The organism is Rhodoferax sp. MLSD5-FHT05B10 (assembly GCF_058793415.1).
The window spans coordinates 54,988-165,606 of record NZ_JBXAFT010000002.1; the positions used below are offsets into that span (position 1 = coordinate 54,988).

Below are 110,619 nucleotides of genomic sequence, written 5' to 3' on the forward strand. Positions count from 1 at the left end.
CGAGCCCGAAACCATTTTCGAGAAGAACATGCAGACCCTGGAGCAGCTCGGCCATGCCGGCTGGGCGGCACTCGGGCTGGAGTGCCCCGTCCCGGCTGGGCGTGGCAAGAGCACACCATGAAGAAAACCTCCCCCCAACCGGCTCGGCCCGGCAGAGTGTCCCCGCCGGCGCCGGAACACCCCTTGGCTGCCGAAGTGCGTCCGGGCCAGAGCGTCGAGCTGCTCAAGGAGCTGCACATCCTGACGCGCGAGGGCAAACTCAACCAGGACTCGCGGCGCAAGCTCAAGCAGGTGTACCACCTGTACCAGTTCATCGAAAAGCTGCTCCAGGAACTGCCCAACGGCGGCGCCGGCGCCACGCTGGCGGACCATGGCGCAGGCAAGTCCTATCTGGGATTCATCCTGTACGACCTGTTTTTCAAGAACCTGGCCGGAAGCCGGATTTACGGGGTGGAGTTCCGTCCGGAACTGGTGCAGAAATCCCGCGAACTGGCGGCCCGGCTGGGCTTTGAGCGCATGACCTTCCTGAACCTGAGTGTGGCCGAATCCACCGGGTCACAGGCGATGCCCGAGCATGTCGATGTAGTCACCGCGCTGCATGCCTGCGACACGGCCACCGATGACGCGATCGCTTTCGGCCTGCAGAAGACGGCGAACTTCATGGTGCTGGTGCCGTGCTGTCAGGCAGAAGTCGCCCGCTGCCTCAACGCCAGCAAGGCCCTGTCCTTGAACCGCACCTCCTTGGCGGAACTCTGGCGCCACCCCCTGCACACCCGGGAGATGGGCAGCCAGATCACCAATGTGCTGCGCTGTCTGTACCTGGAGGCCTGGGGCTACAAGGTGACGGTGACGGAGCTGGTAGGGTGGGAGCACAGCATGAAAAACGAGCTCATCATTGCCCGGCGCACCGGCAAGCCCAATCGGGCGGCGGCCCAGCGGTTGCGGGAGTTGTTGCAGGAGTTCGGCTTGACGGCGCTGCTGGAAACCCGCTTTACATTGCCCGCGGACAACGAAACCCGGGTGTGACACGTTCAAGGCGTTGGACCTTACCCTTACCATTGCAACCTGTTCCTTGGAGTCCCGGATGAAGAAATTAGTCAACCTGAGCCTGGCGGTGGCCATTGCCACCACGCTGGTGGCCTGTGCCAGCAGCAGTCCTGACGTGATCCAGCGCGGCGAAGCCCAGCGCATGGCTCAGGTGGAAGACGGTGTGGTGCTGACCGTGCGCCCGGTGGTGGTGGACGGCAGCCAGACCGGCATCGGCGCCGGCGTGGGCGGCGTGGTCGGCGCCATTGGCGGCTATAGCGGCAGCGGCGTGCCGCGCGAGGCCCAGGTCCTGGGCGTGCTGGCGGGCGTGGCCGGCGCGGCAGCGGGCAATGCCATCGAGCGGTTTTCCACGCGTGAAGAGGCCGTGGAAATCCTGGTGCAGCTCAAGGGCGGCGAGCGCCGCGCCATCGTGCAGGCCAAGGGCACCGAAGTGCTGGTGGCCGGCGACCCAGTGATCATTGTCACGTCAGGCGGCAAGGTCCGCGTGACCAAAGCGCCCAAGTGAGCCCCGGGTGGCGGGCGTGGGCTGTGGCCTGATGGCCGGCACAAGCGCCTGTTAGTGCGTCCCGACGCGTTCGAATTTGCACATGGCCCGTCTACCCCGCCTCACGCTGCCCGGCTATCCCCACCACGTCATCCAGCGCGGGAACAACCGGCAGGCCATTTTTTCCGGCCCCGAGGATTACCAGACCCTGCTCGACCTGCTGGACGAAAATGCCCGCCGCTTTGGTGTCGCCATCCACGCCTATGTGCTGATGGACAATCACTTTCACCTGCTGGTCACTCCGCAGACCGCGGACGCCCTGCCGCAGATGATGCAGGCCGTGGGGCGACGTTACGTGCGGTATTTCAATGACCGCCAGCAGCGCAGCGGCACCTTGTGGGAAGGGCGTTATAAATCCACCGTCATCCAGGCCGAACGCTATTTGCTGGCCTGCATGGCCTATATCGACCTCAATCCGGTGCGCGCCGGCCTGGTGACCCAGGCGCGGGACTATCCCTGGTCCAGCCACCGGCACTACATCGGCCAGCACACCGACAAGTGCATCACGCCCCATCCTCTGGTATGGGAACTGGGCAACACGCCATTTGCCCGCGAGGCGGCCTATGCCGAATGGGTGCGCACGGGCGTCGGTTTGGTGCAGCAGGCGGCCCTGACCGACACGGCGTTGCGCGGCTGGGCCTTGGGGGAGCCGGATTTTGTTGCCGAGCTGCAAAAAAAGACGCAGCGCCGGGTCAGCAAAAGCCGGGCGGGGCGACCGGTCTCCACGCGCAAGAAGAGCCTTGAGTAGCGGGTGATCCGCATCCAAAATGCGTTCTGTGCTATCGATTTTGATGTGTCCCTTATTTTAATTGAGTAAAAATTCTCTTTATTTAACTGGAATCTGACCCCAATTATTCTGCTTGGCACTTCTGTTGCATTGCAGTATCCTCCGCTTCCCACTGCAATTTTTCAGGAGTGCGCCATGACCACGGCTGCCGAAACCCAACACCTCAAAGACCACGGCCTGTATTCCGCCGACCAAGAGCACGATGCCTGCGGCGTCGGTTTCGTGGCGCATATCCGCGGCGAGAAAAGCCACGCCATCGTCAAGAACGCGCTGAAGATTCTGGAAAACCTGGACCACCGGGGTGCGGTCGGTGCCGACAAGCTCATGGGTGACGGCGCCGGTATCCTGATTCAGTTGCCCGATGCGCTGTATCGCGAAGAGATGGCCGCCCAGGGCGTCACCTTGCCACCACCCGGCGAATACGGCGTGGGCATGGTCTTCCTGCCCAAGGAAAGCGCTTCCCGCCTGGCGTGCGAGCAGGAGATGGAACGCGCCATCAAGGTCGAGGGCCAGGTGCTGCTGGGCTGGCGCGATGTGCCGGTGAACCGCGACATGCCCATGTCGCCCACCGTGCGCGAGAAGGAGCCTATCCTGCGCCAGGTGTTCATCGGCCGCGGCAACGACGTCATCGTGCAGGACGCGCTGGAGCGCAAGCTGTACGTGATCCGCAAGACCGCCAGTGCCCACATCCAGGCGCTCAAGCTCAAGCACAGCAAAGAGTACTACGTGCCCAGCATGTCCAGCCGCACCGTGGTCTACAAGGGCCTGCTGCTGGCCGACCAGGTGGGCGTGTACTTCAAGGACCTGGAAGATGCGCGCTGTGTCTCCGCCCTGGGTCTGGTGCACCAGCGTTTCTCCACCAACACCTTCCCGGAGTGGCCGCTGGCCCACCCCTACCGCTATGTGGCACACAACGGCGAGATCAACACCGTCAAGGGCAACTACAACTGGATGAAGGCGCGCGAGGGCGTGATGTCCTCCCCCGTGCTGGGTGCCGATCTGCAAAAGCTGTACCCCATCAGCTTCGCCGGCCAGTCCGACACTGCCACCTTCGACAACTGTCTCGAGTTGCTGACCATGGCGGGTTACCCCATCAGCCAGGCCGTGATGATGATGATTCCCGAGCCCTGGGAGCAGCACACCACCATGGACGAGCGCCGCAAGGCCTTCTACGAATACCACGCCGCCATGCTGGAGCCGTGGGACGGCCCGGCCTCCATCGTGTTCACCGACGGCCGTCAGATCGGCGCCACGCTGGACCGCAACGGCCTGCGCCCCTCGCGTTACTGCATTACCGATGACGACTTCGTCATCATGGGTTCCGAGTCCGGCGTGCTGCCGGTGCCCGAGAACAAGATCGTGCGCAAGTGGCGCCTGCAGCCTGGCAAGATGTTCCTGATCGACCTGGAACAGGGCCGCATGATCGACGACGAGGAACTCAAGGCCGGTCTGGCCAACAGCAAGCCGTACAAGCAGTGGATCGAGAACCTGCGCATCCGCCTGGACGACGTGGTGGTGCTGACCGCCGGGGAGTCCGCGCAGGAACTGCCGGCTACGGCCACCGAGCCGCAAACCACCGGCATGGAGCATGTGAGCGCCGATTTGCTGGACCGTCAGCAGGCGTTTGGCTTCACCCAGGAAGACCTCAAGTTCCTGATCGCCCCCATGGCGACGGCGGGAGAGGAGGCCATCGGCTCCATGGGCAATGACAGCCCGCTGGCTGTGCTGTCCGACAAGAACAAGCCGCTGTACAACTACTTCAAGCAGCTGTTCGCCCAGGTGACCAACCCGCCGATCGACCCGATCCGCGAAGCGATCGTGATGTCGCTGGTGTCCTTCATCGGTCCCAAGCCCAACCTGCTCGACATCAACCAGGTCAACCCGCCCATGCGGCTGGAGGTGAGCCAGCCCGTGCTGGACTTTGCCGACATGGCCAAGCTGCGCGACATCGAGAAGCACACGCAGGGCAAGTTCCGCAGCGCCACGCTGGACATCACCTACCCGCTGGCCTGGGGCCGCGAAGGTGTGGAAGCCAAGCTGGCTTCGCTGTGCGCCGAGGCGGTGGACGCCATCAAGGGTGGCAAGAACATTCTCATCATCAGCGACCGCGGCGTGAGTGCCACCCAGGTGGCCATTCCCGCGCTGCTGGCGCTCTCCGCCGTGCACCAGCACTTGGTGATTGAAGGCTTGCGCACTACCACCGGCCTGGTGGTGGAGACCGGAACCGCCCGTGAAGTGCACCATTTCGCCGTGCTGGCCGGCTACGGCGCCGAGGCCGTACACCCCTACTTGGCCATGGAAACGCTGGCCAGCATCCACCAGGACCTGCCGGGTGACCTGAGCGCCGAGAAAGCCATCTACAACTACGTCAAGGCGGTGGGCAAGGGCCTGTCCAAGATCATGTCCAAGATGGGCGTGTCCACCTACATGAGCTACTGCGGCGCGCAGCTGTTCGAGGCCATCGGCCTTTCCAGCGCCACCGTCAGCAAATATTTCACCGGCACCCCCAGCCGGGTGGAGGGCATCGGCGTCTTCGAGATCGCCGAAGAAGCCATCCGCATGCACAAGGCCGCTTTCGGGGCCGACCCGGTGCTGGCCAACGCGCTGGATGCCGGTGGCGAGTACGCCTGGCGTACCCGCGGCGAAGAGCACATGTGGACGCCCGACGCCATTGCCAAGCTGCAGCACAGCACGCGCTCCAACAACTGGAACACGTACAAGGAATATGCGCAGCTCATCAACGACCAGAGCAAGCGCCACCTCACGTTGCGCGGTTTGTTCGAGTTCAAGATCGACCCGGCCAAGGCCATCCCCGTGGATGAGGTCGAGCCCGCCAAGGAAATCGTCAAGCGCTTCGCCACCGGCGCCATGTCGCTGGGCTCCATTTCCACCGAAGCCCATGCCACGCTGGCCGTGGCCATGAACCGCATCGGCGGCAAGAGCAACACGGGCGAGGGCGGCGAAGACCCCGCACGCTACCGCCAGGAACTCAAGGGCATCCCCATCCAGCAGGGCGACACGCTCAAGAGCATCATCGGCGACGATGTGGTGGAAGTGGACCTGCCGCTGCAAGCCGGTGACAGCCTGCGTTCGCGCATCAAGCAGGTCGCGTCTGGCCGCTTCGGTGTCACCGCGGAATACCTGTCCAGCGCCGACCAGATCCAGATCAAGATGGCCCAGGGCGCCAAGCCCGGTGAAGGCGGCCAGTTGCCCGGTGGCAAGGTGTCTGAGTACATCGGCCGCCTGCGCCACTCGGTGCCCGGAGTCGGTCTGATTTCGCCCCCGCCGCACCACGACATCTACTCCATCGAGGACCTGGCGCAGCTGATCCACGACCTGAAGAACGTGGCTCCGCACTCCGGCATCAGCGTCAAGCTGGTGGCCGAAATCGGCGTCGGCACCATTGCCGCGGGCGTGGCCAAGTGCAAGGCCGACCACGTGGTGATCGCCGGCCACGACGGCGGCACCGGCGCTTCGCCCTGGTCGTCCATCAAGCACTGCGGCAGCCCCTGGGAAATCGGCCTGGCCGAAACCCAGCAGACCCTGGTGCTCAACCGTCTGCGCAGCCGCATCCGCGTGCAGGCCGACGGCCAGATGAAGACTGGCCGCGACGTCGCCATCGGCGCCTTGCTGGGTGCCGACGAATTCGGCTTTGCCACCGCGCCGCTGGTGGTGGAAGGCTGCATCATGATGCGCAAGTGCCACCTCAACACCTGCCCGGTGGGCGTGGCCACGCAAGACCCGGTGCTGCGCCAGAAGTTCTCCGGCAAGCCCGAGCACGTGGTCAACTACTTCTTCTTCATCGCCGAAGAAGTGCGCCAGATCATGGCCCAGTTGGGCATCCGCAAGTTCGACGACCTGATTGGCCGCTCCGACCTGCTGGACATGCGCCAGGGCATCGAGCACTGGAAGGCCCAGGGCCTGGACTTTAGCCGCCTGTTTGCCCAACCCCAGGTGCCGGCCGACGTGCCCCGCTTCCAGACCCTGGAGCAGGAACACGGCTTGGAAAAAGCCCTGGACAACGTGCTGATCGCCAAGAGCCGCGCCGCCATCGACAAGGGCGAGAAGGTGCAGTTCATGGAAGTCGCGCGCAACGTCAACCGCTCCGTGGGGGCCATGCTCTCCGGCGCGGTGACCAAGGTGCACCCCGAAGGTCTGCCCGATGACACCATCCGCATCCAGCTGGAAGGTACCGGCGGCCAGTCGTTCGGCGCCTTCCTGTGCAACGGCATCACGCTGTACCTGATTGGCGATGCCAACGATTACACCGGCAAGGGTCTCTCCGGCGGGCGCGTGATCGTGCGCCCGAGCATCGACTTCCGCGGCGAAGCCATCCGTAACACCATCGTGGGCAACACCGTCATGTACGGGGCGACCACGGGTGAGGCGTTCTTCAGCGGCGTCGCCGGCGAGCGTTTCGCCGTGCGTCTGTCGGGCGCCACCACGGTGGTGGAAGGCACGGGCGACCACGGTTGTGAATACATGACCGGCGGAACCGTGGCTGTGCTGGGCAAGACCGGCCGCAATTTCGGCGCCGGCATGAGCGGCGGCATTGCGTACGTGTACGACGAAGACGGCCAGTTCGCCAAGCGCTGCAACACCGCCATGGTGTCGCTGGACAAGGTGCTGACGGCGGCCGAGCAGGAAGCCAGCGTGGACAAGGCCATCTGGCACCGCGGCCAGAGCGACGAGGCCCAGCTGCGCAAGCTGCTGGAAGACCACAACCGCTGGACCGGCAGCAAGCGGGCCCGCGAGTTGCTGGACAACTGGGACAGCGCGCGCCTGAAGTTCGTCAAGGTCTTCCCGCTGGAGTACAAGCGTGCCCTGGGTGAAATTCATGCGAAAAAAGAGGCGGCAACCAGCACGAAACCTGCGCAGACAGCTACAAAAAAAGTAGCAGTTCCGGCCAAGTAAGGCCGGCCCGTCTCAACGTACAAGGATAGACATCATGGGAAAAGTCACTGGCTTCATGGAATTTGAGCGCATCGAAGAAGGTTACAAACCGGTTGACGAGCGCCTGAAGCACTACAAAGAGTTCGTGATCGGACTGGACGACGCGCAGGCCAACAAGCAGGCCGCGCGTTGCATGGACTGCGGCACACCGTTCTGCAACAACGGCTGCCCGGTCAACAACATCATTCCGGACTTCAACGATCTGGTGTACCGCGGCGACTGGAAGGCCGCCATCGACACCCTGCACAACACCAACAACTTCCCCGAGTTCACGGGCCGCATCTGCCCTGCACCGTGCGAGGCCGCCTGCGTGCTGAACGTGAATGACGACGCCGTGGGCATCAAGTCCATCGAGCACGCCATCATCGACCGCGCCTGGGCCGAAGGCTGGGTGCTGGCACAGCCGGCCAAGACCAAGACGGGCAAGAAAGTGGCGGTGGTGGGTTCCGGACCAGCCGGCATGGCGGCGGCCCAGCAGCTGGCGCGCGTGGGCCACGACGTGACCCTGTTCGAGAAGAACGACCGCATCGGCGGCCTGTTGCGCTACGGCATCCCCGACTTCAAGATGGAGAAATCGCACATCGACCGCCGCGCCGACCAGCTGGTCAAGGAAGGCGTGACCATCCGCACCGGCGTGCTGGTGGGCGAGATGCCCAAGGGCTCCAAGGTCACCAACTGGGCCAAGGAGAACATTTCGGCGGCCCAGCTGCAGAAAGACTTTGATGCCGTGCTGCTGACCGGCGGTGCCGAGCAGTCGCGTGACCTGCCGGTGCCCGGCCGCGATCTGGATGGCATCCACTTCGCCATGGAATTCCTGCCCCAGCAAAACAAGGTCAACGCGGGCGACAAGCTCAAGGGCCAGTTGCGGGCCGATGGCAAGCATGTCATCGTCATTGGCGGTGGCGACACCGGCTCCGACTGCGTGGGCACCAGCAACCGCCACGGCGCCGCCAGCGTCACCCAGTTCGAGGTGATGCCCCAGCCGCCCAAGGAAGAAAACCGGCCCATGACCTGGCCCTACTGGCCGATCAAGCTGCGCACCAGCTCCAGCCACGAAGAGGGCTGCGAGCGCGAATTTGCCATTTCCACCAAGGAATTCATCGGTGAAAAGGGCAAGGTCACCGGCCTGAAGACCGTGCGCGTGGAGTGGAAAGACGGCAAGATGGTCGAAGTGGCGGGCAGCGAGCAGGTCCTCAAGGCCGACCTCGTGCTGCTGGCCATGGGCTTCGTCAACCCGGTGGCAACCGTACTGGAAGCGTTCGGCGTGGACAAGGACGGCCGCGGCAACGCCAAGGCCAGCACCGAGGCCACCGGCGGCTACGCCACCAGCGCGCCCAAGGTTTTTGCTGCCGGCGACATGCGCCGCGGCCAGAGTCTGGTGGTGTGGGCCATCCGCGAAGGGCGCCAGGCCGCCCGCGCGGTGGATGCCTTCCTGATGGGGGCCAGCGACTTGCCGCGTTGACGCGCCTCAACCAAGGGTTTACCTGAATCCCTTATCATCCAGAAGCCGGAAAACGTCCGGCTTTTGTTTTTTATGGCCCCATCCTCCTCGCCCTCACTTGTCGAATTGCGCAACCTGACCTTCGGGTACGGTGAGCGCGTCATTCTGGACAACGTCTCCCTGAGCGTGCCCCGCGGCAAGGTCACGGCCCTGATGGGTGCCTCCGGGGGCGGCAAGACCACCATCCTGCGTCTGATAGGCGGCCAGAACCGGGCCCAGTCCGGCGAGATGCTGTTCGACGGCCAGGACGTGACCCGCATGGACCAGACCCAGCTCTACGCCGCCCGCCGGCGCATGGGCATGCTGTTCCAGTTCGGCGCCCTGTTTGCCGATCTGAGCGTGTTCGAGAACGTGGCGTTCCCGTTGCGCGAGCACACCAACCTGCCCGATGCCCTGATCCGCGACATCGTGCTCATGAAGCTCAATGCCGTGGGCCTGCGCGGCGCGCGTGACCTGATGCCCAGCGAGGTCTCGGGCGGCATGGCGCGGCGCATCGCCCTGGCGCGGGCCATTGCGCTGGACCCCGAGCTGGTGATGTACGACGAGCCCTTTTCCGGGCTGGACCCGATTTCGCTGGCCATTGCCGCGCGCCTGATCCGCGAACTCAACGACTCCATGGGCCTGACCAGCATCTTTGTGTCGCACGAGCTGGAGCAGACCTTCGGCATCGCCGACCACGTGATCATCCTGGCCAACGGCAAGGTGGCCTCCGAGGGCACGCCCGAGCAGGTGCGCCAGAGCGCCGATCCGCTGGTGTACCAGTATGTGAACGCCCTGCCGGACGGCCCGGTGCGTTTCCATTACCCCGGCGTGTCGGTGGAAGAGGATTTTGGCCCGGGCCCGCTGGCCACGGCGCCGCAAGCAGGAGTCGCACCATGAGCTGGTACAAGCCCTCGGATGTCGGGTTTGCCACCCGCCGCAAGCTGGCCGATCTGGGCTATGGCGCGCGGCTGTTCTTGCGCCTGCTGGCTACGGTGGCATCGGCGTTCCGGCGTTTTGGCCTGATCCGCGACCAGATCCACTTCCTGGGCAACTACTCGCTGGTCATCATTGCCGTCTCGGGCCTGTTTGTCGGCTTCGTGTTCGGCCTGCAGGGCTACTACACGCTGCTGCGCTTCGGCTCCACCGATGCGCTGGGCCAACTGGTGACCTTCACGCTGGTGCGCGAGCTCGGTCCCGTGGTGACGGCGTTGCTGTTTGCCGGGCGAGCCGGCACGTCCCTGACCGCCGAGATCGGCCTCATGAAGTCGGGGGAGCAGCTCAGCGTCATGGAAATGATGGCGGTGGACCCGGTGCAGCGCATCCTGGCGCCACGGTTCTGGGCCGGCGTCATTGCCATGCCCCTGCTGGCGGCCGTGTTCAGCGCCATGGGCGTGATCGGCGGCTGGGTGGTGGGCGTGCTCATGATCGGCGTCGACGGCGGTGCCTTCTGGAGCCAGATCCAGGGCAGCGTGGACGTCTGGCAGGACGTGGGCAACGGCATCATCAAGAGCATTGTGTTTGGCTTTACCGTGACTTTCATCGCCCTGCTGCAGGGCTACGAGTCACAACCCACGCCCGAAGGGGTGGCCAGCGCCACCACCCGTACCGTGGTGATGGCGTCCCTGTCGGTTCTGGGTCTGGATTTCATCCTGACCGCGATGATGTTTACCACTTGAGGAGGGTGTTGTGCAACGCTCAAAGAAAGATGTCTGGGTTGGTGTGTTCGTCATGATTGGCGCGGCCGCAATCCTGTTCCTGGCGCTGCAGTCGGCCAACCTGCTGAGTCTGAGCTTCCAGCCCACCTACCGGGTCACGGCCAAGTTCGAGAACGTGGGCGGGCTCAAGCCCAAGGCGGCCGTGCGCAGCGGTGGCGTGGTGGTGGGCCGCGTGGAGTCGGTCACGTTTGACGACAAGACCTTCCAGGCCCGCGTCACCCTGGCGCTGGAGAGCCGCTACGCCTTTCCCAAAGACAGTTCGCTGAAAATCCTCACCAGCGGCCTGCTGGGCGAGCAGTACATCGGCATTGAAGCCGGCGCCGACGCCGCCAACCTGGTCGCCGGCGACACCGTCAGCGCAACCCAGTCGGCCGTGGTGCTGGAAAACCTCATCAGCCAGTTTCTGTACAGCAAGGCCGCCGACGGCCCGGCGGCAGACAGCAGCAAGAAATGAACCTGGCCCTGGCGCGCCCTGTGCACCGCCGGCCACGCACCTGGCCGGCGCGTGTCGCCGCGTGGGGTGTGTTGGCGGCGGTGACGCTGCTGCAGGCCTGTGCCAGCGTGCCCAATCCCGATCCGCGTGACCCGCTGGAGTCGTTCAACCGCGGGGTTTTCGGTTTCAACGATGCGCTGGACCGCGCGGTGGTCCAGCCGGTGGCCAGCGGCTACCAGAAGGTCACGCCCCACTGGTTTCGCACCGGTGTGGGCAATTTCTTCCATAACCTGGAAGATGTCTGGTCGGCCGTGAACAACGCCTTGCAGCTGCGCGGCCAGGACACGGGCGACAGCATTGGCCGCGTCATGATCAACACCACCATCGGCGTGGGCGGGCTGGTGGATGTGGCCAGTGACCTGAACATCGAGCGCCATCCGGCCAACTTCGGCCTGACCCTGGGGCGCTGGGGCGTGGGGGCCGGGCCGTACATCGTGGTGCCGTTTCTGGGTTCCTACACCCTGCGCGATGCGGCGGCCCTGCCAGTTGAATCCCAGGGCTACCTGGTCAACCACCTGAGTGACGAGCCCACGCGCAATGGCCTGATCGTGCTGGACGTGGTGAACACCCGGGCCCAGTACCTGAAGGCCGGGCAGGTGGTGGAAGAGGCCGCGCTGGACAAGTACAGCTTCATGCGCGACGCCTACCTGCAGCGCCGGCGCAACCAGGTGTACGACGGCAATCCGCCCGACGAGGACACCGAGCCCGCACCCTGAGCCCCGACCGTGCAAGGCGGGCGGGGAAGTTGGATAATGTTTTCCCTTTGACGGGATGGAGAAAGCAAGCATGAAACGTGATTTTTTGCGTCGTATTCTGGTGGCCTGTGTGGCGGTGACCGCCTTGGGGGCAGGCGTGGCTGCGCACGCCGAAGACGAGGCCGCCGATGCCCTGATCAAGCGTCTGTCGGTGGACGTGCTGGAAACCATCAAGAACGACAAGGCCATCCGCGCCGGTGACACGGCGCGCCTGATCGCCCTGGTGGACGCGCGCATCATGCCCAACGTCAACTTCCAGCGCATGACGGCGTCGGCCGTCGGGCCCGCCTGGCGCCAGGCCAGCCCCGAACAGCAAAAACGACTGCAGGAAGAGTTCAAGACCCTGCTGGTGCGCACCTATGCCGGTGCACTGGCCCAGGTCACGGACCAGACCATTTCCATGAAACCCGTGCGGGCCGCGCCCGAGGACAAGGAAGTGGTGGTGCGCTCCGAAGTGCGGGGCGGCGGCAGCGACCCCATCCAGCTGGACTACCGCCTGGAGAAGACGCCCGGTCAGGGCGCCGGCTGGCGCATCTACAACCTCAACGTGCTGGGCGTGTGGCTGGTGGAAACCTACCGCAGCCAGTTTGCGCAGGAAATCAATGCCAAGGGCCTGGACGGCCTGATTGCCTCGCTGACCGAGCGCAACAAGGCCAACAAGGCCAACGCCAAGAAGGCCTGATGTGCTGAGCCTGCCCGAAGAACTGACCCAGGCCCAGGCCCGGGCCTGCCTCACGCAGCTGATGACCGGCATGCGCTCTGAGGCGTCGCCGGTGGTCGTGGACGCCATGCCCCTGCGCCGCTTTGATTCCTCGGCGCTGGCCGTGTTGCTGGAGTTGCGCCGCGCCTGCCTGCGGGCGGGTAAATCCCTGGCCGTGCAGGGCTTGCCCCGGCATCTGGGCGATTTGGCCACTTTGTACGGGATTGAGGGGCTGCTGCCCCGCGCCTGAATACCGACCGCTTAAAATGGCGGTCTCCCATGACCGCCATCTCCTTTCAATCCGTTTCCAAAGCCTATCCGTCGCCGCGCGGTCCCAAGGGCGCCACGTTTCTGGCGCTCGATGGCGTGCAGCTCGACATCGAGGAAGGCGAGTTCTTCGGCCTGCTGGGCCCCAACGGCGCCGGCAAGACCACCCTGATCAGCATTCTGGCCGGGCTGACCCGGGCAACCAGCGGGCGCGTTACCGTCATGGGCAGCGACGTGCAGGCCGATTACGCACAGGCCCGCCGCCAGCTCGGCGTGGTGCCCCAGGAGCTGGTGTTCGATCCCTTTTTCAATGTGCGCGAGGCACTGCGCTTCCAGTCGGGTTATTTCGGCATCCGCAACAACGATGACTGGATTGACGAGCTGCTCGACAGCGTGGGGCTGACCGACAAGGCCAATGCCAACATGCGCCAGCTCTCCGGCGGCATGAAGCGCCGCATGCTGGTGGCCCAGGCGCTGGTGCACAAGCCGCCGGTCATCGTGCTGGACGAGCCTACCGCCGGGGTGGATGTGGAGTTGCGCCAGACCCTGTGGCAGTTCGTGTCCACACTCAACAAGCAGGGCCACACGGTGCTGCTCACCACCCATTACCTGGAAGAGGCCGAGGCCCTGTGCGGGCGCATCGCCATGCTCAAGGGCGGGCGCATCGTGGCACTGGACCGCACCAGCGCCCTGCTCAAGGCGGCATCGGGCAATGTGCTGCGGTTCAAGACCGACGGCGCGCTGCCCCCCGCACTGGCCGCCAAGGCCCGGGTGACGGGCAGCGTGGTGCAGTTGCCGGCCCACAATGCGCGGGAAATCGAGCAGTACCTGGCCGCCGTGCGCGAGTCGGGTCTGGTGGTGGAGGATGTGGAGATGCGCAAGGCCGACCTGGAAGACGTGTTCATCGAGATCATGAACCGGGGCAGCGTGGCATCCGAAGCGGCCAGCGCGGAGGTGACACCGTGACCGGCTGGCAGACCCTGTTCTACAAGGAAGTACTGCGTTTCTGGAAAGTGGGTTTCCAGACCGTGGCGGCACCCGTGCTCACGGCGGTGATGTACCTGCTGATCTTCGGTCATGTGCTGGAAGACCACGTCAAGGTCTACGACCGCATTGGCTACACCGCCTTCCTGATTCCGGGCCTGGTGATGATGAGCGTGCTGCAGAACGCGTTTGCCAACAGCTCGTCCTCGCTCATCCAGAGCAAGATCATGGGCAACCTGGTGTTCCTGCTGCTCACGCCCTTGTCGCACTGGAGCTGGTTTGTGGCCTACATCGGGTCGTCCATCGTGCGCGGCCTGGTGGTGGGCGCCGGCGTGCTGGCGGTGGCGTTCTGGTTTGCGCCGCTGGGCTTTGTAGCGCCCGGGTGGATCCTGGTGTTTGCCGTGCTGGGGGCGGCCCTCATGGGCGCGCTGGGCCTGATCGCCGGCCTGTGGGCCGAGAAATTCGACCAGCTCGCCGCCTTCCAGAATTTCGTCATCATGCCCATGACGTTCCTGAGCGGTGTGTTCTATTCCACCCAGTCCCTGCCCGCGATGTGGCAAGGGGTGAGCCACCTCAACCCCTTTTTCTACATGATTGACGGCTTCCGCTACGGCTTCTTTGGCGTGAGCGATGCGTCGCCCTGGCTGAGCCTGGGCGTGGTCGGCGTCGCCCTGCTGGTGGTCAGTGCCATCGCCACCTACCTGCTGCGCATCGGATACAAAATCCGGAGCTAACCTTTTTTGCCCTGTCCAGACTATGACTGCTGAAGAAATCCAAACCCTCATCGCCGCAGGCCTGCCCTGCGAGGTCTGCCACGTGGATGGCGACGGCCGCCACTGGTACGCCACCATCGTGTCCACCGCGTTCGAGGGGCTGCGCCCCATCGCCCGTCACCAGCGGGTGTACGCCGCCATGGGCACGCGTATGCAGACCGACGAGGTGCATGCCCTGTCGATGAAGACCTTCACCCCCGCCGAGTGGGCCAAACGGGTCGACTGAGCCCGCACATCCATGGACAAACTACTCATTCGCGGTGGACGCCAGCTACAGGGCGAGGTGCTGATCTCGGGCGCCAAGAACGCCGCCCTGCCGGAGCTGTGCGCCACGCTGCTGAGCGCCGAGCCGGTGACCCTGCGCAACGTGCCACGCCTGCAGGACGTGTCCACCATGCTCAAGCTCATCCGCAACATGGGCGTGCAGGTGGAGCAGGGCGCCGACGGCACCGTGCGGGTGGACGCCGGCCAGCTGAGCTCTCCCGAGGCACCCTACGAACTGGTCAAGACCATGCGCGCGTCCGTGCTGGCGCTGGGGCCGCTGCTGGCGCGCTTTGGCGAGGCCACGGTGTCCCTGCCGGGCGGCTGCGCCATTGGCTCGCGCCCGGTGGACCAGCACTTGAAGGGCCTGGCCGCCATGGGGGCCGACATCGTGGTCGAACACGGCTACATGATTGCCAAGTTGCCCAAGGGCCGCACCCGCCTCAAGGGCGCGCGCATCACCACCGACATGGTCACCGTGACCGGCACCGAGAACTTCCTGATGGCCGCCGCGCTGGCCGAAGGCGAGACCATCCTGGAAAATGCGGCGCAGGAGCCGGAGATTCCGGACCTGGCCGAGATGCTGATCCGCATGGGCGCCCGCATTGAAGGCCACGGCAGCAGCCGCATCCGCATCCAGGGCGTGGAGGCCCTGCACGGCTGCACGCACCAGGTAGTGGCCGACCGCATCGAGGCCGGCACCTTCTTGTGCGCCGTGGCCGCTACCGGTGGCGACGTGGTGCTCAAGCACGGTCGCGCCGACCACCTGGACGCCGTGATCGAGAAGCTGCGCGAAGCCGGCGCCACGGTGACGGCCGTGGAAGGGGGCATCCGCGTGCAGTCGCAAGGCCGTTTGAAGGCGCAGAGCTTTCGCACCACGGAATACCCGGGCTTTCCCACCGACATGCAGGCCCAGTTCATGGCGCTCAACGCCATCTCGCACGGCCCGAGCAAGGTGACCGAAACCATTTTCGAAAACCGCTTCATGCACGTCAACGAGCTGGTGCGCCTGGGCGCCAACATCCAGATCGACGGCAAGGTGGCCGTGGTCGAAGGCGTGGAGCGCCTGTCGGGCGCCACCGTCATGGCCACCGACCTGCGGGCCTCTGCCAGCCTGGTGATCGCCGGCCTGGTGGCCGAGGGCGAAACCGTGGTCGACCGCATTTACCATCTGGACCGTGGCTACGACCAGATGGAAGCCAAGCTGCGCGGCATTGGCGCCGACATTGAACGCATCAAATGAGCGACACCATGATCACACTCGCCCTCTCCAAAGGCCGGATTTTTGAAGAAACCATGCCCCTGCTGCGGGCGGCTGGCATCGAGGTGCTGGACGATCCGGAAAAGTCCCGCAAGCTGATCCTGACGACCAACCAGCCCGATGTGCGCCTGCTGGTGGTGCGCGCCACCGACGTGCCCACCTACGTGGAGTACGGCGGCGCCGACATGGGCATCACCGGCAAGGACACCCTGCTGGAGCACGGCAGCCAGGGCCTGTACCAGCCGCTGGACCTGCAGATTGCGAAGTGCCGCATCAGCGTGGCCGTGCGTGCTGACTTCGACTACGCCTCGGCCGTGCGCCAGGGCGCACGCCTCAAGGTGGCGACCAAGTATGTGGCCATCGCGCGCGAATTCTTTGCCTCCAAGGGCGTGCACGTGGACCTGATCAAGCTCTACGGCAGCATGGAGCTAGCACCGCTGGTGGGCATGGCCGACGCCATTGTCGACCTGGTGTCCACCGGCAACACCCTCAAGGCCAACCACCTGGTCGAGGTCGAGCAGATCATGGACATCAGCTCGCGCCTGGTGGTGAACCAGGCCGCGCTCAAGCTCAAGCGCGAACCCATCCGCAAGATCATTGACGCCTTCGCGGGCGCCGTTGGCACCTAACGCAAAACCTGTTGCTATGACTTTGATAGCTGTTCCCGCACGTCTTTCCACGGCCAGCAGCCAGTTTGAGGCTGATTTCAAGGCCCGGCTGCACTGGGCTGCCGACACCGACGCGGCCATTGAGCAGCGGGTGGCCGACATCCTGGCGGACGTGCAGGCCCGGGGCGATGCCGCCGTGCTGGAGTACACGGCGCGGTTTGACGGCCTGCAGGCTGCGTCCCTGGCGGCGCTGGAGCTGACGCAGGCGGAGCTGAAGGCCGCCTTTGATGCCATTCCCGCCGCCCAGCGCACGGCCCTGCAGGCGGCTGCCGCCCGCGTGCGCAGCTACCACGAAGCGCAGAAGAAAGCCTGCGGCGAGAGCTGGAGCTACCGCGACGCCGATGGCTCCCTGCTGGGCCAGAAAGTCACGCCGCTGGACCGCGTGGGCATCTACGTGCCCGGCGGCAAGGCGGCGTACCCCTCGTCTGTGCTGATGAACGCTATTCCCGCCCACGTGGCCGGCGTGGCCGAAATCATCATGGTGGTGCCCACGCCCAAGGGCGAGAAGAACCCCCTGGTGCTGGCCGCCGCCTATGTAGCCGGCGTCAGCCGCGCCTTCACCATCGGCGGCGCGCAGGCGGTGGCGGCCCTGGCCTACGGCACGGCCACTGTCCCCAAGGTGGACAAGATCACCGGCCCCGGCAACGCCTACGTGGCCGCGGCCAAGCGGCGCGTGTTTGGCACCGTGGGCATCGACATGATCGCCGGCCCCAGCGAGATCCTGGTGCTGGCTGACGGCAGCACGCCGCCCGACTGGGTGGCCATGGACCTGTTCAGCCAGGCCGAGCACGACGAACTGGCGCAGAGCATCCTGCTGTGCCCCGATGCCGCCTATATCGACGCCGTGCAGGCCGCCATCGACCGCCTGCTGCCCACCATGCCGCGTGCCGAGATCATCGCCAAGAGCCTTAGCGGCCGTGGCGCCTTGATCCAGACGCGCGATATGGAAGAGGCCTGTTCTATTTCCAACCGCATTGCCCCCGAACACCTGGAGGTGTCCAGCCGCGAGCCGCACCGCTGGGAGCCCCTGCTCAAGCACGCCGGCGCCATCTTCCTGGGTGCTTTCACGTCCGAGAGCCTGGGGGACTATTGCGCCGGCCCCAACCACGTGCTGCCCACCAGCGGCACGGCGCGCTTCAGCTCTCCGCTGGGCGTGTACGACTTCCAGAAACGCAGCAGCCTGATCGAGGTGAGCGAAGCCGGTGCCCAGGTGCTGGGCCCCATCGCCGCTGAGCTGGCCTATGGCGAGGGCTTGCAAGCCCACGCGCGTGCGGCGGAATTGCGATTGAAGTAAGAATGGGCGCATCCGGACGACGACCCCGATGCGCACATCCTCCCACCTCCACCTTTCCAAGCCCCTTCGGCGGCAGCCCTGGCTGCGCACGCTGTGCGTGCTGACCGTGGGCGCAGCACTGGTGCTGCCCGCCACGGCCATGAGCATTCGCGAAATGCGCACCCTGGAGAAAACCGAGAAGCGGGGCAGCACCTACACCGACTACTACCTGGTCGGCGTGATGGAGGGGACGCTGGAAGCGCACAACCACGCCGTGCGCGGCGGGGCCAAGCCCACCATCTGCCTCAATGACCGCCGCCTTCGGCCCAGCATGGCCAAGAGCCTGTTCACCACCGAACTCAAGCGCAATGCCGACCTGTACGAGGCCGACATGCCCGTGGAGCTGGTCATGCGCAACGCGCTGGAAACGGTGTACCCCTGCTAGCGCCAGGCGTTAGTCCGCAATATCCGGCTCGACCAGATGGGCCAGCTGCACCAGCGATTCCTGCCACCCCAGGTAGCACATCTCCAGCGGAATCACGGCGGGCACGCCCGACTGGGTGATGCGGACGTCGGTGCCGCACAGCACCGGCTTGAGGGCAATGGTGACCTCCATGGCGCCGGGCAGGTTCGGGTCGTCAAACCGGTCGGTGTAGCGGATCAGCGCGTCCGGCACCAGCTCCACGTACTCGCCACCGAAGGAATGTCCATGGCCGGTGGAAAAGTTTTCAAACGCCATGCGGAACGTGCCGCCCACCCGGGCATCCAGATGCTCCACCGTGCAGGTGAACCCATACGGCGGCAGCCACTTGGCCATGGCCGCGGCGTTCAGGAATGCGCGGTACACCTTCTCGGGTTTGGCCTTGAGGACGCGGTGCAGTTCGACGGTGTTGGTGGTCATGGCGCTTGCTCCTGGTGAGCCTCCATGGTCGCGCTGCGTTCCCAAGTGTGCCCAACCGCGGGTGTGTACCCATGTTGGCGGCGTGGGGGTGTTTGCGCAAAGTTGCTATGCAATTCATAGCTATTCACGCAAGTATTTATTGGGCTGTCGGGAGATTTGACTTCAAATTCCGGCCTGGTTACGCACCCATGGCGAACCCAGCAGCACCAGGCCCGCCACGTTGAGCCAGACGGTCGCCCAGAACACCACGCGGAATTTCCGCTTGGCGGACTTGTGTCGCAGCCACCGCTGCGCCAGCAGCGCACCGGGCCAGCCGCCCGCCAGCGCCAGCAGGTGCAACGTGGACTCCGCCGTGCGCCAGCGCCCGGCCTTCGCCGCAGACTTGTCCACGGCGTAGACGGTGAAGGTGAGCAGACTCATGCCCGCGTACGCACCGGCTATCCACAGGGGCAGGTGCCGCATCACCGGGCGTCACATGCGGGGGCGGACTTGGCAACCTTCAGGACGGAGGAGCGTGCAACGTCGAAGTCGATCTCAATCATTTCGGACTCGAAATCGACGCCGCGCTCATTGCCCGAAAAAAGGTCCACGATTTTCTTGCCGGACTTGGTGACCGTCAAACCGATTCCGCTACCTTGCCCCGTGGCTTCAGAAACGCAGTACGTAAAGCCCCCGGTAGTGAAGAAGAGCAGGTTTTCACCAGTGTGGGGCGATGTCGATCGATTCAGGATGCTGAATGGCTTCTCCGGACGCGCCACCTGTTCCATCTCGATGCTGCCCACAGGCCCGTATCGGTAGGCCAGCATGTGAAACGGCTCGGTTTGCTTGTTGGCGCACACCGACAGCACCTTGTCGGTCTTGATCAGTTTGTAGCCGCCACCTTGGGTGGGCTGTACCTTGGACATGTTGGCATTCAGGTACGCGAACTCGCCTGCCTTGCAGTGGGTGGCGACGGGTGCTTGCGCCCAAGTGGAATCGCAGAAGGCAAAGCCCGTGATGAGAACAAGGGTGAGTGTGGCTAGTTGGTTGTGCGCGGCAAAAGCCCTGTTGATCCGGGTTTTTGAAGTCATTGGGCTGCTGGCGGTTCTGTGAATATCGTTCTGGTTGTTTGGGGTGACGCTTAACGTTTAAATTCACCGTCGCTGTGCGACTTTATCGCGCAGCGTCCGGTGGAATGGATTGGTTCTGCGTCATGCTTTGCCCGCGATCCTCATTCAGACACCGTTTTCTCCGTCGGCTTCGCCACGGCCAGTCTGGGTGCGGTTCGAAGCGCTGAGTCTGCCAACGAGGCAACCTTGTTCTTGAGTTCGGGGACCAGATCGACAGCCTTCCTAAAAACGTCTGAGCTAATCAGTTCATGCCATGGGCTCCCATGCGTGGACGTTTCCATTAGGCGCAAGGGCGCTTCCTCAAGCCTTGTGAGTGCAGATTCAAATAGCCGGGACTCGAAGGCGGGATCTATTCGAGCTGCCTCCTTCCGGTAACCTTCATAGGCCCGAGCGACAGATGCTTTGAACGAGTAGTCTTCCGCTAACCGGAAGCGTTGACCTATTTGCTTGGTGGCAAGCCAAGCCAGCCATACCGGCGCACCAATACTAAGCATTGAAAGTACCATCTGCATCGCGATTGTTCCCCAGCGCGGATCGACTGCGGAGAGCGCAGCGGTCAGCGTATGGACACGCTCGGCACCAAGGTACGCGATTGCCGCCAACGACCCGATGAGGCCAGCGATCCACGCTACCATGGACCAGCCAAGCCGCGACGCCCGGTGGTCGAAGGCGGAGGCTAGGCCTCTTGTCGTGGAAGCGCGATAGGCCTCCTCGCAAAGCTTCATTGTTTTTTCTGCCTCTTCTCGAAGGTATTTGATGTACTGAGCATCATCGTGGGCGTCAGATGCATGCTTCGCCGAAGCCTGTCTGCTCTCTTCTGCTTGCTTAATCGTTGTGGCAAGTGTCTTACGGGCTTCATCTAGCGCCTGAAGATCAATGGGCAGGGATTCCGCAGCACCATGAGCCCTTTGAATTTCAGCAATTTGCTGTTCGAGAATCTCTTTTCTTGGGACGAGTTGCTCCAGTTCAGCGTGGATGGAGCGAACCCGACTTGCCAGCTTAGCTGGCATCGCCTTAGGGTCGGAGATAACTTGCCAACTAAGGAGCGGAGCCAGTTGCGTCCGGAGGCTAGCCAACGTCCCAATGTAAGCGGGGACCGCTTGTGGTGAGTTCCCGCCAAACATCTGCGGGAGCGTGTTCGATTGCATCAATTGAAGACGTCGAGGGTAGTCCTGAATCGTCTTGAGAAGGGAATCGTTAATTGAATCAGGTGCTGCAGCACGCAGATCGTTCGCAAGCTGCGTTGCAAGTTCAGAAAGGTCATACCTAGTCATTGCTGGGCTGTGCCAACCGATGCCTTCAAGCATTGTCGCGTCGCTGCCCCAAGCATTTTTCACCGCAGTTGCAAGCGCATCCAGTGCGCTGCACAGATCGACGATTGCGTTGTGCATATCACTCTCCCAATAAATAGTCGTTACTTTTTCGGATCATAGAAACTCGGCAGGCGATGGAGCGCACGTGTGACGCCGAACGTCGGCCGTGAGTGGACCACAACGGCGCACTCAACATCCAAGAATAGCGACCACGCTGACCGCCGTTGTGGGTCCAATCGACGAACCTGTTAAAGCTCATGCGCATCTTTCCACCCAGACTGTTTGATTTGGATGATGCTCTTCAATGGTTTCAATAGCGCCAGCCAGTACGTCTGGGCCTTCTCCGGCGAGGTCATAAACGAAGCGAGAAACGTTGTTGTTTTTCAATTGTGCGTAATCCTCTTCCGAAATGGCGTCAGCGCCACACCAGATGGCAGTGTCGCTGCCCTCAGTAAGACGCCGGGCGTCTTCCAATCCAGATGCTGTGAGTGCGAGTAGGACCATTTGAGCTTTAACGTAATTTAGACCGCAACCCGCTGCGGGATATTCTGGAGAGATTACCCATGCAATCGCCCTCCAGTCCCCGTGAAATATGCGCAGTCTGCTCACATAAGAATAGCATCAAACCCGGCAGTGGCCGGGCGCGCTGTGACGCTGGGATGGTCACCATTTTTCTTCTCTCCCTTGGTTGTCAGCGCACTATAGCTGCGCCCACCAGGCAGCGAAAGCGGCTTTCGTTGGCTCCAGTGGATTGAATTTCACACGAACTTCGTGCAACACGAAGTTCGTGTAAACTGACCTCAAGATGAAAAACGTCACCATCACCGTCGAGGACGCCACCCTGGAGTGGGTGCGCATCGAGGCGGCGCGGCGCAATACCAGTGTGTCGCGGCTGGTGGGCGAGATGCTGACGGACAAGATGCAGCATGACGACGCCTACGCCCGCGCCCAGCGCGACTGGGTGGCCGACACCTCCAGTTTCAACTCATACGGCAAGGCCTACCCGGCAAGGGATTCGCACAATGGCTAGCGCGTTGCCCGCTGCGGGCGCGATTGTTTTCGTCGATGCCAATGTGCTGCTGGCGGCAGACGATGCCTTCGATGCCGCCAAACAGGCCCGCATCCGCGACTGGCTGCAGGCGCTGTGGCAGCGCCGCGCCGGGCGGGTGAGCACCCAGGTGCTCAACGCCTATTACGTCAGCGCCACCCAGCACTTTGGCATGCCGCAGGGCGATGCGCGCGCCAAGTTGCGCCGCTACCAGCTCTGGCAGCCCTGGCAGATCGACCACCAGACGGTGGAAACCGCCTGGGGCGTGGAGGCCCGCTTTGGCCTGTCGTACTGGGACGCGCTCATCGTGGCCGCTGCCGCGCAGAGCGGCGCCAGCCATGTGCTCTCGCTGGATCTGCCGCACGGCCAGCAGATGGATGGTGTTACCGTGCTGAGCCCCTTGTTGGCCACGCCGCTTGAGTTGGCGCTGGTAGATTGATTTTTTAGAAGCTCTCGCATGACGCCCGACACCCACGCAACCGTAAGCGCCTTGATTCAGCGCCGCATCCGCCAGGATGTGCAGTCCATGCACGCCTATGCCATCCAGCCATCCGCCGGCATGGTCAAGCTCGACGCCATGGAGAACCCGCACCGCCTGCCGCTGGCGCTGCAGGCAGAGCTGGGCCAGCGCCTGGGCGCGCTGGCGCTCAACCGCTACCCGGACCACCGCGTCGACGACCTGCGCCATGCGCTGGCGGCCTACGCCGGCATGCCCAAGGGCTTTGACATCATGCTGGGCAACGGCTCGGACGAGCTGATTGCGCTGCTGGCCATGGCCTGCGACGTGCCGGTGCCCGCGGGCGGCAAGAAGCCGGTGATTCTGGCGCCCATGCCGGGTTTTGTGATGTACGCCATGAGCGCCCAGTTGCAGGGCCTGGATTTTGTGGGCGTGCCGCTCACGGCTGATTTCGAGCTGGACACGCCGGCCATGCTGGCGGCCATTGCCCAGCACCAGCCGGCCATTGTGTACCTGGCCTACCCCAACAACCCCACGGCCAACCTGTGGGATGCCGAGGCCATGGCCCAGGTGGTGCGCGCGGCAGGCGAGGCCGGCAGCATCGTGGTCATTGACGAGGCCTACCAGCCGTTTTCCAGCCGCAGCTACATCGACCTCCTGCACCAGCAACCGGCCCACCATGCCCATGTGCTGCTGATGCGCACCCTCTCCAAATTCGGCCTGGCCGGCGTGCGCATGGGCTACCTGATGGGGGCCCAGGCGCTGGTGGCCGAGATCAACAAGGTGCGCCCGCCCTACAACATCAGCGTGCTCAACTGCGAGTGCGCCCTGTTTGCGCTGGAGCACGCCGACGTGTTCGCCGTGCAGGCCGCCGACCTGCGCGCCCAGCGCGCGCGCCTGCTGGCGGCCCTGCGGGCCTTGCCGGGCGTGCATGCCTGGGACAGCGACGCCAATATGGTGCTGGTTCGGGTGCAGGACGCAGAAAAAGTTTTCCACGGACTCAAGGTCCGGGGCGTTCTGGTCAAGAACGTTTCTAAAATGCACCCATTGCTGGCCAACTGCCTGCGCCTGACCGTGGGCACCGCCGACGAGAACACGCGCCTGCTGGCTGCCCTTCAGGAGTCCCTATGACGACGAATTCCCCGCCGACCGCATCGACCACCGCTCCCGCGGACCGCATTGCCGAAGTCTCCCGCAACACGGCCGAGACCCGCATCCGCGTCAAGGTCAATCTGGACGGCACCGGCCAGGCCCGCCTTTCCACCGGCATCGGCTTCTTCGACCACATGCTGGATCAGATCGCCCGCCACGGCCTGATCGATCTGGACATTGAAGCCCAAGGCGACCTGCACATTGACGGCCACCACACGGTGGAAGACGTGGGCATCACCCTGGGCCAGGCCGTGCACCAGGCGGTGGGCGACAAGAAAGGCATCCGCCGCTACGGCCACGCCTATGTGCCGCTGGACGAGGCGCTGTCCCGCGTGGTGGTCGATTTCTCCGGCCGCCCCGGGCTGGTGATGGACGTGCCCTTCAAGAGCGGCATGATTGGCACCTTTGACAGCCAGCTGGCGCACGAGTTCTTCCAGGGCTTCGTCAACCACGCCTTTGTGACCCTGCACATCGACAACCTCAAGGGCGAAAACGCCCACCACCAGGCCGAAACCGTGTTCAAGGCCTTCGCCCGCGCCTTGCGCGCCGCGCTGGAGCGCGACCCACGCGCCGCCGGCACCATTCCGTCGACCAAGGGTTCGCTCTGAATTTATGTGCCAAATAGGTCTCTGGCCGGCATCAATATTGCGTAAATAGCTATGAAAACAGTAGCAGTCGTCGATTACGGCATGGGCAACCTGCGCTCCGTGACGCAGGCCGTCATGCATGTAGCGGCCGATGCCGGCGTGGAAGTGGTGTGGGCCCGCACGCCCGCGGAAGTGATGGCCGCCGAGCGCGTGGTGCTGCCCGGCCAGGGCGGCATGCGCGATTGCATGCGCGAGCTGCATGACAGCGGCATGTTCGGCGCCGTCATGCACGCGGCCGCGCACAAGCCCCTGATGGGGGTGTGCGTGGGCATGCAGATGCTGCTGGACCACAGCGAGGAGCTCGACACCCCCTGCCTGGGCCTGATCCCCGGCGAGGTGCGCAAATTCGACCTGGCAGGCCAGACGCAGCCCGACGGCAGCCGCTACAAGGTGCCGCAGATGGGCTGGAACCAGGTATACCAGGCCGGGTACGGCGCTGCCCGCCACCCGGTGTGGGGCGACGTGCCGGACGGCAGCTACTTCTATTTCGTGCACAGCTACTACGCCCGACCGTCAGATGCGCGCCACAGCGTGGGCGAGACCGAGTACGGCCAGCGCTTTTCCTCGGCCATTGCACGCGATAATATTTTCGCTACCCAGTTTCACCCTGAAAAAAGTGCCGACCACGGTCTGGCGCTCTACCGCAACTTCCTTCACTGGAAACCCTGAAACCCTCCGGTTCTCGTTGACACCATGCTTCTCATTCCTGCAATCGACTTAAAAGACGGTCACTGCGTGCGCCTCAAACAGGGCGATATGGACCAATCCACCACGTTTGGCGAAGACCCCGCGGTCATGGCGCGCAACTGGGTGGACAAAGGGGCACGTCGCCTGCACCTGGTGGACCTGAACGGCGCCTTTGCCGGTCACCCCAAGAATGAACAGGCCATCCGCAAGATCCTCAAGGAAGTGGGCAGCGAGATCGACGTGCAGCTCGGTGGCGGCATCCGCGACCTCGACACCATCGAACGCTACCTGGACGCCGGCCTGCGCTACGTCATCATCGGCACCGCCGCCGTCAAGAACCCCGGCTTCCTGCAGGACGCCTGCACCGCCTTTGGCGGCCACATCATCGTCGGCCTGGACGCCCGCGACGGCAAGGTGGCCACCGACGGATGGAGCAAGCTCACCCGCCACGACGTGGTCGACCTGGGCAAGAAGTTCGAGGACTACGGCGTCGAGTCCATCATCTACACCGACATCGGCCGCGACGGCATGCTCAGCGGCATCAACATCGACGCCACCGTCAAGCTGGCCCAGGCGCTGACCATTCCGGTCATTGCCTCCGGTGGTCTGTCCAACATGGCCGACATCGAAGCCCTGTGCGCCGTGGAAGACGACGGCGTCGAGGGCGTGATCTGCGGCCGCGCCATCTACAGCGGCGACCTGGATTTTGAAAAAGCGCAAGAGCGCGCCGACGAATTGAACGGCTGATGCTGGCCAAAAGAATCATTCCCTGCCTGGACGTGACCGGTGGCCGCGTCGTCAAGGGCGTCAACTTCGTCGAACTGCGCGACGCGGGCGACCCGGTGGAAATTGCCGCGCGCTACAACGCGCAGGGCGCCGACGAGCTGACGTTCCTGGACATCACCGCCACCAGCGACGGGCGCGACCTGATTTTGCACATCATCGAGGCGGTGGCCTCGCAGGTGTTCATTCCGCTCACCGTGGGCGGTGGCGTGCGCGAGGTGGCCGACGTGCGGCGCCTGCTCAATGCCGGGGCCGACAAGGTCAGCTTCAACTCGGCGGCCATTTCCAACCCGCAGGTGATTGAAGACGCCTCGCTCAAGTACGGCGCTCAGTGCATCGTGGTGGCCATTGACGCCAAGCGCCGCTTTGGCGACGACGTGCTGGCGCGCGGCGAGGGTTGGGATGTCTACAGCCACGGCGGGCGCAAGAACACCGGGCTGGACGCTGTGGCCTGGGCTGCCGAGATGGCGCGCCGCGGCGCCGGCGAGATTCTGTTGACCAGCATGGACCGCGACGGCACCAAGTCTGGCTTTGACCTGGCGCTGACCCGGGCGGTGAGCGACGCCATCAGCGTGCCGGTCATTGCCTCTGGCGGCGTGGGCACGCTGGAAGACCTGGCAGACGGCATCACCCTGGGTGGGGCCGACGCCGTGCTGGCCGCCAGCATCTTCCACTATGGCGAGTTCACCGTGGGCCAGGCCAAGGCCTGCATGGCCCAGCGCGGCATACCGGTCCGGATGTAGGACGTTTTTGCCGCATGGCCCCCGTGGATACTGCGCAGGCAGCTATCAATTTACTAGCAAAATCAAATCACCGACAATCCTCCAATGAACTGGCTGAACAACATTCGATGGGACGACAAAGGCCTGGTGCCGGTGATCGCGCAGGAGCAGGGCACGAATGACGTGCTGATGTTTGCCTGGATGAACCGCGAGGCCCTGCAAAAGACCGCCGAGCTGGGGCGGGCGGTGTATTTCAGCCGTTCGCGCGGCAAGCTGTGGTTCAAGGGCGAGGAGTCCGGCCACGTGCAGACCGTGCATGAAATCCGCATGGATTGCGACAGCGACGTCATCTTGCTCAAGGTCACCCAGCTGGGGCACGAGCCCGGCATTGCCTGCCACACCGGGCGCCACAGCTGTTTCTTCAGCGTGCTGAAAGACGGCGTCTGGCAGAGTGTCGACCCGGTCCTGAAAGACCCGCAAAGCATCTACAGCAAATAATCCTGCGGGACAGGTCTTCAGCCCTGTCCCCAACCGAGCAGAACCATGACCATCCCAAACACTTCCGATGCGCTGGCCCGCCTGGCTGCCGTCATTGAGACGCGCAAGGCGGCCAACGGCGGCGACCCCGCCACCAGCTATGTGGCACGTCTGCTGCACAAGGGACCCGATGCGTTTCTGAAAAAGATCGGCGAAGAGGCCACCGAAGTTGTCATGGCGGCCAAGGATGTGGACCACGGCGGCGACAAGGCCAAGCTGGTGGGCGAGGTGGCCGACCTGTGGTTTCACAGCATGGTGGCGCTGGCCCATTACGGCCTGGCGCCGGCCGACGTGGTGGCCGAGCTGGAGCGCCGCGAGGGCACCAGCGGCATCGAGGAAAAAGCCCTGCGCAAGGTGCAGGCACGCGAGGGAGGCCAGCCATGAGTGCAGACGACTTCGACGACGGAAACGGTGACCGGGTCCAGCTGGAAAAACTGCAGGCGCTCAATACGGTGGGCACCATCAGCTACGTGCTGCACCTGATCGTCGCCATCGGGGCGCTGATTCCCGGCGGCCAGTTCGGTCCCGTGTTGCTGATTGCGGCGCTGGTGCTGGATCTGGTGAAGAAAGACGACGCCGAGGGCACCTGGCACGCGTCCCACTTCCGCTGGCGCATCCGCAGCGTGGTGGTGGCCGGGCTGCTGTACCTGCTGACGGTGCCGCTGTGGCTGCTGTTCCTGTTCCCGGGCTGGATCGCATGGACTGCGATCTCGGTCTGGTTCCTCTACCGCATCGTTACCGGCCTGGTGGCGATGAACAAGGGCTTGCCCATGGAGATACCCGCATGAGTGCGACGGTCACCGACCACGATCCCGATTGCCTGTTCTGCAAGATTCTGGCGAAGAAGATTCCCTCCCGCGCGGTGTACGAGGATGAGGAGTTCTATGCCTTCCACGACATCCACCCGTGGTCGCCGGTGCACTTTCTGATCATCCCCAAGCTGCACATTCCCAGCATGGCCCAGGTCAGCGCCGAGCACGCCGGGCTGATGGGGCGCATGATGGCCCTGGTGCCGCGGCTGGCCTTGCAGGAAGGGTGCAATCCCTACCCGCAGGGGGGCTTTCGGCTAGTGACCAATACCGGTGCCGAAGGCGGGCAGGAAGTTAACCATCTCCACTTTCACGTCATGGGCGGTCCGCGCCCCTGGCTGCGGGGGTGAGAGTCTAAAATCGCGCAATTACCAAGGAGTTAACCATGGGTTTATCCACTACACATCTGATTATTTTTCTGGTCATCATCGTCCTGATCTTCGGCACCAAGAAGCTCAAGAACATTGGTACCGACCTCGGTAGCGCGGTCAAGGGTTTCAAGGACGGCATGAAGGACGGCAGCACGCCCGAGCAGCCGGCAGAAACACCGGCACCCACCCTGGTTGCCAGCGAAAAGACCGAAGCCAAATCCGCAATCGACGTGGATGTCAAGGTCAAGCACTGAGACAGCGCCTGCGTACGTTCGTTGTGAGCCACTTGCTGCATGCTTGACATCGGTGTAACCAAGATCGCCATCCTCGGCGCCATTGCCCTGGTGGTGATTGGTCCGGAGCGCCTGCCCGGGCTGGCCCGCACCATCGGCACGCTGGTGGGGCGCGCGCGCAGCTATGTGGCCGACGTCAAAGCCGAGGTCAACCGCTCCATGGAGCTCGACGAGCTGCGCAAGATGAAAGACACGATGGAGAGCGCCGCGCGGGACGTGGAGCAATCCATCCAGACCACCGCCAGCGCGTTTGAGCAAACCCTGTCCGAGGCGGCCGGCACTGCTGCCGACACCGATACCGCGCCGGCTGACGAATACCCGCAGTATCGCCATCCCCAGAAACATTGGCGCACCAAGCTGGGTGCCACGCCGCATTGGTACAAGGTCCGTGCGGGCGTGCGGACCAAGGCCCTGTCGGGTGCCGCGCGGGTAGCCCGGTTCCGCCCACCCAAGATGCATTGATGGCCGACAACAAAGACCCCCAGGACGAACTCGCCGGGACCGAACAGCCGTTCATACAGCACCTGCTGGAGTTGCGGGACCGTCTGATGTACTGCCTCTACGGCATTGGCGCCGTGTTTGCGGTGCTGGTGTTCTACCCCGGCCCTTCGCATCTGTACGACCTGCTGGCCATGCCGCTGGTGCGGGCGCTGCCCGAGGGTTCGCGCATGATTGCTGTGGGCGTGGTGTCGCCGTTTCTGGTGCCCATCAAGGTCTCGGTGCTGGCCGCGTTCGGGCTGGCGCTGCCCTGGGTGCTGTACCAGGTCTGGGCCTTTGTGGCGCCGGGGCTCTACAAGCACGAACGCAGGCTGGTGGTGCCGCTGGTGATTTCCAGCACCGTGCTGTTCTACCTGGGCGCTGCCTTCTGCTACTTCTTCGTTTTCGGCCAGGCCTTTCCCGCGATCCAGAGAATGGCGCCGGCCTCCGTCGCCGTCAGCCCGGACATCGATGCCTATCTGGACTTCGTCATCACCATGTTCATCGCGTTCGGGGTGGCCTTTGAGGTGCCGATCGTGGTGGTCATTCTGGCGCGCATGGGGCTGATCAGCGTGGAGCAGTTCAAGGCGTTCCGTTCGTATTTCGTGGTGGGCGCGGCGGCCGTGGCCGGCATGGTGACACCGCCCGACCCGGTGTCCATGCTGGCCCTGCTGGTGCCCATGTACCTGTTGTACGAGGTGGGCATCTGGGCAGCCCAGTTCTTCATCAAGTACACGCAGCCGCCGTCAGACGACGACGCGGCAGCCCCGCAGGCGTAGCGCCGGTCTGTGCCCCTGGCGGGCTGCGCTACCGCATCACTCCTGCCGGTTGACGGCGCGGGGCCGGGGCCGTACCCCGGGGGTCACGTCCAGCTCCAGGGCCTGGTTCTTGCGCTCGATGGCAAAGTGGGCGGCGACGCCGGGCTTGAGGGCCGCTACCTGCGACAGCAGCTGGGTCACGTCGGCCACCGGTTGGTTTCCAATTTTCACGATCACGTCACCCGGGCGGATGCCGGCCTGGGCGGCCGGGCCGTTTTGCAGCACCCCGGTGATGATGACACCCTGGTGGGTCTTGACGTCAAAGGTTTCCGCCAGTTCGGGGGACAGGTCGTTGGGTTCCACGCCAATCCAGCCGCGGGTGATCTGGCCGTCTTTCACGATGCCTTCGAGCACCTGTTTGGCAGTCGACACCGGAATGGCAAAACCGATACCCATGTTGCCCCCCGAGCGCGAATAGATGGCCGTGTTGATACCCAGCAGGTGGCCGTTGGTGTCCACCAGCGCGCCGCCGGAGTTGCCGGGGTTGATGGCAGCGTCGGTCTGGATGAAGTTCTCGAAGGTGTTGATACCCAGCTGGTTGCGCCCCAGGGCGCTCACGATGCCGCTGGTGACGGTCTGCCCCACGCCAAAGGGGTTGCCAATGGCCAGCACCCGGTCGCCCACCTGGGCGGCATCGGAATTGCCCAGCACGATCACGGGCAGTTTGTCGAGTTCGATCTTGAGGATGGCCAGGTCGGTATCCGGATCGGTGCCGATGACCTTGGCGCGGGCGCTGCGGCTGTCATTGAGCACCACTTCGATCTCGTCCGCCCCGTCCACCACGTGGTTGTTGGTCAGGATATAGCCGTTGGGGCTCACGATGACGCCGCTGCCCAGGCCGGCTTGCGGCTCATTGCTCTGGTCGCCGAAAAAGAACTTGAACCAGGGGTCTTCGCTGTTGGGGTTCTTGCGGGCGGCCTTGCTGGTGTTGATGCTGACCACGGCGGACGACGCTTTCTGCGCCGCCAGGCGCAGGCTGCCCACGGGCGGTTCGCCGGCCGGCGTTGCCGGGGCTTCGATGAGTGCCACGGTACCCGCCACGGACGGGGCATGTCCCAGCCACTGGGGTTTGAGTGTGGCGACGACAAAGTAGGCCGCCAGCAGCACGGTGGCGGTTTGGGAGAACAGCAGCCAAAGACGTTTCATGGAGTTTCCAGATGGGACTGCGCACACAACGTGCAACCCGGGCCCAAATTGTAGGGCGCCTGCGCCATTCTGGGCTGCTTGTGCGGGTTTTGGCAGAGCGCCGCGGTACATTCGGGGCTTGCCATGGCCCACTCCCAGCAGATCATCCACATCCATTCGCAGGCGCCAGCCAAGCCGGCCCAGGGCGCTGCGTGCAATGGCTGCGGCGTGTGCTGCCTGAGTGAACCGTGTCCCATGGGCATGGTGCTGTCGGGCCGGCGCACCGGGGCCTGCCGTGCGCTGCTCTGGGACGGCGCACTGGCGCAGTACCGCTGCGGTGCGGTGCAGGCGCCCCGGGCGACGCTGGAGCAGGTCCTGCCGCCGGTTCTGCGGTGGCTGGCCCGGTGGCTCGCGCCGGTGCTGCGCCGCGCGGCGCTGCGCGGGATTGCGGCGGGCCAGGGGTGCGACAGCAGCTTGGAGCCGGAGCCGACCCCGCCCGGGCCTGTGGCATCAACGACAATGCCCCTACCGATTGAACCCCACGCGCACCGCGCAGACCCGCCGCCATGACCGATCGCCCCACATTGCACGCCGCGCTGGATGCCCTGCTCCAGCCGGACCGTTTCAAGGACTATTGCCCCAATGGCTTGCAGGTGGAAGGGCGGCTGGAGGTGCGCAAAATCGCCTCCGGCGTGACCGCCAGCCTGGCGCTGATCGAAGCCGCCATTGCCGCGGGGGCCGATACCCTGCTGGTGCACCATGGCCTGTTCTGGCGCGGCCAGGACGGCCGCGTGACCGGCTGGATGCGCCAACGCTTGGCGCCTTTGCTGGCGCACGACATCAACCTCTTTGCCTACCATCTGCCGCTGGACGCGCACCCGGAGCTGGGCAACAACGCGCAGCTCGGAAAACAGCTGGGCCTGCAGGAAGTAGGGCGTTTTGGCGAACAGCAATTGGGCTGGATCGGCGAGCAGGCCTTCGCCGGCGCCCAGGCCCTGGCGAACCGGGTGGAGGCGGTGCTGGGGCGCTCCGTGGTGCTGGTGCCGGGCAAGCCGGGGCCGGTGCGCCGCATCGGCTGGTGCAGCGGCGGTGCACAGGGCTATTTTGAGGAAGCCATTGCCGCCGGCGTGGACGCCTTCATCACCGGCGAAATTTCCGAACCGCAGGCCCATCTGGCGCGGGAGTGCGGTGTGGCGTATCTGGCGTGCGGGCACCACGCCACCGAGCGCTATGGGGCGCCGGCACTGGCGGCCCACGTTGCCGCGCAGCTGGGGCTGGAGCACACCTTCATTGACATCGACAACCCGGCCTGACCGTCCGGGCGCCTTCTACCACCATGACACAGTCCGTTGCAACATCCCAGCCCCTGGCCATCACCATGGGGGATGCGGCCGGCATCGGGCCGGAAATCATTGCCAAGGCCTTTCGCGCCCAGCCCCAGACCCTGCGGGGGTGTTTTGTCGCCGGCGATGTGGGCACGCTGCGCCGCGCCGCGGCGGTGGTGGTGGGCCCGGGGCAGGCCGCCTTGCCGGTGGCCGCCATTGCCTCGCCCGCCGAAGCGCTGGACGTGCCGCCGCATTGCATCGCCGTGCTGCAGGTGGGGCCGGCGCTGGAGCCGGTGGCCTGGGGGCTGGTCAGCAAGGTGGCGGGAGCTTATGCCGGTCGCTGTGTGGAATGGGCCGCCGATGCGGCCTTGCGTGGTGCGGTGTGCGCGCTGGTGACGGCGCCCCTGCACAAGGAGGCCTTGTCCGCCGCCGGGGCCCCTTATGACCGCTTCCCGGGGCACACGGAATTGCTGCAGGAGCAGGCAGCGCGCTACCTGGGCAAGCCGGTTGCCGAGGTGCCGGTGCGCATGATGTTGGCCAATGACGAGCTGCGCACGGTGCTGGTCAGCATCCACGTGTCGTTGCGCCAGGCCATTGAAGCGGTGACGTTTGACAACGTGCTGCAAACGCTGCACATCACCCACACGGCCCTGTCACGGGTGCTGGGGCGCGCGCCCCGCATTGCGGTGGCGGGGCTCAACCCGCACGCCGGGGAGGGCGGACTGTTTGGACGTGAGGAGCTGGAGGTGATTGCGCCGGCCATGGAGGCCGCCCGCGCTCAAGGCTGCATGGTGAGCGGCCCCTGGGCACCCGACACGGTTTTCATGCGGGCCCGCAACCCGGGCGGCGTGGCAGGGGAGTTCGATGTGGTGGTGGCCATGTACCACGACCAAGGCCTCATCCCGGTGAAATACCTGGGTGTGGAAAAAGGGGTCAACGTCACGCTGGGCCTGCCGCTGGTACGCACCAGTCCCGACCACGGTACGGCGTTCGACATTGCCGGCACGGGGCGGGCCGACGCCTCCAGCCTGCTGGAAGCCGTGCGCATGGCAAAAATACTGGCAACGGAAGCAGGCAATTTCCCGCCGGGCCGCCCCAAGGGAAATTAGCCCCCTTGGGGGGCAGCGACCCGCGCAGCGGCGGAGCGTGGGGGTCTATTTCTTCAGGCTGTCGCGGATTTCCCGTAGCAAAAGCACGTCTTCCGGGGTCGCGGCGGGTGCAGGAGCGGCGGCGGGTGTCTCGCGCTTCAGGCGGTTGATCTGCTTGACCATCAGGAAAATGATGAACGCCAGGATGGCGAAGTTGACGGCCACCGTGATGAAATTGCCGTAGGCGAATACCGGGACGCCGGCTTTCTTCAGGGCATCGAGCGTGCTGGCCGTGCCCGGGGGGACGTTGCCCAGCACGACAAACAGGCTGGAAAAATCGAGCTTGCCGACGACGGCTCCCACGAGCGGCATGATGAGGTCGCCCACCACGGAGTCCACGATCTTGCCGAAGGCCCCCCCGATGATCACACCCACGGCCAGGTCGATGACGTTGCCCTTGACGGCGAAATCCTTGAATTCCTGAATCATTCCCATGGCTGAACGCTCCCGCTGGATGTAAAGATGGAGTCAGTATCACCCAACGGGTGATCTTGTCAAATGAAGTGGCCCATTGGCATTGAATTGGGCTTTGGCCGTCAGCTACAATGCCCACTTTCCCTAGTAGTGATGTTCATTGAGGATTCTCATGAGTGAAACCCCTGTCGACACCAAACAGATCGACTCCAGCAAGCGGACCTGGTTAATCGCTTCCAGTTGCGCGGGCGCAGTTGGCGTTGGCGCAGTCGCTGTCCCCTTTGTGAGTACGTTCCAACCCTCCGAGCGGGCCAAAGCGGCTGGTGCTGCGGTTGAAGTGGACATCGCCGGCCTCAAGCCAGGCGAAAAAATGACGGTGGAGTGGCGCGGCAAGCCTGTATGGATCGTGCGCCGCACGCCCGAGCAGCTGGCGGCACTCTCCAAGATCACCGGCCAGCTGGCCGACCCGGAGTCCAAGCGCAAGCCCGACGAGTTCACGCCGGTGTATGCCCGCAACGAAGCCCGCTCCATCAAGCCGGAGTACTTTGTTGCCGTCGGTATCTGCACCCACCTGGGTTGCTCGCCTTCCGACAAATTCCAGACTGGCGCGCAGCCGTCCCTGCCGGATGATTGGCAGGGCGGTTTCCTGTGCCCCTGCCACGGTTCCACCTTTGACATGGCGGGCCGCGTTTTCAAGAACAAGCCGGCGCCAGACAACCTCGAAATTCCGCCCCACATGTACCTCTCCGACAGCAAGCTGTTGATCGGTGAAGACAAGAAAGCCTGAGGACACAAGAAATGGCTGATTTCAAGGAAATTTCCCCCAACGCGTCGGCAGGCGCCAAGCTCACCAACTGGTTCGAGAACCGCGTGCCCACGGCCTTTGATGCCTACCGCGTCCACATGTCGGAGTACTACGCTCCGAAGAACTTCAACTTCTGGTACATCTTCGGTTCGCTGGCCATGCTGGTGCTGGTCATCCAGATCGTGACCGGCATTTTCCTGGTCATGCACTACAAGCCAGACGCTGCGCTGGCGTTCGGCTCCGTTGAATACATCATGCGTGATGTGCCGTGGGGCTGGCTGATCCGCTACATGCACTCCACGGGCGCCTCGGCGTTCTTTGTGGTGGTGTACCTGCACATGTTCCGCGGCCTGCTGTACGGCAGCTACCGCAAGCCCCGTGAGCTGGTCTGGCTGTTCGGTTGTGCGATTTTCCTCGCGCTCATGGGCGAAGCCTTCATGGGCTACCTGTTGCCCTGGGGCCAGATGAGCTACTGGGGCGCCCAGGTGATCGTGAACCTGTTTGCCGCCGTGCCGTTTGTCGGCCCCGATCTGGCGCTGCTGATTCGTGGCGACTATGTGGTGGGCGATGCGACGCTGAACCGCTTCTTCAGCTTCCACGTGATTGCGGTGCCGCTGGTGCTGCTGGGCCTGGTGGTCGCGCACTTGCTGGCGCTGCACGATGTAGGCTCCAACAACCCGGATGGCATTGAAATCAAGGCCAACAAGGGTCCTGATGGCATTCCCCTGGACGGCGTTCCGTTTCACCCCTACTACACGGTGCATGACATTTTTGCGGTCTGCATGTTCCTGATGGTGTTCTCCGCCATCATCTTCTTCGCGCCCGAATTCGGCGGCTACTTCCTGGAGTACAACAACTTCATTCCGGCCGACCCGCTGCAGACACCGTTGCACATTGCGCCCGTCTGGTACTTCACGCCCTTCTACTCGATGCTGCGTGCCATCACCACCGAGATGGTGTATGTGTTGATCGCCTGCGTGTTCGGCGCAGCCGCGTTCAGTGTCATCAAGCTCAAGATGCCCACGATTTTCAAGGGTGTGATCGTCGGCGGTGCCGTGGTCGTCATCGCCATGATGCTGTCCATCGACGCGAAGTTCTGGGGTGTGGTGGCCATGGGTGGCGCAGTGGTCATCCTGTTCTTTCTGCCCTGGCTGGACAACAGCCCGGTCAAGTCGATCCGCTACCGTCCGGACTGGCACAAGTACGTGTACGGCGTTTTTGTGGTCAATTTCGTGATCCTGGCCTATCTGGGTACGCAACCGCCGTCGCCGGTCGGTGAGCGTGTGTCGCAGTTGGGAACCCTGTTCTACTTCGGCTTCTTCCTCCTGATGCCATGGTGGAGCCGCCTGGGCAAGACCAAGCCGGAACCCACCCGTGTCAATTTTTCTGCCCACTGAGCCGGAGAGTATGCAAATGAAAAAAGTAGTCATCACTTTGCTTGCGGCGCTGGGCTTCATGGTTGGTGCGCAGGCCAACACCGGCGGTCCCGCCTGGGACAAGGCGCCTGAGAAGACCACGGATTTGGCGGCCCTGCAAAACGGCGCCAAGCTGTTTGTCAATTACTGTCTGAACTGCCATTCGGCAGCGTTCATGCGCTTCAACCGTCTGCGCGACATCGGCTTGACCGAGCAGCAGATCAAGGACAACCTGCTGTTCACCACCGAAAAGGTTGGCGAAACCATGAAGTCGGCCATTGACCCCCGTCAGGCCAAGGAATGGTTTGGCGCCAACCCGCCGGACCTCACCGTGATTGCCCGTTCGCGTTCTGCGGCTGGCAAGGGAACGGGCGCCGACTACCTGTACACCTACCTGCGTGGGTTCTATGTGGACGACACCAAGGCCACCGGCTGGAACAACCTGGTGTTCCCCAATGTGGGCATGCCCCACGTCATGTGGGAATTGCAGGGCAAGCGTGCAGCCGTCTTCGAAACGGTGACCGAACATGGCCAGGAAGCGCACGTTTTCAAGGGCTTCGAGCAGTTGACGCCCGGTACCATGACGCCCGCGCAGTTCGACCAGGCCATGGGCGATCTGGTTGGGTACTTGCAATGGATGGCCGAGCCGGCCCAAAATACCCGAGTGCGCCTGGGCGTGTGGGTGTTGTTGTTCCTGTCGGTGTTGACCCTGTTCGCATGGCGCCTGAACGCCGCGTACTGGAAAGACATCAAGTAATACGGTCGTTGTGCGATCAGGTCGTGCTCCAAAAGGGCGGCCTGGTGCTTCGGAGTGGGTTCGCGACGGCAGCCCACTCTTTTTAATTTTTAGGAGTCTTTCGCCATGATGGTGCTGTATTCAGGAACAACCTGCCCTTTTTCCCACCGTTGCCGCTTTGTCCTGTTTGAGAAGGGCATGGACTTCGAAATTCGCGATGTGGACTTGTACAACAAGCCGGAAGACATCAGCGTCATGAACCCATACGGGCAAGTTCCGATTCTGGTAGAACGCGACCTCATCTTGTACGAGTCCAACATCATCAACGAGTACATTGACGAACGCTTCCCGCATCCCCAGCTGATGCCCGGAGACCCGGTGGACCGGGCCCGTGTGCGCCTGTTCCTGCTCAACTTCGAAAAGGAGTTGTTCACGCACGTTTCCACGCTGGAGGCCCGTACCTCCAAGGGCAATGAAAAGGCCCTCGACAAGGCGCGTGCCCATATCCGCGACCGCCTCACGCAGCTGGCTCCCGTGTTCCTGAAGAACAAGTACATGCTGGGGGACAACTTCTCCATGCTGGACGTGGCGATTGCGCCCCTGCTCTGGCGCCTGGATTTCTACGGCATCGATCTCAGCAAGAACGCGGCGCCTTTGCTGAAATACGCGGAGCGCATCTTCTCGCGTCCGGCTTACATTGAAGCGCTGACGCCGTCTGAAAAAGTGATGCGCAAGTAACGTCTGCACGGCCGGTTCCCATGATTGACGCCACAGACTCCAGTTCCACGCGCCCCTATCTCATCCGGGCCTTGTATGAATGGTGTACGGACAATGGTCTGACCCCTTTCATCGCTGTCCTGGTGGATGAAACGGTGCGCGTGCCGAATGAGTATGTGAAGGATGGCGAAATCGTCCTGAACATCAGTTTTGACGCGACGAGTTCCCTGAACCTGGGCAATGAGTTCATCGAGTTCAAGGGGCGGTTTGGTGGCGTGGCGCGCGATATCCTGGTGCCCGTGGATCGGGTGCTGGCCATCTATGCCCGTGAAAACGGACAGGGCATGGCGTTTCCCATGCTGGCGAGTTCCGGCGCTACCGCCCCGGATACGGCAACGGTAATGGCCGATGCCAAGCCCATGGTGCTGACCCGTGTGACCGGTGTGGTGGAAGACAACGGTCCTGACACCCCTCCGCGCCCTTCGGGCGGCGGCAAGCCATCACTGACACGCGTCAAATAGGCGACGGCTGGCGGTGTCGCCGCGCTGACAGGCAAGGGCGTGATGTAGAATGCGCGACGTGCCGATTTAGCTCAGTTGGTAGAGCAACCGCCTTGTAAGCGGTAGGTCATCAGTTCGAATCCGATAATCGGCACCATTTTTCGCGGTCAGTCTTGCTGCGATTTCATGTGGGTTTGTGCGCCATCTGGACTTTGATTCGGATGCTGTTCACCTCCCAGCCCTTGGAGCGCAGATGCGATTCCAGAGAGGGCAGCAGTTGGCGAATCTTCGCCGCGGCCGCGTTGTTGTCGAGAAGCAGGCACCAGACCGGGCCTTCAATCGGACCGGCTTTGACCGCCGATCGCAAGGTGGCCGGAATCAGCTTCTCGACCGACTTGAGGCGGGCCGAGGATTCCATTGCGAGGTCTGCCAGGCGCGCCAGGGTCGGCGAGTCCTGCGTGGCTTGCAGCAGCGTAACGGAGTGGTTGCGACGGTTCATGATTTGAAATGCGAGGAAGTCCCCGATGCAGTTGATTATCACGGATGCCTGGTTGGTCAAAAGCCGCGCAGTTCATTTGAGCGGCACCAAGCTTGCCCTGGCCCTGGTTGGGCTGTCCCTCACGTTGATGCTGGTCTCTGCCGGCCTGTACCACTGGGTTTTTCTCAAGGGCGCCCGTGAGGGGTGGCCCGTCATCGGCGCGCTCGTCAAGCTGGTGGTCAAGGATGAAGTGGCACAGCGGGACCGGTTCATGCGCGAAAACATTGAGGTCATGGCCCGCAAGCTGGGCGAGATGCAGGCCAAGATGCTGCAGTTGGAGTCGCTGGGCGAGCGTGTATCCGGCCTGGCGGGGGTGAATCCCGCAGACATCAAGATCAAGCCCGGGCAAGGTGGGGCGTTGGTGCCTGGTCGCGATTTGACCATGGAGGAGTTGCAGGGCACGCTGGAGCAGCTGGACCATCTGGCCAATCAGCGCACCGACCTGATGACCGTGCTGGAGTCGCGCTTGTTTGAGCAAAAAATCAAGAAAATGACGATTCCCACCCAGCGGCCGGTTTTCAGCGCCAATTTGGGTTCGGTGTTCGGTTGGCGCATTGACCCCTTTACCGGACGTTCGGCCTTGCATACCGGACTGGATTTCCCCGCAACGCCGGGAACGCCCATTTTTGCCGCGGCAGGCGGTGTGGTGGTGACGCAGGAGTTTCACCCGGAATACGGCAACATGGTCGAAATCGACCATGGCAACAACCTCGTCACGCGCTATGCCCATGCCTCCAAGGTGGATGTGAAAAAGGGCGACCTGATCAAGCGGGGCCAGAAGATTGCGGAAGTGGGTTCCACTGGACGTTCGACCGGGCCCCACCTGCATTTCGAGGTGCTGGTGCAGGGGGTAACCCAGGATCCGCAGAAATTCCTTGATGCCGGACGCGGACTGTCTGCGAACCAGGTGGCCCAGGCAAAACTCCCTGTTGCGCTGCCACCGCGTCCCCGCAATGGCGCCGTACCCGCTGCAGCGTCCGGGCAACGCTAAAATCAGCGATCTGGTATTTCCGGTGCCGTGCAGCCGCTGTTGGTGGTTGCATTGCACGGGAACACCCCCACTTCATTCAGATTAGATAAAGGACTGCGCTGTTCTGTGGCCTCATCGGGAGGCGCAGGCCAGTCTTGCATGCATGGCCATCAATATCCTTACCAAAATCTTCGGTAGTCGCAATGACCGCCTGCTCAAGCAATACCAGAGCGTCGTTGCGCGCATCAACGCCATGGAGCCGCAGTTTGAGCAGTTGACTGACGAGGGGCTGCGCGCGAAGACGCAGGAATTCAAGGAGCGCCTAGCCAAGGGCGAATCGGTGGATGCCATTCTTCCCGAGGCATTTGCCGTAGTGCGCGAAGGCTCCAAGCGGGTCATGAAGATGCGGCATTTCGATGTGCAAATGCTGGGGGGTATGTCGCTGCATTACGGGAAAATTTCCGAGATGCGCACGGGTGAAGGCAAGACGCTCACTGCCACGCTGCCGGTCTACCTCAATGCCCTTGCAGGCAAGGGTGTGCACGTGGTCACGGTCAACGACTACCTGGCCAGTCGCGATGCCCAGTGGATGGGGCGCCTCTACAACTTCCTGGGCTTGACGGTGGGTATCAACCTGCCGCAGATGCCGCGCGAGGAGAAGCAGGCCGCCTACAGTGCCGACATTACGTATGGCACCAACAACGAATACGGATTCGACTACCTGCGTGACAACATGGTCTACGAGGTGTCCGACCGCGTGCAGCGTGGCCTGCATTACGCGATCGTGGACGAGGTGGACTCCATCCTGATCGACGAGGCGCGTACGCCGCTCATCATCAGCGGCCAGGCGGAAGACCATACGGAGATGTATCTGGCCATCAACAAGGCGGCGCCCCAGCTGGTGCGCCAGGAGGGTGAGGCGGATCCCCGTACCGGCGAGGGCGTGACCAAGCCGGGTGATTTCACGGTGGACGAGAAAAGCCACCAGGTGTTTCTGACCGAGCAGGGGCACGAGACCGCCGAGCGGATTTTTGCCGAAATGGGGTTGATTCCCGCGGGCTCCTCGCTGTATGACCCGGCCAACATCACGCTCATGCACCACCTGTATGCGGCATTGCGGGCGCACCATGTCTTCCATCGCGACCAGCACTATGTGGTGCAGCAGGGCGAAATCATCATCGTGGACGAATTCACCGGCCGCCTGATGACCGGGCGGCGCTGGAGCGACGGTTTGCACCAGGCAGTGGAGGCCAAGGAAGGCGTGGCCATCCAGGCTGAAAATCAGACACTGGCTTCCATCACGTTCCAGAACTATTTCCGTCTATACGGCAAGCTCGCCGGCATGACCGGAACGGCCGATACCGAGGCCTACGAGTTCCAGGAAATTTATGGCCTGGAAACCGTCGTCATTCCGCCCAACCGCGTCAGCCGCCGCGACGATCAGCTTGACCGGATTTACAAGACCACACGCGAGAAATACGAGGCGGCGATCAAGGACATCCGCGAATGCCATGAGCGCGGCCAGCCGGTGCTTGTGGGAACCACCTCGATCGAGAACTCGGAAATCATTTCCCAGCTGCTTGAGAAGGAAAAATTGCCGCATCAGGTGCTCAACGCCAAGCAGCACGCACGCGAGGCCGATATCGTGGCCCAGGCCGGCCGCTCCAAGATGATCACCATCGCCACCAACATGGCCGGTCGGGGGACCGACATCGTCCTGGGTGGCAGCGTGGAAAAAGCGATCGAAGCCGTGGAAGCGGATGAAACGCTGGATGCCTCTGCCCAGCAGCAGAAGATTGCAGCGTTGCGGGCTGAGTGGCTGGTCGAGCATGAAAAGGTCAAGGCACTGGGTGGCTTGCGCATCATCGCCACCGAGCGCCACGAGTCACGCCGCATTGACAACCAGTTGCGTGGCCGCTCCGGACGCCAGGGGGATCCGGGTTCCTCGCGGTTTTACTTGAGCCTGGATGATTCCCTGATGCGCATCTTTGCCGGGGACCGGGTCAAGGCCATCATGGACCGGCTGAAGATGCCCGAAGGCGAAGCCATCGAAGCCGGTATCGTGACCCGCAGCATCGAGAGCGCGCAGCGCAAGGTCGAGGCGCGCAACTTCGACATGCGCAAGCAGTTGCTGGAGTACGACGACGTGTCCAACGACCAGCGCAAGGTCATTTACCAGCAACGCAATGCCATTCTGGACGCGCAGGACCTGAGTGCCCAGATCGCATCGTTGCGCGAGGGCTGCTTCCAGGATCTGGTGCGCCAGTACATCCCGGACGAATCCGTGGAGGAGCAGTGGGATGTGCAGGCCCTGCAAAAGGTGCTGGCCGAGGAGTGGCTGATTGAACTCGATCTGCACCAGCGCGTGCAGGAAGCGAACGCCATCACGGACGACGACTTGCTGACGGCCGTGGTCGAGGCGGCCCATGGGGTTTTCCAGACCAAGGTGGATCAGGTGGGAGTGGAGAACTTCACGCAGTTCGAGCGCATGGTGTTGCTGCAGAGCATTGACAGCCACTGGCGCGATCACCTGAGTGCGCTGGACTACCTGCGCCAGGGCATTCACCTGCGGGGTTATGCGCAAAAGCAACCCAAGCAGGAATACAAACGCGAGGCCTTCGAGTTGTTCGGGCAGTTGCTGGACTCGGTGAAGAACGAGGTCACCAAGGTTCTGATGACGGTGAAGATCCAGTCCAGTGAGCAGCTGGAAGAAGCGGCTGAAGCCCTGGAGACTCGCGGCGAGACCATCAGCAACGTCACTTACAGCGCCCCGACGGAAACCGGTGAGGTGCAAACCACCGTGGACCCGGAGACGGTGCGCGATGCCGCTGCCGGCCAGATTCCCCGGGTGGGACGCAACGACCCCTGCCCCTGTGGCAGCGGCAAGAAATACAAGCAATGCCATGGAAAACTGGCCTGAAAGATAGCAATGCCCGTCAATTTGCCTGCTCCTGATATCGATACGCTTTTTCCCATTGCGGGCGTTCGCATTGGCGTGACCGAGGCCGGCGTGCGCAAAGCCGGCCGCAAGGATTTGACCGTGGTGCTGATGGACGAAGGTGCCTCGGTGGCCGGCGTCTTCACCAGCAACCGCTTCTGCGCCGCTCCGGTGCAGATTTGCCGCCAGCATCTGGCAAGTGGAGCCGGAATTCGGGCCATGCTGATCAACACCGGCAATGCCAATGCCGGCACCGGCACCGATGGTCTGGCGCGAGCGCGCAGCACCTGCGCAGCCCTGGCGCAGCATCTGGGCATTTCCGTGGAGCAGATACTGCCGTTTTCCACGGGGGTCATCATGGAGCCGCTGCCTAACGAGCGCATTGAGGCCGGTCTGGCTGCGGCTATTGCAGACGCGAAGCCGGGCAACTGGTTGCGTGCGGCAGAAGGCATCATGACCACTGACACGGCACCCAAGGCCTTTGGGGCACAGGTGACTATTGGTGGCGTGCCGGTGCATATCACCGGCATCAGCAAGGGCGCGGGCATGATACGCCCCAATATGGCCACCATGTTGGGCTTTATTGCGACCGATGCCTGCGTGAGCCAGTCGATCATGCAGCAGCTGACACGGGAGCTGGCCGAAGGGTCCTTCAACCGGGTAACGGTGGACGGCGACACGTCCACCAATGACTCATTGGTGGTGATTGCGTCCAACCGCGCGGGGCACGGTGTGATTGAGTCGCTGGATAGTCCGGATGGACAGGCCCTGAAGAACGCCATGCTGGGTGTGGCGCGCGATCTGGCCCAGGCAATTGTGCGCGATGGCGAAGGGGCGACCAAATTCATCGCCATCGAGGTGGAAGGGGGGCGTGACGCCGGTGAATGCCGCCAGGTAGCCTATGCCATTGCCCATTCGCCCCTGGTGAAAACGGCCTTTTTTGCCAGCGACCCCAATCTGGGGCGCATTCTGGCCGCGGTGGGTTATGCCGGCATCGAAGATCTGGACCAGAGCCGCATTGAACTGTTTCTGGACGATGTGCACGTGGCTACCCAAGGCGGGCGCAACCCGGCATACCGAGAGGAGGACGGGCAACGCGTCATGAAGCAAAGTGAAATCACGGTGCGTGTCGGCCTGGGGCGTGGCACCGCCGCGGACACGGTGTGGACCTGCGACCTGAGCCACGATTACGTGACGATCAACGCCGATTACCGCTCCTGAGGCATGACTGAGCAGCTATCGGCCTTCCTGGCGCGTGCAGAGCTCTTGATGGAGCGTATCGAGGCGGCCTTGCCCCATGCCCTGGTGCAGCCGGACTGGGGCGCCTCCATTGCATTCCGCTACCGCCGACGCAGCTCGGGGCAGGGCGTCATTGCACCGGTTGGCCACATTGGCGCCATCAGTCTAGATGACCTGAAGGAAATTGACGTCCAGAAGGAAAAGATCCAGCGCAATACCGAACAGTTTGTGCGTGGCGTACCCGCCAACAACGTGCTGCTGACCGGCGCACGGGGAACCGGCAAGTCGTCGCTCATCCGGGCCTGCCTGCATGCCTATGCAGACCAGGGGCTGCGCCTGATCGAGGTTGACAAGGCGGAGTTGGTGGACCTGCCTGACATCGTGGAACTGGTCGCCCAGCGGCCGGAGAAGTTCATCATCTTCTGTGATGACTTGAGCTTTGATGAAGGCGAGCCAGGCTACAAGGCGTTGAAATCGGTGCTGGACGGATCCGTGGCAGCCGCGACACCCAATGTGCTGGTTTACGCCACCAGCAACCGTCGCCACCTGTTGCCGGAATACATGGCTGAGAACCTGAGCTACACCCACACGGCCGATGGCGAGGTGCATCCTGGAGAGGTCGTGGAAGAGAAGATTTCCCTCTCCGAGCGGTTTGGTTTGTGGGTGAGTTTTTACTCGTTCAGCCAGGATGAGTATTTACAAATTGTTGCGCAGTGGCTGTCGGCCCTGGGGGTGGATGCGCAACACATCGCAGCAGCCCGCCCCGAGGCACTGGTCTGGGCCCTGGAGCGGGGATCGCGTAGCGGCCGCGTGGCCTGGCAGTTTGCCCGGGACTTTGCGGGGCGCCGCAGCACCACGCCATGACGGGCCAGCCCTTGGTGGCCGATCCTGGCGCCACCCGATTAGGGGGCGCCGACCGTGCGGTGGTGGATGTGGCCGTTGGCGTGCTGGTGCGCCCGGATGGCGTTTTCTTGCTGACATCACGGCCGCACGGCAAGGTCTATGCCGGTTACTGGGAGTTTCCCGGCGGCAAGCTGGAAGCCGGGGAATCGGTGGAGCAGGCCTTGCGGCGGGAACTGCAGGAAGAGTTGGGGATTGAAATCGCATCCGCCTTGCCCTGGAAAGTGGAAATGGTGGACTACCCCCACGCGCTGGTGCGGTTGCATTTTTGCAAGGTATTTGCCTGGACAGGCGCCTTGCAGATGCGGGAGGCACAGTCTTTTTCCTGGGAGCGTCTGCCGGTCCGGGTTCAGCCGGTTCTACCCGGGACGGTTCCGGTGCTGCAGTGGCTGGCAGAAGAGCAATAATTCCAGGGCGCTACACATTCGATAGCTGCCCGCGCAGAGAATTAGCGGTCTACAGCCTGAATAGGTGCCTATTTGGAGTGCCTGCCGGCTACATCCGAGGGGTCTCGTTAAACATCAGATCGTCCGGTGCCGCCTGCGTGGGCACCCGGAAGGTTTCGCTGGCCCAGGCGCCGAAGTCCATGTTTTTGCAGCGCTCGCTGCAAAAGGGTCGCGCGGGGTTGGAGGGGCTGTATACGCTGTCGCCGCCGCAGGTCGGACAGCGCACGATTCGGCGTGGGGTTGCGATGCCTGCGTCGTCAGTCTGATCCATGGGTGCGGCTTCCTGGAGTTTCAGGAGCACAGCGCCAGCTCAAAAGTGCCGTCGGTATTGCTGGAGTGCAAGCGGTCGTCATCTTCGTGGCGCATGAGGCGGATGGAGACCATCAGGCGGTTGCCGCTGATTTCCGGGATCAGGTTCAATGCGGGATCCAGCGCCAAGCGCAGCAACTGGAACGTGCGCCCTTGTGGCAGATTCTGCTGGAACTGTCCGCCGACCGCGATGACTTTCTGGGGAGAGCCGGAGTCCCGCAACAACTTGAGCAGCAGGTGGATGGATTCGGCCAGCGGGGAGAGGGATGCGGCCCAGCGCTGCAGATCAGTCTGGCGTGCAGCGGCACTGCCGTGTTGCCACGCATAGTAAGCCGGCAAATCGAATTCGCATGTGCCACCCGGAATGCCCACCCGACTGCGGATGCTCATGAGCCAGTCGTTTTCCGTGAGCGATTGGCCTGCCTTGCCGGGCTGGCCATTCAAGGCACTGAAGCAGCGGTCCAGTTGCTGGACGATGTCGTCGAGCACCCCTTCCGCAATGGCCGGGTTGCCGCGGTAGCCATTCAGGATCTGCTTCTGCTTGTCCAGGTCCTTGAGGACATCGGATTTCAGGTCGGCGCGGGCACCAACGTCCATGACCTCGAAGATGGTGGTGATGGCGAAATGGTGGTCCAGCGCTTCTGTGCGGGACATCAGTTCTGCCAAACGCAGAAACAGGTGCTCCAGACGCAAATAGGTGCGAATGCGCTCGTTGAAGGGGTATTCGTAAAGGATCACGCTGATTTTTCCGGTGGCCGAATCATAGCCCGAACTGGGGTCCAATTTCCTGCACCTGCCGTGCAAGTTCGTCCATGGTAATGCCATCGTTGAACACCACCATGTCGGCTGCTGCCAGCCGTTGGGCACGGGAGGCTTGTGCGGCCAGAATTTTGTGCACTTCGGCTTCGCTCAGGCCATTGCGTGCGGCAACGCGGGTGATCTGGGTGGCTTGCGTGCAGTCAATGACCAGAATCCGGTCCAGTGTCTTTCGCCAGTGCCGGGACTCCACCAGCAAGGGGATGTCAAACACCAGGCAGGCCGCACCTGCGGCTTGGGCTTGTTGTGCCTGCAGCGTAATCGCCTGGCCAACCAGGGGATGCACAATGCCTTCCAGCCGGGCCTTGGCAGACGGATCGGCGTAAATCAGTGCGCGCATCTGGTCGCGGTCCAGCGCACCTTCGGGCGTCAGCAGGGTGGGTCCGAAAGCGGCCTTCAGCAAGGCAATGGCGGCGCCTCCGGCTGCGGTGGTGGCACGGGAAATGGCGTCTGCATCAATGACAACCGCACCCTGGCGCGCCAGCATGCCGGCAACCGTGCTCTTGCCGCTGCCGATGCCTCCGGTCAGGCCCAGCCGGGCCGCAACGGTACCCATGCTCAGAGCCCGATAGCCTGGCGCAGTGCGGTCGGCCCGAGAATGAGGGCGGTCAAGCCTGCTCCGGCAAGAAAAGGCCCGAAGGGGACGTAGCCGCCCTCCCGCAAGCCGGTGTTGAACTTCATGGCAATACCCACGATGGCGCCAATGATGGAGGCCAGCAAAATCATGGGAATCAGGGCTTGCCAGCCAAACCAGGCCCCCAGGGCGGCAAACAGCTTGAAGTCACCATAGCCCATGCCCTCCTTGCCAGTCACCAGCTTGAAAAGCCAGTACACCGACCAGAGGGAAAGGTAACCGGCTACTGCCCCCCAGAGCGATGCATGCAGTCCCACCGGCGTCCATTGCAGCGCCGAGGCCACCAGCCCCAGCCACAGCAGGGGCAATGTCAGATCGTCCGGCAGCAGGGTGGTATCCCAGTCGATGAGTGCCAGCGCGAGCAGGGTGGCGGCAAACGCACACCAGATGGCGCCCGTGGCAGTCGCCCCCCATTGCCAGACGCTGAAGAAGAACAGGCCGCTGGTGGCGATCTCAACCAGCGGATAGCGCACGCTGATGGGGGCTTTGCAGGCCGAGCAGCGTCCGCGCAGCAGCAGGTAGCTGATGACCGGCACGTTTTCATACCAGCGGATCATGTGTCCACAGTGTGGGCACCGGGAGCGCGGCACCATCAGGTTGAACGGTGCCGCAGTTTCTGGTGGTTTGCCCGCCATTTCGGCGCATTCCGCCGCCCATTGCCGTTCCAGCATCTTGGGCAACCGGTATATGACGACGTTGAGAAAGCTGCCGATCAGGAGGCCCAGTACGGCGGCGATGGAGGCCTCAAGTCCTTGCAAAGTCAGTGTCATCAAACCACCTGACCCAGCTTGAAAATAGGCAGGTACATGGCCACCACAATGCCACCGATCACGGTGCCCAGGATCACGATGATGATGGGCTCCATCAGGCTGGAGATGCCCGCCACCATGTCATCCACTTCGGCTTCGAAAAAATCGGCAGCCTTGCCCAGCATGTGGTCAATGGAGCCGGACTCTTCACCGATGGCGCACATCTGAAGCACCATGGAAGGAAACAGGTTGGCGTTGGTCATGGCCGCCGTGAGGGCGGTGCCGGTCGAGACTTCCTGCTGGATCTTGAGCGTGGCCTCCTCGAACACATTGTTGCCCGCCGCGCCGCCCACCGAATCCAGTGCCTCCACCAGGGGCACACCGGCGGCAAACATGGTCGACAGGGTACGCGTCCAGCGGGCGATACAGGATTTTTCCACCAACGCGCCAAAAATGGGCAGCTTCAGCATGATGCGATCCATGACGGCCTGCATTTTCTTGTTGCGCTTCCAGGACTCCATGAAAAAGTACACGCCGCCGCCAATGCCGCCGAAGATCAGGTACCAGTACTGGATGAAGAACTCACTCATCGCAATGACCATTAGCGTGGGCATGGGCAGCTCGCCACCGAAGGACGTAAACACCTGCTTGAACGATGGAATCACAAAGATCATGATCACGGCCACCACGACAAATGCCACGACCAGCACGGAGATGGGGTACATCAGCGCCGACTTGATTTTGGATTTGATGGCCTCGGTCTTCTCCATGTACACCGCCAGGCGGTCCAGCAACTGGTCCAGAATACCGGCCGACTCGCCGGCCTCCACCAGGTTGCAATAGAGGTTATCAAAGTACAGGGGGAATTTCCGGAACGCGACGCTGAGGGAGGTGCCCGTCTCTACATCGGTGCGAATGTCGTTGAGCAGCTTGGTGACGCGGGGGTTGGGGTTGCCACGGCCCACGATGTCAAAGGCCTGGAGCAGGGGAACGCCGGCTTTCATCATGGTGGCGAGCTGCCGCGTGAAAATGGCAAGGTCCTTCGGTTTGATCTTCTTGCCCGCGCTCATCTTGCGCTTCTTGATCTTGGTCGGAGTGACCCCCTGCCTTCTGAGCGAGGCCTTGATCTGGTTCTCGCCAGCGGCGCGCATTTCGCCCCGGACCTGCTTGCCGTTGCGATCCTTGCCTTCCCATTCAAAAACGGCGTCCTTGCTGTCTGCTGTCTTGGCAGTTGCCATATAGTCCCCTGGGTTACTCTTTATTCGTTGGTGACGGCCAGAACCTCTTCCAGCGAAGTCAGTCCCTGCTTGGCTTTATGCAGGCCGGATTGTCGCAAAGAACGCACGCCTTCCAGCTGCGCTTGCGCGGCAATATCCAGGGCGCTGCCGTCCCGCAGGATGATGCGCTGGATTTCATCACTGATTGGCATGACTTGGTAAATGCCGACACGTCCTTTGTAACCGTTGTTACACATGGAGCAACCCACGGCGCGGTAGGTCTTCCAGGTTCCGTCCAGCTCCGATTCCTGAAACCCGGCAGCGAGCAGTGTTTCCCGGGGAAGCTCTGCCGGAGCCTTGCAGCTGGCGCACAGGCGCCGGGCCAGGCGTTGTGCCGTGATCAAAATGACGCTGGATGCAATATTGAAGGGCGCAATGCCCATGTTGCGCATGCGGGTCAATGTCGCCGGCGCGTCGTTGGTGTGCAGCGTCGACAGCACCAGGTGTCCGGTTTGTGCGGCCTTGATGGAGATGTCAGCCGTTTCCAGATCGCGGATTTCACCCACCATGATGATGTCTGGGTCCTGGCGCAAGAAGGACTTCAGCGCGGCGGCAAAGGTCAGGCCTGCCTTCTCATTGACATTGACCTGGTTGACGCCGGGCAGGTTGATTTCCGACGGATCTTCGGCCGTGGCAATGTTGACGCCGGGCTGGTTGAGCAAGTTGAGGCAGGTGTAGAGCGACACCGTCTTGCCTGAACCCGTGGGCCCGGTGACCAGAATCATGCCGTAGGGCCGGCCGATGGCCTTGAGCAGGCGCTCTTTTTCTTCCGGCTCGTAACCCAGGGCGTCAATGCCGAGCTTGGCACTGCTCGGGTCCAGAATCCGGATCACGATCTTTTCGCCAAAAAGCGTCGGCAGCGTGCTGACGCGGAAATCGATCACCCGGTCGGCGCCGACCTTGAGCTTCATCCGGCCGTCCTGGGGCACACGCTTCTCGGAGATGTCCATGCGGGAGATCACCTTGATCCGGGAGGCGAGTTTTTCCTTGATGGCAATGGGGGGGGATGCAATTTCCCGCAGTTCACCGTCAATGCGAAAACGTACGCGGTAGGTGTGCTCGTAGGGCTCGAAATGCAGGTCGGAGGCCCGCATGCTGAAGGCGTCCATCAGCATTTTTTGAAGAAAGCGGACGACCGGTGCGTCTTCCACTTCGGCGACGTTCGTCTGGGTGTTGTCGCTGATGACTTCGGTGGACGCTTCGTCGAATTCGAAGTCGCCGCCGATGATGTCTTCCATGGCCTCCGAGGCGCTGGTCGTGCTGGCTTCCACCAGCTTGGACAGCTTGTCGTATTCGGCGATGACCCATTCAACACCCATCTGGGTCGAGAACTTGATTTTTTCCGCTGCTGCCTGGTCGGAGGGATCAGCGGTTGCAACGATCAGGCGGTTGCTGTGCTTGTTCAACACCACAACGCGGTAGTCGCTGCAGATCTTGTTGTCCAGCAACCCCTTTGGCAGCCGCTGCGGGTCAACGGCATCCAGATCGATCAGGGGCGCGGCAAATGCAGCCGAGAGCGTGTGTGCCAGATCGGAGGCGGAGACGGCTCCCGAGCCAACCAGCTCGGCGATGAAGCTGCTCTTGCCGGCGAGGGTCTTGCGGTAGATGTCCTCGGCGGAGGTTTGGCCCAGCTTGCCGGCGGTGACCAGGGCACGCCCCAGGCCGGGAAGGGCGATGGCGGGGGATTCACGTTGGATGGTATCGACAGCGGCCATGACCCAGTAAGAATGTACGTTGCAGCGAAATCAGGGCATCATCGCTGATTGCACCCGCAATGTAAATCGTAAGGAGGGAAACGGCCGCTCGGTGGATGTGGATTGACAACACATCCATGACTGGTCGGGGTGAGAGGATTCGAACCTCCGGCCTCTACGTCCCGAACGTAGCGCTCTACCAGGCTAAGCTACACCCCGTTTGGAGATACTGGCTCCCGAAAGGTCGTCAGTGGGTTCTCTCCAGCAGCTGAGTCGCCAATTGTACCAAACAGTCGGTATGCAAACCGGATGGAAGGCCCTGGGCTGCGGCAATGGCCCGTCGGGCTTCCTGTTGGGCGGCGGCGCGGGCAATATCCAGAGCCCCGGTTTCCTTGACAATGCGGATGACGTCATCCAGCATGGCCACAGCGCCGGTCTCGATTGCCTGCTGGATCGTTGCCCGCTCGTGTTCCGAGCCGCGTTGCATGGCGGCAATCAGGGGCAGCGTGGCTTTGCCTTCGCGCAGGTCGTCACCCAGGTTCTTGCCCATGACCGATGCATCGCCCGTGTAGTCGAGCACGTCGTCGATCACCTGAAAAGCGGTTCCCAATGCCTGACCGTAGTCGGCGCAGGCGGCTTCCATGGCCGGGTTGGCTCCAGCCAGGATGGCGCCGACCCGGGCGCTGGCTTCAAACAGCTTGGCCGTCTTGGAGCGAATGACCTGCAGATAGCCCGCTTCGTCCAGCGCGGCGTTGTGCATGTTCATCAGCTGCATGACTTCACCCTCGGCAATGATGTTGGTGGCATCGGCCAGCACCTGCATGATGCGCATGCTTTGGGTGTCCACCATCATCTGGAAGGCGCGGGAATAAAGAAAATCGCCAACCAGCACGCTGGCCGGATTGCCGAATTTCGCGTTTGCGGTCGCGCTGCCGCGCCGCAGCGTGGAGTCGTCCACCACGTCGTCGTGCAGCAGGGTGGCGGTGTGGATGAACTCCACCACGGCGGCCATGTTGAAACGCTGCTCGCCGGTGAAGCCCAGGGCCCCGCAGCACAGCAGCAGCAGGGCAGGGCGCAGTCGCTTGCCGCCCGCCGCGATGATGTAGTGGGAAACGCTGCCAACCAGGGGGACGCCGGAGTCCAGCCGCGAGGCGATGACCCGGTCGACCTGGTGCATGTCGTGTTCGATGATGGTGAGCCCAGTCGATGAGCCGGAAGGAGTGGCGTGCAAGGCAGTCAAACGGTTGGTTAGTGGTGGGATTGTATAGAAGGCCCCCGGGGGGCCGGGCGCGTATCTGGGGGTATTTGCCGTTTGGGCGCCGGGATGGTATACTGCCGGGCTCTGCAAAAATCCGTTTGCGGAGTCAAGTTAAAGAGGTCAACATGTACGCGGTCATAAAAACCGGTGGCAAGCAATATCGGGTTGCTGCTGGCGAAAAAATTAAAGTAGAACAGATTGCTGCGGACGTAGGCCAAGAGATTGTGATCGACCAGGTTCTGGCTGTCGGCAACGGCGCTGAATTGAAGGTTGGCACACCCTTGGTGTCCGGCGCGACCGTCACGGTCACAGTAATTTCTCACGGCAAGCACGACAAGGTGCGCATTTTCAAGATGCGCCGTCGCAAGCACTACCAGAAACGTCAAGGGCATCGCCAGCAGTTCACCGAACTGCAAATCGGTGCGATCAAGGCTTAAGGAGCGTAGGTCATGGCACAGAAAAAAGGCGGCGGCTCTACGCGAAACGGGCGCGATTCCAAGCCCAAAATGCTCGGTGTGAAGGCGTTTGGCGGTGAGTTGATCAGCGCTGGTTCCATCATCGTGCGCCAGCGTGGAACCAAGTTCCACCCCGGCACCAATGTCGGCATCGGCAAGGATCACACCCTGTTCGCGCTGACGGACGGGCACGTTTCATTCGCTGTCCAGGGCGCATTGAACAAGCACACGGTGAGCGTTACTGCAGCCTGATCTGCAGATACTCCGCCAGAGAAACCCTGCGCCGTGGCGCGGGGTTTTTCGTTTATAACCGGGTGAAATACCATGAAGTTTGTTGACGAAGCCTATATTGATATCTCTGCAGGAGATGGTGGGGCGGGCTGCGTCTCCTTCCGGCATGAAAAGTACAAGGAGTTTGGCGGTCCCAACGGGGGCGACGGTGGCCGTGGTGGCCATGTGTTCGCCGTGGCGGACCCCAACCTCAATACCCTGGTGGACTACCGTTTTTCGCGCCGCCACGACGCCAAGCGCGGCGAACACGGCATGGGCTCCGACATGTTTGGCGCAGCGGGCGATGACATCACGCTGAAGATGCCGGTGGGCACCATCATTTCCGACGCGGAAACCGGTGAGGTGCTGTATGAACTGCTCAAGCCGGGTGAGGTCATCACCATCGCCAAGGGCGGAGACGGTGGCTTTGGCAACCTGCGTTTCAAAAGCGCCATCAACCGTGCACCGCGCCAGAAGACGCCCGGCTGGCCCGGTGAAAAGAAGAGTCTGAAGCTCGAACTGAAGGTGTTGGCCGATGTGGGGCTGCTGGGCATGCCCAATGCCGGCAAGTCGACGTTCATCACCGCCGTCTCCAATGCACGGCCCCGTATTGCCGATTACCCTTTCACGACGCTGCACCCCAACCTGGGTGTGGTGCGCGTGGGGCCGGAACAAAGCTTTGTCGTGGCCGATTTGCCAGGGCTCATCGAAGGGGCCGCGGAGGGCGCCGGGCTGGGGCATCTCTTCTTGCGCCATTTGCAGCGGACCCGCCTGTTGCTGCATATTGTGGATGTGGCCCCGTTTGACGACGGGGTGGATACGGTGGCGCAGGCCAAGGCCATTGTGAACGAGCTCAAGAAATACGACCAGGCGCTGTACAAGAAGCCGCGCTGGCTGGTGCTCAACAAGCTCGACATGGTGCCCGCCGACCAGCGCGACGCGCTCGTCAAGGACTTCGTCAAGCGCTTCAAGTGGAAGGGACCGGTGTTTGAGATATCGGCCCTGACGCGGGAGGGCTGCGAGCCCCTGATCAAGGAAATCTACCGGCACATCAAGGACCAGCAGGTCGCCGAGCAGCCGCATGTGGAAGTGGATCCTCGGTTCGCGAATCAGCCGGATGCATCGTAAGTGCTATTAAATTGGTAGCTGCCTGCGCAATCTGAATGGCATCTACAGCTGACTATGGCAAATAATTCAAATTCAGTGGTACTACGCGATGCGCGGCGCATCGTGGTCAAGGTGGGCTCCAGTCTGGTGACCAATGACGGACGGGGTCTGGATGAAGTGGCCATCGGTGAGTGGTGCCGCCAGATGGCGCACCTGATCCAGGACGGCCGCGAAGTCGTCATGGTCTCCAGCGGTGCCATCGCCGAAGGCATGAAACGCCTGGGCTGGACAACCCGCCCCAAGGCGATCCAGGAACTGCAGGCCGCCGCCGCTGTGGGGCAGATGGGCCTGGCCCAGATGTACGAGACCAAGCTCAAGCTCAACGGGCTGGGCAGCGCGCAGGTACTGCTGACCCACGCCGACCTTGCCGACCGGGAGCGGTACCTCAATGCCCGCTCCACCCTGCTGACCCTGCTCAAGTTGGGCGTGGTGCCGGTCATCAACGAAAACGACACGGTGGTCAACGACGAAATCAAGTTCGGCGACAACGACACCCTGGGTGCACTGGTGGCCAATCTGGTGGAAGCCGATGCCCTGGTCATCCTGACGGACCAGAAAGGCCTGTTCACCGCCGACCCGCGCAAGGACCCCGCTGCACAGTTTGTGCACGAGGCACAGGCCGGGGACGCCGCACTGGAAGCCATGGCCGGCGGCGCAGGTTCCAGCATTGGGCGCGGCGGCATGATCACCAAAATCCTGGCCGCCAAGCGCGCCGCGGGCTCCGGGGCTTCCACGGTGATTGCCTGGGGCCGTGAGCCCGATGCCCTGATTCGCCTGTCGCAGGGCGAGGCGATCGGTACGCTGCTGGTGGCGCAAACCCAGAAGAATCAGGCGCGCAAGCAGTGGATGGCGGACCATCTGCAATTGCGGGGCGCGGTGGTGGTGGATGCCGGTGCCGCCGTCAAATTGCGCGACGAAGGAAAAAGCCTGCTGCCCATCGGCATGGTGCAGGTGGACGGCGATTTTTCACGCGGCGACGTGATTGCGGTGCGTGATGCCGTCGGCGCCGAGATTGCACGCGGCCTGGCCAACTACTCCAGTGCGGAAGCGCGCCTGTTGTGCCGCAAGCCGTCAGGCGAATTCGAGAAACTGCTGGGCTACGCCGGCGAACCCGAGATGCTGCACCGCGACAACCTGGTGCTGACCCGCTAGGCCAGCGGCATCAACTGCCCCAACTGCTGCGGGTCGGTTTCTGGCGCTGCTGCAGCGCCTTGATGATGGCGTCCTTGCTGGTCGTCAGCCGGTTCTCGCAGCCGCCCTGGCGGGCAAATGCCCAGGCGTGGCGTGACGGCATGTTGTCATTGACGGGCTTCCACTGGGGCTGCTCCACCAGGGTCCACTGGCCCGAGTTGCCGGCCCGCGCATAGGTTTTCACCTCGTCGGTGACGCAGCGGATGCCCTCGTACACGGCGTTGACCGAGCCTGAGCTGTTGCGCATCACCATGACATAGCGCACCACGCCATCGGCGCCCACGGACAGCGTCTGCGGGTCCACACCGACTTTCACCGATACGTAGGAAGGCATGTCGACGGCAACCAGCTGGTCCCGGGAGAAGGCTGGCGGTGGGGGGGTCTTGTCTTCCACCCAGTCCGGGTTATCTGGGCCGTTTTGTGCCCAGGCGGTTCCCGCCAGCAGCAGGGCGCCCAGTGCGAACAAGCGTTCAACGCGCATGGTTGTGATTCCGGTTGGGGGGCAGGCTGGAGTCCGTGGCCGGGTCCGCCGGGCCGGCCGCAGGCAAGGCCTTCGCGCCAGTGGCCTGAGGCTCGGGTGTGCCGGTGCTTCCCGGCTCGCGCACGCGGTTCCCGTGGCGCAGGTAGCGGTTGCGCGGCTCCTGGCGGGGCAGGTAGCGCGCCAGTTCCGTCAGGGCCATTTCGTAGACCCCGCGTTTGAATTCGACCACGGCGTCCAGCGGCACCCAGTAGTCGTTCCAGCGCCAGGCGTCAAATTCCGGATGGTCGGTCGCGCGCAGGTTCAGATTCCAGTCGTGACCGATCAGTTGCAGTAGAAACCAGATCTGTTTCTGGCCCTTGTAATGGCCGCGCGCATCACGCCGGATGTAACGGTCAGGCACCTCGTAGCGCAACCAGTCTCGGGTTCGGGCAACCACGCTCACATGCTCCGGCTGGAGCCCCACCTCTTCGTGCAGTTCGCGGATCATCGCCTGCTCGGGGGTCTCCCCCCAGTCAATTCCGCCTTGCGGAAACTGCCACGAATGGGTGCGAATGCGCTTCCCCCAAAATACCTGATTTTTCTGGTTGAGCAGGATGATGCCGACGTTGGGCCGAAAGCCGTCCCGGTCAAGCATAATCAAACCCCAATTTTTAAACTTCGTTCATTATGCACAGCATGCGCGGTGCATCAAGGGGCGAAGGCGTCTATTGTTCAGCGAGTCAAGTCATGAAAGCCTCCCAATTCCTTATTTCCACCCTCAAGGAGGCGCCCGCGGACGCCGAAGTGGTCAGCCACAAGCTGATGATGCGCGCCGGGATGATCAAGAAGCTGGGTGCGGGCATCTACACCTACATGCCCATGGGCCTGCGCGTCATCCGCAAGGTGGAGGCCATCGTGCGCGAGGAGATGAACCGCGCCGGCGCGGTGGAGCTGACCATGCCGGTCGTGCAGCCGGCCGAGCTGTGGCAGGAAACCGGCCGTTTCGGCAAGATGGGCCCGGAGCTGCTGCGTATCCAGGACCGCCATGGCCGCGATTACGTGGTGCAGCCCACCAGCGAGGAAGTGGTCACCGACATTGCGCGCCAGGAAATCAAGAGCTACAAGCAGCTACCCAAGAACTTCTACCAGATCCAGACCAAGTTCCGCGATGAACGCCGTCCGCGTTTTGGCCTGATGCGCGGGCGCGAATTCACCATGAAGGACGCCTACAGCTTCGACCGCGACCAGACCGCCGCCAAGGCCAGCTACCAGGTCATGGCCGAGGCCTACCGCAAGATTTTTGACCGCTTCGGCCTGCGCTACCGCGCCGTGGCCGCCGACAGTGGCGCCATCGGTGGCGATCTGTCCGAAGAATTCCAGGTGATTGCTTCCACCGGCGAAGACGCCATCATCTACTGCCCGACCAGCGACTACGCGGCCAACATCGAAAAAGCCGAGGCCTTGGCGCCTGCATCCCCCCGTGCGGCAGCGCAGGCGGCCATGGAAAAAGTGGCCACACCGGGCAAGAGCACCTGCGAAGACGTGGCCGAGCTGCTGGGCGTGCCGCTCAACACCACCATCAAGTCGCTGGTGCTAGCCACCGACGAGAAAGACGAGCAGGGCGTGGTCGTGAAAACCCAGGTGTGGCTGCTGCTGCTGCGCGGTGACCACGCCATGAACGAAGTCAAGGTCGGCAAGCTGCCCGGGCTGGCGGAGTTCCGCTTTGCCACGGTGGACGAAATCGCGGCCCACTTCGGATGCAAGCCCGGCTACCTGGGCCCCATCGGTCTGAAGCAGCCGCTCAAGATCGTGGCCGACCGCGAAGTCGCCGTCATGGCCGACTGGATTTGCGGCGCCAACGAAGAAGACTTCCACATCCGCGGCGTCAACTGGGGTCGTGACCTGCCCGAGCCCGACCTGGTGGCCGACCTGCGCAATGTGGTCGATGGCGACTTGTCGCCCGACGGCAAGGGCGTGCTGGCCATCGAGCGCGGCATCGAGGTGGGCCATGTGTTCTACCTGGGCACCAAGTACAGCCAGGCCATGAATGCCACGTTCCTGGACGTCAACGGCAAGCCGCAGTTCATGGAAATGGGCTGCTACGGCATCGGCATCACCCGCCTGCCGGCCGCCGCCATCGAGCAGAACCACGACGACAAGGGCATCATCTGGCCCGACGCCATTGCGCCCTTCACCGTGGTGCTGTGCCCCATCAGCCCCGACCGTTTCCCCGACGTGAAGGCCGCAGCCGACGCGCTGTACGCCGAACTGCTGGCCGCCGGGGTGGACGTGCTGCTGGACGACCGCAACGAGCGCCCCGGCGCCATGTTTGCCGACTGGGAGCTCATTGGTGTGCCACACCGCGTCACCATCGGCGACCGCGGTCTCAAGGACGGCCAGGTCGAATACCAGCACCGCCGCGACAGCGCCGCCAGCCCGGTGGCCGTGGCGGATGTGGTGAGCCTGATCATGGCCAAACTGGCTGCATGACACCTGCGGATGGGGTGACAACGGCCGTATCCAGAAGGCGGGCGGTTCTGCCCCTGCTGGCCGGCCTGGGCCTGTTGTCGGTCCGGGCGCCGGTCTGGGCAGGGCGCCAGGTGGAAGAGCCGCTGGTGGACTCGGTGCGCACGGCCCTGAGTTCGGCCATCCACAACGCGGCACCCCCCATCCCCGAGTTTGCCGATACCGAGTCGCGCCTGGCGTACCTGCGCTGGCTGGGCGCCATGAGCGAGAAGCTGAAGAAGAAAAAACCCGAGTGGGAGACGCGCAAGGAATTCCTGCAGACCGTCTGGTACGAGAGCAAGCGTGCCGGCCTGGACGTGGCGCTGGTGCTGGGGCTGATCCAGGTGGAGAGCAACTTCCGCAAATACGCGGTGTCGTTTGTGGGCGCGCGCGGCTACATGCAGGTCATGCCGTTCTGGACCCGGGTGCTGGGTGACGGCGACGCCGGCAAGCTGTTCCACATGCAGACCAACCTGCGCTTTGGCTGCGTGATCCTGCGCCACTACCTGGAGCGCGAAAACGGCGATCTGTTCCTGGCCCTGGGGCGCTACAACGGATCACGGGGCAAGGCGCCGTATCCCAACGCCGTGCTGGGTGCCAGGCGGCTGTGGGAGTTTGCTCCCAAGTAGCGGGATCGGTTGGGTGCACCAAACGCACAGCCCGGCTGATCCGGGCTGCGCATCAGGTGGTGGGTAAAAAAAATCAGGCCGCTGCGGTACCCAGGGCTTTTTGCAGCTCGCCGTTTTCGTACATTTCCATCATGATGTCCGAGCCACCGATGAACTCGCCCTTGACGTAGAGCTGCGGAATGGTGGGCCACTGGCTGTAGTCCTTGATGCCGGCACGGATTTCGTCGTCTTCCAGCACATTCACCGTCTTGACGGTCTTGGTGTCGACGCCGCAGGCCTTCAGGATCTGGATGGCACGGCCGGAAAAACCGCACTGCGGGAAGCTGGCGGTGCCCTTCATGAAGAGCAGGACTTCGTTGTTCTTTACCAGCTCATCAATGCGTTGTTGTGTGTCGCTCATCGCCAAAACTCCATAAAAACAGGCCCCATCGGCCTATAGATGCATACGAAAGCAGCATTATCCCCCGTCTTGCGGCCGGCCGCCGGGCAGCGTGGGTATTGACCCCGGCAGGCGAGCCCCGCTGCAGCGCGCAATGCCGGCCAGGTCGTGCCGGGATTGCACGGCTTCCAGCCCCGCGACCCGCAGCAGGGCTTGCACCGCCGGCGCCTGGTCGTAGCCATGCTCCAGCAGCAGCCAGCCGCCGGGCTCCAGGTGGGCCGGTGCCTGGCGAATGATGGTGCGGATGTCGTCCAGCCCGTCGGCGCCGCTGGTCAGGGCCTGCGGGGGCTCGTGGGCCAGGGCCGCCAGATGCGGGTCGGCCTCGGCGATGTAGGGCGGGTTGGAGACGATGAGATCGAAGCGGCTGGTCATGCCGTCCAGCCAGGACCCCTGGCGGAACTGCACCGGCAGACCCAATCGCCGGGCATTGCCCTGGGCCACGGCCAGGGCGTGTGCGCTGTAATCTAGAGCGTGGACCTGCAGGTCAGCCCGGGTGGCCTGCAGCGCCAGGGCGATGGCGCCGCTGCCAGTCCCCAGGTCCAGGACGGTGGCGCCGGGGCGCTCGCCCAGCACCTCCAGCGCCCAGTCCACCAGGGTTTCGGTATCGGGGCGGGGCACCAGCACCCGGGCGTCCATCACCAGGTCCAGCCCGTAGAACTCCTTGTGGCCGGTGATGTAGGCCAGCGGCTCGCCGGCGGCGCGGCGGCGCACCGCCTGCGCCAGCGCGGCCTGTGCCTGCGGGGGCAGGGGATCGGTGTCGTGCGCCAGCAGCCAGGCACGGTCGTGGGCGCTTTGGCCCAGCGCGTGCAGCACCAGCAGCTGGGCGTCGATCCGGTCCAGACCCTGCGCCTGTGCCAGAGCCAGGCCCTGTGCCACGGTTGCGGGTGCCGGCGGGAGATCGGTGGGGGCTTGCATATGCTATGAATTCAATAGCTGTGTGCGCAATGAATACGGCGGCTGCAGAACGATTTGACTTGTAAAAATGCCCATCAGCGGTTGGCGCTGAGTTCCAGCGCCGCCAGCTGCTCGGCCGCCTCGTAGGCTTGCAGGGCCTGCACCACGTCGTCCAGATCGCCTTCCATGATGGCGAGCAGCTTGTACAGCGTGAGATTGATGCGGTGGTCGGTCAGGCGCCCCTGAGGGAAGTTGTAGGTGCGGATGCGGTCGCTGCGGTCGCCGCTGCCCACCAGGCTCTTGCGTTCGGCGGCATCCTTGGCGGCGCGCTCAGAGCGTTCTTTCTCGTGGATGCGGGCGGTCAAGACTTTCAGCGCCTGCGCCTTGTTGCTGTGCTGGCTGCGCCCGTCCTGGCACTCGGCCACGATGCCGGTGGGAATGTGCGTGATGCGCACGGCCGAGTCGGTCTTGTTGATGTGCTGGCCGCCGGCGCCGCTGGCGCGGTAGGTGTCGATGCGCAGGTCCGAGGGGTTGATCTTGATGGCCTCGGCCTCGTCCTGCTCGGCCAGTACGGCAATCGTGCAGGCGCTGGTGTGGATGCGGCCCTGGGTCTCGGTGGCGGGCACGCGCTGCACGCGGTGGCCGCCGGATTCGAACTTCAGCGCACCGTAGGCGCCCGTGCCATTGTGGTGGCCTTCCATGCGCACCACGACTTCCTTGTAGCCGCCGAGCTCGCTGGGCGATTCGCTGACGATCTCGCTCTTCCAGCCGCAGCGGTCGGCGTAGCGCATGTACATGCGCAGCAGGTCGCCGGCAAACAGGGCGGACTCGTCACCGCCGGTGCCGGCGCGGATTTCCACAAACGCCGGGCGGGCGTCATCCGGGTCCTTGGGCAGCAGCATGCGCTGCAGCTCACCCTCCAGTTGCGTCAGTTCGGTCGTGGCGCTGGTGATTTCTTCTTCCGCCATTTCCGCCATGTCGGGGTCGGATTTCATCTCTTGTGCACTGGCCAGATCGGCCTCGCGTTGCTGGTAGCGCGCCCAGCGGCTGGCCACGGCCGACACATCGGTGTGCTCACGCGAGAGTTTGAGGAACTGCTCCATGTCTTTCATGATGTCTTCGCGGGACAGCAGGAACTCCAGCTCGGCCTGGCGTTCGGTGTAGCGGACCAGTTGTTGGCGGAAAAAGGCTTTCATGGGCATGCAATCTGGATGACGGGTAACGCGACGGCGGTAAGGCCCGATCCGAGGCGAAATAACAAGATATGGCTGTTAGGCGCCCCTCTCGCCCAGCGGGGAAGAGGGGTGGGGGGAGAGTGGGTGCCAGCGCAGCTAACGGCTGTTGCGCAAGAAGAAATGCGAAATGGCCGCGCCCGCACGTTCGCGGGCCTGGGCGTCGCCGGTGTGCAGCTCGGCCATGGCGCCGTGCAGCATTTTTTGCGTCAGGCCCTTGGAGAGGGCCTCCAGCACGGCGTCCACCGGCTCGCCCTTGGCCAGCAGCTTGCGGGCGCGGGCCAACTCAGAAGCGCGCCAGATATCGGCCTGCGCGTTGAGCTGCTGGATCAGCGGCACGCTGGCGCGCTGGTCCACCCAGTGCATGAAGCTCTGCACGCCGGCATCCACAATGGCCTCGGCCTGCGCCACGGCGGCCTGGCGGCTGGCCTGCGCCGTCTGCACCACGCTGGCCAGGTCGTCCACGGTGTACAGGTACACGTCTTCCAGGGCCTTGACCTCGATCTCGATGTCGCGTGGCACGGCAAGGTCCACCATGAACATGGGGCGGTGGCGGCGTTTCTTCAGGGCCCGCTCCACGGCACCCAGGCCGATGATGGGCAGGGTGCTGGCGGTGCAACTGATGACGGCGTCGAATTCGTGCAGCCTGCTGGGCAGGTCGGCCAGGCGCATGACCTCGCCGCCGAAGCGGGTGGCGAGCTTTTCGCCGCGCTCCAGCGTGCGGTTGGCAATGGCGATGGACTTTGGGTTCTTGGCCGCAAAGTGGGTGGCGCACAGCTCGATCATCTCGCCGGCGCCCACAAACAGCACCTTGACCTTGCCCAGGTCTTCAAACAGCTGTCCGGCCAGGCGCACGGCGGCGGCGGCCATGCTGATGGAATGCGCGCCGATTTCGGTGGACGTGCGCACTTCCTTGGCTACGGCAAAGGAGCGCTGGAACAGCTGGGAGAGGGTGGTGCCCAGGGCGCCCGCGGCGTCAGCGGCGCGCACGGCGTCTTTCAGCTGCCCCAGGATCTGCGGCTCGCCCAGCACCATGGAGTCCAGCCCGCTGGCCACCCGGAAGGCATGGCGCGCGGCCTGACTATCCTGCAGGCTGTAGGTATGCGAGCGCAACACCTCGGGGGAAATGCCGGCCGAATGGGCCAGCCAGTCCAGCGTGGGTTCCAGCTCCGACTGTTCGCCGGCGCAATAGATCTCGGTGCGGTTGCAGGTGGAGACGATGGCCGCCTCCGGCATGCGGTTGAGCGACTGGCGCAACCCGCGCAGATGGGGTTCGATCTGGTCCATGGCGAACGCAAACCGGCCCCGCAAATCCAGCGGTGCGGTGGTGTGATTGATGCCTAAAGTCCAGACTGCCATATATGCACGTTATACCCAATTATAAAATCGTCGGCACCACAACCAACTCCGGGGCCCTGCGCCCGTCTGTATGGGCCCTCTGGACCTGCTGAACCACCTGCTCAATTTTCTGGCTCCCGCCGTGGCCGTGGCCGTGGGGCTGGTGCTGGCCGTGGCAACGCCGATTTTCGACCGGAAAAAGCTGGCAATCCGCGCCGTTGCTGTGCAGGCAGCTATCAATTCCATAGTGGGCGTGCTGGCCCTGGCGCTGGGGCTGTGGTTTTTCGGCCGCGACGGCAAGATGGCCTCCTACGGCGCCCTGGTGGCGGCGGTTGCCGCCAGCCAGTGGTGGGCCGCGCGCGGGCGGCGCTAGGTCAGTCCGGGCTGAAGGCGTCCACGCGGTCGGTGATGAGACCGTCCGTGCCCAGGTCAAGCAGGCGCTGGGCCTCGTCCGCGTCGTTGACGGTGTAGCTCAGGGTGCGAAAGCCGCCGGCTTGGGCCTGGGCCACGCTGTGGCTGTCCCACAGGGCGTGGTGGCAGATGATGGCCACGCAGTCCAGCGCGCGCGCCGCCTCCAGCCAGCCGGTCCACAGGGTTTCCAGCAGCAACCCGCGGGGCAGTTCGGCATGGGCGTGGCGGGCGCCCTCCAGGGCCTCGACGTCAAAGGAGCTCAGCAGCGGCGCCACGGCCTCGTCCTGCCACAGCCGCGCCACGTGCCGGGCCACCACTTCGCCGGTGTGACGCTCGGTGCCGGGGCTGGGCTTGATCTCCAGGTTCAGGAACAGGTGGTTGCGCAGGCAGAAGGCGGCCACGGCGTCCAGCGTGGGCAGGGGTTCGCCGGCATAGGCGCGGGAATGCCAGCTGCCAGCGTCCAGTTGCGCCAGCAGGCCCCAGGGGTGGTCGCCGCCAATGGCGCTGTGGCCCTCACCCAGCCGGGCGCGGGCGTTGGTGGTGCGCTGCAGCGTGTCGTCGTGCAGCAGAAACGGCACCCCGTCCTGGCTGAGCTTCACGTCGCACTCGAACATGCGGTAGCCGTGGCTGGCCCCCAGGCGGAAGGCGGCCAGGGTGTTCTCGGGGGCCAGTTTGCCGGCGCCGCGGTGGGCGATCCAGCGCGGATAGGGCCAGTGGGCCAGGGGCGGCAGGGGATGGGTGGTGGCGTTCATGGTGTTGTGGGCCCTGAAACGGTTGGGTGTAGGGGCGATTGTGGCTGCTTGGCGGGCATCGGGCCAGTGCCCCGCCGGCCGGGGTTCCAGTAGAGACCGTGGGTGATTGGTGCACTGCGGTAACATCTTCCCTCTGCCAAAGCGGCCCGTCCACCTGCCTGGGCCGCAACCGAAATACCCGATGAACGCTCCCACTTCGCTCAACCACCTTTTGTCCGGCGCCCATCCGGCGCCGCACGTGCACGAACGCATCCGCGAAATCCCCTACAACTACACCTCGTTTTCTGACCGGGAGATCGTGATCCGCCTGCTGGGCGAGCCCGCCTGGACGCTGCTCAACCAGCTGCGCGGCGAGCGCCGCACGGGCCGCTCGGCCCGCATGCTGTACGAGGTGCTGGGCGACGTCTGGGTGGTGCAGCGCAACCCCTACCTGCAGGATGACCTGCTGGACAACCCCAAGCGCCGCGGCCAGCTGGTCGATGCCCTGAACCACCGCCTGGCTGAGGTGGAAAAACGCCGCACGCCGCAAACCGACCCCGAGCGCGACGCCATGGTGGGCCAGCTGCTGGTGGCGGCCCGCGCCGCCGTGCAGGCCTTTGACGCGGCTTTCGTGGACGTGGCCACGCTGCGCAGAAAGGCGCAGAAACTGTTCAGCCGGCTCACCGCCAAGGACAACATCAAGTTCGACGGTCTGTCGCGCGTCTCGCACGTGACCGACGCCACCGACTGGCGCGTGGAGTACCCGTTTGTGGTGCTCACCCCGGACACCGAGGCCGAAATGGCCGGCCTGGTCAAGGGCTGCATCGACATCGGCCTGACCATCATCCCGCGCGGGGGCGGCACCGGGTACACCGGCGGCGCCATTCCGCTGACCTGGAAGTCGGCCGTCATCAACACCGAAAAGCTCGAGGCCATGACCGAAGTCGAGATGCGCCGCCTGCCCGGGCTGGAGCACGACGTGGCCACGGTCTGGACCGAAGCCGGTGTGGTCACGCAGCGCGTGGCCGATGCCGCCGAGCGCGGCGGCTACGTATTTGCGGTGGATCCGACCTCGGCCGAGGCCTCCTGCATTGGCGGCAACATTGCCATGAACGCTGGCGGCAAGAAGGCCGTGCTGTGGGGCACGGCGCTGGACAACCTGGCCTCCTGGCGCATGGTGACGCCGCAGGCCGAGTGGCTGGAGGTGACGCGGCTGAACCACAACCTGGGCAAGATCCATGATGTGGATGTGGCCAGCTTCGAGCTGCAGTATTTCAAGGCCGACGGCAAGACCAGGCTGCGCACCGAGCGTCTGGACATTCCTGGCAAGACCTTCCGCAAGGAAGGCCTGGGCAAGGACGTGACCGACAAGTTCCTCAGCGGCCTGCCCGGCATCCAGAAGGAGGGCTGCGACGGCCTCATCACCAGCGCCCGCTGGGTGGTGCACCGCATGCCAGCGCACACCCGCACGGTGTGCCTGGAATTTTTCGGCCATGCGCGCGGCGCCGTGCCCAGCATCGTCGAAATCAAGGACTTCATGTTCGCCGAGCAAAAGCGCAGCGGCGTGGTGCTGGCCGGGCTGGAACACCTGGACGACCGCTACCTCAAGGCCGTGGGCTACGCCACCAAGAGCAAGCGCGGCGGCCTGCCCAAGATGGTGCTGTTTGGCGACATTGCCGGCGACGACGCCGACGCCGTGGCCCGTGCCACCAGCGAGGTGGTGCGCATTGCCAACTCGCGCAGCGGCGAGGGCTTCATTGCCATCAGCCCGGAGGCGCGCAAGAAATTCTGGCTCGACCGCAAGAAGACGGCGGCCATTTCGCGCCACACCAACGCCTTCAAGATCAACGAGGACGTGGTCATTCCCCTGCCGCGCATGGCCGAGTACACCGACGGCATCGAGCGCATCAACATCGAACTGAGCCTGCGCAACAAGCTGGCCCTGTGCGACGCCCTGCAGGCGTTCTTTGCCCGTGGCAACCTGCCGCTGGGCAAGTCGGACGACGCCAGCGAGATTCCTTCGGCCGAGATGCTGGAGGACCGCGTGGCGCAGGCCCTGGCATGCATTGCCGAGGTGCGCGCGCAATGGCAGGGCTGGCTCGACCAGGTGGAGAGCCTGTTCCCGCAGCTGCAGGACCACACCCTGCGTGCCAGCTGGAAAACCCAGCTGCGCGCACCGTTGCAGGGCATCTTCACCGGTGGCGCGTTCGAAGCCATCCTGGCCGAGTGCACGGCCATCCACCAGCGCGTGCTCAAGGGCCGCGTCTGGGTGGCGCTGCACATGCACGCCGGCGACGGCAACGTGCACACCAACATCCCCGTCAACAGCGACGACTACGACATGCTGCAGGCCGCGCACGGCGCAGTTAAGCGCATCATGGCGCTGGCGCGTTCGCTGGACGGCGTGATCTCGGGCGAGCACGGCATTGGCATCACCAAGCTGGAGTTCCTGAGCGATGCCGAACTGCAGCCGTTCACCGACTACAAGGCCAAGGTCGACCCCGAAGGCCGCTTCAACAAGGGCAAGCTGCTACGCAATCAGGAGCACGCTGCGCAGGTGGCAAGCGGCCTGGACGGTGATATGGCCCAGAATTTCCCGGCCTATGCTGACCTGACCAACGCCTACACGCCGTCCTTCGGCCTGATGGGCCACGAGTCGCTGATCATGCAGCAGAGCGACATTGGCGCCATTGCCGATTCGGTGAAAGACTGCCTGCGCTGCGGCAAGTGCAAGCCGGTGTGCTCCACCCACGTGCCGCGCGCCAACCTGCTGTACAGCCCGCGCAACAAGATCCTGGCGACCTCGCTGCTGGTCGAGGCCTTCCTGTACGAGGAGCAGACGCGTCGCGGCATCTCCATCAAGCACTGGGAGGAGTTCGAGGACGTGGCCGACCACTGCACGGTGTGCCACAAGTGCCTGTCGCCGTGCCCGGTGAAGATCGACTTCGGCGACGTCACCATGAACATGCGCAACCTGTTGCGCAAGATGGGCAAGAAGAGCTTCCGTCCCATGGCGGCGTTCCAGGCCTGGTTCATCGGCACGCAGAGCATTGGCGGCATCCAGTTCGCCCATGCGCTGACCAACCTCAGCTTCAAGGGCCAGCGCCTGGGCAACCGCGTGCTGTCCCTGGTGGCGCGCAAGCAGACCAGCGCGCCGCCGGCCACGGTGGGCACCGCGCCCATCAAGGAGCAGGTCATCCACTTCATCAACAAGAAGATGCCTGGCGGCCTGCCCAAGAAGACGGCGCGCGCGCTGATGGACATCGAGGACCCGGATTACGTGCCCATCATCCGCAACCCGCAGACCACCACGGCCGAGACAGAAGCGGTGTTCTACTTTCCCGGCTGCGGCTCCGAGCGCCTGTTCAGCCAGGTCGGCCTGGCCACGCAGGCCATGCTGTGGCATGCGGGCGTGCAGACCGTGCTGCCGCCGGGCTACCTGTGCTGCGGCTACCCCCAGCGTGGCAACGGCCAGTTCGACAAGGCCGAGAAGATGATCACCGATAACCGGGTGCTGTTCCACCGCGTGGCCAACACGCTGAACTACCTGGACATCAAGACCGTGGTGGTGAGCTGCGGCACCTGCTACGACCAGCTGCAGGGCTACGAGTTCGACAAGATATTCCCGGACAGCCGCATCATCGATATCCACGAATACCTGCTGGAAAAAGGCATCACGCTGCCGGCCGACCAGCCGGGCTACCTGTACCACGAGCCCTGCCACAACCCCATGAAGCAGGGCGACTCCATGAAGACCGTGCGTGCCCTGGTGGGCGACAAGGTGCTCAAGAGCGAACGCTGCTGCGGCGAGAGCGGCAGCCTGGCCGTGTCGCGCCCCGATGTCTCCACCCAGGTGCGCTTCCGCAAGGAAGAGGAAATCCGCAAGGGCGAGGCCCAACTGCGCAGCAGCGGCGCGGTGCCGGCCGAGCAGAACGTGAAGATCCTCACCTCGTGCCCGAGCTGCCTGATGGGCCTGAACCGCTACCAGGACGACGTGCAGAACGGCCTGCTGGAAGCCGACTACATCGTGGTCGAGATGGCCAAGCAGATCCTGGGCACGAACTGGATGCCCGAGTACGTGCAGACGGCCAATGCCGGCGGCATCGAACGGGTGCTGGTGTAGGCCACGCAGAAAGAAAGGACGGCTATGGCAGGCTTGAAGGCTGGGGCTCCGACCCCGCAGGATCTGACGGTGCACAGCCAGTCGCGGGTGCTCGAGATCCGCTTTTCGGACGGCGCGCACTTTCGCATTCCGTTCGAGCTGATGCGCGTGTATTCGCCGTCGGCCGAGGTGCAGGGGCACGGCGCCGGGCAGGAAACCCTGCAGACCGGCAAGCGCGACGTGACGCTCGACGCCCTGGAGCCCGTGGGCAACTACGCCGTGCAGCCCCATTTCTCCGACGGCCACGCCTCCGGCATCTTCACCTGGGATTACCTGTATTTCCTCGGTTCGCAGCAGGCGCAGTTGTGGCAGGATTACGCAGACCGGCTCAAGGCTGCCGGCGCCGACCGCGATGCGCCCATGGCGCCCAAGGCCGGCCCCAGCTGTGCCAGCCACTGAGCGTGCGGGTCTTGCTATTGTTTTTGTAGCTGTTTGCGCAATATGGATGGGGTTTGCAGCCTGTTTTTCCTATAAAATTTGACCATGACAACAACTCACTTTGGTTTCCGTTCGGTCGATGAATCCGAAAAGGCGCAACATGTGCGGGGCGTTTTCGACTCCGTTGCCCCCAAGTACGACCTGATGAACGACCTCATGTCCATGGGGTTGCACCGCGCCTGGAAGGCCTACACCGTGCTGGTGGCCAACCTGCACGAGGGTGACCGGGCGCTGGACATTGCCGGTGGCACGGGCGATCTGGCCCTGGCCTTCTCCAAGAAGGTGGGCAAGAGCGGCCAGGTGGTGCACACCGACATCAACGAGGCCATGCTGCGCACCGGGCGCAACCGCCTGATCGACGCCGGCGTGGTGCTGCCCACCACGGTGTGCGACGCCGAGAAGCTGCCGTTTCCCGACAACCATTTCAACGTGGTGAGCGTGGCCTTCGGCCTGCGCAACATGACCCACAAGGACGTGGCCCTGGCCGAGATGAACCGCGTGCTCAAGCCCGGCGGCAAGCTGCTGGTGCTGGAGTTCTCCAAGGTGGCGGCCCCGCTGGAGAAGGTGTACGACTGGTATTCGTTCAAGGTGCTGCCCCGCCTGGGCAAGCTGGTGGCGGGCGACGACGCCAGCTACCGCTACCTGGCCGAGTCCATCCGCATGCACCCCGGGCAGCAGGAGCTCAAGGCCATGATGCACAAAGCCGGATTCGGCCATGTGGACTTTCACAACATGACGGGTGGCGTGGTGGCCTTGCATGTTGGAATCAAATGTTGAGACTTGGAAAAACCCCGTCCGGCCCCAGCTGCGGAGTTACTTTGGAGATGTTATGAAAATCTGGACAGTGGTGCTGGCTACCTTCCTGGCGGTGTCAGGGTTCAACGCCGAGGCTGCGCGCCTGGGCGGTGGCAAGTCGTTTGGCAAGCAGTCGTCCAACGTCACGCGCCGCGAGGCCACGCCGGCCGCGCCGGCGCAGAACGTGACCAACGCCGCGCCCAAGCCGGCCCCCGCGGCCGCACCGGCCCCGGCTCCCGCGCCCAAGCGCCCCTGGGGTGCCATGCTGGGCGGCCTGGCTGCCGGCCTGGGGCTGGCCTGGCTGGCCCATTCCCTGGGCATGGGCGAAGGCTTCGGCCAGATCCTGATGTTTGCCGTGCTGGCTTTGGCCGCCGTGGCGGCGGTGCGCTGGTTCCTGCGCAGCCGTACGCCGCAGCCTGCCGCGGGGCAGCCGTTTGCGTTCCAGGGTGCGGGCCATGTGCCCTCGGTCGATGCCAAGCCCTACAGGCCCGAGAACGTGGGCAACGACGCCTCCGCACGGCCCTGGGAGCGGGGTGGCATGGCGTTCGAGCCGGCCAGCCCGGCATCGGGTTCCATGATCGGCTCGGCCCTGTCCGGCTCGCAGAGCTGGGGCATTCCCGCCGGGTTTGACAGCGAAGGCTTTCTCAAGGCGGCCAAGACCAATTTCGTGACCCTGCAGGCGGCGTGGGACAAGTCCGACATCCCGGCGCTGCGGGCCATGATGACCGACGCCATGCTGGGCGAGATCCGGTCGCAGCTGGCCGAGCGGGAAACCCACACCGGCGCCAGCCCCAACCTCACCGAGGTCGTGATGATTGAGGCCCACCTGCTGGGCATTGAAGAGCTGGACGACGCCTACATGGCCAGCGTGGAGTTCTCCGGCATGATCCGCGAGGAACCGTCGGCGGGCCCCAGCCCGTTCCGTGAAGTCTGGAACATGACCAAGGCCAAGAGTGGCCCCAGCGGCTGGCTGGTGGCCGGGGTGCAGGCCCTGCAATAGGCATGCAATAGGCCGGACATCCACAGGGGCTGACCGCCGCAATGGCGGAACCGGCCCGTATTCGGGGAATAATGGGGGACTATGGCAACACAGTCCCCTTTTTCCATGCTGGAGGGCCTCCTCCAAAACTTCAATCTGCCTCCCGCGCCGCCCGCCTGGGCCGTCGATGAGACGCACCGGCGCATTGTGCTGCTGCTCAACCATGTGTTGATGCAGGAGCCGCAGGCCATGGAGCGGCTGGTCCGGCAAAAAGGGCGTGTGGTGCTCATGCAGTGGCGCAGCCTGACCTTCACGGTGCAGGTCACCCCCGCCGGCCTGCTGGACCTGGCCGCTGCCGGTGCGCCGGCCGACCTCAAGCTGGTCATTGCCGAAGAATCGCCCCTGGCCATCGCGCAGGCCCTGCTGCAGGGCGACAAGCCGGCGGTGCGCATTGAGGGCGACGTGCAGCTGGCGGCCGAGGTGAACTGGCTGGCCGACCATTTGCGCTGGGACATTGAAGAAGATCTGGCCCGGGTGCTGGGCGATGCCCCGGCCCATGCGCTGGTGCAGGCGGCACAGACGCTGGCGCAGGCCGTGCAGCAGTTTGTGGGCCGGCGTACCGGCGGCAGCACCAACGGCAGTGCCAGCGGGTCGGCTGCATGAGTCGCCTGTACCGCGGGGTTTTCATTGTCTGGGTGGTCTTCCGCTACGGACTCGACGAGCTGGTTCTCAGCGGTTTCCAGAAACCCTGGCTGTCCCGCCTGACGCGGGTGCTCACCTTTGGTCGCACGCTGGACGCGCCACGCGGCCAGCGCCTGCGCGAGGCGCTGGAGCGCCTGGGCCCCATTTTTGTCAAGTTCGGCCAGGTGCTGTCCACCCGGCGGGACCTGATGCCGGTGGACATCGCCGACGAACTGGCGCGCCTGCAGGACCGGGTGCCGCCGTTTCCCTCCGAGGTGGCCGTGGCCACCATCGAGCGCGCCCTGCGCAAGCCCCTGAGCGAGCTGTTTGTGTCGTTCGAACAGGAGCCGGTGGCCAGCGCCTCCATTGCCCAGGTGCACTTTGCCGTGCTGCGCGACCGCAACAACCGGCTGCGCGAGGTGGCCGTCAAGGTGCTGCGCCCGGGCATGCTCGCGGCCATCGAGAAAGATCTGAGCCTGATGCGCATGATGGCGGGCTGGGTGGACAGCCTGTCGGCCGATGGCAAGCGCCTGCGCCCGCGCGAGGTGGTGGCGGAGTTCGACAAGTACCTGCATGACGAGCTGGACCTGGTGCGCGAGGCGTCCAGTGCCGCCCAGCTGCGGCGCAACATGGACGGCTTGCAGCTGGTGCTGGTGCCGGAGATGCTGTGGGACTATTGCACCACCGACGTGCTGGTGATGGAGCGCATGCATGGCGTGCCTATCAGCCAGGTGGACCGTCTGCGGGCGGCGGGGGTGGATATTCCCAAACTGGCGCGCGACGGCGTCACCATTTTCTTTACCCAGGTGTTTCGCGATGGTTTCTTCCACGCCGACATGCACCCGGGCAATATCCAGGTCAGTCTGGATCCGCAGACGTTTGGCCGCTACATTTCGCTCGATTTCGGCATCGTCGGAACCCTGACCGAGACCGACAAGGAATACCTGGCGCAGAATTTTGCGGCCTTCTTCCGGCGCGACTACAAGCGGGTGGCGGAATTGCACATCGAGTCCGGCTGGGTTCCCCCCGGTACCCGGGTTGATGAGCTGGAAGCGGCCGTGCGGGCCGTGTGCGAGCCGTATTTCGACCGGCCCCTGCGGGAAATTTCCCTGGGCATGGTGCTGATGCGCCTGTTCCAGGCCTCGCGGCGCTTCCAGGTGGAAATCCAGCCCCAGCTGGTGCTGCTGCAAAAGACGCTGCTCAACATCGAGGGCCTGGGGCGCGAGCTCGACCCGGAGCTGGACCTGTGGGCCACCGCCAAACCCTTCCTGGAAAAATGGATGATCGGCCAGGTGGGGCCGCAAAAACTGCTGGACCAACTCAAGGACCAGGCTCCCCGCTATGCCAAGCTGCTGCCCGAGCTGCCCATGCTGCTGCATGCCTATTTGCGCCGCGGAGCGGCGGATTCCGGCCGGGTCATGGACGAGCTGCTGGCCGAGCAGCGGCGCACCAACCGCCTGCTGCAGGCGCTGGTGTACGCCGTGATCGGGTTTGCCCTGGGCATGGTCGTCATGCAGTTTGTGGTCCGCGTACGGCTTTTCTAGTGCGAGCCTTATAATTGAAGGCTTTGCAACTTGAAGTCAGAGCCCCAAAGCCATGCCCATATACGCCTATAAATGCGAGTCCTGCGGGTTTGCCAAGGACGTATTGCAGAAAATGTCGGACGCTCCGCTGGAGGTGTGTCCTTCGTGCGCCCAGCCCACGTTCAAGAAGCAGGTCACTGCGGCCGGCTTCCAGCTGAAGGGTTCGGGCTGGTACGCCACCGATTTCAAGGGTGGCGGCAGCGCCCCCGCAACCGGCGTGGCACCTTCCACTGCAGAGGCTTCCGCCTCCGCCGCCGAATCCTCGGCACCCAAGGCTGAATCCGCTGCCACGCCCGCTGCTGCACCCGCTGCGTCGTCGTCGGGCAGCTGACGGCCGCCCCCAACCCACTGGATTGCCCGTGCCCTTCAAAAAATACATGCTCACCGGCCTGATGGTCTGGCTGCCGCTGGCCATCACCATCTGGGTGCTCCTGTGGCTGGTTGGCATGCTGGATGCGGTGTTCGGCGGCTTCCTGTCGGCGCTGGCGGCCGTGACGCCGGCCACCCTGGGGCCCGTGCTGGATCGCCTGCACAACATTCCCGGCCTGGGCGTGCTGCTCGTGGTGTCCGTCATGCTGTTCACCGGCGCGCTGGTGTCCAACGTGGCGGGGCGGTGGTGGATCAAGCAGTGGGACCGCATCTTTGCCAACATCCCGATCGTCAAATCCATCTACAACAGCGTCAAGAAGGTGTCGGACACGCTGTTTTCCAGCAACGGCAATGCGTTTCGCACGGCGCTGCTGATCCAGTACCCCCGTCAGGGCAGCTGGACCATCGCCTTCCAGACCGGTGTGCCCGGCGGCGAGGTGGCGTCCCACCTCGGCCCCGACTACATCAGCGTCTACGTGCCCACCACGCCCAACCCGACCAGCGGCTTCTTCCTCATGCTGCCCCGGGCCGATGTCGTCGAACTCGACATGAGCGTGGACCAGGCGCTGACCTACGTGATTTCCATGGGCGCGGTTCCCCCCGCCATGCCGGTGCAAAAATCGGTGCCCCCCAGATAACCCTTAACCATGTTCCGCTGCCGGTCACGGTGGCGCCCTGAAAGCAAGCTATGGCCATGCGCTCCCACTATTGCGGTCTGGTGACCGAAGCCCAACTGGGCGAAACCGTTTCCCTGTGCGGCTGGGTGAACCGCCGCCGCGACCACGGTGGCGTGATCTTTGTCGACCTGCGCGACCGCGAAGGGTATGTGCAGGTGGTGTGCGACCCCGACCGCGCCGACATGTTCAGCGCCGCCGAAGGCCTGCGCAACGAGTTCTGCATCCAGGTCAAGGGCCTGGTGCGCGCGCGCCCCGCAGGCACGGTCAACGACAACCTCAAGAGCGGCAAGATCGAGGTGCTGTGCCATGAGCTGACGGTGCTCAACCCCTCGGTGACGCCACCGTTCCAGCTCGATGAGGACAACCTGTCGGAAACCACGCGTCTGACGCACCGTGTGCTGGACCTGCGCCGCCCCTACATGCAGAACAACCTGATGCTGCGCTACCGCGTGTCCATGGAAGTGCGCAAGTTCCTCGACGCCAACGGCTTCGTCGACATCGAAACCCCCATGCTCACCAAGAGCACGCCCGAAGGTGCCCGCGACTACCTGGTGCCCAGCCGCGTGCACGACGGCCAGTTTTTCGCGCTGCCGCAAAGCCCCCAGCTGTTCAAGCAGCTGCTGATGGTGGCCGGCTTTGACCGCTACTACCAGATCACCAAGTGCTTCCGCGACGAAGACCTGCGCGCCGACCGCCAGCCCGAATTCACCCAGATCGATATTGAGACCTCGTTCCTGGGCGAGGAAGAAATCCGTGCCATGTTCCAGGGCATGATCACCACGGTGTTCAAGAACACCATCAACGTGGACCTGGGCGAGTTCCCGGTCATGACCTACGAGCAGGCCATGCACCTGTACGGCTCCGACAAGCCCGACCTGCGCGTGAACCTGCAGTTCACCGAACTGACCGACGTGATGAAGGACGTCGACTTCAAGGTCTTCTCCGGTGCCGCCACCATGAAGAACGGCCGCGTGGTCGCCCTGCGCGTGCCCGGTGGCTCCGCGGAAGGCGGCGGCATCAGCCGCGGCGAGATCGACGCCTACACCGAGTTCGTCAAGATCTACGGCGCCAAGGGTCTGGCCTACATCCGCGTCAACGACCTGTCCAAGGGCCGCGATGGCCTGCAGAGCCCCATCGTCAAGAACATCCATGACGTCGCATTGGCTGCCGTGCTGGAGCGCTCCGGCGCCCAGAATGGCGACCTGATCTTCTTCGGCGCCGACAAGGCCAAGATCGTCAACGATGCCATCGGTGCCCTGCGCATCAAGATCGGCCACAGCGAATTCGGCAAGAAGAACGGCCTGTTCACCGGCGGCTGGCGCCCCATGTGGGTGGTGGACTTCCCGATGTTCGAGTTCGACGAGGAAGCCCAGCGCTACACCGCGACCCACCACCCCTTCACCGCCCCCAAGGACGGTCACGAGGACTGGATGGTCACTGCGCCCGAGAAGTGCATCTCCAAGGGCTACGACATGGTGCTCAACGGCTGGGAAATGGGGGGCGGTTCGGTCCGTATCCACCGCGCCGACGTGCAGCAGAAGGTGTTCGACGCACTCAAGATCAGCCCCGAAGAAGCGCAGCTCAAGTTCGGCTTCCTGCTCGACGCCCTGCAGTACGGCGCGCCCCCGCACGGTGGCCTGGCCTTCGGCCTGGACCGCATCGTCACGCTGATGACCGGCGCCGAGTCCATTCGCGACGTGATCGCCTTCCCCAAGACGCAGCGCGCCCAGTGTCTGCTCACGCAAGCGCCGTCGCCCGTGGACGAGAAGCAGTTGCGCGAGTTGCACATCCGCCTGCGCACCCCCGAGGCTGCCAAGACCGCCGGCTGAACGGGTCTGGTGCACAATGAAAGGGCGCTCGGGTAGCGCCCTTTTTTATGTCCACGCCCTACAAGATTCCCCAATCCGTGCTGGTGGTCATCCACACCCCGGCGCTGGAGGTGTTGCTGATCCGCCGAACCGAGGGCGTGGGAGACGCCGCGTTCTGGCAGTCGGTCACCGGCAGCAAAGATGCGCCAGACGAGTCCTGGGCGCAGACCGCCGTGCGGGAGGTGGCCGAGGAAACCGGCATCGATTGCGGCCCCGCCAGCCGTCCGGACGTGGTGCTGCAGGACTGGCATCTGGAAAATATGTACGCGATCTACCCGCGCTGGCGGCACCGCTACGCCCCCGGGGTGACGCACAATACCGAGCGCCTGTTCGGGCTGCAGGTGCCAGCGGGGACCCCCGTTACCCTGAACCCGCGTGAGCACACCCATTACCGCTGGCTGCCTTACCGAGAGGCGGCCGAACAGTGTTTTTCGCCGTCCAATGCCGAGGCCATACTGCAGCTGGCGCGGTTTGCGGCGGCGCCATTGGAAAGGACGTGACAGCATGACACTCTTGCGCGTAGCGACCTACAACATCCACAAGGGTGTGCAGGGCATCGGGCCGCGGCGGCGGCTGGAGATCCACAACCTGGGCCACGCCATCGAGCAACTGGACGCCGACATCGTGTGCCTGCAGGAAGTGCGCAAGGTGCACCGCCGCGAAGCCGAGTACTTCACCCACTGGCCCGAGATGCCCCAGGCCGATTTCCTGGCACCGGAGGGCTATGAGGCCGTGTACCGCACCAACGCCCATACCCGGCACGGCGAGCACGGCAATGCCATGCTGTCACGCTGGCCGGTGGTTGCGCACCAGCACGAAGACATGTCGGACCACCGGTTCGAGCAACGGGGCCTGCTGCACGCGGAAGTCCTGGTGGAAGGACGCACCGTGCATGTGGTGGTGGTGCACCTGGGCCTGATCAAGGCCAGCCGGGTGCGCCAGCTGGCGCAGCTGCAGCGGTTTGTCGCGCGCGAAATACCCGCCGATGCCCCCATCGTCGTGGCTGGCGACTTCAACGACTGGGGCTCGCTGGTGCAGAACGCACTGGGGTCTGCCGGGCTGGTGACCTGCGGGCAGCAGCGCGTTGGCACTTTCCCTTCGCGCCTGCCGGTGGTGCAGCTGGACCATGTGTATGCGCGCGGGCTCATTCCCCGGGGCCTGCAGGTGCCGCGGGGGCGCATCTGGGGCCGCATGTCGGACCACCTGCCCCTGATTGCGGAGTTTGAGTTGCCGCAGGGTGCCTCTTGACGGTTCCGGTGTTCAGCCCCGGGCACCAGCTGCGGCTCCTGCAGGGCGGGGTTGCGTGCTTTGCGGCCATGGTGGAGGCCATTGACCGCAGCGTGCAGGAGGTCCGGCTGGAGACCTATATCTTCAGCTTTGACGCCTCCGGCGAGCGGGTGGCCGCCGCACTGGTGCGCGCCGCGCGGCGGGGCGTGCCCGTGTACCTGGTGATGGACGGCATCGGAACCCCGACGGTGCCGACGGACTGGGTGCACCGCTTTATCGAGGCGGGAGTGCGCTGGCACCTCTTTTCCCCGCTGGGGCGCTGGGGGCTGCTGATCCCGGGGCGCTGGCGGCGCCTGCACCGCAAGCTCTGCGTGGTGGATGGGCGTGTCGCCTTTTGCGGCGGCATCAACATCCTGGACGACTACTACGAACCGGACCACACGGCGCTGGACGCGCCCCGTTTTGATTTCTCGGTGCGGGTGGAGGGGCCGCTGGTGGCCGATGCCCATCGCGCCATGGCCCAGTTCTGGGAGCGGCTGCAGATCACCCGGCAGCTGGAGCGCTGGGACTTCGAGGAGGCCCGCCAGTCACTGCAGAAGGCCTTTACGCCGCAGCCTGCCGGCCCGCTCAGGGTGCCGGGCACCGGTGCCAGCGCCGCGCTGGTGCTGCGGGACAACGTGCGCAACCGCACCCGCATTGAGCAGGTCTACCGCAAGGCCATTGCAGAGGCTCGCCAGGAGGTGCTGATTGCCAACGCGTACTTTGTGCCGGGCGGCAAGCTGCGCCGGGCACTGGTGCATGCGGCCGGGCGGGGGGTGCGCGTGCGCCTGCTGTTGCAGGGGCGGTATGAGAACTTCATGCAGTACCACGCCGCCCGGCCGGTGTACGGCAAGCTGCTGGCCGCCGGCATCGAAATCCATGAGTACGCCGCGAGCTTCCTGCACGCCAAGGTGGCGGTGATCGACGAACAATGGGCCACCGTGGGCTCCAGCAACCTGGACCCCTTGAGCCTGCTGCTGGCGCGGGAGGCCAATGTGGTGGTCGAGGATGGGGCGTTTGTCCAGGAGCTGCGCACCTGCCTGACCACCGCCATGGACACCCAGGCTGTGCGACTGGATGCCCAGGTGTTTGCCAACCGGCCATGGCGCCAGCGTTTCCTGGACCGGCTGGCGTTCTGGCTGATGCGGCTGATGCTGTTTCTGACGGGTAGCCGCTATTGATTTGATAGCTGTCTGCGCAAAAGGCGCGGGGGCTAGCGGCCAAAAACCTTATTGTTTAAAGGCTGGTAGTATGCTGGCATGTTAATGAAAACACAGAGCACCATGAACCCATCCGATGCCGATGAGGGAACCCCTGTTTCCGTCAAGATCAGGGAGCGGCTGCAGGCCGCCCGCAAGCGCTTCAACGCCAACGACAACATTGCGCAGTTTGTGGAGCCCGGCGAACTGGAAAAGCTTCTGGACGAAGTGGAAGTCAAGATGCAGGCCGTGCTCGACAGCCTGGTGATCGACACCGCAAACGACCACAATACCGACAAGACGGCCCGCCGTGTGGCCAAGATGTACGTCAACGAGGTATTCCGGGGGCGCTACGTCACCGGCCCCACCATCACCGAATTCCCCAACGTCGGCCACCTCAACGAGCTGATGATCGTAGGCCCCATCACCGTGCGTAGCGCCTGCAGCCACCACTTCTGCCCGGTCATCGGCAAGATCTGGATCGGCGTCATGCCCAATGAGCACACCAACGTGATTGGCCTGTCCAAGTACGCCCGTCTGGCCGAGTGGATCATGGGCCGGCCGCAAATCCAGGAAGAGGCGGTGGTGCAGCTGGCCGACCTGATCCAGGAAAAGACCCAGCCCGACGGCCTGGCCATCGTCATGGAAGCCAGCCACTACTGCATGGCCTGGCGCGGCGTGAAGGACATGGACAGCAAGATGATTAACTCGGTCATGCGCGGCGTATTCCTGAAAGACCCGAACCTGCGCCGCGAGTTCTTGTCCCTGATTCCCCGGAAAGGCTGATTCCCATGTTGGTCCGTTTGCTTTACGCCAGTCGCGCCGTAGATCCTAGCGCCGATTCCATCGAGTCCATCCTCACGCAGTCGCGGCAGTACAACCCCACCTGCGGCATCACCGGCATCCTGTGCTACGGCGGCGGCATCTTCCTGCAGGCCATAGAAGGCGGCCGCAACGCGGTGAGCGAGTTGTATGGGCACATCCAGAAGGACGCGCGTCACAAGGACGTGGTGCTGCTGCACTACGAAGAAATTTTCGAGCGGCGTTTTGGCGGCTGGACCATGGGGCAGGTCAACATGTCCAAGATCAACACCAGCATCCTGCTCAAGTACGCCGAAAAACCCGAGCTGGACCCTTATGCAGTGTCGGGCAAGGTATCGCTGGCCCTGCTGGAAGAGCTGATGGCCACGGCGTCCATCATTGGCCGGGTCTGAAGACGGCGTTTGCGGGCCCACAACCCCGCCGCACGCCCCGCCGGACGTGACCGAGCTGGTCGGCTGCGACTTTTCCAGCCGGCCCACAGCGCGCAAACCCATTGTGCTGGCCCTGGGGCATCTGGAGCGCGGACGGGTTCTGCTGTCCCGACTGGAGCGCCTGGCGTCATTGGACGCGTTCTCGGGCTGGCTGCAGCAGCCACGTAGCTGGGTGGGGGCGTTTGACCTGCCCTTTGGCTTGCCCCGGGAACTGGTCGAAACCCTGGATTGGCCCCGTGACTGGGCGGCGTGCATGCGCCACTATGCGGCACTGGACCGCGCGACGGTGCGCGCCACCTTCGCCGCGTTTTGTGACGCCCGGCCGAAGGGCGCCAAATTTGCCCACCGGGCGACCGACCGGCCAGCCCACTCCAGTCCGTCCATGAAATGGGTCAACCCGCCGGTGGCCTACATGCTGCATGCCGGTGTGCCACGCCTGCTGGAAGCCGGCATCCATTTGCCGGGCTTGCATGCGGGAGACCCGCAGGACGTGGATGCCGCCGGGCAGCCGCGCCGGGTGGCACTGGAGGCCTATCCCGGCCTGCTGGCGCGCGAAATACTGGGCGCACGCAGCTACAAGAGCGATGACAAGGCCAAGCAGACGCCCGAGCGCCTGATCGCCCGCAAGGACCTGGTGACGGCGCTGGAAATGGGGCAGACCCGTCTGCACCTGCGCCTGAAAGTCACGCATGCCCAGCGCGATGCCCTGGTGGCAGATGCTTCGGGTGATGCGCTGGACGCCGTGCTGTGCCTGCTGCAGGCGGCCTGGGCCTGGCAGCAGCATCGGCAGGGCGCACCCTGCTATGGCTTGCCGCCGGAGATGGACCCGTTGGAGGGGTGGATCGTCAGCGCGCAGGCCGCGCCCGGCATCAACGCCTGGGGATGACGGTTTCCTGGAGCTTGAGCGCCAGCTGGGAGATGGCCAGTGCCGCAGGGCAGCCGGGGGTGTTTTGCAGCAGCAGCTGCCGGCGCATGACGGCCTGCCGTACGGAAGGGTCGGCCGGGATGTCGCCCATGTGGATCAGCTTGACCGGGCGGCCGGGTTCGCTGGGGACAAAGCGGTCCAGCACCTGCTGCAGCTGTGTGGTGATGGCGCGTCCGTCGCCCAGGCGGGCGGTCTGGTTGATCACCATGCGGATGTTCTGGCGCTTCTGCTGCCCGACCAGCACCTTGATGGTGGCGTAGGCGTCGGTCAGGGAGGTGGGCTCGGGGGTGGCCACCACCAGAACCTCGGAGGCCAGGGACACAGCAAACAGCACCACGTCGGAGATGCCGGCGCCAGTGTCCAGCAGCACCACGTCGTAGTGGGGCACCAGCCCCTCCATGATGCGCAGAAAGTCGTCCCGCACCTCGGGTGACAGGCGGGAGTACTCCACCATGCCGGAACCCGCCAGCAGCACGGAAAACCCGCCGGGTGCCCGGACGATGGCGTCTTCCAGCTTGGCCTTGCCGGTAAAGACGTCGTGCAGGGTCACCTTGGGGTACAGGTTGAGCACCACGTCCAGGTTTGCCAGTCCCAGGTCGGCGTCCAGCACCAGAACCCGCTGGCCCAGTTTGGCCAGTGCAGCGGCCAGGTTGGCGGACACGAAAGTCTTGCCCACGCCGCCCTTGCCGCTGGTGACGGCCAGCACCTTTCCGAGTGGCTTGAGCGGCACGCCCGCGCCAGCGGCGGTGGTTTCCGGGGGATTCAACACGTCAGACATCAATTCACCCTTTGCATGGCGCCATGGGCCGCTGGGCCCGGCACGTCGCTGGAAACATTCTCGATCCACGCCGGATCACCGAGCGCGAGATGGCTAAACAGGAGGGTCTTTTCTTCGGCGCTGACATAGATTTCTTGCTGCTGATCCAGGCAGACGCAGTTGCGGCCGCTGGCCTTGGCCCGGTACAGCTGGGTGTCGGCGCGCTCCGTCCACAGGGCGGCGGTCGAGCGGACCCATTCCGGCGCATAGGCACCGCCCACGCTGACCGTAACCTGGAGCGTCACGCTGGGGGAAATCGGGATCACCAAAGCTTCCACGGCGGAGCGGATACGCTCGGCCACCACCATGCCGAAGGCCGTATGGCAGTAGGGCATGACCACGGAGAACTCTTCCCCCCCGTAGCGGGCCAGCGTGTCCATGGGGCGCACACAAGCGGCCAGGCATTTTGCGACGGCCTGCAACACGCGGTCGCCGGCCTGGTGGCCGTAGGTGTCGTTGACCTTCTTGAAATGGTCGATGTCCAGCATCAGCAGCAGCGTCGGTTCGCCGGAGCGCGCGACCATGTCAATGTTGCGGTCCAGCGTGGCGCGGAACTGGCGCCGGTTGGCCAGGCCGGTCAGCGGGTCCCTGAGCGACAGTTCGCACAAGCCGTCAATGACGCTTTGCAGGTAATCGCGGGCCGACTCCTCGGGCGGAGGCAGGGCCATCACCATGTCGTGGTCCAGCAGCGCCCGCGCGTCATCCAACTGCAGTTGACACAATTCAACGAAGGGATTGGATGGGGAGGGAGCCACGGTGTGATTCAAAGTTGAGCCGATAAAGTCTAACAGGAACCACTGTCATGGTCGCTGCAAAAACGGCTGGCATCGCGGGCATTTGACCGCAATTCGCCAAGTATTTCTCGCGCTTATGCAGCCGGGGTTCCGGTCGCGCCCCGCAGCCGCGCGATCTGCGTCAGAGCCTCGGCATCGGTGCGGTAGAGCTGCAGCAAGGGACTGTCGTCCAGCTGGCCGGCTCTTCGCAACACGGTTTCCACCGGCAATTTGATGCCGCTGATGTGCAGCGTGACGCCGTGTGCCTGCAACGCTACCCGCAGGGCACTGAAAACTTCCACGCCGGTGGCGTCGATGCGGTTGATGGGATGGGCAAACAGGCACACATGCCGGGTGTCCGGGTGTGCCGCCAGGTAGCCGGATATGTTGCGCTCGAAGCTGCTGGCGGCTGCAAAGTCGAGTTCGGCGTCCATGCGCAGCGCATACATGTGCTCGGCCAGCGGCGCCAGGTCCCAGAGGTGGCGGTCACGCAGGCTGCCGTCCGGGTGCAGGCCCACTTCGATGATGCGCGGGTGCAGGCGCTGGTGCAGGAAGTCAATCAGGCCCAGCATGACGCCGGCCAGCACCCCCCAGTAAATGCGCGGCGCCGTCAGCAGCGTGACCAGGAAAGTCACCCCCATGGTGAATGCTTCCATGCGCAGCAGGCGCCACAACCGCACAAAGCTGGCTGGCTTGAGCAGGCTGCTGACGGCCGCCACGACCACGGCTGCCAGCACCGCGGACGGCACGTGGTACAGCGCCGGGGTCAGCCACAGCAGGACGGCCAGGACCATGACCACCGTCACCACCGTGGCCCAGCCGGTCTGGGCCCCCGCGTACAGATTGATGGCCGAGCGCGAGAACGACGAGCTGGTGGGGAAGCTGCCGGTGGCACCGGACGCCAGCTTGGCCAGGCCCTGCGCAATCAGGTCCTGGTTGTCGTTCCAGGGCTTGTGTTCGCGCAGGTTCTCCACCTTGGCGCTGGAGGCGGTCTCCAGAAAGCTCACCAGGGTGATGACCATGGCCGGCACGATCAGTGCGCCCAGCGTGCCCCAGGCCAGCGTGCCCGGCCAGTACAGGCCCGGCAGCCCGGAGGGCAGCGCGCCAATGACGGCGCCGCCGTGCCCGGAGAAACCGCTGGCGTAGCTGAGGGCGCCCGCGCCAATGACGGTGACCATCACGATGGGGGCGTTGGGGGCCAGCTGCTTGCCGACTACCAGCAAGGCCAGGCTGCCCAGGCCGAAGGCGGCGGCCATGGCATCGACATGGGGGGCGGCCAGCCAGGCGGACCAGTCCCCTTGCATGCCCAGCAGGGCCGGCAACTGTGACAACACGATCAGCACCGTGGCCGCCTGGGTGAAACCGGCCAATACGGGGGCGCTGACCAGGTTGAGAATCCAGCCAAAGCGCCCCAGCCCCAAACCGACCTGCATCAGGCCGCTCAGCAGCGCCAGCCACACCGCCAGTGCCACCCATTGGGTACTGCCGGGTTCGGCCAGGCCCGCGAGCGAGGCGGTCACCAGCAGACTGGAGAGGGCGGTGGGTCCCACCGACAGCCGGGGTGACGCGCTCCACAGTACGGCCACCAGGGCCGGCAGAAACGAGGCGTAGATGCCGGTGACCAGGGGCATGCCCGCCAGCGCCGCGTAGGCCACCGACTGCGGCACGATGACCAGCGACACCGTCAGTCCGGCGGCGACTTCACCGCGCAGCAGCGTGGCGTTGGGGCGGGGCCAGGCCAGAAACGGCAGCCAGCGGGTGAATCGGGTCATGCGGCGGCGTGCGTGCTGCCACACACCGGGCAGCCCGGGTTGCGCGGCAGACGGATGTCGGTCCAGCCCATGCTGCGGCCGTCGAGCATCAGCAGCCGTCCGGTGGCCGGTTCGCCCGCCCCGCTGAGCAGCTTCAGCGCCTCGGCGGCCTGCATGCTGCCCATGATGCCCACCAGCGGCGCGAACACGCCCATGGTGGCGCAGCGGGTTTCCTCGAAGGTGGTGTCGGGGGGAAAGACGCAGGCGTAGCAGGGCGAGTCGTCGCGTCGGGGGTCGTACACCGCGAGCTGGCCGTCGAAGCGGATGGCCGCACCCGAGACCAGCGGCACGCGGTGGTGCACGCAGGCGGCATTGAGCGCCTGGCGGGTGGCGAAGTTGTCGCTGCAGTCCAGCACCACATCGACCCCGGCCACCAGGGTGGCCAACTGGGTCGCGTCGGCGCGCACGGCCAGGGTGGTGATGTGCAGGCCGGGGTTGATGGCCAGCAACGCCTGGCGGGCCGACTCCACCTTGGGTTGGCCGACACGGGCCTCGGTATGGATGATCTGGCGCTGCAAGTTGGTCAGGTCGACCGTGTCGTGGTCGACCAGGGTGAGATGCCCTACACCCGCCGTGGCCAGGTACAGGGCGGCGGGGGAGCCCAGACCGCCCAGGCCGATGATGAGCGCATGCGCCTGCAGGATGCGCTGCTGTCCCTCGATTCCCAGCTCGTCGAGCAGGATGTGGCGCGAGTAGCGCAGCAGTTGCGAGTCATCCATGGAGCCGTATCGCCGCCGGGTCGTCCCAAGGCAAAACAGCCCCCGTGGGGGGCTGCGCAGTACGTGAAGCGACCAGCGTGGGGGCCATGCCCTAGTTGTCCTTGGGTTCTTCCTTGCGCTCCACCAGGGTCTTGCTGACCAGGACCGCACGGCCCTTGAGCTGGTTGATGGCCTGGGCCAGCTGGAAATCCTTGTCGGAACCGAACTCGGGCGGGCGGCGCTCGGAGGCGGGCTTGCGCGATTCTTCTTCCAGACGCTTGAGGGCTTCGTCGCGGGCCTTTTCCAGGCCGGGGTCCTTGACTTCCTCGCCCTGACCGCTGGCCAAGTGCTTGCCCAGATCGGCTTCGCGGGTGCGCAGGACCGCAAACGGGCTGCCTTCTTCGGTTTCGTCCACCATCACGTCGGGCACGATGCCCTTGGCCTGGATGGACTTGCCGCTGGGGGTGTAGTAGCGCGAGGTGGTGATCTTCAGACCGGTGTCGGGCCCCAGGGGACGGAAGGTCTGCACCGAGCCCTTGCCGAAGGTCTGGGCGCCCATGATGGTGGCACGCTTGTGGTCCTGCAGGGCACCAGCGACGATCTCGCTGGCCGAGGCGGAGCCTTCGTTGACGAGTACCACCAAGGGGACCTTCTTCAGGCCGGCGGGCAAGCCTTTCAGGGGGTCGGAGCCATCGCGTCCCAGGTAGTCGCGCAGAGTGGCCCGCAGAACCTGCTTGCTTTCGGGCGTCTGGCCGTTGGTGGACACCACTGTGACGTTTTCAGGCAGGAAAGTGGCGGACACCGCAATCGCGGCGGTCAGCAGGCCACCGGGGTCGTTGCGCAGATCCAGCACCATGCCCTTGATGCGCGGGTCCTGCTTGTAGAGCTCTTCAATCTTGTGGGCGAAGTCCTCGACCGTGCGCTCCTGGAACTGGCTGACGCGGATCCAGGCGTAGCCAGGTTCCACCAACTTGCCGCGCACCGACTGCTGCTTGATTTCTTCGCGGGTGATGGTGACGGTGAAGGTCCGGTTCTCGTCCTTGCGGAACACCGTGAGCACCACCTTGGTGTTGGGTTCGCCCCGCATGCGCTTGACGGCATCGTTGAGGGTCAGGCCCTTGATGGCGGTGTCGTCCACGCGGGTGATCAGGTCATTGGTCTTGAGGCCGGCGCGGAAGGCGGGGGAGCCCTCGATCGGCGAGACGACCTTGACCAAGCCGTCTTCCTGCGTGATTTCGATGCCCACGCCGACGAATTTCCCGGAAGTGCCTTCCTTGAATTCCTTCAGCGATTTCTTGTCAAAGTACTGGGAATGGGGGTCCAGGCTGGAGACCATGCCGGAAATGGCTTCGGTGATGAGCTTCTTTTCGTCCACCGGCTCCACATAGTCGCTTTTGACCATGCCGAAGACGGCGGCCAGCTGCTGCAGCTCTTCCAGCGGAAGCGGCGCCAGCGTGTTGCGTGCCACGGTTTGCAGCGACACGGTCGTCAGCGCACCGGCGAGAACGCCCACACCTACCCAGCCCGCAATTTTCAGTTTTTGACCCATAAATATTCCTGTATCGGCCCAATATACACCTTGGAGGCGTTTTGCAGCCCCCGGTTCCCGGATTTGTGTAGGTGCGGTCAATCCGGGTGGTTGCAAGCCGTATTTTTTTACGCTTTTCCCTGGGCTGCTACTGCCGCTGCGGCCTTGGCGGCGGCCTCGGCGTCGCCCAAGTAGTAGTGGCGGATGGGTTTGAGGTTGGCGTCGAGCTCGTAGACCAGCGGAATGCCGTTGGGGATGTTCAGGCCCACGATGTCGTCGTCCGAGATGTTGTCCAGGTACTTCACCAGGGCCCGGATCGAGTTGCCATGGGCCGCCACCAGCACGCGCTTGCCGGCCTTGATGGCGGGGGCCATCGAATCGCTCCAGAACGGCAGCACGCGCGCCACGGTGTCTTTCAGGCATTCGGTCAGCGGCACGTCTTCGGGTTTGAGGTTGGCGTAGCGTCGGTCGCCCCGCTCGCAGCGGGGGTCGGTGGCTTCCAGCGCGGGCGGCGGGGTGTCGTAGCTGCGGCGCCAGACCAGCACCTGGTCATCGCCGAATTGCTTGGCGGTTTCCGCCTTGTCCAGCCCTTGCAGCGCGCCGTAGTGACGCTCGTTGAGGCGCCAGCTCTTGGCCACCGGCAGCCAGGTGCGGTCCATCTCGTCCAGGCAGTACCACAGGGTGTGGATGGCTCGCTTGAGCACGCTGGTGTAGCACAGGTCGAACTCGTAGCCTTCGGCCTTGAGCAGCTTGCCGGCGGACATGGCTTGCGAGACGCCAGTGGGGGTCAGATCGACGTCGGTCCAGCCGGTGAAGCGGTTTTCAAGGTTCCAGGTGGATTCGCCGTGGCGGATGAGAACGAGTTTGTACATGGTGACGGGAATAAATGCGGGGGTGGAGCCGGGAGTCCCGGCAGCGAAACAGCCGCCATTCTAAAATGGCAGGCTGACGGATACGTAACCAACAAGGAACAAAGTGAAATTCATTTTCGATAACTGGATGTTGATCTCCATCGCCCTGGCTTCGGGCGCCCTGCTGTTGTGGCCCGTGATTCAGGGTGCTGCCACGGCGGGTCTGGACCCCGCCGGTGCCGTGCAGCTGATCAACCGCGAAAAAGGCGTGGTGATTGACGTCTGCTCCCCGCAGGAGTTTGCCGCGGGCCACGTGGGTGGCGCCAGGAATATCCCGCTGGACGATCTGGAAGCCAAGCTGGCAGGCGCCGTCAAGAACAAGGCGCTGCCCCTGATCCTGGTGTGCCAGTCCGGCGCGCGCTCCGGCCGTGCCGTGGCGATCGCCAAGAAACTGGGTTACGAGCAGGCTCAATCGCTGGGCGGCGGACTCGCGGCGTGGAAAGCGGCTAACCTGCCGGTTGAAAAAGCCTGAGCGTTGCCCCATATGGGGTGTCAGGCCCCATTCCTTATTTGCCATAGAAAGCGCACCTCCCATGCAAGCCGTCAAGATGTACACCACCGCTGTCTGCCCCTATTGCATCCAGGCCAAGCGCGTCCTCCAGTCCAAGGGGGTGGCGCACATCGAAGAGGTGCGCATCGATACTCAGCCCGAAGAGCGCGCCAAGATGATGGAATTGACCGGCCGGCGTACCGTGCCGCAGATTTTCATCGGCGCAACCCACGTGGGCGGCTGCGACGACCTGATGGCGCTGGACAGCCGGGGCGGTTTGTTGCCTTTGCTCAATGCCGCTTGAATGCTGCGCCGGGAGCCGCTTGCGGCCTGAGATAATTCCGCAGTAACGCTATTTTTGTTGCACGTCTGTCCGGCACCCCGCGGGCGGGCCTTGCCCTACTTTGAAAGACTGTTCCCATGTCAGACCAGACCCCCGTATTCCAGATTCAGCGCGTGTACCTCAAGGAAGCTTCGCTGGAGCAGCCCAACTCTCCCGCCATCCTGCTGGAGCAGGAACAGCCGGCGGTGGACATCCAGCTGGGCGTGGAAGCCACGCCGGTTGCCGAGGGCGTTTTTGAAGTGTGCGTGACTGCCACCGTGCAGACCAAGATCAAGGACAAGACCGTGTTCCTGGTGGAAGCCAAGCAGGCCGGCATTTTCGAGATCCGCAACGTGCCCGAAGAGCAGATGGGCCAGATCATGGGCATTGCCTGCCCGCAGATCGTCTACCCCTACCTGCGCGGCAACGTGGCCGACATTGTCCAACGCGGCGGCTTCCCGCCCGTGCACCTGTCGGAAATCAACTTCCAGGCCATGTACGAGCAGCAGCAGATGGAAGCGGCCAGCGCCGCCAACGGCAGTCTGCCCCAGTAATTTTGGGCGTTTTGGGCTTGCAGCCCCCGTGTTGATTACGTAGCTAGCTATGAAAATAATAGTGCTGGGTGGTGGTGCCTGGGGCACGGCGCTGGCGGTCAGTGCCAGTGGCAACCCGGCGGCGCAGCATGCCGTGACCCTGTGGGTGCGTGACGCGGCGCAGGGCCAGGCTTTGGCCCAGCAGCGCGTGAACCAGCGTTACCTGCCCGGGGTGGCGTTGCCATCGAGCCTGCAGATCAGTGCCCAGCCACTGGCGACGCTGGCGACGGAGCTGGCGCTCCAGGACCTGGTCATCGTGGCGTCCCCCATGGCGGGCCTGCGCGGCCTGCTCGGCACCTTGCGCCAGTGCACCGTCCCGGTGGCGTGGCTGTGCAAGGGATTCGAACAGGGTGTGGGCGAGGCGCCCGGCCTGCTGGGCCACGAAGTCCAGGGCCAGGTGGCACCCGGTCTGCGCGCCGGCGTGCTCAGCGGCCCCAGTTTCGCGCAGGAAGTGGCACAGGGCCAACCCACCGCGCTGGTCGCCGCCAGCGCGTATGCGGACGTGCGCGACGCACTGGTGGCCGGCTTTCACAGTCCGACACTGCGGGTGTATGCCAACGACGATGTCGTCGGGGTGGAGGTGGGCGGTGCCGTCAAGAACGTGCTGGCCATTGCCACCGGTCTGTGCGATGGCCTGCAGTTGGGGCTCAATGCCCGCGCGGCACTCATTACGCGGGGGCTGGCCGAGATGACCCGCCTGGGGCTGGCCTTGGGCGCTCGGGCCGAAACCTTCATGGGCTTGAGCGGCCTGGGGGACCTAGTGCTCACGGCCACGGGCGATCTGTCGCGCAACCGGCGCGTGGGTCTGGCCCTGGCGCAAGGCAAGACCCTGCAGCAGGCGGTAGAGGCTCTGGGCCACGTTGCCGAGGGCGTGTACTGCGCCCGCACCGTGGTGCAACGTGCCCGCAGCCTGGGCGTGGATATGCCGATTGCCCGCAGCGTGGTGGATTTGCTGGACGGGCGCCTGCAACCGGCGCAGGCCGTGGCGACCCTGATGGGGCGCGAACCGGCCAGCGAAGGGAACGGCTCGGCGTTCTGATCCGCCGGGCGGCTTCAGCCCTGCTGGACCCGTGCCGCAATGTGGGCCAGCGCTTCTTCCACCTGGTCCACCAGAATCAGGCACAGTTCGCCGGACGCCAGCTTGTCCATGGCGGTGTCGATGGCGCGGAACTCCCCCTTGATCTCCGAGATGTCGGTGGTGCGCTGCGCGTTGGCTAGACCCTGGCGCAGCAGGGCCACCACTTCGCCGTCCTTGCGGCCGCGCTGGCACTGGTCCTCGTAGAGCACGACTTCGTCAAAGGCATTGCCCAGAATTTCGGTCTGCTGGCGGATGTCCTGGTCGCGCCGGTCGCCCGCGCCGCTGATGACCACGCTGCGCCGCGTGCCGGGCATGGCCTGCACGGCCTGCACCAGCGCGATCATGGCGTCCGGGTTGTGGCCGTAGTCGGCAATGACCGTGGCACCGCGGTACTGGAACAGGTTGAAGCGCCCCTGGGCGTTGTCCGTGTCGTTGGAGAAGCGGGCCAGACCTTTGCGGATGGTGTCCCACGGCACATCCAGCGCCCAGACGGCGGCCACGGCCGCCATGACGTTGTCGACCTGGAAGCCGATGGCGCCACCCAGTGTCAGCGGCACATCCTTCAGGGCAATGCTCTGCTGGAAGTCGCCCTTGGCGGCCACGATGTGGCCGTCCTCGACGTAGACCACCGCCTGCCCCTGGGCCCGGTGCGTGGCCATGACGGGGTGGTTCTTGTCGGCGGCAAAAAACGTCACGGCGCCGCGGCACTTGCTGGCCATGGCGGCCACGGCGGGGTCGGCGGCATTGAGCACGGCCACGCCCGTGGGCGCCACGTTCTGGACGATGACGCGCTTGAGCACGGCCAGGTCCTGCACCGTGGTGATGTAGTTCAGGCCCAGATGGTCGCCGCTGCCCACGTTGGTCACCACGGCCACGTCGCAGCGGTCAAAGGCCAGGCCTTCGCGCAGCACGCCACCGCGCGCGGTTTCCAGCACGGCGGCGTCCACGTCCGGGTGCAGCAGCACGCTCTTGGCGCTCTTGGGGCCGCTGCAGTCGCCGGTGTCGATGCAGGTGCCGTCCACATAGACGCCATCGGTGTTGGTCATGCCCACCCGCAGCCCGTTGTAGGTCAGCAGGTGCGAGATCAGCCGCACGGTGGTGGTTTTGCCGTTGGTTCCGGTGACGGCCACGATGGGAATGCGCCCGTCCTGCCCGTTCTTGAACATGCTGGAAATGATGGCCTCGCCCACGGCCCGGCCCTTGCCGAACGAGGGCGCCAGGTGCATGCGCAGGCCCGGCGCGGCGTTGACTTCCACCACGCCGCCGCCCTGTTCCTCGATCGGGCGCAGGATGCTGTCGCAGACCACGTCAACGCCACAGATGTCCAGCCCCACCATGTGCGCAGCGGCCACGGCGCGCGCGGCCACGTCGGGGTGCACGTCGTCGGTCACGTCGGTGGCGGAGCCGCCGGTGGACAGGTTGGCGTTGTTGCGCAAATTGATGCGCCGGCCCTTGTCGGGAATGTCGTCGGCGGTCACGCCCTGGGTGGCCAGGCAGGAGCGGGCAATGTCGTCGATGCGGATCTTGGTCAGCGACGTGGAGTGTCCGCTGCCGCGGCGCGGGTCCAGGTTGACCTGGTCCACCAGCTGCGTGATGGTGTGCACGCCGTCGCCCACCACCGTGGGCGGGTCGCGGCGGGCCGCGGCCACCAGCTTGTTGCCCACCACCAGCAGACGGAAATCGTTGCCGGGCATGTACCGCTCGACCAGGATGTCGTCCCGGAACTGGGTGGCAATGGCGTAGGCCTTGAGCAGGTGTTCCTTGCTGGTGATGTTGACGGTAACGCCCTTGCCCTGGTTGCCGTCGTTGGGCTTGACCACCACGGGCAGGCCGATTTCGCAGGCGGCTGCCCAGGCGTCCTCGGCATCGCGCACTTCGCGCCCCATGGGCACGGGCACGCCGGCGGCGGACAGCAGTTTCTTGGTCAGGTCCTTGTCTTGCGCAATGGCTTCGGAAATGGCACTGGTGGAGTCCATTTCGGCGGCCTGGATGCGCCGCTGCTTGCTGCCCCAGCCAAAGCGCACCATGCTGCCTTCGGTCATGCGGCTGTAGGGAATGCCGCGGGCCACGGCCGCATCCACAATGCAGCCGGTGCTCGGGCCCAGGCGCACGTCCTCGTCCAGGTCGCGCAGCTGGGCCAGGGAATCGGCCAGGTCGAACGGGGTGTCATCCCGCGCGGCTAGGCACAGTGCCTCTGCCAGTTCCAGCGCCAGCCGGCCCACGGCCTCTTCGCTGTACTCCACCACCACCTGGTACACGTGGGGTTCCACGGTCGCGGTGGTGCAACTGAAGGTGACGGGGCAGCCCGCCTGCGCCTGCAGGCCCAGGGCCGCCAGCTCCAGCACGTGGGCCATGGAAATGGAGGTGTCGTGGCCGGTGGGCTGGAAGGGGCCGATTTCCGGGAAACGGGCCCGCAGGCGGGTCTCGAACCCTTCCATGCCGCTGACCAGGCTTTCCTCGGCGCTGCAGGACACGACCGACTGTATGGCCGTGTGGTGGCTCCAGAGGTTGGGTCCGCGCAGGGCCCTGATACGGGTGACTTCCATGGTGTGTCTCGTGGTGGCGGGTGGGCTGGGGCGCCTACCCGCGCATGCAATTAATAAGGGGTTTTCTTCGGGCTGGATTCAAACGTGCACAGGCCTGCGCCGATCAGCTCCGGCGAAATGTTCAGGGCCCAGGCGGCGGCCACGGCCGCCATCACCATTTCCGGCTGGGATGCCTTGGCGGGTTTGAGGCTGGACAGGGGGAAGCGCGCGACCTCTTCGGTGCCCAGGGCCAACACGATGTGCTCGTCGCGCAGGTACACCACACGCTTGCCGCCGGCGCGGTGCGCGGCCATGGTGGGCTGGTCCGGATCCAGGCCGTAGAAAATCACCTCGCCATCGCACAGCTCGGCCATCTCCACCACCTGGGGGTCGGCCGAGTTGAGGACCACGGTGCCGCTGGGCAGCACGACGTCAACCTGGGTGCGCACCACCTTGTAGGTCTGCTCGGCGTCCAAGATGTCGAAGGCGGCCAGCGGCTCCTGCCAGCTGACGTCGGTGACCACGCCCACCGTGCACTTGTCGTAGGCCAGGCCTTCGGCCAGGATCATCTGGCTGCTGTTCTCGAACACGGCGGCCTGCACCGAGCGGTTGATCAGCAGGCGCTGTCCGGCTTCCCAGTGGGCACAGTCCCGGGCGTCGACCTGGCGACCGTCCAGGTACAGTCCCTCGCTGCAGGCCAGGCCCACGTGCTTGCCGCTGATGTGGGCCAGCCACGCTACCAGCCGGGCGATGCGCGCAGTTTTTTGCGTGCCGGTGATGCCCACCACGGGAATGCGCCCGTCCTTGTCGGTGCCAAACAGGTGTTCCACCACCGCCTTGCCCACCGGGCGGCCCTGGCCCTCGGCTGGCTTGATGTGGGCCAACAGTCCGGGGCTGGCGTTGACCTCGATGACGGCGCCGCGCTGGCTGGTCATGGGCTTGGTGATGTCTTCCAGCACCATGTCCACGCCGGCAATGTCCAGGCCCACCACGCGTGCGGCCAGGGCGGCCGTGGCGGCGACCGACGGGTGCATGCTGTCGGTGACATCGAACGCCACGTTGCCATTGCGCTGGATCAGCACCTTCTGGCCTTGCGCGGGAACGGAGTCCGGCGTCAGGCCGACGCGCTCGAGTTCCAGGATGACTTCGGCGCTGTCGCTGGGGATGACCACGTTGAGGGGGAACTCTTCCCCGGTGCCCCGGCGCGGGTCGGTGTTGATCTGGGCCTGGGCCAGGGCGTCGATGTTGGAGACGCCGTCGCCGATTACCGACAACTCCTCGCCCCGCGCGGCCGCCACCACGCGCCGGCCCACCACCAGCAGGCGGTGTTCGTTGCCGGGGATGAAGGACTCGACAATGACGCTGCTGCCGCCGCCCTTGCGCAAGGCCAGGTGGTAGGCGGCCTCGACGTCGCTTTGCGTCTGCAGGTTCAGGGAGACGCCGCGCCCGTGGTTGCCGTCGTAGGGTTTGAGCACCACGGGCAGGCCGATGTCCTGCGCCGCTTCCCAGGCTTCCTCGACGCTGCGCACCAGCCGGCCCTCGGGCACGGCCACGCCGCAGGACTGCAGCAGGGACTTGGTGAGGTCCTTGTCACTGGCGATTTCCTCGGCGATGGCCGAGGTCTGGTCGGTTTCGGCGGTCCAGATGCGGCGCTGCTGGATGCCGTAGCCCAGCTGCACCAGGTTGCCGCCGGTCAGACGGATGGACGGAATGCGCCGGTCGGTGGCGGCGTCCACGATGTGCGCGGTGCTGGGCCCCAGACACAGGGCATCCACCTGTTCGCTCAGGTGGTGCACCGTCGCGGCCACGTCAAAGGGGGTGTCGTTGATGGCGGCCATCACCAGGTCGCGGGCGGCGACCAGGGCCTGGCGGCCTATCTGTTCCTGGCGGGTGCGAAACGCGATCTTGTAGATCCCGCGCTGAGAGGTTTGCCGGGATTTGCCGAAACCGGTGCGCATGCCGGCCAGGTTCTGCAGCTCCAGGGTGACGTGCTCGATGATGTGCGCCGGCCAGGTGCCGTCGCGCAGGCGCTGCAGGAAACCGCCGCGCACGCCCGGGCTGCAGCGGTGCTCGACCAGGCTGGGCAGAAATGCGGTCAGCCGCTCATAGAAGCCGGGCAGGGTGTTGGAGGGGTGGTCTTCGAGTTCGCCGATGTCTACCCAGGCCTCGATCACGGGGCGGTAGGTCCAGATATTGGGGCCACGCAGGTGTGTTACCCGGAGAATTTCAATATTTTTCTTGTGCGTCATGGCTCATTCTGGCTGGGGCAGTGCACCGATACGCCACTGCCCGCGTTGTGTATTCTCGTTTGCCTTGACTCTGTGGGGCAGAACGCGGGGGCTCCAAACCGGGTATCGTAAAGTATGACACTTGTCATAAACGGGCAAGCCCGGGTTTCCCATTTAAAAAGTTACAAAAATTCCTGCTCTCAATGACTACTGAAGCCCTTGCAGTCAGCTCCTTGCCCGGCGACATCTCTGCCCACTGGCGCGCCGAGGTGCAAGCACAACTCCTTCCACGGGAGAACGTTCTGGCGGCCCTGGAGGTTGACCTGAACACCCATTTGCATTTCGTCAACGGTTTGCTGGTGGTCACTAACTTTCGCCTGTTCAGCCGGACCGACGGGGAAACCCAGTGGCGGCACTGGGAATACCAGCCCGGCATGGCCCTGCGCCACCACGACCACGCCGGGGTGGGGCACCTGGATCTGGTGAACCCGCAGGGGCTGCTGGCCACCTGGCGCTTCACCCTGGGGCAGAACCTGCAGGCCATCCGGCTGGTGGACCAGTTCCAGGCGCAGCTGCACAGCCACGTGACCGGGGAGCCGGTGGCGCCGGCGCTGCACAACGTCTGCCCTACCTGCAAGGCCGTGCTGGAGCCCGACCAGGATGAGTGCCCGGTGTGCACCAAGGTGGTCCACACGCCGCCCTCCACCTGGACGCTGTTCCGGCTGTGGCGCTTTGCCCAGCCCTACCGCGGCCAGCTGCTGCTGGGTTTTGTGCTCATGCTGCTGGGAACGGCGGCCAGCCAGGTGCCCCCCTACCTGACCATTCCCCTGGTCGACGAAGTGCTGATTCCCTTCCAGAACGGCCAGCACATCGAACCCCGCACCATTGCCTGGTACCTCTCCGGCCTCCTGGGGGCCGGCCTGCTGGCCTGGGTGCTGAGCTGGGCCAAGACCTATGTGCTGGCGCTGGTGTCCGAGCGCATCGCCGCCGACCTGCGCACCACGACCTATGAGCACCTGCTACGCCTGTCGCTGGAGTACTTCGGCGGCAAGCGCACCGGCGACCTGCTCTCGCGCGTGGGCAGCGAGAGCGACCGCATTGCGGTCTACCTGTCGCTGCACCTGACCGACTTTGCCAGCGACGTGATCATGATCGTCATGACCGCCGTGGTGCTGTTCTCCATGAACCCCTGGCTGGCCCTGATCACGCTGGTGCCGCTGCCGTTCATCGGCTGGATGATCCACTTCGTGCGCTACCGCCTGCAAACCGGCTTCGAGAAGATCGACCGGGTGTGGGGCGAGGTGACCAACGTGCTGGCCGACACCATTCCCGGCATCCGGGTGGTCAAGGCCTTTGCCCAGGAGCAGCGCGAGGCCCGGCGCTTCCGCGAGGCCAACAAGCACAACCTGCTGGTCAATGACCGCATCAACAAGATCTGGTCGCTGTTCTCGCCCAGCGTGTCCCTGCTGACGGAAATCGGCCTGCTGGTGGTGTGGGGCTTTGGCATCTGGCAGGTCTCCAAGGGCGACATCACGGTGGGTATGCTGCTGGCCGCCATTGCCTACATCGGGCGCTTCTACGGGCGGCTCGACTCCATGAGCCGCATCGTGTCGGTCACGCAGAAATCGGCCTCGGCCGCCAAGCGCATCTTCGACATCCTGGACCACGTCTCCAGCGTGCCCGAACCGGCCCAGCCGGTGCACGTGGGCAAGGTGCAGGGGCGCATCGAGGTGCGCGACGTGGGCTTTCGCTACGGCAACCGTGAGGTCAATCGCGGCATCAGCCTGAACATCGCTCCGGGCGAAATGATCGGCCTGGTGGGCCACAGCGGTTCGGGCAAGAGCACGCTGGTCAACCTGATCTGCCGTTTCTACGACGTGTCCGAGGGCTCCATCAAGGTCGACGGCGTGGACATCCGCTCCTACGCCATTTCGGACTACCGCCGAAACATCGGCCTGGTGCTGCAGGAGCCGTTCCTGTTTTTCGGCACCATTGCCGAGAACATTGCCTACGGCAAGCCTGACGCGACCCGGGACGACATCATTGCCGCGGCGCGCGCGGCGCACGCCCACGAGTTCATCCTGCGTCTGCCGCAGGGCTACGACTCCATGGTCGGCGAACGCGGCCAGGGCCTTTCCGGCGGCGAGCGCCAGCGCATCTCCATTGCGCGGGCCTTGCTGATCGATCCGCGCATTCTGATTTTGGATGAGGCCACGTCCTCGGTGGACTCCGAAACCGAGAAGGAAATCCAGAAGGCGCTGGAGAACCTGGTGCAAGGCCGCACCACCATTGCCATTGCGCACCGCCTCTCCACCCTGCACCGGGCCGACCGCCTGGTGGTGCTGGACCGCGGCCGGGTCGTGGAAGAAGGCTCGCACGATGCCCTGATGGCCAAGGAAGGCGCTTACTTCGCCCTGTACCAGGCGCAGGCCCGCAATATGGATGTTGATATGGATGCTTCACAATGAGCAGCACGCAAAACTGGGTACTCCTGGGGGAATGGGCATTGCAGCGCGATCCGTTTGGCAAGCTGGTTTTGACCACGCAGCAGGGGGAGCGCTTTGTTGGCGTGGTGCCCGTGCGCGCGTTTCCCATCCAGTCGCCCGAGGTGGGCATCGCGCTGGTCAGCACGGACGGCAAGGAAGTGGCGTGGATCGAGCAGCTCGACGCCCTGGCCGAGCCGGCTCAAAGCCTGATCCGCGAGGAACTGGCCACGCGCGAATTCGTGCCCGTGATCCAGGCCATTGTGTCGGTGACCAGTTTCTCGACGCCCTGCACCTGGAGCGTGCAGACCGACCGCGGCGCCACCGCGTTTGTGCTGCGGGGCGACGAGGACATCCGCCGCATTGGCACGGCGGGCAGCCTGCTGGTGGCCGATTCGCACGGCATCCAGTTCCTGATCCGCGACCAGTACGCGCTGGACCCGCAGAGCAAGAAAATCCTGGACCGCTTCCTGTAGTCTGCTATCAATACCGTAGCTGTCTGCGCAGGGTGCGCCGGCGCTGCAGCTGCTTTTCTGTCAAAAAAGCAGAGGGGCGCCGGTCAGATTTCCAGGTTGTCGATCAGGCGCGTGGCGCCCAGCCGCGCTGCGGCCAGCACCACCAGCGCATCACCGGCCTGGGGCGGCTGCAGATCGGCCTGGCGGCGCACGGCCACGTAGTCGGGGCGCCAGCCGGTCTGGCTGAGGTTTTGCATGGCCTGGGTTTCCAGGCGGGTCAAGGCGGCAGCGTCCATGCCAGGGTTGGCGCGCACGGCCTCCACGATGCCGCGCAGCGTGGCGCTGAGCTGCACGGCCTGCTGGCGCTCGGTCGGGCTCAGGTAGCCGTTGCGCGAGGACAGGGCCAGGCCGTCCTCGGCGCGCTGGGTTTCACCGCCGATGATGGTGATGGGCATGGCGAACTGCTTGACCATGTTGCGGATCACCATGAGCTGCTGGTAGTCCTTCTTGCCAAACAGGGCCGTGCGCGCCTGCGTCAGGGATAGCAGCTTGAGCACCACGGTGCAGACACCGATGAAGAAGCCGGGGCGGAAATGCCCTTCCAGGATGTCGCTCAGTTCAGTGGGCGGGTGCACCTTGAAGGTTTGCGGCTGCGGGTACATCTCCGCCTCCTTGGGCGCGAAAACGATGTCGCAGCCGGCGGCTTCCAGCTGGGCGCAGTCGGCGTCCAGGGTGCGCGGGTAGGTGTCGAAGTCTTCGTGCGGCGCGAACTGCAGGCGGTTGACGAAGATGGTGGATACCGTCACGTCGCCCAGCGGCTTGGCCTGGCGTACCAGCGCCAGGTGGCCGGCGTGCAGGTTGCCCATGGTGGGGACCACGGCGGGGTGGCGGTAGGCGCTGAGTTCCTCGCGCAGTTCGGTGATGGTGTGGATGATTTTCATGGGCAGGTCACCAGGCGTGGATGGCGTCTTCGGGGAAGCTGCCGTTCTTGACGGCGGCGACGTAGGCTTCAAAGGCGCCGCGGATGCTGGTGGCGCCGTCCATGAAGTTGCGCACGAACTTGGGGTTCTTGCCCAGGTTCAGGCCGAGCATGTCGTGCATCACCAGCACCTGGCCGGCGGTGTCCTTGCCGGCGCCGATGCCGATGGTGGCGCAGTGCGTCAGCTCGGTGGTCAGCTCGGCCGACAGCGGCGCGGGCACCATTTCCAGTACCAGCATGGTGGCTCCGGCGTCTTGCAGCTCGTGGGCGTGGCGCTTGAGCACTTCGGCGCTGGCCTGCGAGCGGCCCTGCACCCGGTAGCCGCCCAGGGAGTGCACGGTCTGTGGCGTCAGCCCCAGGTGGGCGCACACGGGGATGCCGCGCTCCACCAGGAAGTGCACGATCTCGGTGGTCCAGCCACCGCCTTCCAACTTGACCATGTGTGCGCCGGCCTGCATCAGCACACCGGCGCTGCGGATGGCCTGTTCCTTGGACTCCTGGTAGCTGCCAAACGGCAGGTCGCCGATCAGCCAGGCCGTGCCCTGGGCGCGGCGCAGGCCGCGGGCCACGATCTCGGTGTGGTAGCGCATGTCGTCCAGCGTCACGCCCACGGTGGTGTGCAGACCCTGGCTGACCATGCCCAGGGAGTCGCCGACCAGGATGCTGTCCATGCCGGCGGCGTCGGCCACGGCGGCGAAGGTGGCGTCGTAGGCGGTGATCATGGCGATCTTCTCGCCGCGGGCACGCATCTCGGCGATGCGCGGCAGGCTGATGGGCTTGCGGCTGGGCATGGGCGAGGCCGGGGGCAGGGTGCCATAGGGGGTGGCATGCTGGGCCGCGGTGTTGCTGTCGCTGGGCTGTGTCATGGTGTTACTCCAAGGGGCAGGTGAGGGCGATGCCGGGGCGAATGTAGCGCATTCCCGGCAGGCGGTGTTGCCGTGGTTCAGGTGGGGGCGTAGGCCAGGCGCACGTAGATGGGGGCAAACGCCTCGGCCTGGGTGATTTCGATCAGGGTTTCCTTGGCCAGCTCCAAGAGGGCGATGAAGGTCACCACCAGCACCGGAGCGCCGCTGGCGGCGTCAAACAACTCTTCGAAGCCGACAAAGCGCCGGCCCTGCAGCTTCTTGAGCACGATGCCCATGTGCTCGCGCACGGAGAGTTCCTCGCGGGTGATCTTGTGGTGCTGCACCAGCTTGGCCCGCTTGAGGATGTCGCGCCAGGCTTCCTGCAGGTCGGTCAGGTTGACTTCGGGGAAGCGCGGCTGCAGGGACTGTTCGATGTAGACCTCGGCCTTGAGGAAGTCGCGTCCGTACTGGGGAATGGCGTTGAGCCGGGCCGCGGCCTGCTTCATCTGCTCGTATTCGAGCAGCCGGCGTACCAGCTCGGCGCGGGGGTCTTCGGCCTCTTCACCCTCGGCCACCTTCTTGGGCGGCAGCAGCATGCGCGACTTGATCTCGATCAGCATGGCCGCCATCAGCAGGTATTCGGCGGCCAGTTCCAGGTTGCGCTTGCGGATCTGGTCCACATAGACCAGGTACTGGCGCGTCACGCTGAGCATGGGGATGTCCAGAATGTTGAAATTCTGCTTGCGGATCAGGTAGAGCAGCAGGTCCAGCGGGCCCTCGAACGCCTCCAGGAACACTTCCAGCGCGTCGGGCGGGATGTACAAATCCTGCGGCATGGCAAACAGCGGCTCGCCGTACAGGCGGGCCAGGGCCACCTGGTCCACCACCTCCGGCATGGCGGGCAGGACCGTCACTTGCGGCTCGGTGGAGGCGGCGTCCGCAGAAGTTTGCGTCATGGTTTTGCTATGAAAACAAGAGCGAGTTGCGCAGTTTCTGCGCGGCTCGCAGCCTATTTTGATGCTTAATTGCTGTCGGTCTGGTAGACGTAGGGCTTCTGGGCCACGCGGGCGCTGCGAAAGCCTTTCCAGAGGATGCGGTCCACTACCTTGTCCCACAGCAGGTTGCGGCCCTGGCGCTGCTGCGCCTCAAGCTCGGGCTGGGCGACCTTGAGCTGGTCGATGAACTGGGTGGCTTCGGACTTGTAGTCGGGGCGGCGAAAAATACTCATGGCAATAACCTTGGTGAACCTCGTTGGCGCATTTTACCGGGCCGGGCGCGTCACGCCGCCGCGGGCAGGTCGGCCGCGGGTTGCGCGGCGGCGGCCAGGCCGGCGTTCAGGTCCGGGTAGAGGTGGCCGGCCCCCACCAGGTACACGAAACCGCTGCGCCGGGCAATGTCCAGGGGCTGGTGGCTCAGGCCGCACACCAGCAGGCGCACGCCGACGCGTGTGCAGGTGCGCGCCAGGTCGTTGAGGGTGTCGGCCCCGGAGGAGTCGATGTAGATCACGTTCTTCAGGTCCAGCACCAGGGCGTCGCGGGGGAGCCGGTCCTGCAGGTCCTCGACCAGCTTGACGGCGCCAAAGAACAGGGCGCCGTACAGGCGGTAGCCGGCAATGTCGCGGTCCGGCCCGGTCAGTGCCGGGTGGCTGGACAGGTCCACCGCCTCGCAGCGCGACAGGCTGGAGATCCGGTAGATGAACGTGATGCAGGCGGCCACCAGTCCCACCTCTACGGCCACCGTAAGATCAAACACCACGGTCAGGAAGAACACCGCCAGCAGCGTGACCCGGTAGGGCAGGCGGAACTGGCGCAGGTGCAGGAACTCGCGCCACTCGCCCATGTTCCAGGCCACGAACATCAGGATCGCCGCCATGGCCGCCAGCGGAATGTCCTGCGCCAGCGGCGCCGCCAGCAAAACAATCAGCAGCAGGGTGACCGAGTGCACGATGCCGGCAACGGGGGTGCTGGCACCGCTCTTGACGTTGGTGCCGGTGCGCGCGATGGTGCCGGTGGCCGGCATGCCGCCAAAGAACGGGGTGACGAAGTTGGCAATGCCCTGGGCCATCAGCTCCTGGTTGGGGTTGTGGCGGTCGCCAATCATGCCGTCGGCCACGCGCGCGCACAGGAGCGACTCGATGGCGCCCAGCAGCGCCAGCGTGACGGCCGGAATGAACAGGAAGCGCGCCGACGCCCACGAGAACGCCGGCCACTGCAGCGCCGGCAAGGCCGACGGAATGCCGCCAAAACGGCTGCCGATGGTTTCCACCGGCAGCTTGAGCAGTGACACGCCCACCGTGGCCAGCACCAGCACCACGACCGAGCCGGGCACCACGGTCAGCCGGCTGGCCCAGGGGTGGCGCACGCCCAGGCGCGGCATGGCCACGCGCCACAGCACGATGCCGCCCAGGCACAGCGTGGCCACGGCCGTGGCCTGCAGGTTGATCGTGGGCAGCGCGTGCTGCAGGGTGGACAGGATGCCGAAGAAATCGGCCGGCATGGCGGTGACGCGCAAGCCCAGGAAATCCTTGACCTGCGACAGCGCAATCAGCACCGCAATGCCGTTGGTAAAGCCGATCACCACGGCCACCGGAATGAAGCGGATCAGCGTGCCCATGCGGAAGAACCCCATGGCAAACAGGATCACGCCCGACATGGCGGTGGCAATGATCAGGTTGGCCAGGCCGTAGCGCTCGACGATGCCGTAGACGATGACGATGAAGGCCCCTGCGGGGCCGCCAATCTGCACCCGGCTGCCGCCCAACAGCGAGACCAGCAGGCCGGCAATGATGGCGGTGAACAGGCCGGCCTCGGGTTTGAGCCCGCTGGCAATGGCAAAGGCCATGGCCAGCGGCAGCGCCACGACGCCCACGGTCAGGCCGGCACCCACGTCACGCAGGAAACGCTGCCGGGTATAGCCCTGCAGGGCGACCCGGATCTTGGGCTGGAACTCCCATGCTGGCCAGTTCATCGGAGCACCTTGTCGACAAGCCTTGCCATGGGAGTGTGTCCGGTCGGTTAGTGAATCCGCATGCCCGGCTGGGCACCGGGCCACGGGTTGAGGATGTAGATGCCCGGCTGGGCGGCTTCGTCGGCGTGGCTGGCGGCCAGCACCATGCCCTCGCTCAGGCCGAACTTCATCTTGCGCGGCGCCAGGTTGGCCACCAGCACGGTGAGCTGGCCCACCAGTTGCGCCGGCTGGTACATGCTGGCAATGCCGCTGAACACGTTGCGCATCCGGGGCTGGCCGGCTTCGTCCTTCTCGCCCACGTCCAGCGTCAGGCGCAATAATTTGGTGGAGCCTTCCACCGCCTCGCAGTGGACGATCCTGGCAATGCGCAGGTCGATCTTGGCAAAGTCGTCAATGCCGATGGTGGGCGCCAGCGCCTCGCCGCCGGGGGCGTTGGGGTCTGCCGGGGTGGCGGCTGCCGCGGGTTTTGCTCCTTTTTTAGGAGCTGCCTGCGCAGTTTCTGCGGGCGCTGTGGGCTCTTTTGGTTCGAAAAGTGCGTCCAGCTGCTCGGGGGTGACGCGTTGCATCAGGTGCTGGTAGGGCTGGATGGCGGCCACATCGCCGGCCACGTCCCATTGCTGCATGCTGGTGCCGACAAAGGTTTCCACGGCCGCGGCCAGCGCAGGCAGCACCGGGGCCAGGTAGCGGGTCAGCACGGCAAAGGTGTTGATCAGCACCGAGCAGACCTGGTGCAGGGCCTCGTTGTTGGCCGTGTCCTTGGCCAGGTCCCAGGGCTTGTTCTGGTCCACGTAGGCGTTGACCTTGTCGGCCAGCGCCATGATCTCGCGCGTGGCCTTGCCGAACTCACGGGTTTCGTATATCTGGGCCAGCGCGGGGCCGGCGGCCCGAATCTCGGCCAGCAGCGCGGTGCCCTGCGCGCCAAAGTCCTTCGTCAGCTGGCCGCCAAAGCGCTTGGTCAGAAAGCCCGCCGCACGGCTGGCGATGTTGACGTACTTGCCGATCAGGTCGCTGTTGACCCGCAGCATGAAGTCTTCGGCATTGAAGTCGATGTCTTCGTTGCGGGCCGACAGCTTGGCTGCCAGGTAGTAGCGCAGCCACTCGGCGTTCATGCCCAGGCTGAGGTACTTGAGTGGGTCGAGGCCCGTGCCGCGGCTCTTGCTCATCTTCTCGCCGTTGTTCACGGTCAGGAAGCCGTGCACGAAGATGTTGTCGGGCACCTTGCGGCCGCTGAAATGCAGGGTGGCGGGCCAGAACAGGGTGTGGAAGGTGACGATGTCCTTGCCGATGAAGTGGTACTGCTCCAGCGCCGGGTTGGCCATGTAGGCGTCGTAGTCCTCGCCGCGCTTTTCCAGCAGGTTCTTCAGCGAGGCCAGGTAGCCGATGGGGGCGTCCAGCCAGACGTAGAAATACTTGCCCGGCGCGTCGGGAATCTCGATGCCGAAGTAGGGCGCGTCGCGCGAGATGTCCCAGTCGCCCAGGCCTTCGCTTTGCGTGCCGTCGGGGTTGGTGCGCACCGAGAACCATTCCTTGACCTTGTTGGCCACCTCGGGCTGCAGCTTGCCATCCTGCGTCCAGCGCGACAGGAATTCGACGCAGCGGGGGTCGGAGAGCTTGAAGAAGAAGTGCTCGGAGTTCCTGAGCACCGGCTTGGCGCCCGAGAGGGCCGAGTAGGGGTTGATGAGGTCGGTGGGCGCGTACACGGCGCCGCACACCTCGCAGTTGTCGCCGTACTGGTCCTTGGCGTGGCACTTGGGACACTCGCCCTTGATGAAACGGTCGGGCAGGAACATGTTCTTCTCGGGGTCGAAGAACTGCTCGATGGTGCGGGTCTCGATCAGCGAGCCGCCGGCGTTGTCGCGCAGGTCACGGTAGATCTGCTGCGCCAGGGCGTGGTTCTCCGGGCCGTCGGTGCTGTGCCAGTTGTCAAAGCTGATGTGAAAGCCATCCAGGTACTGCTTGCGCCCGGCAGCGATGTCGGCCACGAACTGCTGGGGCGTCTTGCCGGCCTTTTCGGCCGCGATCATGATGGGCGCGCCATGGGTATCGTCGGCGCCGCAGAAGTTCACGGCATTGCCCTGCATGCGCTGGAACCGCACCCAGATGTCGGCCTGGATGTACTCCATGATGTGGCCGATGTGGAAGTTGCCGTTGGCGTAGGGCAGGGCGGTGGTGACGAAGAGTTGGCGTGGCATGAAAACGGGGCTTTCTGGGTACAGCCTCTGATTTTAGTCGTGGGCGGTCTTTTGCGAGACGGGGCCCGGCTCGGGAGTGTCTTCGCCCAGCAGGGACCGCAGCAGGGTGTGCGCCTCCTGGAAGGCGAAGGCGTCAATCGCCTGCCCCAGGGCCTTGGCCTGCCGGGGGTAGTGCTGCTCCAGGGCCGGTTGCAGTTCGGCAAACAGGTCGGCCGCGTCCAGGTCATCGGTGGCCAGCAAGTCGCGCAGGGTCTGCAGCCTGGCCTGCAGTTCGGGCAGCGGGCTCTCGGGTGCCGCAGCGCCGGCGGGAAACTGGCCCAGCGGCTGCAGGGCGTCCACCGTTCGGGTCAGGGCGGCGCCGAGCTGGTCCAGCGCGGTGTCCACGGCGGCGGGGGCCTGTGTGTGCCTGAGCGCGTCTTCCACCGCCGCGGCGTGGGTCTGCACGGCTGTCAGGCCCAGCGTTCCCGCCAGCCCCTTGAGGGTGTGCAGGCGGCGCAGGGCGGCTTGCGGGTCCGCCTGGCGGATGTCGGCACGCGCTTTGCGGGCGTCGCCCGCATGGTCGCTGGCAAAGTGCTGCAGCAGGCCGGCCAGCCGGGAGGCGTCTCCGCGCAGGGCCCGCAGACCGGCTTCCAGGTTGAGTTCCCCGATCTGTTCCAGCACCTGCCGCACGCCGGCGTCCGCCACCGGGGGCAGGGAGCTGCCGCTGTCCGGCACCAGCGGGGCGGCGGCGGGGTCCGGGGCTTGCGGCAGCCAGGTGGCCAGCACCCGGCACAGCTGGTCGGGGTCCACCGGCTTGGGAATGTGGTCGTTCATGCCGGCCTGCAGCGCGACGGCCTTGTCCTCGGCAAACGCGTTGGCCGTCATGGCAATCACCGGCGTGTGGGCGTGCTGCGGCTGGGCCCGGATCTGGCGGGTGGCCTCCAGCCCGTCCATGTTGGGCATCTGGATGTCCATCAGGATCAGGTCGTAGGGGGCACGCTGCGCGCAGGCAACGGCGGCCAGACCGTCGTCGGCGATGTCCACCACAAAACCCAGGTCCTGCAGCAGTTCGCGGGCGACTTCCTGGTTGAGCGCGTTGTCTTCGGCCAGCAGGATGCGCTGCCCGGCCACAAAGCGGGGCGTCGCCGTGCCGCGCACCGGCGCCACGGTGGTGGTGTGCGCCTGTCCCCAGGTGCTGGCGATGGTGTCGGCCAGCAGGGCCGGCATGACGGGCTTGGGCAGGAAGGCGGCGAACACGCCCCCTTCGGCGTCTTCCGTCGGGCAACCCACGCTGCCGCTGACCAGTATGCACACCGGTTGCTGGCGCAGGGCCAACTGCCGGATGCGCTGGCAGGTTTCCAGCCCGTTGAGGCCGGGCATCTGCCAGTCGGACAGCACGATCCGGTACGGGTCGCCCAGCGCGTCGGCCTCGGCAATGCGCACCAGCGCCTGCATGCCCGAGGCCACCGCGTCGGCCCGCGCGCCCAGGGTGGTCAGCATGTCGGTCATGGGTTCGCGCGCTTCCTCCATGTCGTCCACCACCAGCACCCGCGTGCCGGGTGGCAGCACGCTGCTGGCCCGCGAGGGGGCGGCGGCATTCATGCCAAAGGGGGCCTCGAACCAGAAGGTGCTGCCTGTGCCCGGCGCGCTGTGCACGCCGACCTGGCCGTCCATCATCCCGGCCAGGCGCTGGGAAATGGCCAGCCCCAGACCGGTCCCGCCGTAGGTGCGGGTGGTCGACACGTCGGCCTGCTGGAAGGCCGCAAACAGCTTGGTCTGCTGCTCGGCGCTCAGCCCGATGCCGGTGTCGCGCACTTCAAAGCGGATCCAGGCCTGGCTGCCTTCCTGGCGCGTGATGCGCCCGTGCAGGACCACGCTGCCTTTTTCGGTGAACTTGATGGCGTTGCTGACGAAGTTGAGCAGGATCTGGCCCAGCCGCACGCCGTCGCCATGCAGCACGGCGGGCAGGCTGCCAATTTCCACGGCCACTTCAAGCCCCTTGGCCTCGGCCTTGTCGGCCGTGAGGGCGAACACGTTGCTGATGACACGCTCCAACTCGAAATCGGTGGGGTCCAGCGCCATTTTCCCGGCCTCGATCTTGGAGAAGTCGAGGATGTCGTTGATCACCGCCAGCAGATGCATGGCAGCGCCCGACACCTTGTCGAGCTGCTGTTGCTGGCGTGCATTGGTGGTGTCGCGCCGAATCAGGTGCGTCAGGCCGATGATGGCGTTCATGGGGGTGCGGATTTCGTGGCTCATGTTGGCCAGGAAGGCGCTCTTGGCCTGGTTGGCGCTTTCGGCCACCTGGGTGGCGTGGCGCAACTCCGCGTTGGCGTATTGCAGCTGCAGGGTTTGCCGGGTGAGGGCGTTGCTGGTCTCTTCCAGTTTGGCGGTGCGCTCGCCCACCAGCTGTTCCAGTTCGTCGCGGTAGCGCATCAACTCCTGCTCGGTGCGTTTGCGGTCGGTGATGTCCACCCAGACCCCGGTCATGAAGGTCTTGTTGCGCAGGCGCAGCGGGCGCATGGAAATCCAGTAGTCCCGGAAATCGCCCTGCTTGGTGCGGCGCCGGTTTTCAAAGGCCAGGCCGCCTTCGATGACGATCTGGCGCACGCGCTGGTCCACCTCCGCGCGCGTCAGGTCGGCCTGGATGTCGTAGATCGAGAGCTGGGCAAACTCTTCGCGGCTGTAGCCCAGGCTGGTGTAGGTGGCCTCGTTGAACTGGGTGAAACGCAGGTCCTCCAGGTCCACCACCACAATCCCCACGGGGGCCTGGCTGAAGACGCTGGCGTACAGCTCCTCGCTGTCGCGCAGGGCTTCCTGCGCCTGGCGCCGCTCGCGCTGGGCGTCGCGAAAGGCCAGCACCGCGCGCGCCATGTCGCTGATCAGGGAGTCCGTGCGTTTGGCCATGGCGGCCACCGCGGCAAAGGTCTTTGCGTCGCCGGCGCTCTCCTGGCCCAGAGACAGATCCTGCAGGCTGGTGTTGAGCCGGTCCAGGCGGCGCGCCAGGGATATGGCGGCCAGCAGCCACAGCAGGATCAGCACGGCCGTGCCCAGGGCGCTGATGGCCACCATGCGCTGGCCATATGCCTGCAGCTCCTGCTGCACCTGGGCACCCTTGTGCTGGGCGTTGTCGATATAGATGTCGATGATCTTCGAGAGCTGCAGGGCGAACTGGGCGTAGTGCTCGCCCGCCTGCACCAGGTGCTGCCCGGCCAGGTCCCGGTTGACGGACATGAGGTCGGTGCTCATCAGCGCGAATTCACGGAAATGGGCGAAGGACTGCAGCGTGGCCGGCAGCATGGCTCGCACCAGCTCCTGCTCGTGGACGCTGGCAATGGCAATCAGCCGCTGCTCCAGCAGCGCGAGCTTGTCCACGATCTGCGTGTGCAGGCGGTACGCCTGCTCCTCGTTGATCTTTCCGGCCTTGGCAGCCGTCAGGGCCTGGGAGACGCCCAGCTGGATCTCCAGCAGCTGCTTGCTGATGGCGGCGGCTTCGACGGACTCGAGCAGGCGCTCGGTCTGCGCGCGCGAGGCGGCTTCCTGCGCGGCGCGCAATTTGCTTTGTGCCACGTAATCGAACACGGCCCCGGCGGTGAGCGCCAAGGCCACGGGCAGGAAAAAATACAGCAGGAACCGGACGCGTCGCAACCGGTTCAGATCGACAAAGGGCATGGCGGGGGCGTCCGGGTGAAAAAGGGAAGCTGCGGCTTCATGGCGGGGGTTCGCGCAACTGGGCCCACAGGGTAGGCGGGATACTGGCCACGTACTCGAAGCGGCCGTCACCCAGGGGACGAATGACCACCACCGTACCCTCGGGCTTGACGAAGTAGCCGATCAGGTCGGCCATGTTGGGGGCGTGGGCTACCACCACCAGGTTGCTGCCGGCCGGTACCGGTGTGGACAGCAGCTTGCGTGTTGCCGCCAGGACGGGCTTCTTTTCTTCGCTGGTGAGGTTGGCGGAGTAGGCGAGGTTGTTTTCGGGCTGGAGGTGCAGGCGCTGGGCGGGAAATGCCAGCTCGGCGGTTTCACGGGCGCGGCACAGCGGGCTGTAAAGCACTGCAGTGACCGGGATCTTGGCCTGGCGCATGGCCTGGCCGACGCTGACGGCCATCCTGCGACCGGCGTTGTTGAGCTGGCGCTGGGTCCGGCAGTCGCTCAGGTCGATCCGGGGGGCCTGGTCAGCACGGCGGTTGTCGGTGGTGCCGTGGCGCATGTACAGCACAAACCCGCCGTGCTGTATCTGCGCCAGCAGGGACCGGTCCGCAAAACGCTCCACAAAAGGGGCCGGCGCCGGCAGCGTTTCGGTCGCCTGCGCGCCGCCCAGCAGGCCGCACAGCGCCAGGATGCAACCCCAGTGTCGTGTGCGGGGACGGAGCGGCAGTGCGTGGGGCATTGGGCGCATGCTCAGTCTCCTGCGTGGAGGGCGGGGGCGTCGGCATAGCGCGCGGCGATGCCGGTGAAGTCATCGACCAGCTGTGTGAAGGCATCCACAATGTCCGGGTCAAAGTGCTTGCCGCGGCCTTCGACAATGATGTGGACCGTGTCCTCCAGCGAAAACGCTTTCTTGTAATGGCGCTGCGAGATCAGGGCGTCAAAGACATCGGCCAGGGCCATCAGGCGCGCGCACAGGGGAATGGCGTCGCCCTGCAGGCCGGCGGGGTAGCCCGAGCCGTCCCACTTCTCGTGGTGGTTGCCGGCGATCTGCTGCGCAGTCTCCAGAAATGCCAGCGGGCCGGCGGTGGGCTGTGCCGCGGCGTCGGCGGGCGATGGCGTGTCCTGCACGCGCTGCATCGCCTCTCCAATGGCCTGCGCGCCGATGGCGGCGTGCGTTTTCATGATCTCGAACTCGGCGGGGGTGAGCTTGCCGGGCTTCAGGAGGATGGCGTCCGGAATGCCGACCTTGCCGATGTCGTGCAGCGGCGCGGCCTTGGCAATGCGCTGGCGCTGGTCTTCGGTTGCCAGCGCGGCGCGAAAACGGGGGTGGCTTTTCAGGCGCTCCATGAGCGCCTCGATGTAGGCCTGCGTGCGGCGCAGGTGGTTGCCGGTTTCGTTGTCCCGCTTTTCCGCCAGCGTGGCCATGGCCAGCAGGCTGAAGTCCTTGATCAGCTCGTTCTCGGCCATGCGCCGATGCACTTCGGCGTCGAGAAAGGCGTTCTGGTCGCTCAGCCAGTCGCGGGCCTTCTTGAGTTCCAGCTGGGCGCGTATGCGTGCCAACAGGAGCGCGGGCTTGACGGGTTTGGTGACGTAATCGACGGCGCCCAGTGCCAGGCCACGCTCTTCGTCTTCGTCGGCATCCATGGCGGTGACGAAAATCACCGGAATGTGGCGCAGGTGCTCCTGGGTGCGCAGGGACTCCAGCACCTGGTAGCCGTTCATCTGCGGCATCATCACGTCCAGCAGGATCAGGTCGGGCCGGGGGGCGGTTTCCACCACCTGCAGGGCCCGTTGTCCCGAGTTGGCCACCCGCACATGGAAGTAGGGGCGCAGCAGCTGCCCGATGACGGTCAGGTTTTCCTTGGTGTCATCGACGACGAGCACCGTGGCTTGCGCGGGATGGGCCGAATCAGTGATGGGCATGGTGGCGGTATTCCCCTGGCAGTGGTGGAAAAGAACCTACCGCTTCATTATGGGGCACGGCACAACCGTCGGGAATCAGCGCATCCGCAGGGGGTCCACGCGGCGTTCGGGCGCTTCGCTGGCCGGGGCGTGCGCGGGTTGCCCGGGGTCGGTCCAGCCGAAAAAGCGGCAGACCTCGGCCTTCTGGCGCTGGGCGTCGGCGTAGCCCAGGGCCATCAGTTCGCTGGTGTAGCCGGTTTCAAACAGCAGGTAGCTGGCCAGCGCGGCGCCCTTGACGTCGGCCTGGCGCTCGGACACACCTACGCCCCCGAGCATGGTGCGCACCGCGTGCGGCAGGTCGCCCACGTGGCGTGAAGCGATGGTGTCGAGCCGCTGGCTGGGCGCGATGACCAGCAGCTCCAGCGGGCGCAGGGCGCTGCTCTTGCGGGCGTCCGGGGGCACCAGGCTGATGGTCTGGTTGATGCGCCGGGCCCGTTCCACGTCCACCGCCAGCGCGTCCAGAAAGATGTTGGACAGGGCATGGCCCGCAATCTGCGCAATGCTGGGGTAGGCGTGGGAGGCGCTCAGGTGGGCGTCGTTCTTGGGTTCGTGCATGCGCCCGGCGCCCACCACCAGGATGCGCTCGGCGCCCAGGTGGATGGCTGGCGAGACGGGGGCCGACTGGCGCATGGAGCCGTCGCCGAAGTACTCGGTGGCGCCGTTGATGTGCAGCTCGGTGGCCGGAAACACAAAGGGAATGGCGCTGGAGGCCAGCAGGTGCGCGTGGGTGATCTTGTCGCGCACGGCCAGCCGCTGGCTGCGCACCCAGGGCATGATGCGCTTGTCGCCCTGGAAGAACGTCACGTGCTCGCCCGAGCTGTAGCTTGACGCGGTCACGGCCAGCGCCCGCACGTGGCCCTTGCGGATCAGGTAGGGCAGGCGCTCCAGCGGCACCACGCGGTTGAGCAGCGTGTGCAGGGGGCTGTTGTCCAGCAGGGAGCGCGGCTTGATGCGCCGCCACTTGGCCAGCACCCAGCCCAGCGAGAGCAGGGTCATCCAGGTGGCGCCCGAGCGCAGCATGGCGAGGTGGTCGGCGCGGTAGATCTGGTCGGCGTGGAAACCGCGCCAGGTCGCGGCGATCATGCGTACGGTGGCGTCGAAGTTGTCGGCACCGCAGGCCAGCGCCGAGGCGTTGACGGCACCGGCCGACGTGCCGGCAATGATGGGGAAGGGGTTGGGTTGCTCGCCCGCGCCGCAGGCCAGCCGGATGTCGGCAATCGCCTCCAGCACGCCCACCTGGTAGGCCGCCCGCGCGCCGCCGCCGGTCAACAGCAATCCGGTGGTGGGGACGGTGGTATGCGGGCTGCTCATGGCAACCATTATGGGGCGCCGTCCGCGGGCCAAAACCCGGAATTGCGCCAGAATGTGCGC

Annotated in this window: 114 protein-coding genes and 2 tRNA genes (1 of these 116 only partly in view); 75 read left to right on the plus strand and 41 right to left on the minus strand. The window is 64.6% G+C overall.

All coding sequences use genetic code 11. From position 1 onward, the window contains the following. From AC1Q5W_RS02860 to AC1Q5W_RS02950, 19 genes are all read left to right on the plus strand, one after another. A protein-coding gene (locus AC1Q5W_RS02860) for a DUF1415 domain-containing protein (protein WP_492704038.1) crosses the window boundary here: on the plus strand, positions 1-121 show its end. It extends 485 nt beyond the left edge of the window; only the last 121 of its 606 coding nucleotides appear in the window; the start codon falls outside the window, past its left edge; the stop codon is at positions 119-121. Then, positions 118-1,026 carry a class I SAM-dependent methyltransferase gene (locus AC1Q5W_RS02865; RefSeq protein WP_492643953.1) on the plus strand — a complete coding sequence of 303 codons (909 nt, stop codon included), beginning with the start codon at positions 118-120 and terminating at the stop codon, positions 1,024-1,026. Before AC1Q5W_RS02860 ends, AC1Q5W_RS02865 begins: the two co-directional genes overlap by 4 nt. Before the next feature lie 58 nt (positions 1,027-1,084). Next, entirely contained in the window at positions 1,085-1,552 is a 468-nt protein-coding gene (locus tag AC1Q5W_RS02870) for a glycine zipper 2TM domain-containing protein (protein ID WP_492643952.1), read from the plus strand. 82 nt (positions 1,553-1,634) lie between these two features. Continuing rightward, entirely contained in the window at positions 1,635-2,339 is a 705-nt protein-coding gene (locus AC1Q5W_RS02875; RefSeq protein ID WP_492643951.1) for an REP-associated tyrosine transposase, read from the plus strand. Between the two features lie 174 nt (positions 2,340-2,513). Continuing rightward, positions 2,514-7,292, plus strand: coding sequence for a glutamate synthase-related protein (locus AC1Q5W_RS02880; protein ID WP_492643950.1), 4,779 nt, complete (start codon positions 2,514-2,516; stop codon positions 7,290-7,292). A gap of 34 nt (positions 7,293-7,326) precedes the next feature. After that, a complete protein-coding gene (locus AC1Q5W_RS02885; protein ID WP_492643949.1) occupies positions 7,327-8,793 on the plus strand; it encodes a glutamate synthase subunit beta in 1,467 nt (488 codons plus the stop codon). Positions 8,794-8,865: 72 nt separating this feature from the next. Further along, positions 8,866-9,711, plus strand: a complete 846-nt coding sequence (locus AC1Q5W_RS02890) for an ABC transporter ATP-binding protein (RefSeq protein ID WP_492643948.1) — start codon at positions 8,866-8,868, stop codon at positions 9,709-9,711. Beyond that, on the plus strand, positions 9,708-10,490 hold the full coding sequence (gene mlaE / locus AC1Q5W_RS02895) for a lipid asymmetry maintenance ABC transporter permease subunit MlaE (protein ID WP_492643947.1): 783 nt from the start codon (positions 9,708-9,710) through the stop codon (positions 10,488-10,490). The genes AC1Q5W_RS02890 and mlaE overlap by 4 nt, the downstream gene beginning before the upstream one ends. 10 nt (positions 10,491-10,500) lie before the next feature. After that, complete coding sequence (mlaD, locus tag AC1Q5W_RS02900; RefSeq protein ID WP_492643946.1) at positions 10,501-10,983, plus strand: outer membrane lipid asymmetry maintenance protein MlaD; 483 nt, start codon at positions 10,501-10,503, stop codon at positions 10,981-10,983. Beyond that, complete coding sequence (locus AC1Q5W_RS02905; RefSeq protein WP_492643945.1) at positions 10,980-11,738, plus strand: MlaA family lipoprotein; 759 nt, start codon at positions 10,980-10,982, stop codon at positions 11,736-11,738. Before mlaD ends, AC1Q5W_RS02905 begins: the two co-directional genes overlap by 4 nt. 70 nt (positions 11,739-11,808) lie before the next feature. Next, positions 11,809-12,459 (plus strand): MlaC/ttg2D family ABC transporter substrate-binding protein, encoded by a 651-nt coding sequence (locus AC1Q5W_RS02910; protein WP_492643944.1) that lies wholly within the window; start codon positions 11,809-11,811, stop codon positions 12,457-12,459. Between the two features lies 1 nt (position 12,460). Then, positions 12,461-12,727, plus strand: coding sequence for an STAS domain-containing protein (locus AC1Q5W_RS02915; protein WP_492643943.1), 267 nt, complete (start codon positions 12,461-12,463; stop codon positions 12,725-12,727). Between the two features lie 29 nt (positions 12,728-12,756). Continuing rightward, positions 12,757-13,710 (plus strand): ABC transporter ATP-binding protein, encoded by a 954-nt coding sequence (locus AC1Q5W_RS02920; RefSeq protein ID WP_492643942.1) that lies wholly within the window; start codon positions 12,757-12,759, stop codon positions 13,708-13,710. Then, entirely contained in the window at positions 13,707-14,462 is a 756-nt protein-coding gene (locus AC1Q5W_RS02925; protein WP_492643941.1) for an ABC transporter permease, read from the plus strand. The genes AC1Q5W_RS02920 and AC1Q5W_RS02925 overlap by 4 nt, the downstream gene beginning before the upstream one ends. 22 nt (positions 14,463-14,484) lie before the next feature. Then, positions 14,485-14,727: a BolA family protein gene (locus AC1Q5W_RS02930; protein ID WP_492643940.1), complete on the plus strand. Its 243-nt coding sequence runs from the start codon at positions 14,485-14,487 to the stop codon at positions 14,725-14,727. Positions 14,728-14,739: 12 nt separating this feature from the next. Then, a complete protein-coding gene (gene murA, locus AC1Q5W_RS02935; RefSeq protein ID WP_492643939.1) occupies positions 14,740-16,005 on the plus strand; it encodes a UDP-N-acetylglucosamine 1-carboxyvinyltransferase in 1,266 nt (421 codons plus the stop codon). Positions 16,006-16,013: 8 nt separating this feature from the next. Next, positions 16,014-16,652, plus strand: coding sequence for an ATP phosphoribosyltransferase (hisG, locus tag AC1Q5W_RS02940; RefSeq protein WP_492643938.1), 639 nt, complete (start codon positions 16,014-16,016; stop codon positions 16,650-16,652). A 16-nt stretch (positions 16,653-16,668) separates the two neighbouring features. Further along, a complete protein-coding gene (gene hisD / locus AC1Q5W_RS02945) occupies positions 16,669-17,985 on the plus strand; it encodes a histidinol dehydrogenase (RefSeq protein ID WP_492643937.1) in 1,317 nt (438 codons plus the stop codon). Positions 17,986-18,013: 28 nt separating this feature from the next. Then, positions 18,014-18,409 carry a hypothetical protein gene (locus AC1Q5W_RS02950; RefSeq protein WP_492643936.1) on the plus strand — a complete coding sequence of 132 codons (396 nt, stop codon included), beginning with the start codon at positions 18,014-18,016 and terminating at the stop codon, positions 18,407-18,409. Between the two features lie 9 nt (positions 18,410-18,418). Here AC1Q5W_RS02950 and AC1Q5W_RS02955 read toward each other — a convergent pair whose 3' ends face one another. The 5 genes from AC1Q5W_RS02955 to AC1Q5W_RS02975 all read right to left on the minus strand — a co-directional run bounded on the left by AC1Q5W_RS02955 (position 18,419) and on the right by AC1Q5W_RS02975 (position 21,791). Continuing rightward, the gene (locus tag AC1Q5W_RS02955; RefSeq protein ID WP_492643935.1) at positions 18,419-18,865 is read right to left on the minus strand and encodes an SRPBCC family protein; all 447 of its coding nucleotides are present in this window, start codon (positions 18,863-18,865) and stop codon (positions 18,419-18,421) included. A gap of 162 nt (positions 18,866-19,027) precedes the next feature. Then, complete coding sequence (locus tag AC1Q5W_RS02960; RefSeq protein WP_492643934.1) at positions 19,028-19,285, minus strand: DUF1294 domain-containing protein; 258 nt, start codon at positions 19,283-19,285, stop codon at positions 19,028-19,030. 41 nt (positions 19,286-19,326) lie between these two features. Beyond that, complete coding sequence (locus AC1Q5W_RS02965; protein WP_492704041.1) at positions 19,327-19,770, minus strand: hypothetical protein; 444 nt, start codon at positions 19,768-19,770, stop codon at positions 19,327-19,329. Positions 19,771-20,075: 305 nt separating this feature from the next. Next, positions 20,076-21,365 carry a hypothetical protein gene (locus AC1Q5W_RS02970; protein WP_492643932.1) on the minus strand — a complete coding sequence of 430 codons (1,290 nt, stop codon included), beginning with the start codon at positions 21,363-21,365 and terminating at the stop codon, positions 20,076-20,078. Between the two features lie 177 nt (positions 21,366-21,542). After that, on the minus strand, positions 21,543-21,791 hold the full coding sequence (locus tag AC1Q5W_RS02975) for a hypothetical protein (protein ID WP_492643931.1): 249 nt from the start codon (positions 21,789-21,791) through the stop codon (positions 21,543-21,545). A gap of 301 nt (positions 21,792-22,092) precedes the next feature. Here AC1Q5W_RS02975 and AC1Q5W_RS02980 point away from each other — a divergent pair, with 301 nt between their 5' ends. The 14 genes from AC1Q5W_RS02980 to tatC all read left to right on the plus strand — a co-directional run bounded on the left by AC1Q5W_RS02980 (position 22,093) and on the right by tatC (position 30,049). After that, a complete protein-coding gene (locus AC1Q5W_RS02980) occupies positions 22,093-22,317 on the plus strand; it encodes a CopG family transcriptional regulator (protein ID WP_492643930.1) in 225 nt (74 codons plus the stop codon). Continuing rightward, a complete protein-coding gene (locus tag AC1Q5W_RS02985; protein ID WP_492643929.1) occupies positions 22,310-22,774 on the plus strand; it encodes a PIN domain-containing protein in 465 nt (154 codons plus the stop codon). The genes AC1Q5W_RS02980 and AC1Q5W_RS02985 overlap by 8 nt, the downstream gene beginning before the upstream one ends. A gap of 18 nt (positions 22,775-22,792) precedes the next feature. Continuing rightward, positions 22,793-23,923, plus strand: a complete 1,131-nt coding sequence (gene hisC / locus AC1Q5W_RS02990; protein ID WP_492643928.1) for a histidinol-phosphate transaminase — start codon at positions 22,793-22,795, stop codon at positions 23,921-23,923. Further along, positions 23,920-24,552 carry an imidazoleglycerol-phosphate dehydratase HisB gene (hisB, locus tag AC1Q5W_RS02995; protein ID WP_492643927.1) on the plus strand — a complete coding sequence of 211 codons (633 nt, stop codon included), beginning with the start codon at positions 23,920-23,922 and terminating at the stop codon, positions 24,550-24,552. Before hisC ends, hisB begins: the two co-directional genes overlap by 4 nt. A gap of 51 nt (positions 24,553-24,603) precedes the next feature. Continuing rightward, on the plus strand, positions 24,604-25,260 hold the full coding sequence (hisH, locus tag AC1Q5W_RS03000) for an imidazole glycerol phosphate synthase subunit HisH (protein WP_492643926.1): 657 nt from the start codon (positions 24,604-24,606) through the stop codon (positions 25,258-25,260). A gap of 24 nt (positions 25,261-25,284) precedes the next feature. Beyond that, positions 25,285-26,025, plus strand: coding sequence for a 1-(5-phosphoribosyl)-5-[(5-phosphoribosylamino)methylideneamino]imidazole-4-carboxamide isomerase (gene hisA / locus AC1Q5W_RS03005; RefSeq protein WP_492643925.1), 741 nt, complete (start codon positions 25,285-25,287; stop codon positions 26,023-26,025). Next, positions 26,025-26,804, plus strand: a complete 780-nt coding sequence (hisF, locus tag AC1Q5W_RS03010; RefSeq protein ID WP_492643924.1) for an imidazole glycerol phosphate synthase subunit HisF — start codon at positions 26,025-26,027, stop codon at positions 26,802-26,804. The genes hisA and hisF overlap by 1 nt, the downstream gene beginning before the upstream one ends. 84 nt (positions 26,805-26,888) lie before the next feature. Continuing rightward, complete coding sequence (gene hisI, locus AC1Q5W_RS03015) at positions 26,889-27,281, plus strand: phosphoribosyl-AMP cyclohydrolase (protein WP_492643923.1); 393 nt, start codon at positions 26,889-26,891, stop codon at positions 27,279-27,281. 45 nt (positions 27,282-27,326) lie between these two features. After that, positions 27,327-27,704 carry a phosphoribosyl-ATP diphosphatase gene (locus tag AC1Q5W_RS03020; protein ID WP_492643922.1) on the plus strand — a complete coding sequence of 126 codons (378 nt, stop codon included), beginning with the start codon at positions 27,327-27,329 and terminating at the stop codon, positions 27,702-27,704. Continuing rightward, the gene (locus AC1Q5W_RS03025; protein WP_492643921.1) at positions 27,701-28,108 is read left to right on the plus strand and encodes a DUF4870 family protein; all 408 of its coding nucleotides are present in this window, start codon (positions 27,701-27,703) and stop codon (positions 28,106-28,108) included. Before AC1Q5W_RS03020 ends, AC1Q5W_RS03025 begins: the two co-directional genes overlap by 4 nt. After that, on the plus strand, positions 28,105-28,479 hold the full coding sequence (locus tag AC1Q5W_RS03030) for a histidine triad nucleotide-binding protein (protein WP_492643920.1): 375 nt from the start codon (positions 28,105-28,107) through the stop codon (positions 28,477-28,479). Before AC1Q5W_RS03025 ends, AC1Q5W_RS03030 begins: the two co-directional genes overlap by 4 nt. 35 nt (positions 28,480-28,514) lie before the next feature. Continuing rightward, entirely contained in the window at positions 28,515-28,754 is a 240-nt protein-coding gene (gene tatA, locus AC1Q5W_RS03035) for a Sec-independent protein translocase subunit TatA (RefSeq protein ID WP_492643919.1), read from the plus strand. 39 nt (positions 28,755-28,793) lie between these two features. Further along, on the plus strand, positions 28,794-29,255 hold the full coding sequence (tatB, locus tag AC1Q5W_RS03040) for a Sec-independent protein translocase protein TatB (protein ID WP_492643918.1): 462 nt from the start codon (positions 28,794-28,796) through the stop codon (positions 29,253-29,255). Continuing rightward, positions 29,255-30,049 carry a twin-arginine translocase subunit TatC gene (gene tatC / locus AC1Q5W_RS03045; RefSeq protein WP_492643917.1) on the plus strand — a complete coding sequence of 265 codons (795 nt, stop codon included), beginning with the start codon at positions 29,255-29,257 and terminating at the stop codon, positions 30,047-30,049. Before tatB ends, tatC begins: the two co-directional genes overlap by 1 nt. A gap of 36 nt (positions 30,050-30,085) precedes the next feature. On the opposite strand, the gene AC1Q5W_RS03050 is transcribed toward tatC, so the two are convergent. Then, on the minus strand, positions 30,086-31,234 hold the full coding sequence (locus AC1Q5W_RS03050; protein WP_492643916.1) for a S1C family serine protease: 1,149 nt from the start codon (positions 31,232-31,234) through the stop codon (positions 30,086-30,088). A gap of 123 nt (positions 31,235-31,357) precedes the next feature. Here AC1Q5W_RS03050 and AC1Q5W_RS03055 point away from each other — a divergent pair, with 123 nt between their 5' ends. Genes AC1Q5W_RS03055 through pdxA form a run of 3 tightly spaced genes read left to right on the plus strand, consistent with a single transcriptional unit; the run spans position 31,358 to position 33,647 of the window. Beyond that, a complete protein-coding gene (locus AC1Q5W_RS03055; protein WP_492643915.1) occupies positions 31,358-31,783 on the plus strand; it encodes a hypothetical protein in 426 nt (141 codons plus the stop codon). After that, complete coding sequence (locus tag AC1Q5W_RS03060; RefSeq protein ID WP_492643914.1) at positions 31,780-32,526, plus strand: Nif3-like dinuclear metal center hexameric protein; 747 nt, start codon at positions 31,780-31,782, stop codon at positions 32,524-32,526. Before AC1Q5W_RS03055 ends, AC1Q5W_RS03060 begins: the two co-directional genes overlap by 4 nt. A 23-nt stretch (positions 32,527-32,549) precedes the next feature. Then, positions 32,550-33,647, plus strand: a complete 1,098-nt coding sequence (pdxA, locus tag AC1Q5W_RS03065; protein ID WP_492643913.1) for a 4-hydroxythreonine-4-phosphate dehydrogenase PdxA — start codon at positions 32,550-32,552, stop codon at positions 33,645-33,647. A gap of 45 nt (positions 33,648-33,692) precedes the next feature. Here the strand turns inward: pdxA and mscL are convergent, their stop codons facing one another. Beyond that, a complete protein-coding gene (gene mscL / locus AC1Q5W_RS03070; protein WP_492643912.1) occupies positions 33,693-34,121 on the minus strand; it encodes a large conductance mechanosensitive channel protein MscL in 429 nt (142 codons plus the stop codon). 151 nt (positions 34,122-34,272) lie between these two features. On the opposite strand from mscL, the gene petA reads away from it, so the two are divergent. From petA to AC1Q5W_RS03100, 6 genes are all read left to right on the plus strand, one after another. Beyond that, positions 34,273-34,887 carry a ubiquinol-cytochrome c reductase iron-sulfur subunit gene (petA, locus tag AC1Q5W_RS03075; RefSeq protein ID WP_492643911.1) on the plus strand — a complete coding sequence of 205 codons (615 nt, stop codon included), beginning with the start codon at positions 34,273-34,275 and terminating at the stop codon, positions 34,885-34,887. A gap of 11 nt (positions 34,888-34,898) precedes the next feature. Continuing rightward, on the plus strand, positions 34,899-36,302 hold the full coding sequence (locus AC1Q5W_RS03080) for a cytochrome b (RefSeq protein WP_492643910.1): 1,404 nt from the start codon (positions 34,899-34,901) through the stop codon (positions 36,300-36,302). Between the two features lie 16 nt (positions 36,303-36,318). After that, positions 36,319-37,077 carry a cytochrome c1 gene (locus AC1Q5W_RS03085; RefSeq protein ID WP_492643909.1) on the plus strand — a complete coding sequence of 253 codons (759 nt, stop codon included), beginning with the start codon at positions 36,319-36,321 and terminating at the stop codon, positions 37,075-37,077. Between the two features lie 105 nt (positions 37,078-37,182). Continuing rightward, positions 37,183-37,794 carry a glutathione S-transferase N-terminal domain-containing protein gene (locus AC1Q5W_RS03090; protein ID WP_492643908.1) on the plus strand — a complete coding sequence of 204 codons (612 nt, stop codon included), beginning with the start codon at positions 37,183-37,185 and terminating at the stop codon, positions 37,792-37,794. A 20-nt stretch (positions 37,795-37,814) separates the two neighbouring features. Then, on the plus strand, positions 37,815-38,294 hold the full coding sequence (locus tag AC1Q5W_RS03095; protein ID WP_492643907.1) for a ClpXP protease specificity-enhancing factor: 480 nt from the start codon (positions 37,815-37,817) through the stop codon (positions 38,292-38,294). A gap of 60 nt (positions 38,295-38,354) precedes the next feature. Next, positions 38,355-38,430: transfer RNA gene (locus AC1Q5W_RS03100), tRNA-Thr, on the plus strand. A gap of 27 nt (positions 38,431-38,457) precedes the next feature. Here AC1Q5W_RS03100 and AC1Q5W_RS03105 read toward each other — a convergent pair. Then, positions 38,458-38,772 carry a hypothetical protein gene (locus AC1Q5W_RS03105; RefSeq protein ID WP_492643906.1) on the minus strand — a complete coding sequence of 105 codons (315 nt, stop codon included), beginning with the start codon at positions 38,770-38,772 and terminating at the stop codon, positions 38,458-38,460. 25 nt (positions 38,773-38,797) lie between these two features. On the opposite strand from AC1Q5W_RS03105, the gene AC1Q5W_RS03110 reads away from it, so the two are divergent. From AC1Q5W_RS03110 to AC1Q5W_RS03130, 5 genes are all read left to right on the plus strand, one after another. After that, positions 38,798-39,802, plus strand: a complete 1,005-nt coding sequence (locus AC1Q5W_RS03110) for a M23 family metallopeptidase (protein WP_492643905.1) — start codon at positions 38,798-38,800, stop codon at positions 39,800-39,802. 142 nt (positions 39,803-39,944) lie between these two features. Further along, on the plus strand, positions 39,945-42,701 hold the full coding sequence (gene secA / locus AC1Q5W_RS03115) for a preprotein translocase subunit SecA (RefSeq protein WP_492643904.1): 2,757 nt from the start codon (positions 39,945-39,947) through the stop codon (positions 42,699-42,701). Between the two features lie 9 nt (positions 42,702-42,710). Continuing rightward, on the plus strand, positions 42,711-43,940 hold the full coding sequence (gene argJ / locus AC1Q5W_RS03120) for a bifunctional glutamate N-acetyltransferase/amino-acid acetyltransferase ArgJ (RefSeq protein ID WP_492643903.1): 1,230 nt from the start codon (positions 42,711-42,713) through the stop codon (positions 43,938-43,940). 3 nt (positions 43,941-43,943) lie between these two features. Then, positions 43,944-44,822: an ATP-binding protein gene (locus tag AC1Q5W_RS03125; protein WP_492643902.1), complete on the plus strand. Its 879-nt coding sequence runs from the start codon at positions 43,944-43,946 to the stop codon at positions 44,820-44,822. Continuing rightward, positions 44,819-45,265 carry an NUDIX domain-containing protein gene (locus tag AC1Q5W_RS03130; RefSeq protein WP_492643901.1) on the plus strand — a complete coding sequence of 149 codons (447 nt, stop codon included), beginning with the start codon at positions 44,819-44,821 and terminating at the stop codon, positions 45,263-45,265. Before AC1Q5W_RS03125 ends, AC1Q5W_RS03130 begins: the two co-directional genes overlap by 4 nt. Positions 45,266-45,353: 88 nt before the next feature. Here AC1Q5W_RS03130 and AC1Q5W_RS03135 read toward each other — a convergent pair whose 3' ends face one another. From AC1Q5W_RS03135 to AC1Q5W_RS03170, 8 genes are all read right to left on the minus strand, one after another. Further along, entirely contained in the window at positions 45,354-45,575 is a 222-nt protein-coding gene (locus tag AC1Q5W_RS03135; protein ID WP_492643900.1) for a DNA gyrase inhibitor YacG, read from the minus strand. Between the two features lie 20 nt (positions 45,576-45,595). Continuing rightward, entirely contained in the window at positions 45,596-46,351 is a 756-nt protein-coding gene (gene zapD / locus AC1Q5W_RS03140) for a cell division protein ZapD (protein ID WP_492643899.1), read from the minus strand. A 22-nt stretch (positions 46,352-46,373) separates the two neighbouring features. Beyond that, positions 46,374-46,985: a dephospho-CoA kinase gene (gene coaE, locus AC1Q5W_RS03145; RefSeq protein ID WP_492643898.1), complete on the minus strand. Its 612-nt coding sequence runs from the start codon at positions 46,983-46,985 to the stop codon at positions 46,374-46,376. Between the two features lie 2 nt (positions 46,986-46,987). Next, positions 46,988-47,833: a prepilin peptidase gene (locus tag AC1Q5W_RS03150; protein WP_492643897.1), complete on the minus strand. Its 846-nt coding sequence runs from the start codon at positions 47,831-47,833 to the stop codon at positions 46,988-46,990. Then, positions 47,833-49,050, minus strand: a complete 1,218-nt coding sequence (locus AC1Q5W_RS03155) for a type II secretion system F family protein (RefSeq protein ID WP_492643896.1) — start codon at positions 49,048-49,050, stop codon at positions 47,833-47,835. The genes AC1Q5W_RS03150 and AC1Q5W_RS03155 overlap by 1 nt, the downstream gene beginning before the upstream one ends. A 20-nt stretch (positions 49,051-49,070) precedes the next feature. Next, a complete protein-coding gene (pilB, locus tag AC1Q5W_RS03160; RefSeq protein ID WP_492643895.1) occupies positions 49,071-50,804 on the minus strand; it encodes a type IV-A pilus assembly ATPase PilB in 1,734 nt (577 codons plus the stop codon). A 121-nt stretch (positions 50,805-50,925) separates the two neighbouring features. Continuing rightward, positions 50,926-51,002: transfer RNA gene (locus tag AC1Q5W_RS03165), tRNA-Pro, on the minus strand. A gap of 28 nt (positions 51,003-51,030) precedes the next feature. After that, positions 51,031-51,960, minus strand: a complete 930-nt coding sequence (locus tag AC1Q5W_RS03170) for a polyprenyl synthetase family protein (protein ID WP_492646122.1) — start codon at positions 51,958-51,960, stop codon at positions 51,031-51,033. A 206-nt stretch (positions 51,961-52,166) separates the two neighbouring features. Here AC1Q5W_RS03170 and rplU point away from each other — a divergent pair, with 206 nt between their 5' ends. The 4 genes from rplU to proB all read left to right on the plus strand — a co-directional run bounded on the left by rplU (position 52,167) and on the right by proB (position 55,085). Further along, a complete protein-coding gene (rplU, locus tag AC1Q5W_RS03175; protein ID WP_087496570.1) occupies positions 52,167-52,478 on the plus strand; it encodes a 50S ribosomal protein L21 in 312 nt (103 codons plus the stop codon). A 12-nt stretch (positions 52,479-52,490) separates the two neighbouring features. Next, positions 52,491-52,748 carry a 50S ribosomal protein L27 gene (gene rpmA / locus AC1Q5W_RS03180; protein WP_492643894.1) on the plus strand — a complete coding sequence of 86 codons (258 nt, stop codon included), beginning with the start codon at positions 52,491-52,493 and terminating at the stop codon, positions 52,746-52,748. Between the two features lie 72 nt (positions 52,749-52,820). After that, positions 52,821-53,894, plus strand: a complete 1,074-nt coding sequence (gene cgtA / locus AC1Q5W_RS03185) for an Obg family GTPase CgtA (protein ID WP_492643893.1) — start codon at positions 52,821-52,823, stop codon at positions 53,892-53,894. A gap of 54 nt (positions 53,895-53,948) precedes the next feature. Next, positions 53,949-55,085: a glutamate 5-kinase gene (proB, locus tag AC1Q5W_RS03190; RefSeq protein WP_492643892.1), complete on the plus strand. Its 1,137-nt coding sequence runs from the start codon at positions 53,949-53,951 to the stop codon at positions 55,083-55,085. 10 nt (positions 55,086-55,095) lie between these two features. Here the strand turns inward: proB and AC1Q5W_RS03195 are convergent, their stop codons facing one another. Together AC1Q5W_RS03195 and AC1Q5W_RS03200 are read right to left on the minus strand one after the other, a co-directional pair. Beyond that, entirely contained in the window at positions 55,096-55,605 is a 510-nt protein-coding gene (locus AC1Q5W_RS03195) for a CNP1-like family protein (RefSeq protein ID WP_492643891.1), read from the minus strand. After that, positions 55,595-56,239 (minus strand): RNA pyrophosphohydrolase, encoded by a 645-nt coding sequence (locus AC1Q5W_RS03200; RefSeq protein ID WP_492643890.1) that lies wholly within the window; start codon positions 56,237-56,239, stop codon positions 55,595-55,597. The genes AC1Q5W_RS03195 and AC1Q5W_RS03200 overlap by 11 nt, the downstream gene beginning before the upstream one ends. Positions 56,240-56,331: 92 nt before the next feature. Here AC1Q5W_RS03200 and AC1Q5W_RS03205 point away from each other — a divergent pair, with 92 nt between their 5' ends. Together AC1Q5W_RS03205 and AC1Q5W_RS03210 are read left to right on the plus strand one after the other, a co-directional pair. After that, a complete protein-coding gene (locus AC1Q5W_RS03205; RefSeq protein ID WP_492643889.1) occupies positions 56,332-58,074 on the plus strand; it encodes a proline--tRNA ligase in 1,743 nt (580 codons plus the stop codon). Next, complete coding sequence (locus tag AC1Q5W_RS03210; RefSeq protein ID WP_492643888.1) at positions 58,071-58,718, plus strand: lytic transglycosylase domain-containing protein; 648 nt, start codon at positions 58,071-58,073, stop codon at positions 58,716-58,718. Before AC1Q5W_RS03205 ends, AC1Q5W_RS03210 begins: the two co-directional genes overlap by 4 nt. A gap of 73 nt (positions 58,719-58,791) precedes the next feature. On the opposite strand, the gene grxD is transcribed toward AC1Q5W_RS03210, so the two are convergent. The 4 genes from grxD to hemA all read right to left on the minus strand — a co-directional run bounded on the left by grxD (position 58,792) and on the right by hemA (position 62,642). Further along, complete coding sequence (gene grxD / locus AC1Q5W_RS03215) at positions 58,792-59,118, minus strand: Grx4 family monothiol glutaredoxin (RefSeq protein WP_492643887.1); 327 nt, start codon at positions 59,116-59,118, stop codon at positions 58,792-58,794. A gap of 57 nt (positions 59,119-59,175) precedes the next feature. Further along, entirely contained in the window at positions 59,176-60,072 is an 897-nt protein-coding gene (prmC, locus tag AC1Q5W_RS03220) for a peptide chain release factor N(5)-glutamine methyltransferase (RefSeq protein ID WP_492643886.1), read from the minus strand. A 74-nt stretch (positions 60,073-60,146) separates the two neighbouring features. Further along, a complete protein-coding gene (gene prfA / locus AC1Q5W_RS03225; RefSeq protein WP_492643885.1) occupies positions 60,147-61,247 on the minus strand; it encodes a peptide chain release factor 1 in 1,101 nt (366 codons plus the stop codon). Between the two features lie 135 nt (positions 61,248-61,382). Then, positions 61,383-62,642 carry a glutamyl-tRNA reductase gene (gene hemA, locus AC1Q5W_RS03230; RefSeq protein ID WP_492643884.1) on the minus strand — a complete coding sequence of 420 codons (1,260 nt, stop codon included), beginning with the start codon at positions 62,640-62,642 and terminating at the stop codon, positions 61,383-61,385. Between the two features lie 70 nt (positions 62,643-62,712). Between hemA and AC1Q5W_RS03235 the strand changes: the two genes are divergently transcribed. Further along, positions 62,713-62,994, plus strand: coding sequence for a hypothetical protein (locus AC1Q5W_RS03235; RefSeq protein ID WP_492643883.1), 282 nt, complete (start codon positions 62,713-62,715; stop codon positions 62,992-62,994). Position 62,995: 1 nt separating this feature from the next. Here AC1Q5W_RS03235 and ugpQ read toward each other — a convergent pair whose 3' ends face one another. Next, entirely contained in the window at positions 62,996-63,784 is a 789-nt protein-coding gene (ugpQ, locus tag AC1Q5W_RS03240; protein ID WP_492643882.1) for a glycerophosphodiester phosphodiesterase, read from the minus strand. Between the two features lie 181 nt (positions 63,785-63,965). Here ugpQ and AC1Q5W_RS03245 point away from each other — a divergent pair, with 181 nt between their 5' ends. The 15 genes from AC1Q5W_RS03245 to AC1Q5W_RS03315 all read left to right on the plus strand — a co-directional run bounded on the left by AC1Q5W_RS03245 (position 63,966) and on the right by AC1Q5W_RS03315 (position 79,919). After that, positions 63,966-67,886 (plus strand): DUF3683 domain-containing protein, encoded by a 3,921-nt coding sequence (locus tag AC1Q5W_RS03245; RefSeq protein ID WP_492643881.1) that lies wholly within the window; start codon positions 63,966-63,968, stop codon positions 67,884-67,886. Between the two features lie 24 nt (positions 67,887-67,910). Then, positions 67,911-68,324, plus strand: coding sequence for a gamma-butyrobetaine hydroxylase family protein (locus AC1Q5W_RS03250; RefSeq protein WP_492643880.1), 414 nt, complete (start codon positions 67,911-67,913; stop codon positions 68,322-68,324). An 84-nt stretch (positions 68,325-68,408) separates the two neighbouring features. After that, positions 68,409-69,140, plus strand: a complete 732-nt coding sequence (gene ubiE, locus AC1Q5W_RS03255; protein WP_492643879.1) for a bifunctional demethylmenaquinone methyltransferase/2-methoxy-6-polyprenyl-1,4-benzoquinol methylase UbiE — start codon at positions 68,409-68,411, stop codon at positions 69,138-69,140. A 52-nt stretch (positions 69,141-69,192) separates the two neighbouring features. Next, positions 69,193-70,158, plus strand: a complete 966-nt coding sequence (locus tag AC1Q5W_RS03260) for a Tim44 domain-containing protein (RefSeq protein WP_492643878.1) — start codon at positions 69,193-69,195, stop codon at positions 70,156-70,158. Positions 70,159-70,239: 81 nt separating this feature from the next. After that, complete coding sequence (locus tag AC1Q5W_RS03265; RefSeq protein ID WP_492643877.1) at positions 70,240-70,800, plus strand: hypothetical protein; 561 nt, start codon at positions 70,240-70,242, stop codon at positions 70,798-70,800. Beyond that, entirely contained in the window at positions 70,797-72,362 is a 1,566-nt protein-coding gene (gene ubiB, locus AC1Q5W_RS03270; protein ID WP_492643876.1) for a ubiquinone biosynthesis regulatory protein kinase UbiB, read from the plus strand. Before AC1Q5W_RS03265 ends, ubiB begins: the two co-directional genes overlap by 4 nt. A 52-nt stretch (positions 72,363-72,414) precedes the next feature. Then, the gene (locus AC1Q5W_RS03275) at positions 72,415-72,732 is read left to right on the plus strand and encodes an FmdB family zinc ribbon protein (RefSeq protein ID WP_492643875.1); all 318 of its coding nucleotides are present in this window, start codon (positions 72,415-72,417) and stop codon (positions 72,730-72,732) included. A gap of 28 nt (positions 72,733-72,760) precedes the next feature. Further along, the gene (locus AC1Q5W_RS03280; protein WP_492643874.1) at positions 72,761-73,408 is read left to right on the plus strand and encodes a DUF502 domain-containing protein; all 648 of its coding nucleotides are present in this window, start codon (positions 72,761-72,763) and stop codon (positions 73,406-73,408) included. 50 nt (positions 73,409-73,458) lie between these two features. Continuing rightward, positions 73,459-75,276, plus strand: coding sequence for an aspartate--tRNA ligase (gene aspS / locus AC1Q5W_RS03285; RefSeq protein WP_492643873.1), 1,818 nt, complete (start codon positions 73,459-73,461; stop codon positions 75,274-75,276). Positions 75,277-75,323: 47 nt separating this feature from the next. After that, entirely contained in the window at positions 75,324-75,815 is a 492-nt protein-coding gene (nudB, locus tag AC1Q5W_RS03290) for a dihydroneopterin triphosphate diphosphatase (RefSeq protein ID WP_492643872.1), read from the plus strand. A 4-nt stretch (positions 75,816-75,819) separates the two neighbouring features. Further along, positions 75,820-76,563 (plus strand): endonuclease/exonuclease/phosphatase family protein, encoded by a 744-nt coding sequence (locus AC1Q5W_RS03295; protein ID WP_492643871.1) that lies wholly within the window; start codon positions 75,820-75,822, stop codon positions 76,561-76,563. Continuing rightward, positions 76,560-77,762, plus strand: coding sequence for a cardiolipin synthase ClsB (gene clsB / locus AC1Q5W_RS03300; RefSeq protein ID WP_492643870.1), 1,203 nt, complete (start codon positions 76,560-76,562; stop codon positions 77,760-77,762). Before AC1Q5W_RS03295 ends, clsB begins: the two co-directional genes overlap by 4 nt. A 78-nt stretch (positions 77,763-77,840) precedes the next feature. Next, positions 77,841-78,566 (plus strand): GTP cyclohydrolase I, encoded by a 726-nt coding sequence (gene folE, locus AC1Q5W_RS03305; RefSeq protein WP_492643869.1) that lies wholly within the window; start codon positions 77,841-77,843, stop codon positions 78,564-78,566. A 5-nt stretch (positions 78,567-78,571) separates the two neighbouring features. Beyond that, positions 78,572-78,994, plus strand: a complete 423-nt coding sequence (locus AC1Q5W_RS03310) for a BLUF domain-containing protein (RefSeq protein WP_492643868.1) — start codon at positions 78,572-78,574, stop codon at positions 78,992-78,994. 46 nt (positions 78,995-79,040) lie between these two features. Further along, positions 79,041-79,919: a DUF429 domain-containing protein gene (locus AC1Q5W_RS03315; protein ID WP_492643867.1), complete on the plus strand. Its 879-nt coding sequence runs from the start codon at positions 79,041-79,043 to the stop codon at positions 79,917-79,919. Here the strand turns inward: AC1Q5W_RS03315 and AC1Q5W_RS03320 are convergent. The 6 genes from AC1Q5W_RS03320 to gpmA all read right to left on the minus strand — a co-directional run bounded on the left by AC1Q5W_RS03320 (position 79,903) and on the right by gpmA (position 86,457). Further along, the gene (locus AC1Q5W_RS03320; protein WP_492643866.1) at positions 79,903-80,736 is read right to left on the minus strand and encodes a MinD/ParA family protein; all 834 of its coding nucleotides are present in this window, start codon (positions 80,734-80,736) and stop codon (positions 79,903-79,905) included. The genes AC1Q5W_RS03315 and AC1Q5W_RS03320 overlap by 17 nt on opposite strands. Then, on the minus strand, positions 80,736-81,530 hold the full coding sequence (locus AC1Q5W_RS03325; protein WP_492643865.1) for a GGDEF domain-containing protein: 795 nt from the start codon (positions 81,528-81,530) through the stop codon (positions 80,736-80,738). Before AC1Q5W_RS03325 ends, AC1Q5W_RS03320 begins: the two co-directional genes overlap by 1 nt. 113 nt (positions 81,531-81,643) lie before the next feature. Beyond that, positions 81,644-83,320 carry a SulP family inorganic anion transporter gene (locus AC1Q5W_RS03330; RefSeq protein ID WP_492643864.1) on the minus strand — a complete coding sequence of 559 codons (1,677 nt, stop codon included), beginning with the start codon at positions 83,318-83,320 and terminating at the stop codon, positions 81,644-81,646. After that, complete coding sequence (locus AC1Q5W_RS03335) at positions 83,317-84,078, minus strand: HesA/MoeB/ThiF family protein (protein ID WP_492643863.1); 762 nt, start codon at positions 84,076-84,078, stop codon at positions 83,317-83,319. Before AC1Q5W_RS03335 ends, AC1Q5W_RS03330 begins: the two co-directional genes overlap by 4 nt. Before the next feature lie 91 nt (positions 84,079-84,169). Next, on the minus strand, positions 84,170-85,606 hold the full coding sequence (locus tag AC1Q5W_RS03340) for a S41 family peptidase (RefSeq protein WP_492643862.1): 1,437 nt from the start codon (positions 85,604-85,606) through the stop codon (positions 84,170-84,172). Between the two features lie 107 nt (positions 85,607-85,713). After that, positions 85,714-86,457, minus strand: a complete 744-nt coding sequence (gene gpmA, locus AC1Q5W_RS03345) for a 2,3-diphosphoglycerate-dependent phosphoglycerate mutase (protein ID WP_492643861.1) — start codon at positions 86,455-86,457, stop codon at positions 85,714-85,716. Between the two features lie 103 nt (positions 86,458-86,560). Here gpmA and AC1Q5W_RS03350 point away from each other — a divergent pair, with 103 nt between their 5' ends. The 4 genes from AC1Q5W_RS03350 (at position 86,561) to AC1Q5W_RS03365 (ending at position 88,940) form a co-directional block, all read left to right on the plus strand. Beyond that, positions 86,561-86,968, plus strand: coding sequence for a rhodanese-like domain-containing protein (locus AC1Q5W_RS03350; protein WP_492643860.1), 408 nt, complete (start codon positions 86,561-86,563; stop codon positions 86,966-86,968). A gap of 61 nt (positions 86,969-87,029) precedes the next feature. Continuing rightward, a complete protein-coding gene (gene grxC / locus AC1Q5W_RS03355) occupies positions 87,030-87,290 on the plus strand; it encodes a glutaredoxin 3 (protein ID WP_492643859.1) in 261 nt (86 codons plus the stop codon). 116 nt (positions 87,291-87,406) lie between these two features. Continuing rightward, positions 87,407-87,862: a protein-export chaperone SecB gene (secB, locus tag AC1Q5W_RS03360; RefSeq protein WP_492643858.1), complete on the plus strand. Its 456-nt coding sequence runs from the start codon at positions 87,407-87,409 to the stop codon at positions 87,860-87,862. Positions 87,863-87,911: 49 nt separating this feature from the next. Further along, on the plus strand, positions 87,912-88,940 hold the full coding sequence (locus AC1Q5W_RS03365; RefSeq protein WP_492643857.1) for an NAD(P)H-dependent glycerol-3-phosphate dehydrogenase: 1,029 nt from the start codon (positions 87,912-87,914) through the stop codon (positions 88,938-88,940). 14 nt (positions 88,941-88,954) lie between these two features. On the opposite strand, the gene cphA is transcribed toward AC1Q5W_RS03365, so the two are convergent. After that, a complete protein-coding gene (gene cphA / locus AC1Q5W_RS03370; protein WP_492643856.1) occupies positions 88,955-91,525 on the minus strand; it encodes a cyanophycin synthetase in 2,571 nt (856 codons plus the stop codon). Positions 91,526-91,575: 50 nt separating this feature from the next. Further along, the gene (locus AC1Q5W_RS03375) at positions 91,576-93,753 is read right to left on the minus strand and encodes a cyanophycin synthetase (protein ID WP_492643855.1); all 2,178 of its coding nucleotides are present in this window, start codon (positions 93,751-93,753) and stop codon (positions 91,576-91,578) included. A 182-nt stretch (positions 93,754-93,935) separates the two neighbouring features. Between AC1Q5W_RS03375 and AC1Q5W_RS03380 the strand changes: the two genes are divergently transcribed. Together AC1Q5W_RS03380 and AC1Q5W_RS03385 are read left to right on the plus strand one after the other, a co-directional pair. Further along, the gene (locus AC1Q5W_RS03380; RefSeq protein ID WP_492643854.1) at positions 93,936-96,200 is read left to right on the plus strand and encodes a cyanophycin metabolism-associated ABC transporter; all 2,265 of its coding nucleotides are present in this window, start codon (positions 93,936-93,938) and stop codon (positions 96,198-96,200) included. Next, positions 96,197-96,691 carry a cyanophycin metabolism-associated DUF1854 family protein gene (locus tag AC1Q5W_RS03385; protein ID WP_492643853.1) on the plus strand — a complete coding sequence of 165 codons (495 nt, stop codon included), beginning with the start codon at positions 96,197-96,199 and terminating at the stop codon, positions 96,689-96,691. The genes AC1Q5W_RS03380 and AC1Q5W_RS03385 overlap by 4 nt, the downstream gene beginning before the upstream one ends. A gap of 83 nt (positions 96,692-96,774) precedes the next feature. On the opposite strand, the gene panC is transcribed toward AC1Q5W_RS03385, so the two are convergent. The 10 genes from panC to AC1Q5W_RS03435 all read right to left on the minus strand — a co-directional run bounded on the left by panC (position 96,775) and on the right by AC1Q5W_RS03435 (position 110,568). Further along, positions 96,775-97,611: a pantoate--beta-alanine ligase gene (panC, locus tag AC1Q5W_RS03390; RefSeq protein WP_492643852.1), complete on the minus strand. Its 837-nt coding sequence runs from the start codon at positions 97,609-97,611 to the stop codon at positions 96,775-96,777. A gap of 7 nt (positions 97,612-97,618) precedes the next feature. Beyond that, complete coding sequence (panB, locus tag AC1Q5W_RS03395; RefSeq protein ID WP_492643851.1) at positions 97,619-98,515, minus strand: 3-methyl-2-oxobutanoate hydroxymethyltransferase; 897 nt, start codon at positions 98,513-98,515, stop codon at positions 97,619-97,621. A gap of 77 nt (positions 98,516-98,592) precedes the next feature. Further along, on the minus strand, positions 98,593-99,390 hold the full coding sequence (locus AC1Q5W_RS03400; RefSeq protein ID WP_492646121.1) for a segregation and condensation protein A: 798 nt from the start codon (positions 99,388-99,390) through the stop codon (positions 98,593-98,595). 125 nt (positions 99,391-99,515) lie between these two features. Continuing rightward, a complete protein-coding gene (locus AC1Q5W_RS03405; protein WP_492643850.1) occupies positions 99,516-99,722 on the minus strand; it encodes a DUF3460 family protein in 207 nt (68 codons plus the stop codon). 50 nt (positions 99,723-99,772) lie between these two features. Then, a complete protein-coding gene (locus AC1Q5W_RS03410) occupies positions 99,773-101,461 on the minus strand; it encodes a SulP family inorganic anion transporter (protein WP_492643849.1) in 1,689 nt (562 codons plus the stop codon). 47 nt (positions 101,462-101,508) lie between these two features. Then, on the minus strand, positions 101,509-103,653 hold the full coding sequence (gene metG / locus AC1Q5W_RS03415; protein ID WP_492643848.1) for a methionine--tRNA ligase: 2,145 nt from the start codon (positions 103,651-103,653) through the stop codon (positions 101,509-101,511). 33 nt (positions 103,654-103,686) lie between these two features. Further along, entirely contained in the window at positions 103,687-107,304 is a 3,618-nt protein-coding gene (locus tag AC1Q5W_RS03420) for a response regulator (RefSeq protein WP_492643847.1), read from the minus strand. 37 nt (positions 107,305-107,341) lie between these two features. Continuing rightward, a complete protein-coding gene (locus AC1Q5W_RS03425; RefSeq protein WP_492643846.1) occupies positions 107,342-108,034 on the minus strand; it encodes a histidine phosphatase family protein in 693 nt (230 codons plus the stop codon). 2 nt (positions 108,035-108,036) lie between these two features. After that, positions 108,037-109,209, minus strand: a complete 1,173-nt coding sequence (locus tag AC1Q5W_RS03430; protein WP_492643845.1) for a response regulator — start codon at positions 109,207-109,209, stop codon at positions 108,037-108,039. A 75-nt stretch (positions 109,210-109,284) separates the two neighbouring features. Next, a complete protein-coding gene (locus AC1Q5W_RS03435) occupies positions 109,285-110,568 on the minus strand; it encodes a patatin-like phospholipase family protein (protein ID WP_492643844.1) in 1,284 nt (427 codons plus the stop codon). Positions 110,569-110,619 lie beyond the last annotated feature (51 nt).

Excerpts from the sequence above, each read along its gene's own strand:
- AC1Q5W_RS02865 (WP_492643953.1), top strand. The coding sequence starts at position 118 with ATGAAGAAAACCTCCCCCCAACCGGCTCGGCCCGGCAGAGTGTCCCCG.
- AC1Q5W_RS02870 (WP_492643952.1), top strand. The coding sequence starts at position 1,085 with ATGAAGAAATTAGTCAACCTGAGCCTGGCGGTGGCCATTGCCACCACG.
- AC1Q5W_RS02875 (WP_492643951.1), top strand. The coding sequence starts at position 1,635 with ATGGCCCGTCTACCCCGCCTCACGCTGCCCGGCTATCCCCACCACGTC.
- AC1Q5W_RS02880 (WP_492643950.1), top strand. The coding sequence starts at position 2,514 with ATGACCACGGCTGCCGAAACCCAACACCTCAAAGACCACGGCCTGTAT.
- AC1Q5W_RS02885 (WP_492643949.1), top strand. The coding sequence starts at position 7,327 with ATGGGAAAAGTCACTGGCTTCATGGAATTTGAGCGCATCGAAGAAGGT.
- AC1Q5W_RS02890 (WP_492643948.1), top strand. The coding sequence starts at position 8,866 with ATGGCCCCATCCTCCTCGCCCTCACTTGTCGAATTGCGCAACCTGACC.
- mlaE (WP_492643947.1), top strand. The coding sequence starts at position 9,708 with ATGAGCTGGTACAAGCCCTCGGATGTCGGGTTTGCCACCCGCCGCAAG.
- AC1Q5W_RS02905 (WP_492643945.1), top strand. The coding sequence starts at position 10,980 with ATGAACCTGGCCCTGGCGCGCCCTGTGCACCGCCGGCCACGCACCTGG.
- AC1Q5W_RS02910 (WP_492643944.1), top strand. The coding sequence starts at position 11,809 with ATGAAACGTGATTTTTTGCGTCGTATTCTGGTGGCCTGTGTGGCGGTG.
- AC1Q5W_RS02920 (WP_492643942.1), top strand. The coding sequence starts at position 12,757 with ATGACCGCCATCTCCTTTCAATCCGTTTCCAAAGCCTATCCGTCGCCG.
- AC1Q5W_RS02930 (WP_492643940.1), top strand. The coding sequence starts at position 14,485 with ATGACTGCTGAAGAAATCCAAACCCTCATCGCCGCAGGCCTGCCCTGC.
- murA (WP_492643939.1), top strand. The coding sequence starts at position 14,740 with ATGGACAAACTACTCATTCGCGGTGGACGCCAGCTACAGGGCGAGGTG.
- hisG (WP_492643938.1), top strand. The coding sequence starts at position 16,014 with ATGATCACACTCGCCCTCTCCAAAGGCCGGATTTTTGAAGAAACCATG.
- hisD (WP_492643937.1), top strand. The coding sequence starts at position 16,669 with ATGACTTTGATAGCTGTTCCCGCACGTCTTTCCACGGCCAGCAGCCAG.
- AC1Q5W_RS02950 (WP_492643936.1), top strand. The coding sequence starts at position 18,014 with ATGCGCACATCCTCCCACCTCCACCTTTCCAAGCCCCTTCGGCGGCAG.
- AC1Q5W_RS02955 (WP_492643935.1), bottom strand. The coding sequence starts at position 18,865 with ATGACCACCAACACCGTCGAACTGCACCGCGTCCTCAAGGCCAAACCC.
- AC1Q5W_RS02960 (WP_492643934.1), bottom strand. The coding sequence starts at position 19,285 with ATGAGTCTGCTCACCTTCACCGTCTACGCCGTGGACAAGTCTGCGGCG.
- AC1Q5W_RS02965 (WP_492704041.1), bottom strand. The coding sequence starts at position 19,770 with ATGTCCAAGGTACAGCCCACCCAAGGTGGCGGCTACAAACTGATCAAG.
- AC1Q5W_RS02970 (WP_492643932.1), bottom strand. The coding sequence starts at position 21,365 with ATGCACAACGCAATCGTCGATCTGTGCAGCGCACTGGATGCGCTTGCA.
- AC1Q5W_RS02975 (WP_492643931.1), bottom strand. The coding sequence starts at position 21,791 with ATGGTCCTACTCGCACTCACAGCATCTGGATTGGAAGACGCCCGGCGT.
- AC1Q5W_RS02980 (WP_492643930.1), top strand. The coding sequence starts at position 22,093 with ATGAAAAACGTCACCATCACCGTCGAGGACGCCACCCTGGAGTGGGTG.
- AC1Q5W_RS02985 (WP_492643929.1), top strand. The coding sequence starts at position 22,310 with ATGGCTAGCGCGTTGCCCGCTGCGGGCGCGATTGTTTTCGTCGATGCC.
- hisC (WP_492643928.1), top strand. The coding sequence starts at position 22,793 with ATGACGCCCGACACCCACGCAACCGTAAGCGCCTTGATTCAGCGCCGC.
- hisB (WP_492643927.1), top strand. The coding sequence starts at position 23,920 with ATGACGACGAATTCCCCGCCGACCGCATCGACCACCGCTCCCGCGGAC.
- hisH (WP_492643926.1), top strand. The coding sequence starts at position 24,604 with ATGAAAACAGTAGCAGTCGTCGATTACGGCATGGGCAACCTGCGCTCC.
- hisA (WP_492643925.1), top strand. The coding sequence starts at position 25,285 with ATGCTTCTCATTCCTGCAATCGACTTAAAAGACGGTCACTGCGTGCGC.
- hisF (WP_492643924.1), top strand. The coding sequence starts at position 26,025 with ATGCTGGCCAAAAGAATCATTCCCTGCCTGGACGTGACCGGTGGCCGC.
- hisI (WP_492643923.1), top strand. The coding sequence starts at position 26,889 with ATGAACTGGCTGAACAACATTCGATGGGACGACAAAGGCCTGGTGCCG.
- AC1Q5W_RS03020 (WP_492643922.1), top strand. The coding sequence starts at position 27,327 with ATGACCATCCCAAACACTTCCGATGCGCTGGCCCGCCTGGCTGCCGTC.
- AC1Q5W_RS03025 (WP_492643921.1), top strand. The coding sequence starts at position 27,701 with ATGAGTGCAGACGACTTCGACGACGGAAACGGTGACCGGGTCCAGCTG.
- AC1Q5W_RS03030 (WP_492643920.1), top strand. The coding sequence starts at position 28,105 with ATGAGTGCGACGGTCACCGACCACGATCCCGATTGCCTGTTCTGCAAG.
- tatA (WP_492643919.1), top strand. The coding sequence starts at position 28,515 with ATGGGTTTATCCACTACACATCTGATTATTTTTCTGGTCATCATCGTC.
- tatB (WP_492643918.1), top strand. The coding sequence starts at position 28,794 with ATGCTTGACATCGGTGTAACCAAGATCGCCATCCTCGGCGCCATTGCC.
- tatC (WP_492643917.1), top strand. The coding sequence starts at position 29,255 with ATGGCCGACAACAAAGACCCCCAGGACGAACTCGCCGGGACCGAACAG.
- AC1Q5W_RS03050 (WP_492643916.1), bottom strand. The coding sequence starts at position 31,234 with ATGAAACGTCTTTGGCTGCTGTTCTCCCAAACCGCCACCGTGCTGCTG.
- AC1Q5W_RS03055 (WP_492643915.1), top strand. The coding sequence starts at position 31,358 with ATGGCCCACTCCCAGCAGATCATCCACATCCATTCGCAGGCGCCAGCC.
- AC1Q5W_RS03060 (WP_492643914.1), top strand. The coding sequence starts at position 31,780 with ATGACCGATCGCCCCACATTGCACGCCGCGCTGGATGCCCTGCTCCAG.
- pdxA (WP_492643913.1), top strand. The coding sequence starts at position 32,550 with ATGACACAGTCCGTTGCAACATCCCAGCCCCTGGCCATCACCATGGGG.
- mscL (WP_492643912.1), bottom strand. The coding sequence starts at position 34,121 with ATGGGAATGATTCAGGAATTCAAGGATTTCGCCGTCAAGGGCAACGTC.
- petA (WP_492643911.1), top strand. The coding sequence starts at position 34,273 with ATGAGTGAAACCCCTGTCGACACCAAACAGATCGACTCCAGCAAGCGG.
- AC1Q5W_RS03080 (WP_492643910.1), top strand. The coding sequence starts at position 34,899 with ATGGCTGATTTCAAGGAAATTTCCCCCAACGCGTCGGCAGGCGCCAAG.
- AC1Q5W_RS03085 (WP_492643909.1), top strand. The coding sequence starts at position 36,319 with ATGAAAAAAGTAGTCATCACTTTGCTTGCGGCGCTGGGCTTCATGGTT.
- AC1Q5W_RS03090 (WP_492643908.1), top strand. The coding sequence starts at position 37,183 with ATGATGGTGCTGTATTCAGGAACAACCTGCCCTTTTTCCCACCGTTGC.
- AC1Q5W_RS03095 (WP_492643907.1), top strand. The coding sequence starts at position 37,815 with ATGATTGACGCCACAGACTCCAGTTCCACGCGCCCCTATCTCATCCGG.
- AC1Q5W_RS03105 (WP_492643906.1), bottom strand. The coding sequence starts at position 38,772 with ATGAACCGTCGCAACCACTCCGTTACGCTGCTGCAAGCCACGCAGGAC.
- AC1Q5W_RS03110 (WP_492643905.1), top strand. The coding sequence starts at position 38,798 with ATGCAGTTGATTATCACGGATGCCTGGTTGGTCAAAAGCCGCGCAGTT.
- secA (WP_492643904.1), top strand. The coding sequence starts at position 39,945 with ATGGCCATCAATATCCTTACCAAAATCTTCGGTAGTCGCAATGACCGC.
- argJ (WP_492643903.1), top strand. The coding sequence starts at position 42,711 with ATGCCCGTCAATTTGCCTGCTCCTGATATCGATACGCTTTTTCCCATT.
- AC1Q5W_RS03125 (WP_492643902.1), top strand. The coding sequence starts at position 43,944 with ATGACTGAGCAGCTATCGGCCTTCCTGGCGCGTGCAGAGCTCTTGATG.
- AC1Q5W_RS03130 (WP_492643901.1), top strand. The coding sequence starts at position 44,819 with ATGACGGGCCAGCCCTTGGTGGCCGATCCTGGCGCCACCCGATTAGGG.
- AC1Q5W_RS03135 (WP_492643900.1), bottom strand. The coding sequence starts at position 45,575 with ATGGATCAGACTGACGACGCAGGCATCGCAACCCCACGCCGAATCGTG.
- coaE (WP_492643898.1), bottom strand. The coding sequence starts at position 46,985 with ATGGGTACCGTTGCGGCCCGGCTGGGCCTGACCGGAGGCATCGGCAGC.
- AC1Q5W_RS03150 (WP_492643897.1), bottom strand. The coding sequence starts at position 47,833 with ATGACACTGACTTTGCAAGGACTTGAGGCCTCCATCGCCGCCGTACTG.
- AC1Q5W_RS03155 (WP_492643896.1), bottom strand. The coding sequence starts at position 49,050 with ATGGCAACTGCCAAGACAGCAGACAGCAAGGACGCCGTTTTTGAATGG.
- pilB (WP_492643895.1), bottom strand. The coding sequence starts at position 50,804 with ATGGCCGCTGTCGATACCATCCAACGTGAATCCCCCGCCATCGCCCTT.
- AC1Q5W_RS03170 (WP_492646122.1), bottom strand. The coding sequence starts at position 51,960 with ATGCACCAGGTCGACCGGGTCATCGCCTCGCGGCTGGACTCCGGCGTC.
- rplU (WP_087496570.1), top strand. The coding sequence starts at position 52,167 with ATGTACGCGGTCATAAAAACCGGTGGCAAGCAATATCGGGTTGCTGCT.
- rpmA (WP_492643894.1), top strand. The coding sequence starts at position 52,491 with ATGGCACAGAAAAAAGGCGGCGGCTCTACGCGAAACGGGCGCGATTCC.
- cgtA (WP_492643893.1), top strand. The coding sequence starts at position 52,821 with ATGAAGTTTGTTGACGAAGCCTATATTGATATCTCTGCAGGAGATGGT.
- proB (WP_492643892.1), top strand. The coding sequence starts at position 53,949 with ATGGCAAATAATTCAAATTCAGTGGTACTACGCGATGCGCGGCGCATC.
- AC1Q5W_RS03195 (WP_492643891.1), bottom strand. The coding sequence starts at position 55,605 with ATGCGCGTTGAACGCTTGTTCGCACTGGGCGCCCTGCTGCTGGCGGGA.
- AC1Q5W_RS03200 (WP_492643890.1), bottom strand. The coding sequence starts at position 56,239 with ATGCTTGACCGGGACGGCTTTCGGCCCAACGTCGGCATCATCCTGCTC.
- AC1Q5W_RS03205 (WP_492643889.1), top strand. The coding sequence starts at position 56,332 with ATGAAAGCCTCCCAATTCCTTATTTCCACCCTCAAGGAGGCGCCCGCG.
- AC1Q5W_RS03210 (WP_492643888.1), top strand. The coding sequence starts at position 58,071 with ATGACACCTGCGGATGGGGTGACAACGGCCGTATCCAGAAGGCGGGCG.
- grxD (WP_492643887.1), bottom strand. The coding sequence starts at position 59,118 with ATGAGCGACACACAACAACGCATTGATGAGCTGGTAAAGAACAACGAA.
- prmC (WP_492643886.1), bottom strand. The coding sequence starts at position 60,072 with ATGCAAGCCCCCACCGATCTCCCGCCGGCACCCGCAACCGTGGCACAG.
- prfA (WP_492643885.1), bottom strand. The coding sequence starts at position 61,247 with ATGAAAGCCTTTTTCCGCCAACAACTGGTCCGCTACACCGAACGCCAG.
- hemA (WP_492643884.1), bottom strand. The coding sequence starts at position 62,642 with ATGGCAGTCTGGACTTTAGGCATCAATCACACCACCGCACCGCTGGAT.
- AC1Q5W_RS03235 (WP_492643883.1), top strand. The coding sequence starts at position 62,713 with ATGGGCCCTCTGGACCTGCTGAACCACCTGCTCAATTTTCTGGCTCCC.
- ugpQ (WP_492643882.1), bottom strand. The coding sequence starts at position 63,784 with ATGAACGCCACCACCCATCCCCTGCCGCCCCTGGCCCACTGGCCCTAT.
- AC1Q5W_RS03245 (WP_492643881.1), top strand. The coding sequence starts at position 63,966 with ATGAACGCTCCCACTTCGCTCAACCACCTTTTGTCCGGCGCCCATCCG.
- AC1Q5W_RS03250 (WP_492643880.1), top strand. The coding sequence starts at position 67,911 with ATGGCAGGCTTGAAGGCTGGGGCTCCGACCCCGCAGGATCTGACGGTG.
- ubiE (WP_492643879.1), top strand. The coding sequence starts at position 68,409 with ATGACAACAACTCACTTTGGTTTCCGTTCGGTCGATGAATCCGAAAAG.
- AC1Q5W_RS03260 (WP_492643878.1), top strand. The coding sequence starts at position 69,193 with ATGAAAATCTGGACAGTGGTGCTGGCTACCTTCCTGGCGGTGTCAGGG.
- AC1Q5W_RS03265 (WP_492643877.1), top strand. The coding sequence starts at position 70,240 with ATGGCAACACAGTCCCCTTTTTCCATGCTGGAGGGCCTCCTCCAAAAC.
- ubiB (WP_492643876.1), top strand. The coding sequence starts at position 70,797 with ATGAGTCGCCTGTACCGCGGGGTTTTCATTGTCTGGGTGGTCTTCCGC.
- AC1Q5W_RS03275 (WP_492643875.1), top strand. The coding sequence starts at position 72,415 with ATGCCCATATACGCCTATAAATGCGAGTCCTGCGGGTTTGCCAAGGAC.
- aspS (WP_492643873.1), top strand. The coding sequence starts at position 73,459 with ATGGCCATGCGCTCCCACTATTGCGGTCTGGTGACCGAAGCCCAACTG.
- nudB (WP_492643872.1), top strand. The coding sequence starts at position 75,324 with ATGTCCACGCCCTACAAGATTCCCCAATCCGTGCTGGTGGTCATCCAC.
- AC1Q5W_RS03295 (WP_492643871.1), top strand. The coding sequence starts at position 75,820 with ATGACACTCTTGCGCGTAGCGACCTACAACATCCACAAGGGTGTGCAG.
- folE (WP_492643869.1), top strand. The coding sequence starts at position 77,841 with ATGTTAATGAAAACACAGAGCACCATGAACCCATCCGATGCCGATGAG.
- AC1Q5W_RS03310 (WP_492643868.1), top strand. The coding sequence starts at position 78,572 with ATGTTGGTCCGTTTGCTTTACGCCAGTCGCGCCGTAGATCCTAGCGCC.
- AC1Q5W_RS03320 (WP_492643866.1), bottom strand. The coding sequence starts at position 80,736 with ATGTCTGACGTGTTGAATCCCCCGGAAACCACCGCCGCTGGCGCGGGC.
- AC1Q5W_RS03330 (WP_492643864.1), bottom strand. The coding sequence starts at position 83,320 with ATGACCCGATTCACCCGCTGGCTGCCGTTTCTGGCCTGGCCCCGCCCC.
- AC1Q5W_RS03335 (WP_492643863.1), bottom strand. The coding sequence starts at position 84,078 with ATGGATGACTCGCAACTGCTGCGCTACTCGCGCCACATCCTGCTCGAC.
- AC1Q5W_RS03340 (WP_492643862.1), bottom strand. The coding sequence starts at position 85,606 with ATGGGTCAAAAACTGAAAATTGCGGGCTGGGTAGGTGTGGGCGTTCTC.
- gpmA (WP_492643861.1), bottom strand. The coding sequence starts at position 86,457 with ATGTACAAACTCGTTCTCATCCGCCACGGCGAATCCACCTGGAACCTT.
- grxC (WP_492643859.1), top strand. The coding sequence starts at position 87,030 with ATGCAAGCCGTCAAGATGTACACCACCGCTGTCTGCCCCTATTGCATC.
- secB (WP_492643858.1), top strand. The coding sequence starts at position 87,407 with ATGTCAGACCAGACCCCCGTATTCCAGATTCAGCGCGTGTACCTCAAG.
- AC1Q5W_RS03365 (WP_492643857.1), top strand. The coding sequence starts at position 87,912 with ATGAAAATAATAGTGCTGGGTGGTGGTGCCTGGGGCACGGCGCTGGCG.
- cphA (WP_492643856.1), bottom strand. The coding sequence starts at position 91,525 with ATGGAAGTCACCCGTATCAGGGCCCTGCGCGGACCCAACCTCTGGAGC.
- AC1Q5W_RS03375 (WP_492643855.1), bottom strand. The coding sequence starts at position 93,753 with ATGACGCACAAGAAAAATATTGAAATTCTCCGGGTAACACACCTGCGT.
- AC1Q5W_RS03380 (WP_492643854.1), top strand. The coding sequence starts at position 93,936 with ATGACTACTGAAGCCCTTGCAGTCAGCTCCTTGCCCGGCGACATCTCT.
- AC1Q5W_RS03385 (WP_492643853.1), top strand. The coding sequence starts at position 96,197 with ATGAGCAGCACGCAAAACTGGGTACTCCTGGGGGAATGGGCATTGCAG.
- panC (WP_492643852.1), bottom strand. The coding sequence starts at position 97,611 with ATGAAAATCATCCACACCATCACCGAACTGCGCGAGGAACTCAGCGCC.
- panB (WP_492643851.1), bottom strand. The coding sequence starts at position 98,515 with ATGACACAGCCCAGCGACAGCAACACCGCGGCCCAGCATGCCACCCCC.
- AC1Q5W_RS03400 (WP_492646121.1), bottom strand. The coding sequence starts at position 99,390 with ATGCCGGAGGTGGTGGACCAGGTGGCCCTGGCCCGCCTGTACGGCGAG.
- AC1Q5W_RS03405 (WP_492643850.1), bottom strand. The coding sequence starts at position 99,722 with ATGAGTATTTTTCGCCGCCCCGACTACAAGTCCGAAGCCACCCAGTTC.
- AC1Q5W_RS03410 (WP_492643849.1), bottom strand. The coding sequence starts at position 101,461 with ATGAACTGGCCAGCATGGGAGTTCCAGCCCAAGATCCGGGTCGCCCTG.
- metG (WP_492643848.1), bottom strand. The coding sequence starts at position 103,653 with ATGCCACGCCAACTCTTCGTCACCACCGCCCTGCCCTACGCCAACGGC.
- AC1Q5W_RS03420 (WP_492643847.1), bottom strand. The coding sequence starts at position 107,304 with ATGCCCTTTGTCGATCTGAACCGGTTGCGACGCGTCCGGTTCCTGCTG.
- AC1Q5W_RS03425 (WP_492643846.1), bottom strand. The coding sequence starts at position 108,034 with ATGCGCCCAATGCCCCACGCACTGCCGCTCCGTCCCCGCACACGACAC.
- AC1Q5W_RS03430 (WP_492643845.1), bottom strand. The coding sequence starts at position 109,209 with ATGCCCATCACTGATTCGGCCCATCCCGCGCAAGCCACGGTGCTCGTC.
- AC1Q5W_RS03435 (WP_492643844.1), bottom strand. The coding sequence starts at position 110,568 with ATGGTTGCCATGAGCAGCCCGCATACCACCGTCCCCACCACCGGATTG.